This window comes from Rhizobium sp. CC-YZS058 (assembly GCF_034720595.1).
Lineage (GTDB): Bacteria > Pseudomonadota > Alphaproteobacteria > Rhizobiales > Rhizobiaceae > Ferranicluibacter.
Genome location: NZ_JAYESJ010000001.1, coordinates 884,581 through 996,877, shown reverse-complemented (window position 1 = coordinate 996,877; position 112,297 = coordinate 884,581). Strand labels below are relative to the sequence as shown.

Annotated in this window: 107 protein-coding genes and 3 pseudogenes (2 of these 110 running past the window's edge); 51 read left to right on the top strand and 59 right to left on the bottom strand. The window is 65.1% G+C overall.

Annotated elements, in window-relative coordinates:
- Window positions 1–1,556, top strand: partial view of a cryptochrome/photolyase family protein gene (locus U8330_RS04835; RefSeq protein WP_323104002.1) — the 3' portion only. Its footprint begins 43 nt before the window's first position; 1,556 of the gene's 1,599 nt are visible here — the last part of the coding sequence; its start codon lies beyond the left edge, outside the window; its stop codon occupies window positions 1,554–1,556.
- A gap of 44 nt (window positions 1,557–1,600) precedes the next feature.
- Here the strand turns inward: U8330_RS04835 and U8330_RS04830 are convergent, their stop codons facing one another.
- From U8330_RS04830 to U8330_RS04815, 4 genes are all read right to left on the bottom strand, one after another.
- The gene (locus U8330_RS04830; RefSeq protein ID WP_323107169.1) at window positions 1,601–2,644 is read right to left on the bottom strand and encodes a Gfo/Idh/MocA family oxidoreductase; all 1,044 of its coding nucleotides are present in this window, start codon (window positions 2,642–2,644) and stop codon (window positions 1,601–1,603) included.
- Window positions 2,645–2,652: 8 nt separating this feature from the next.
- Window positions 2,653–3,438, bottom strand: coding sequence for a ThuA domain-containing protein (locus U8330_RS04825; protein ID WP_323104001.1), 786 nt, complete (start codon window positions 3,436–3,438; stop codon window positions 2,653–2,655).
- 224 nt (window positions 3,439–3,662) lie between these two features.
- The gene (locus U8330_RS04820; protein ID WP_323104000.1) at window positions 3,663–4,004 is read right to left on the bottom strand and encodes a DMT family transporter; all 342 of its coding nucleotides are present in this window, start codon (window positions 4,002–4,004) and stop codon (window positions 3,663–3,665) included.
- A gap of 32 nt (window positions 4,005–4,036) precedes the next feature.
- Entirely contained in the window at window positions 4,037–4,603 is a 567-nt protein-coding gene (locus U8330_RS04815; protein WP_323103999.1) for a TetR/AcrR family transcriptional regulator, read from the bottom strand.
- 144 nt (window positions 4,604–4,747) lie between these two features.
- On the opposite strand from U8330_RS04815, the gene U8330_RS04810 reads away from it, so the two are divergent.
- Entirely contained in the window at window positions 4,748–5,143 is a 396-nt protein-coding gene (locus U8330_RS04810; RefSeq protein WP_323103998.1) for a globin, read from the top strand.
- A 4-nt stretch (window positions 5,144–5,147) separates the two neighbouring features.
- Window positions 5,148–5,522 (top strand): DUF423 domain-containing protein, encoded by a 375-nt coding sequence (locus tag U8330_RS04805; protein WP_323103997.1) that lies wholly within the window; start codon window positions 5,148–5,150, stop codon window positions 5,520–5,522.
- A gap of 5 nt (window positions 5,523–5,527) precedes the next feature.
- Here U8330_RS04805 and U8330_RS04800 read toward each other — a convergent pair whose 3' ends face one another.
- The 4 genes from U8330_RS04800 to U8330_RS04785 form a co-directional block, all read right to left on the bottom strand.
- Complete coding sequence (locus tag U8330_RS04800) at window positions 5,528–5,761, bottom strand: hypothetical protein (protein WP_323103996.1); 234 nt, start codon at window positions 5,759–5,761, stop codon at window positions 5,528–5,530.
- A gap of 26 nt (window positions 5,762–5,787) precedes the next feature.
- Window positions 5,788–6,204, bottom strand: a complete 417-nt coding sequence (locus U8330_RS04795; protein WP_323103995.1) for a DUF2325 domain-containing protein — start codon at window positions 6,202–6,204, stop codon at window positions 5,788–5,790.
- Window positions 6,205–6,362: 158 nt separating this feature from the next.
- The gene (locus U8330_RS04790; protein WP_323103994.1) at window positions 6,363–7,352 is read right to left on the bottom strand and encodes a TonB family protein; all 990 of its coding nucleotides are present in this window, start codon (window positions 7,350–7,352) and stop codon (window positions 6,363–6,365) included.
- A 36-nt stretch (window positions 7,353–7,388) separates the two neighbouring features.
- Window positions 7,389–7,835 carry a hypothetical protein gene (locus tag U8330_RS04785; protein ID WP_323103993.1) on the bottom strand — a complete coding sequence of 149 codons (447 nt, stop codon included), beginning with the start codon at window positions 7,833–7,835 and terminating at the stop codon, window positions 7,389–7,391.
- Between the two features lie 153 nt (window positions 7,836–7,988).
- Between U8330_RS04785 and U8330_RS04780 the strand changes: the two genes are divergently transcribed.
- The 6 genes from U8330_RS04780 to U8330_RS04755 all read left to right on the top strand — a co-directional run bounded on the left by U8330_RS04780 (window position 7,989) and on the right by U8330_RS04755 (window position 12,960).
- Window positions 7,989–9,041 (top strand): hemin-degrading factor, encoded by a 1,053-nt coding sequence (locus tag U8330_RS04780; protein WP_323103992.1) that lies wholly within the window; start codon window positions 7,989–7,991, stop codon window positions 9,039–9,041.
- A 1-nt stretch (window position 9,042) separates the two neighbouring features.
- Window positions 9,043–9,933 (top strand): heme/hemin ABC transporter substrate-binding protein, encoded by an 891-nt coding sequence (locus U8330_RS04775; protein WP_323103991.1) that lies wholly within the window; start codon window positions 9,043–9,045, stop codon window positions 9,931–9,933.
- A gap of 19 nt (window positions 9,934–9,952) precedes the next feature.
- Window positions 9,953–11,050, top strand: coding sequence for an iron ABC transporter permease (locus tag U8330_RS04770; RefSeq protein ID WP_323107168.1), 1,098 nt, complete (start codon window positions 9,953–9,955; stop codon window positions 11,048–11,050).
- Between the two features lie 85 nt (window positions 11,051–11,135).
- A complete protein-coding gene (locus U8330_RS04765) occupies window positions 11,136–11,921 on the top strand; it encodes a heme ABC transporter ATP-binding protein (RefSeq protein WP_323103990.1) in 786 nt (261 codons plus the stop codon).
- A 140-nt stretch (window positions 11,922–12,061) separates the two neighbouring features.
- Entirely contained in the window at window positions 12,062–12,424 is a 363-nt protein-coding gene (locus U8330_RS04760; protein ID WP_323103989.1) for a hypothetical protein, read from the top strand.
- 113 nt (window positions 12,425–12,537) lie between these two features.
- Window positions 12,538–12,960: a hypothetical protein gene (locus tag U8330_RS04755; RefSeq protein WP_323103988.1), complete on the top strand. Its 423-nt coding sequence runs from the start codon at window positions 12,538–12,540 to the stop codon at window positions 12,958–12,960.
- 84 nt (window positions 12,961–13,044) lie between these two features.
- Here U8330_RS04755 and U8330_RS04750 read toward each other — a convergent pair whose 3' ends face one another.
- The 3 genes from U8330_RS04750 to U8330_RS04740 all read right to left on the bottom strand — a co-directional run bounded on the left by U8330_RS04750 (window position 13,045) and on the right by U8330_RS04740 (window position 15,489).
- Window positions 13,045–14,550: a sensor histidine kinase gene (locus U8330_RS04750; protein WP_323103987.1), complete on the bottom strand. Its 1,506-nt coding sequence runs from the start codon at window positions 14,548–14,550 to the stop codon at window positions 13,045–13,047.
- A gap of 178 nt (window positions 14,551–14,728) precedes the next feature.
- On the bottom strand, window positions 14,729–15,283 hold the full coding sequence (locus U8330_RS04745; protein ID WP_323107167.1) for an RNA polymerase sigma factor: 555 nt from the start codon (window positions 15,281–15,283) through the stop codon (window positions 14,729–14,731).
- 11 nt (window positions 15,284–15,294) lie between these two features.
- Window positions 15,295–15,489: a NepR family anti-sigma factor gene (locus tag U8330_RS04740; RefSeq protein WP_323103986.1), complete on the bottom strand. Its 195-nt coding sequence runs from the start codon at window positions 15,487–15,489 to the stop codon at window positions 15,295–15,297.
- 139 nt (window positions 15,490–15,628) lie between these two features.
- Between U8330_RS04740 and U8330_RS04735 the strand changes: the two genes are divergently transcribed.
- Window positions 15,629–16,423 (top strand): response regulator, encoded by a 795-nt coding sequence (locus tag U8330_RS04735; protein WP_323103985.1) that lies wholly within the window; start codon window positions 15,629–15,631, stop codon window positions 16,421–16,423.
- 169 nt (window positions 16,424–16,592) lie between these two features.
- Complete coding sequence (locus U8330_RS04730) at window positions 16,593–17,609, top strand: sensor histidine kinase (protein ID WP_323103984.1); 1,017 nt, start codon at window positions 16,593–16,595, stop codon at window positions 17,607–17,609.
- A gap of 294 nt (window positions 17,610–17,903) precedes the next feature.
- Here the strand turns inward: U8330_RS04730 and U8330_RS04725 are convergent, their stop codons facing one another.
- From U8330_RS04725 to U8330_RS04685, 9 genes are all read right to left on the bottom strand, one after another.
- Window positions 17,904–19,481: an FGGY-family carbohydrate kinase gene (locus U8330_RS04725; RefSeq protein WP_323103983.1), complete on the bottom strand. Its 1,578-nt coding sequence runs from the start codon at window positions 19,479–19,481 to the stop codon at window positions 17,904–17,906.
- A 258-nt stretch (window positions 19,482–19,739) separates the two neighbouring features.
- Complete coding sequence (locus tag U8330_RS04720) at window positions 19,740–20,429, bottom strand: HAD family hydrolase (protein WP_323103982.1); 690 nt, start codon at window positions 20,427–20,429, stop codon at window positions 19,740–19,742.
- Window positions 20,430–20,433: 4 nt separating this feature from the next.
- Entirely contained in the window at window positions 20,434–21,915 is a 1,482-nt protein-coding gene (locus tag U8330_RS04715; protein WP_323103981.1) for a mannitol dehydrogenase family protein, read from the bottom strand.
- Between the two features lie 45 nt (window positions 21,916–21,960).
- A complete protein-coding gene (locus U8330_RS04710; protein ID WP_323103980.1) occupies window positions 21,961–22,734 on the bottom strand; it encodes an L-iditol 2-dehydrogenase in 774 nt (257 codons plus the stop codon).
- The gene (locus U8330_RS04705) at window positions 22,731–23,732 is read right to left on the bottom strand and encodes an ABC transporter ATP-binding protein (RefSeq protein ID WP_323103979.1); all 1,002 of its coding nucleotides are present in this window, start codon (window positions 23,730–23,732) and stop codon (window positions 22,731–22,733) included. Before U8330_RS04705 ends, U8330_RS04710 begins: the two co-directional genes overlap by 4 nt.
- 29 nt (window positions 23,733–23,761) lie before the next feature.
- Window positions 23,762–24,586 carry a carbohydrate ABC transporter permease gene (locus tag U8330_RS04700; protein WP_323103978.1) on the bottom strand — a complete coding sequence of 275 codons (825 nt, stop codon included), beginning with the start codon at window positions 24,584–24,586 and terminating at the stop codon, window positions 23,762–23,764.
- Between the two features lie 14 nt (window positions 24,587–24,600).
- Complete coding sequence (locus tag U8330_RS04695; protein WP_323103977.1) at window positions 24,601–25,473, bottom strand: sugar ABC transporter permease; 873 nt, start codon at window positions 25,471–25,473, stop codon at window positions 24,601–24,603.
- A 196-nt stretch (window positions 25,474–25,669) separates the two neighbouring features.
- Entirely contained in the window at window positions 25,670–26,983 is a 1,314-nt protein-coding gene (locus tag U8330_RS04690; RefSeq protein ID WP_323103976.1) for a sugar ABC transporter substrate-binding protein, read from the bottom strand.
- Window positions 26,984–27,123: 140 nt separating this feature from the next.
- Window positions 27,124–28,083 carry a sugar-binding transcriptional regulator gene (locus tag U8330_RS04685; RefSeq protein ID WP_323103975.1) on the bottom strand — a complete coding sequence of 320 codons (960 nt, stop codon included), beginning with the start codon at window positions 28,081–28,083 and terminating at the stop codon, window positions 27,124–27,126.
- 205 nt (window positions 28,084–28,288) lie between these two features.
- Between U8330_RS04685 and U8330_RS04680 the strand changes: the two genes are divergently transcribed.
- Window positions 28,289–29,668 (top strand): NAD(P)-dependent oxidoreductase, encoded by a 1,380-nt coding sequence (locus U8330_RS04680; RefSeq protein ID WP_323103974.1) that lies wholly within the window; start codon window positions 28,289–28,291, stop codon window positions 29,666–29,668.
- Between the two features lie 12 nt (window positions 29,669–29,680).
- On the top strand, window positions 29,681–30,994 hold the full coding sequence (preA, locus tag U8330_RS04675) for an NAD-dependent dihydropyrimidine dehydrogenase subunit PreA (protein ID WP_323103973.1): 1,314 nt from the start codon (window positions 29,681–29,683) through the stop codon (window positions 30,992–30,994).
- A gap of 36 nt (window positions 30,995–31,030) precedes the next feature.
- Here the strand turns inward: preA and U8330_RS04670 are convergent.
- Window positions 31,031–32,056, bottom strand: a pseudogene (locus U8330_RS04670) (zinc-dependent alcohol dehydrogenase family protein).
- Window positions 32,057–32,155: 99 nt separating this feature from the next.
- On the opposite strand from U8330_RS04670, the gene U8330_RS04665 reads away from it, so the two are divergent.
- Together U8330_RS04665 and U8330_RS04660 are read left to right on the top strand one after the other, a co-directional pair.
- Window positions 32,156–33,055: a LysR family transcriptional regulator gene (locus U8330_RS04665; RefSeq protein ID WP_323103972.1), complete on the top strand. Its 900-nt coding sequence runs from the start codon at window positions 32,156–32,158 to the stop codon at window positions 33,053–33,055.
- 122 nt (window positions 33,056–33,177) lie between these two features.
- A complete protein-coding gene (locus U8330_RS04660; RefSeq protein ID WP_323103971.1) occupies window positions 33,178–34,857 on the top strand; it encodes an adenylate/guanylate cyclase domain-containing protein in 1,680 nt (559 codons plus the stop codon).
- A 51-nt stretch (window positions 34,858–34,908) separates the two neighbouring features.
- Here U8330_RS04660 and U8330_RS04655 read toward each other — a convergent pair whose 3' ends face one another.
- Window positions 34,909–35,562 carry a TetR family transcriptional regulator C-terminal domain-containing protein gene (locus tag U8330_RS04655; RefSeq protein ID WP_323103970.1) on the bottom strand — a complete coding sequence of 218 codons (654 nt, stop codon included), beginning with the start codon at window positions 35,560–35,562 and terminating at the stop codon, window positions 34,909–34,911.
- 295 nt (window positions 35,563–35,857) lie between these two features.
- Between U8330_RS04655 and U8330_RS04650 the strand changes: the two genes are divergently transcribed.
- The 11 genes from U8330_RS04650 (at window position 35,858) to U8330_RS04600 (ending at window position 48,339) form a co-directional block, all read left to right on the top strand.
- Window positions 35,858–37,108, top strand: a complete 1,251-nt coding sequence (locus U8330_RS04650) for a Zn-dependent hydrolase (RefSeq protein ID WP_323103969.1) — start codon at window positions 35,858–35,860, stop codon at window positions 37,106–37,108.
- 34 nt (window positions 37,109–37,142) lie between these two features.
- A complete protein-coding gene (locus U8330_RS04645) occupies window positions 37,143–37,355 on the top strand; it encodes an antitoxin MazE-like protein (RefSeq protein WP_323103968.1) in 213 nt (70 codons plus the stop codon).
- Window positions 37,352–37,717, top strand: a complete 366-nt coding sequence (locus U8330_RS04640) for a type II toxin-antitoxin system PemK/MazF family toxin (RefSeq protein WP_323103967.1) — start codon at window positions 37,352–37,354, stop codon at window positions 37,715–37,717. The genes U8330_RS04645 and U8330_RS04640 overlap by 4 nt, the downstream gene beginning before the upstream one ends.
- Before the next feature lie 8 nt (window positions 37,718–37,725).
- Entirely contained in the window at window positions 37,726–39,180 is a 1,455-nt protein-coding gene (gene hydA / locus U8330_RS04635) for a dihydropyrimidinase (protein WP_323103966.1), read from the top strand.
- Window positions 39,181–39,185: 5 nt separating this feature from the next.
- Complete coding sequence (locus tag U8330_RS04630) at window positions 39,186–39,548, top strand: hypothetical protein (RefSeq protein ID WP_323103965.1); 363 nt, start codon at window positions 39,186–39,188, stop codon at window positions 39,546–39,548.
- Window positions 39,548–40,366 carry an ABC transporter ATP-binding protein gene (locus U8330_RS04625; RefSeq protein ID WP_323107165.1) on the top strand — a complete coding sequence of 273 codons (819 nt, stop codon included), beginning with the start codon at window positions 39,548–39,550 and terminating at the stop codon, window positions 40,364–40,366. The genes U8330_RS04630 and U8330_RS04625 overlap by 1 nt, the downstream gene beginning before the upstream one ends.
- Window positions 40,367–40,741: 375 nt before the next feature.
- Window positions 40,742–41,614, top strand: a complete 873-nt coding sequence (locus tag U8330_RS04620) for an ABC transporter permease (protein WP_323103964.1) — start codon at window positions 40,742–40,744, stop codon at window positions 41,612–41,614.
- Window positions 41,611–42,474: an ABC transporter permease gene (locus tag U8330_RS04615; protein ID WP_323103963.1), complete on the top strand. Its 864-nt coding sequence runs from the start codon at window positions 41,611–41,613 to the stop codon at window positions 42,472–42,474. The genes U8330_RS04620 and U8330_RS04615 overlap by 4 nt, the downstream gene beginning before the upstream one ends.
- 28 nt (window positions 42,475–42,502) lie before the next feature.
- The gene (locus tag U8330_RS04610; protein WP_323103962.1) at window positions 42,503–43,495 is read left to right on the top strand and encodes an ABC transporter substrate-binding protein; all 993 of its coding nucleotides are present in this window, start codon (window positions 42,503–42,505) and stop codon (window positions 43,493–43,495) included.
- 295 nt (window positions 43,496–43,790) lie between these two features.
- The gene (locus U8330_RS04605; RefSeq protein ID WP_323103961.1) at window positions 43,791–45,005 is read left to right on the top strand and encodes an efflux RND transporter periplasmic adaptor subunit; all 1,215 of its coding nucleotides are present in this window, start codon (window positions 43,791–43,793) and stop codon (window positions 45,003–45,005) included.
- A gap of 13 nt (window positions 45,006–45,018) precedes the next feature.
- Window positions 45,019–48,339, top strand: coding sequence for an efflux RND transporter permease subunit (locus U8330_RS04600; RefSeq protein ID WP_323103960.1), 3,321 nt, complete (start codon window positions 45,019–45,021; stop codon window positions 48,337–48,339).
- Between the two features lie 415 nt (window positions 48,340–48,754).
- Here U8330_RS04600 and ureG read toward each other — a convergent pair whose 3' ends face one another.
- The 18 genes from ureG to U8330_RS04510 all read right to left on the bottom strand — a co-directional run bounded on the left by ureG (window position 48,755) and on the right by U8330_RS04510 (window position 63,171).
- Complete coding sequence (gene ureG / locus U8330_RS04595; RefSeq protein WP_323103959.1) at window positions 48,755–49,369, bottom strand: urease accessory protein UreG; 615 nt, start codon at window positions 49,367–49,369, stop codon at window positions 48,755–48,757.
- A 55-nt stretch (window positions 49,370–49,424) separates the two neighbouring features.
- Window positions 49,425–50,138, bottom strand: a complete 714-nt coding sequence (locus U8330_RS04590; protein WP_416236899.1) for an urease accessory protein UreF — start codon at window positions 50,136–50,138, stop codon at window positions 49,425–49,427.
- Window positions 50,131–50,703, bottom strand: a complete 573-nt coding sequence (locus U8330_RS04585) for an urease accessory protein UreE (RefSeq protein WP_416236818.1) — start codon at window positions 50,701–50,703, stop codon at window positions 50,131–50,133. The genes U8330_RS04590 and U8330_RS04585 overlap by 8 nt, the downstream gene beginning before the upstream one ends.
- A gap of 90 nt (window positions 50,704–50,793) precedes the next feature.
- Complete coding sequence (gene ureC / locus U8330_RS04580) at window positions 50,794–52,506, bottom strand: urease subunit alpha (RefSeq protein WP_323103957.1); 1,713 nt, start codon at window positions 52,504–52,506, stop codon at window positions 50,794–50,796.
- 4 nt (window positions 52,507–52,510) lie between these two features.
- On the bottom strand, window positions 52,511–52,921 hold the full coding sequence (locus U8330_RS04575; protein ID WP_323103956.1) for a type II toxin-antitoxin system VapC family toxin: 411 nt from the start codon (window positions 52,919–52,921) through the stop codon (window positions 52,511–52,513).
- Entirely contained in the window at window positions 52,918–53,175 is a 258-nt protein-coding gene (locus tag U8330_RS04570) for an AbrB/MazE/SpoVT family DNA-binding domain-containing protein (protein WP_323103955.1), read from the bottom strand. The genes U8330_RS04575 and U8330_RS04570 overlap by 4 nt, the downstream gene beginning before the upstream one ends.
- A gap of 7 nt (window positions 53,176–53,182) precedes the next feature.
- The gene (locus U8330_RS04565) at window positions 53,183–53,803 is read right to left on the bottom strand and encodes a Urease operon accessory protein (protein WP_323107164.1); all 621 of its coding nucleotides are present in this window, start codon (window positions 53,801–53,803) and stop codon (window positions 53,183–53,185) included.
- A 248-nt stretch (window positions 53,804–54,051) separates the two neighbouring features.
- On the bottom strand, window positions 54,052–54,450 hold the full coding sequence (locus tag U8330_RS04560) for a lysozyme inhibitor LprI family protein (protein WP_323103954.1): 399 nt from the start codon (window positions 54,448–54,450) through the stop codon (window positions 54,052–54,054).
- 56 nt (window positions 54,451–54,506) lie between these two features.
- The gene (locus U8330_RS04555) at window positions 54,507–54,812 is read right to left on the bottom strand and encodes an urease subunit beta (protein ID WP_323103953.1); all 306 of its coding nucleotides are present in this window, start codon (window positions 54,810–54,812) and stop codon (window positions 54,507–54,509) included.
- Between the two features lie 19 nt (window positions 54,813–54,831).
- Window positions 54,832–54,960: a DUF1272 domain-containing protein gene (locus tag U8330_RS04550; protein WP_323103952.1), complete on the bottom strand. Its 129-nt coding sequence runs from the start codon at window positions 54,958–54,960 to the stop codon at window positions 54,832–54,834.
- 9 nt (window positions 54,961–54,969) lie between these two features.
- Window positions 54,970–55,272, bottom strand: coding sequence for an urease subunit gamma (locus U8330_RS04545; RefSeq protein ID WP_323103950.1), 303 nt, complete (start codon window positions 55,270–55,272; stop codon window positions 54,970–54,972).
- A gap of 23 nt (window positions 55,273–55,295) precedes the next feature.
- Complete coding sequence (locus U8330_RS04540) at window positions 55,296–56,129, bottom strand: urease accessory protein UreD (RefSeq protein ID WP_323103949.1); 834 nt, start codon at window positions 56,127–56,129, stop codon at window positions 55,296–55,298.
- A 92-nt stretch (window positions 56,130–56,221) separates the two neighbouring features.
- A complete protein-coding gene (gene urtE, locus U8330_RS04535) occupies window positions 56,222–56,917 on the bottom strand; it encodes an urea ABC transporter ATP-binding subunit UrtE (RefSeq protein ID WP_323103948.1) in 696 nt (231 codons plus the stop codon).
- Between the two features lie 217 nt (window positions 56,918–57,134).
- Window positions 57,135–57,887 carry an urea ABC transporter ATP-binding protein UrtD gene (urtD, locus tag U8330_RS04530; protein WP_323103947.1) on the bottom strand — a complete coding sequence of 251 codons (753 nt, stop codon included), beginning with the start codon at window positions 57,885–57,887 and terminating at the stop codon, window positions 57,135–57,137.
- A gap of 5 nt (window positions 57,888–57,892) precedes the next feature.
- Window positions 57,893–59,089 carry an urea ABC transporter permease subunit UrtC gene (gene urtC, locus U8330_RS04525; RefSeq protein ID WP_323103946.1) on the bottom strand — a complete coding sequence of 399 codons (1,197 nt, stop codon included), beginning with the start codon at window positions 59,087–59,089 and terminating at the stop codon, window positions 57,893–57,895.
- Window positions 59,089–60,729 carry an urea ABC transporter permease subunit UrtB gene (gene urtB / locus U8330_RS04520; RefSeq protein WP_323103945.1) on the bottom strand — a complete coding sequence of 547 codons (1,641 nt, stop codon included), beginning with the start codon at window positions 60,727–60,729 and terminating at the stop codon, window positions 59,089–59,091. The genes urtC and urtB overlap by 1 nt, the downstream gene beginning before the upstream one ends.
- A 350-nt stretch (window positions 60,730–61,079) precedes the next feature.
- Window positions 61,080–62,366: an urea ABC transporter substrate-binding protein gene (urtA, locus tag U8330_RS04515; protein WP_323103943.1), complete on the bottom strand. Its 1,287-nt coding sequence runs from the start codon at window positions 62,364–62,366 to the stop codon at window positions 61,080–61,082.
- Window positions 62,367–62,514: 148 nt separating this feature from the next.
- Entirely contained in the window at window positions 62,515–63,171 is a 657-nt protein-coding gene (locus U8330_RS04510) for a GntR family transcriptional regulator (protein ID WP_323103942.1), read from the bottom strand.
- A gap of 177 nt (window positions 63,172–63,348) precedes the next feature.
- On the opposite strand from U8330_RS04510, the gene U8330_RS04505 reads away from it, so the two are divergent.
- The 3 genes and pseudogenes from U8330_RS04505 to U8330_RS22405 all read left to right on the top strand — a co-directional run.
- Entirely contained in the window at window positions 63,349–66,741 is a 3,393-nt protein-coding gene (locus tag U8330_RS04505; protein ID WP_323103941.1) for an ATP-binding protein, read from the top strand.
- Window positions 66,742–66,792: 51 nt separating this feature from the next.
- Window positions 66,793–67,288, top strand: a pseudogene (locus U8330_RS22410) (response regulator); the annotation flags it as partial.
- A 149-nt stretch (window positions 67,289–67,437) separates the two neighbouring features.
- Window positions 67,438–67,737, top strand: a pseudogene (locus tag U8330_RS22405) (helix-turn-helix domain-containing protein); the annotation flags it as partial.
- 395 nt (window positions 67,738–68,132) lie between these two features.
- Here U8330_RS22405 and U8330_RS04495 read toward each other — a convergent pair.
- The 7 genes from U8330_RS04495 to U8330_RS04465 all read right to left on the bottom strand — a co-directional run bounded on the left by U8330_RS04495 (window position 68,133) and on the right by U8330_RS04465 (window position 73,853).
- Window positions 68,133–69,254 (bottom strand): branched-chain amino acid ABC transporter substrate-binding protein, encoded by a 1,122-nt coding sequence (locus U8330_RS04495; RefSeq protein WP_323103939.1) that lies wholly within the window; start codon window positions 69,252–69,254, stop codon window positions 68,133–68,135.
- A gap of 105 nt (window positions 69,255–69,359) precedes the next feature.
- Window positions 69,360–69,704, bottom strand: a complete 345-nt coding sequence (locus U8330_RS04490; RefSeq protein ID WP_323103938.1) for a DUF6867 family protein — start codon at window positions 69,702–69,704, stop codon at window positions 69,360–69,362.
- A gap of 58 nt (window positions 69,705–69,762) precedes the next feature.
- Window positions 69,763–70,485 carry an ABC transporter ATP-binding protein gene (locus U8330_RS04485; protein ID WP_323103937.1) on the bottom strand — a complete coding sequence of 241 codons (723 nt, stop codon included), beginning with the start codon at window positions 70,483–70,485 and terminating at the stop codon, window positions 69,763–69,765.
- The gene (locus U8330_RS04480; RefSeq protein WP_416236817.1) at window positions 70,482–71,357 is read right to left on the bottom strand and encodes an ABC transporter ATP-binding protein; all 876 of its coding nucleotides are present in this window, start codon (window positions 71,355–71,357) and stop codon (window positions 70,482–70,484) included. The genes U8330_RS04485 and U8330_RS04480 overlap by 4 nt, the downstream gene beginning before the upstream one ends.
- 35 nt (window positions 71,358–71,392) lie before the next feature.
- Window positions 71,393–72,787, bottom strand: a complete 1,395-nt coding sequence (gene livM, locus U8330_RS04475; RefSeq protein ID WP_323103935.1) for a high-affinity branched-chain amino acid ABC transporter permease LivM — start codon at window positions 72,785–72,787, stop codon at window positions 71,393–71,395.
- A gap of 2 nt (window positions 72,788–72,789) precedes the next feature.
- A complete protein-coding gene (locus U8330_RS04470; protein WP_323103934.1) occupies window positions 72,790–73,692 on the bottom strand; it encodes a branched-chain amino acid ABC transporter permease in 903 nt (300 codons plus the stop codon).
- Window positions 73,692–73,853 carry a hypothetical protein gene (locus U8330_RS04465; RefSeq protein WP_323103933.1) on the bottom strand — a complete coding sequence of 54 codons (162 nt, stop codon included), beginning with the start codon at window positions 73,851–73,853 and terminating at the stop codon, window positions 73,692–73,694. The genes U8330_RS04470 and U8330_RS04465 overlap by 1 nt, the downstream gene beginning before the upstream one ends.
- 230 nt (window positions 73,854–74,083) lie before the next feature.
- Between U8330_RS04465 and cysQ the strand changes: the two genes are divergently transcribed.
- Together cysQ and U8330_RS04455 are read left to right on the top strand one after the other, a co-directional pair.
- Window positions 74,084–74,860, top strand: a complete 777-nt coding sequence (cysQ, locus tag U8330_RS04460; protein WP_323103932.1) for a 3'(2'),5'-bisphosphate nucleotidase CysQ — start codon at window positions 74,084–74,086, stop codon at window positions 74,858–74,860.
- Between the two features lie 119 nt (window positions 74,861–74,979).
- A complete protein-coding gene (locus U8330_RS04455) occupies window positions 74,980–76,011 on the top strand; it encodes a DUF2793 domain-containing protein (protein ID WP_323103931.1) in 1,032 nt (343 codons plus the stop codon).
- 49 nt (window positions 76,012–76,060) lie between these two features.
- Here the strand turns inward: U8330_RS04455 and U8330_RS04450 are convergent, their stop codons facing one another.
- Window positions 76,061–76,438, bottom strand: a complete 378-nt coding sequence (locus U8330_RS04450; protein ID WP_416236816.1) for a response regulator — start codon at window positions 76,436–76,438, stop codon at window positions 76,061–76,063.
- A gap of 252 nt (window positions 76,439–76,690) precedes the next feature.
- On the opposite strand from U8330_RS04450, the gene U8330_RS04445 reads away from it, so the two are divergent.
- Window positions 76,691–76,867 carry a hypothetical protein gene (locus U8330_RS04445; RefSeq protein WP_323103929.1) on the top strand — a complete coding sequence of 59 codons (177 nt, stop codon included), beginning with the start codon at window positions 76,691–76,693 and terminating at the stop codon, window positions 76,865–76,867.
- A gap of 17 nt (window positions 76,868–76,884) precedes the next feature.
- Here U8330_RS04445 and U8330_RS04440 read toward each other — a convergent pair whose 3' ends face one another.
- Window positions 76,885–77,640, bottom strand: a complete 756-nt coding sequence (locus tag U8330_RS04440) for a Crp/Fnr family transcriptional regulator (protein ID WP_323103928.1) — start codon at window positions 77,638–77,640, stop codon at window positions 76,885–76,887.
- 206 nt (window positions 77,641–77,846) lie between these two features.
- Between U8330_RS04440 and U8330_RS04435 the strand changes: the two genes are divergently transcribed.
- On the top strand, window positions 77,847–78,716 hold the full coding sequence (locus tag U8330_RS04435; protein ID WP_323103927.1) for an SDR family NAD(P)-dependent oxidoreductase: 870 nt from the start codon (window positions 77,847–77,849) through the stop codon (window positions 78,714–78,716).
- Window positions 78,716–80,278, top strand: a complete 1,563-nt coding sequence (locus tag U8330_RS04430) for a VOC family protein (protein ID WP_323103926.1) — start codon at window positions 78,716–78,718, stop codon at window positions 80,276–80,278. The genes U8330_RS04435 and U8330_RS04430 overlap by 1 nt, the downstream gene beginning before the upstream one ends.
- 64 nt (window positions 80,279–80,342) lie before the next feature.
- Here U8330_RS04430 and U8330_RS04425 read toward each other — a convergent pair whose 3' ends face one another.
- Together U8330_RS04425 and U8330_RS04420 are read right to left on the bottom strand one after the other, a co-directional pair.
- Window positions 80,343–80,903: an NADPH-dependent FMN reductase gene (locus U8330_RS04425; protein ID WP_323103924.1), complete on the bottom strand. Its 561-nt coding sequence runs from the start codon at window positions 80,901–80,903 to the stop codon at window positions 80,343–80,345.
- Window positions 80,904–80,958: 55 nt separating this feature from the next.
- Window positions 80,959–81,498: a DUF3833 family protein gene (locus tag U8330_RS04420; protein ID WP_323103923.1), complete on the bottom strand. Its 540-nt coding sequence runs from the start codon at window positions 81,496–81,498 to the stop codon at window positions 80,959–80,961.
- Between the two features lie 233 nt (window positions 81,499–81,731).
- Between U8330_RS04420 and U8330_RS04415 the strand changes: the two genes are divergently transcribed.
- Window positions 81,732–82,907, top strand: a complete 1,176-nt coding sequence (locus tag U8330_RS04415) for an aminotransferase (protein ID WP_323103922.1) — start codon at window positions 81,732–81,734, stop codon at window positions 82,905–82,907.
- Between the two features lie 75 nt (window positions 82,908–82,982).
- Here U8330_RS04415 and U8330_RS04410 read toward each other — a convergent pair whose 3' ends face one another.
- Complete coding sequence (locus U8330_RS04410; protein WP_323103921.1) at window positions 82,983–83,132, bottom strand: hypothetical protein; 150 nt, start codon at window positions 83,130–83,132, stop codon at window positions 82,983–82,985.
- Between the two features lie 235 nt (window positions 83,133–83,367).
- Between U8330_RS04410 and U8330_RS04405 the strand changes: the two genes are divergently transcribed.
- Window positions 83,368–85,263, top strand: a complete 1,896-nt coding sequence (locus U8330_RS04405) for a sensor histidine kinase (protein ID WP_323103920.1) — start codon at window positions 83,368–83,370, stop codon at window positions 85,261–85,263.
- Between the two features lie 43 nt (window positions 85,264–85,306).
- Here U8330_RS04405 and U8330_RS04400 read toward each other — a convergent pair whose 3' ends face one another.
- Window positions 85,307–85,702 (bottom strand): response regulator, encoded by a 396-nt coding sequence (locus U8330_RS04400; RefSeq protein ID WP_323103919.1) that lies wholly within the window; start codon window positions 85,700–85,702, stop codon window positions 85,307–85,309.
- 323 nt (window positions 85,703–86,025) lie between these two features.
- Here U8330_RS04400 and U8330_RS04395 point away from each other — a divergent pair, with 323 nt between their 5' ends.
- Window positions 86,026–86,913 carry an FkbM family methyltransferase gene (locus tag U8330_RS04395; RefSeq protein ID WP_323103917.1) on the top strand — a complete coding sequence of 296 codons (888 nt, stop codon included), beginning with the start codon at window positions 86,026–86,028 and terminating at the stop codon, window positions 86,911–86,913.
- 16 nt (window positions 86,914–86,929) lie between these two features.
- Here U8330_RS04395 and U8330_RS04390 read toward each other — a convergent pair whose 3' ends face one another.
- A complete protein-coding gene (locus U8330_RS04390; RefSeq protein WP_323103916.1) occupies window positions 86,930–87,412 on the bottom strand; it encodes a class I SAM-dependent methyltransferase in 483 nt (160 codons plus the stop codon).
- A gap of 147 nt (window positions 87,413–87,559) precedes the next feature.
- Here U8330_RS04390 and U8330_RS04385 point away from each other — a divergent pair, with 147 nt between their 5' ends.
- The gene (locus tag U8330_RS04385; RefSeq protein ID WP_323103915.1) at window positions 87,560–88,726 is read left to right on the top strand and encodes a DUF3095 domain-containing protein; all 1,167 of its coding nucleotides are present in this window, start codon (window positions 87,560–87,562) and stop codon (window positions 88,724–88,726) included.
- On the opposite strand, the gene U8330_RS04380 is transcribed toward U8330_RS04385, so the two are convergent.
- Window positions 88,716–90,026 (bottom strand): nucleotide sugar dehydrogenase, encoded by a 1,311-nt coding sequence (locus tag U8330_RS04380; RefSeq protein ID WP_323107163.1) that lies wholly within the window; start codon window positions 90,024–90,026, stop codon window positions 88,716–88,718. The two genes, U8330_RS04385 and U8330_RS04380, sit on opposite strands and share 11 nt — an antisense overlap.
- Before the next feature lie 351 nt (window positions 90,027–90,377).
- On the opposite strand from U8330_RS04380, the gene U8330_RS04375 reads away from it, so the two are divergent.
- The 10 genes from U8330_RS04375 to U8330_RS04330 all read left to right on the top strand — a co-directional run bounded on the left by U8330_RS04375 (window position 90,378) and on the right by U8330_RS04330 (window position 105,079).
- Window positions 90,378–91,736: an adenylate/guanylate cyclase domain-containing protein gene (locus tag U8330_RS04375; protein WP_323103914.1), complete on the top strand. Its 1,359-nt coding sequence runs from the start codon at window positions 90,378–90,380 to the stop codon at window positions 91,734–91,736.
- Between the two features lie 195 nt (window positions 91,737–91,931).
- Entirely contained in the window at window positions 91,932–93,878 is a 1,947-nt protein-coding gene (locus tag U8330_RS04370) for an ABC transporter ATP-binding protein (RefSeq protein ID WP_323103913.1), read from the top strand.
- A complete protein-coding gene (locus U8330_RS04365) occupies window positions 93,875–95,797 on the top strand; it encodes an ABC transporter substrate-binding protein (RefSeq protein WP_323103912.1) in 1,923 nt (640 codons plus the stop codon). Before U8330_RS04370 ends, U8330_RS04365 begins: the two co-directional genes overlap by 4 nt.
- Window positions 95,798–95,800: 3 nt before the next feature.
- Window positions 95,801–96,799 carry an ABC transporter permease gene (locus tag U8330_RS04360; protein WP_323103911.1) on the top strand — a complete coding sequence of 333 codons (999 nt, stop codon included), beginning with the start codon at window positions 95,801–95,803 and terminating at the stop codon, window positions 96,797–96,799.
- Window positions 96,796–97,971 carry an ABC transporter permease gene (locus tag U8330_RS04355; RefSeq protein ID WP_323103910.1) on the top strand — a complete coding sequence of 392 codons (1,176 nt, stop codon included), beginning with the start codon at window positions 96,796–96,798 and terminating at the stop codon, window positions 97,969–97,971. Before U8330_RS04360 ends, U8330_RS04355 begins: the two co-directional genes overlap by 4 nt.
- Before the next feature lie 69 nt (window positions 97,972–98,040).
- Window positions 98,041–99,249 carry a glycosyltransferase family protein gene (locus U8330_RS04350; RefSeq protein WP_323103908.1) on the top strand — a complete coding sequence of 403 codons (1,209 nt, stop codon included), beginning with the start codon at window positions 98,041–98,043 and terminating at the stop codon, window positions 99,247–99,249.
- A 5-nt stretch (window positions 99,250–99,254) separates the two neighbouring features.
- A complete protein-coding gene (locus U8330_RS04345) occupies window positions 99,255–100,499 on the top strand; it encodes a glycosyltransferase family 4 protein (protein ID WP_323103906.1) in 1,245 nt (414 codons plus the stop codon).
- Entirely contained in the window at window positions 100,496–101,641 is a 1,146-nt protein-coding gene (locus tag U8330_RS04340) for a glycosyltransferase family protein (protein WP_323103905.1), read from the top strand. Before U8330_RS04345 ends, U8330_RS04340 begins: the two co-directional genes overlap by 4 nt.
- 139 nt (window positions 101,642–101,780) lie before the next feature.
- Window positions 101,781–104,495, top strand: coding sequence for an ABC transporter ATP-binding protein (locus U8330_RS04335; protein WP_323103904.1), 2,715 nt, complete (start codon window positions 101,781–101,783; stop codon window positions 104,493–104,495).
- A gap of 107 nt (window positions 104,496–104,602) precedes the next feature.
- Window positions 104,603–105,079: a cyclic nucleotide-binding domain-containing protein gene (locus tag U8330_RS04330; RefSeq protein WP_323107162.1), complete on the top strand. Its 477-nt coding sequence runs from the start codon at window positions 104,603–104,605 to the stop codon at window positions 105,077–105,079.
- A 13-nt stretch (window positions 105,080–105,092) separates the two neighbouring features.
- Here U8330_RS04330 and U8330_RS04325 read toward each other — a convergent pair whose 3' ends face one another.
- Complete coding sequence (locus tag U8330_RS04325) at window positions 105,093–106,817, bottom strand: metallophosphoesterase (protein WP_323103903.1); 1,725 nt, start codon at window positions 106,815–106,817, stop codon at window positions 105,093–105,095.
- Between the two features lie 229 nt (window positions 106,818–107,046).
- On the opposite strand from U8330_RS04325, the gene U8330_RS04320 reads away from it, so the two are divergent.
- On the top strand, window positions 107,047–107,877 hold the full coding sequence (locus U8330_RS04320; RefSeq protein ID WP_323103902.1) for an MBL fold metallo-hydrolase: 831 nt from the start codon (window positions 107,047–107,049) through the stop codon (window positions 107,875–107,877).
- Here U8330_RS04320 and U8330_RS04315 read toward each other — a convergent pair whose 3' ends face one another.
- Window positions 107,878–108,621 (bottom strand): polysaccharide deacetylase family protein, encoded by a 744-nt coding sequence (locus U8330_RS04315; protein ID WP_323103901.1) that lies wholly within the window; start codon window positions 108,619–108,621, stop codon window positions 107,878–107,880.
- Window positions 108,618–109,721: a glycosyltransferase family 4 protein gene (locus U8330_RS04310; RefSeq protein WP_323107160.1), complete on the bottom strand. Its 1,104-nt coding sequence runs from the start codon at window positions 109,719–109,721 to the stop codon at window positions 108,618–108,620. Before U8330_RS04310 ends, U8330_RS04315 begins: the two co-directional genes overlap by 4 nt.
- A 225-nt stretch (window positions 109,722–109,946) precedes the next feature.
- On the opposite strand from U8330_RS04310, the gene U8330_RS04305 reads away from it, so the two are divergent.
- Both U8330_RS04305 and U8330_RS04300 read left to right on the top strand, forming a co-directional pair.
- Window positions 109,947–111,245 carry a PQQ-dependent sugar dehydrogenase gene (locus U8330_RS04305; RefSeq protein WP_323103900.1) on the top strand — a complete coding sequence of 433 codons (1,299 nt, stop codon included), beginning with the start codon at window positions 109,947–109,949 and terminating at the stop codon, window positions 111,243–111,245.
- 83 nt (window positions 111,246–111,328) lie between these two features.
- Window positions 111,329–112,129, top strand: a complete 801-nt coding sequence (locus tag U8330_RS04300) for a Ku protein (RefSeq protein ID WP_323103899.1) — start codon at window positions 111,329–111,331, stop codon at window positions 112,127–112,129.
- A gap of 82 nt (window positions 112,130–112,211) precedes the next feature.
- Here the strand turns inward: U8330_RS04300 and U8330_RS04295 are convergent, their stop codons facing one another.
- On the bottom strand, window positions 112,212–112,297 hold the 3' end of the coding sequence (locus tag U8330_RS04295; RefSeq protein WP_323107159.1) for an alpha/beta hydrolase. The gene runs 757 nt beyond the window's last position; only the last 86 of its 843 coding nucleotides appear in the window; its start codon lies beyond the right edge, outside the window; its stop codon occupies window positions 112,212–112,214.

Below are 112,297 nucleotides of genomic sequence, written 5' to 3'. Positions count from 1 at the left end.
GCGGATCGGAGGCGCCGTCCGGGCGGCTCATCCTGATTCTTGGCGACCAGCTCTCGCGCCAGATCAGCAGCCTGAGGGATCTCGGCGAGGGCGATACCGTCCTGCTCTGCGAGGTGATGGAGGAGGCCACCTATGTCCGCCATCATCCGAAGAAGATCGCCTTCCTTTTCTCGGCCATGCGGCATTTCGCGGAAGAGCTGCGGGAGAGCGGCGTTGCGGTCGCGTATGTCCGCCTCGATGATCCCGACAATTCCGGTTCCTTCAGCGGCGAGGTGCAGCGCGCCGTCCGGCGGCTTTCGCCGGATAGCATCGTCGTCACCGAACCCGGCGAATGGCGGGTGCTCGACGCAATGCAGGGCTGGCAGCGGGCACTGAACCTGCCGGTCGAGATCCGCGACGACGACCGCTTCCTCTGCTCCCGCGCCGAGTTCAAGGCCTGGGCGGACAGACGCAAGCAGTTGCGCATGGAGTTCTTCTATCGCGACATGCGCCGCAAGACCCGGCTCTTGATGGAGGGCGAGGCGCCGGCGGGCGGGCGCTGGAATTTCGACGCCGAAAACCGCAAGCCGGCCAGCCCCGACCTGCTGACGCCGGCGCGAAAGGGGTTCAAGCCGGACGCGATCACCAGGGAGGTGCTGGCGCTGGTCGAGGCTCGCTTCTCCCATCACTTCGGCACGCTCGACGGCTTCGACTTCGCGGTGACGCGGGCGCAGGCCGAAAGCCTCGTCGATCGGTTCATCGAGGATCACCTGCCGCTCTTCGGCGACCAGCAGGATGCGATGCTCACCTCCGACCGGGCGCTCAGCCACTCGCTGCTCTCCTTCTACATCAATGCCGGCCTGCTCGATCCGCTCTCGATCTGCCGGCGGGTGGAGGCGGCCTATCGGGCTGGCAAGGCGCCGCTCAACGCTGCCGAAGGCTTCATTCGCCAGATCATCGGATGGCGCGAATATGTGCGGGGCGTCTACTGGCTGAAGATGCCGGAGTATCGCGAGGGCAATGCGCTGAAAGCGCACCGCGCGCTGCCGGATTTCTACTGGACGGGCGAGACGCGCATGGCCTGCATGCGCCAGGTGATCCTGGAAACGCGCGACCACGCCTATGCCCATCACATCCAGCGGCTGATGGTCACCGGCAATTTCGCCTTGCTCGCCGGCATCAAGCCGCAGGAGATCCACCAATGGTATCTGGAAGTCTATGCCGATGCCTATGAATGGGTGGAGCTGCCGAATGTGATCGGCATGAGCCAGTTTGCCGATGGCGGTTTCCTCGGCTCGAAACCCTATGCGGCCGGCGGCAACTACATCAACCGGATGTCGGATTATTGCGGCGGCTGTTCCTATGACGTGAAGAAGAAGACAGGGCCGGATGCCTGCCCCTTCAACGCCCTTTACTGGGACTTCCTCGCCCGTCATGAGACACTGCTGAAGGAGAACCGCCGGCTCGGGCCCGTCTATTCGACCTGGCACAGGATGAGCGGCAGCCAGAGAAAGGCCTACCGCGACAGCGCCAAGTCCTTCCTGGCGGAGGTGGACGCCCTGCCGAAGACCTATTGAGGCCGAGTGCCCCGCGCCTTTTCGAGGCACAGGGCGGCTTCGGGTCAAACGGCCATTTCGCGCCGTTCGCGCTCGGTCTCGATCGCCAGATCCAGCACCTTCTGCAGGTCGGCCGCGTGGCGGAAGCCGGGTTCGGCGGTCTTGCCGATCTTGATGGCGTCGATGAAGCGCTGGTAATTGGTGAAGACCGTGCCCGGATCGACCTGGCGCCAGACGCCCTTTTCCACATCCTCGCCAACGCAGACGCTCAAGATCGACTGGTCCGGCATGTGGATTACCTCGATCGCGCCCTTGTCGCCATGCATGCGCAGCCGCAGCTCGTTCAAGTGGCCGACGGCCCAGCGGCTGGCATGGATGACGCCCATCGCGCCATTGGTGAACTCGGCCGACATGGTGAAACTGTCATTGGCGTCGAGATCATATTCGCCGATCCGGTTGCCCGGCACCTTCTCGAAGGTCTTCAGCCGCGCGAAGACATGGCCGATCTCGGTGGCGGCGCCATAGCCGGCGAAGTCGAGAATGTGAATGCCGACATCGCCGAGCACGCCGTTCGAGCCATGCTTGGTGGAGAGCCGCCAGAGCCATTGCGATTCCGTCGCCCAATCGCCCCAGGCCTTGGAGACGAGCCAGCTCTGCAGATAGGAGGCCTCGATATGGCGCACGGCACCGATCTCGCCGCCGATCACCATCTGCCGCGCCTTCTGTACGGCGGCGACATTGCGATAGGTGAGGTTGACCATGGTGACGAGACCGCTCGTCTCCGCCGCCGTCGCCATCTCATTGGCCTTCTCGAAGCTTTCGGCCAGCGGCTTTTCGCACAGCACATGCTTGCCGGCGGCCAGCAGCGCCATGGTCGTCGGATAATGGATGCGGTCGGGCGTGACATTGGCCACGGCGTCGAACTCGCCCCAGGCAATCGCCTCTTCGAGCGAGGTGAAGGTTTCGGCAATGTCATGGCGGAGCGCGAAGGCGCGCACCCGCGCGAGATCGACATCCACCGCCGCCACCAGCTTGGCGTCGGTGATGGTGGCGAAGTTCATGGCATGGGTGTTGGCCATGCCACCGGTACCGAGAATGAGGATCCGGATCGGCGCCATCACTTGTAGCCTTCCTCGCCGGCCTGGTGCAGCTTGGGGCCGCGCTCGACGATCGGCTCCAGGGCATTCTCGACCGGCACGTTCGGCGCATCATGGATCGCCGCATAGGTGCCCTGCGGATTGTAGGCCCAGCGCACGGCGTTCTGCAGCACGCGGTGGACATTGGCGTCGTGATAGGTCGGATAGGTCTCGTGGCCGGGGCGGAAGTAGAAGATATTGCCCGCGCCGCGCCGCCAGGTCAGGCCCGAGCGGAACACTTCGCCACCGGCGAACCAGGAGATGAACACGGTTTCCAGCGGCTCCGGCACCGAGAACTGCTCGCCATACATTTCCTCGTTCTCGAGCACGAAATTATCGCTCAAGCCTTCGGCGATCGGGTGGCGCGGATTGATGACCCAGACCCGCTCGCGCTCGCCCGCCTCGCGCCACTTCAGCGCGCAGGGCGTGCCCATCAGCCGCTTGAACGGCTTGCAGAAATGGCCGGAGTGGAGAACGATCAGGCCCATGCCTTCCCACACACGCTTGGCCACGCGCTCGACGATCTCGTCCTCGACGGCGCCATGGTCCTTGTGGCCCCACCAGAGGAGGACATCGGTCTTGGCCAGCCGCTCGACGGAAAGGCCGTGCTCGGGCTCCTGCAGGGTCGCCGTCGTCGCCTCGATGCGCGGATCGGCGTTCAGCGCCGCAGCGATCGTCGTGTGCATCCCGTTCGGATAGATCTCCCGAACGACGGCGTTGGTATGCTCGTGAATGTTCTCGCCCCAGACGACCGCCTGAATGGACATGATTCGCTCCGTCGACATGCAAAGGAAGATGAAGGTGAAGCCCGAAAAGGGCGGCATTTTGATGAAGAAGCAGTGGGGCAGAACGCCGGTTCAAAGCGCTTGCAGCCGAAGTCGATAGTAGGAAGCGCGGGGGCTGGCAAGGGGTCAGCGGCGGCTGACGATAAAGTGCTGCGCCGTAAGCGCGCACGCAACACACCTTGCTCGAAAAGACCGTCTTTCGGCGGCTAGTGGAAGGTCGATTTCGAGAAGAGATTGAGGACCAGAACGCCGGCGATGATCAGGCCAAGACCGAGGATCGCCGGTCGGTCGAGCGTCTGCCCGAAGACGAAGACGCCGACGCCCGAAATCAGCACGATGCCGAGACCGCTCCAGATTGCATAGGCGATGCCGACCGGAATGGCGCGAAGCGTATAGGAGAGGCAGTAGAACGCGACGGCATAGCACCCGATCATCATCAGTGTCGGGCCGAGGCGGGAAAAATGGTTTGCCGCCTGCATGGCGGAGGTGCCGAGCACCTCAAAGACGATCGCCAGAACAAGGAGGGCGTAGAGCGCGGGCAGAGACATGGAACGGTCCTCAAAAGGCAGCGTGGCGACAGTCAGGTCCGGGTGAGGTCCTGGAGACGCTGCATCAGCACGCGGCGCTCCTCCGGGCGAAATTGCGGGCTGCCGGACACGTCGGCCAGCCAGAGTCCGTCGGCGGCCAGCCGCACCAGCGCGCAATCGGGCGAGCCATCGGTTTCGGCATGCGTCGCTTTCCGACCCTCGACCCAGGCCTGCCAGCGAGACCGCAGCGCCGGCTCGGCGACGAGGGCGGCGCAGACCGAGGACCAGCCGCTTGCGCAATCCGGGCCGTCGGCATCCAGCATGGCAATGGCCGAGAGGTAGGCGCGGCTATAGCGGCCCTGCGGTTCCGCATCGTCCGCCATGGCCGCGTCGATCGCCGTGTCGAGCCGGTCGAGAAGATCCTCCAGCAAGCTTTCCACCAGCGCCGCCTTGGCCGGAAAGTGATGCAGCAGCCCGCCCTTGCTGACGCCGGCGCGCCGCGCAACGGCGTCGAGCGTCAGCGGCGCAATGCCCTGCTCCTGCACGAGATCGGCCGCAGCACTCAGCACATGCCGCCGCACGCCCTCCGGGTTGTTGGTTCGTCTTGTCCGCTCGCTCATCAGCAACCAGTAAAACCGTCCAGACGGTTTGTAAAGTGGAGACGCAGTGTCGCAGACTGCGGCCTTCGGCGGCTTTGGCGTGGCGGCGCGCAGGGCTTGGCGTTATGACGTCTTGAAGACGACCACGGAGCGAGCAGGCGCCAGATGGAAGAGCTGCAGACAACCACCCTCTATGATGCGATCGGCGGCGAGGCGACGGTGCGCCTTCTGGTGCACCGCTTCTATGCCATCATGGATGAAGCCCCGGAGGCCGCCGCCTGCCGCGCCGTGCATCCGCCGAGCCTCGTGGGCAGCGAGGCGAAACTCTATGACTATTTCACCGGCTGGCTCGGCGGCCCGCCGCTCTATACCAGCAAGCACGGCCATCCGATGCTGCGCCGCCGCCATTTCGCGGCCCGGATCGGCGCGGAAGAGATCGAAGGCTGGATCTTCTGCTTCGACAGGGCGCTGGAAGAGGCCGTGCCCCATCCGCGCCTGCGTGAAATCATTCGCGAGCCGATCCTGAAACTCGCGCACCACATGCACAACGCCGAAAGCTGATCCCATGTCTCTTCCCCGCCTCCCTGCTCTCTTCATTCTTATGGCCGGGCTGTTCGGTCTTGCCGGCGTGGCGCTGGCCGCGGCTGCGGCACATGGAACCGATGCGCGGCTGCTTGGCGGGGCCTCCGCCATGTGTCTTGCCCACGCGCCGGCGCTGATCGGGCTGGCGTTCGCTGCCGACCGGCTGCGCCTTGCGCGCTTGGCGGGGGCGGCGCTGGCTCTCGGGACGGCGGTTTTCGCCGGCGATCTCGTGCTTCGCCATGTCGCCGGCCACGGCCTGTTCCCCCTGTCGGCGCCGACGGGCGGGGTGCTGATGATGGCCGGTTGGCTGATGACGGCGATCGGCGGCGCTCTCGCGCTGCTGCGCGGGACAGCCTGAGAAGGTCAGGCGATCGTGCGGCCCGGCACGGCAGGCTCCGTAGCGGCTTCGCCGATCGCCAGCCGGGGAGGAAACGGAACGATTTCCGCCTCGCACGCCTGCCCCGGCCGGCCACGCCGTGGCGGGAACGGCACGACGGTGCCGCCAACGAGCGGCGGCTGGGCGGCGCGGGCCAGCAGCAAATCCCGCAGCGCGGCGCTGAGCAGCCCAAACGGGAACGGCGTGGATGGATCGGGCATGGTACCGCTGCGGCTCGTCGGATGGCTCAGTTCGAGCGGGCGCGGCTGGTCTTGATGTCCTGCAGCGCGCGCTCCAGGCTGGATTTGCTGCCATTGCGCAGCGGAACGAAAGCCTTGCCGAACTTCTTGCAGCCGGTCTTCACCCTCAGGCAGGCATCGTGGCTGATGCAGTCGATCGGGCAGAACACACAATCGACGGAGGGCAGGACATTGTCGATGCGGGACACCGCCTCGCGCAGCCCGCCGTCGTGATGCAGGAGCTCGGCGCCGAAGGTGCTGGCGATCTGGCGCAGATGCGCCACCTGGCAGTCCCGTCCGCCGACATAGAGGAAGCTGCGGCCCTGCAGCCCGTCACCGGCCACCAGCGTTGAGGCCACCACGGCCTCTCCGCTCTGCCCGCTTCGGACTTTCTGCTTCGATCGGTTTTGGCGTCTGTCACCCATGCTGCAGTCTCCGGCGTGCTTCTGGTCGGGCCCTGGGCCCACACTGTGCGCAAACACTAATCGAGAGATCCGATCAGGACAAGAAAAACATGACAATTCTTATCATATTAATTTTGCAGGGCCGATATCTCCGTCAACCCGCTCGATTCCCTTGCCTATCAGCGGAACCGAATGGGCATGGTGAAGGTCCAGGTCGGTTCCGAATAACCGGCGGGGAAGGATGGGAAGGACAGTCCCTTGATGCCGCTGACAATTGCGGCATCGAGCTCCGGCGACCCGGTGCTTCGGGTCAGGCGCACCCCGGTGGCGCCGCCGCCACGGGTGACGGCAAAGGCGACCAGCGTCGTGCCGTTGATGCCGGTCCGGTTCTTGCGTGCGAGACGGCTTGCCAGGCGGTTCACCCGATCCTGGACCTTGCCCTTGTAGTTGGACTGGGCGGCATTGCCGAGCGTCGCCACGCGGGCACCATCGCCGCCGCTGGCTGTGCTTGAGCGGCCGGTCTCGGCTTCGTCCGGCCGCCCCCGGGTCTCTCGCACCGCCGCCTGCCCCTTTTCCCCGCGCTTCGGGCGCGCCGGTGTCGGCCTGGTCGCCCGGTCTGGCTTGGAGTCGGCCTGCTTCGGCTTCGGCGGGGCCTCTGCGACCTTTGCCGGCTCGAGGGGCGCCGGTGCGGGGCGAGGCGGTTCGGGCCGAGGCAGGGGCACGACCTCGGCCGGCGGCAGACTGGCGACGATGTCCGGATCCTCGGCAGCAAGCGGCGGCACGGCATCAGCCGGCAGAAGAATGTCGGCGTCGCTCGGCGCGACGTCGGCCAGCGCTTCAGGACTCACCGGCTCCGTGCTCTCCGGAGCGATCTCCCTCGGCGTCGCCTCGGGCGCAACCGGGGTCTCCAGCGGGGATGCGGCTGCGATCTCCGTTTCGGCCGGCTGGACTGCGTCGGTCTGCTCGTCCAGCGGCGTCAGTGCGGCATCCTCCTCCGGCGATCCGGCTTCGATCGTATCGCGGAAGGAATCGCCCACCACGGCAACCTCGATCGGCGCGCCGCCGGCGATCATCGCCTCCTCCTCGCGCGGCAGCATCAGCACCGCGGCACCGGCATGCGCAGCCAGCGAAACGAGGATCGCCATCGTCCATTTTGCGGTTCTGCTCATGCCCGTCCGTCCTTCAGCAATTCAAGCGCGAGTCCCTCAGCCTTTCAGCGCGATTCCGGCCTTGGAGCCTGTCTGGAGCCCGCGCATGCAGGCGGTCTTTTCGATGCCGTCGCCGGTGCAGACCGGCGCATCGTTGATGAGGAGACTGCCGAGCGCCTCGCAGCGTGTACCGGGCAGATCGAACTGGCGCACCTTGGTCTTGCCGGCCGGCAGGTCGCGGAAGTCGAGCGTCGCCATCCGTTCCACCCGACCTTTCGGGTCGAACAGCACGAATTCGAACGAGACCTTGGAGAGCGACGCGGGCAGCGCATTGCCGGCGACGAAGGTCAGCTTGCAGCCGCGTTCGGAGGCGGCGAGCGCATTCAACTCGACCGTCAGCCCTTGCGCGGCTTCGGAAGCGGGCGCGGCCGACTGTGCCAGCACGGGACCGGTCGAAAGACCGGCAAGGAGAGCGACAGCAAGCGGCAAGCGGGCAGACATCATCGGAAGACTCTCCGTTCGAGGCAGAGCTGCGTGCCGTTCGGCAGCAGCAGGTTCTTGCGCTCATATTAAAAGCTGAGTAAGAAAGTCAAGATAGTTCAACATCGGCAGCTCGCCTCCTTCGAGGGCGGCGCCAGTTCGAAACAGGCTCGATTCATGACCGAAACGCCTCGCCCTACCCCTGCCGAAATCCGTGCCTTCCGCGCCGAAAACCCGAGGATGCGCGAGCGCGACGTGGCGGCTGCCCTGTCTATTCCCGAAGCGGCCCTGGTTGCGGCCGAATGCGGGCTGACGGCCGTGCGGATCGACCCCAGCGCCAACCGGCTCCTGGAACGCGCGCCCGAGCTCGGCGAGGTCATGGCGCTGACGCGCAACGAAAGCGCGGTGCATGAAAAGATCGGCGTCTACGAGAAAGCGCAGCTCGGCTCCTTCGCCTCGATCGTGCTGGGCGAGCACATCGATCTGCGCGTCTTTCCCGGCCCCTGGGCGCATGGCTTCGCCGTGATGAAGCGCGACGGCGATCTGCTGCGCCACAGCCTGCAATATTTCGACAGGCACGGCACCGCCGTCCACAAGATCCACCTGCGGCCGGCATCCGACCTTGCTGCCTATCACCGCCTCGTCGATGCACTTCGGATCGAGGATCAGGCCCAGACCCTCGACTGGGATCTTGCTGCGCCCGTAAGCGATGGTGGAGCGGACGTGGATGTCGCCGCCCTGCGCGATGCCTGGAGCCGGATGACGGACACCCACCAGTTCCACGGCCTGCTGCGCAAGCTGAAGATCGACCGCCGCGCCGCACTGAACGCGGTCGGCGAAGACTATGCCTGGCGGCTGGAAACGGGCGCCGTGGAAGCGATGCTGCGCGCGTCGGCCGAGACCACGCTGCCGATCATGTGCTTCGTCGGCAATCCCGGCGTCATCCAGATCCACTCGGGTCCGGTTGCCCAGATTCAGACGATGGGGCCCTGGCTGAACGTCATGGACCCGACCTTCCACCTCCATCTGCGCGTCGATCGGCTCGCGGAAGTCTGGGCCGTGCGCAAACCGACCGCCGACGGCCACGTCACCTCGCTGGAGGCGCTGGATGCGGCGGGCGACATGGTCATCCAGTTCTTCGGAAAGCGGAAGGAGGGCCTGGCCGAGCGGCCCGAATGGCGCGCCGTCCTGGAAGCCCTTCCCCGCCTGGCGCTGACGGAAGCAGCCTGAGATGCGAGTTCTGCAATCTATCGTCTTTCGCCTTGGCCTTGCCGGGCTTGGGCTTCTTCTGGCTCTTCCGCCGGCGATGGCCGATGAGAGCCCCGCCCCTGAGGCGCGCCGGATTGTCTCTATCGGCGGAGACGTCACGGAGATCATCTATGCACTGGGCGAGGAGGCGCGTCTGGTGGGGCGCGATTCCACCAGCCTGTTTCCGCCACAGGCGCTCGCCTTGCCCGATGTCGGCTACATGCGCCAGCTCTCGCCGGAGGGCGTGATGTCCACCAATCCCGACCTGATCCTTGCCACCGAAGGCAGTGGCCCGCCAGAAACCCTTGCGGTGCTGACGAACGCCCAGGTCCGGTTCGAAACCGTTCCGGAACGCTATGACCCGCAAGGCATCGCTGCCAAGATCGGCCAGGTCAGCGCGCTTCTCGGGGTGCCGGAAAAGGCAGCCGCGTTGACACGCGCGGTCGAGGCCGATCTTGCCGCTGCTGCGGCCGACGCTGCCAAACGGCCGGAAACAGCACGCCGGCGCGTGCTCTTCATCCTCAGCATGCAGGGCGGCAAGGTGATGGCAGCCGGTGGCGGGACGGCGGCCGATGCGATCATCGGCCTTTCCGGCGCCATCAATGCTGCCGGCGCCTTCACGGGCTACAAGCCGATGACGGACGAAGCGATCATCACCGCCCGGCCAGATGTCGTCCTGATGATGACACGTGGCGGAACGCATGCTGCGAGTGATGGCGACCTGTTCGTCCACCCAGCGCTGGCGCTGACACCGGCTGCCAGGACGAAGCACGTCATTCGCATGGACGGGTTGCAATTGCTGGGCTTCGGCCCCCGCACCGCCGCCGCCATCCGCATGCTGAACGCTGCGATTTATGATGGCGAACGGAAGTAATTTCATGGCTCTCAGTCTGATGGACAGCAAGAGGCGCGCGGCGCGCGGGTCGAGTTTCGCCGTTCATGCCGGAGATCGGTCTGGCCGTGCGCGGCTGCTGATCGCGGCGCTTCTCGTTGTCACCTGCGCCACTTTTCTCGCTTCGGTCATGACCGGGGCGGCCGATGCGTCGGTCGGCAATCTTCTGCGCTTCCTGACCGGCACCGAGACGGCGGTGCAGGCGCTCAGCCTGCGCGACCGCATCATCCTTCTCGACATTCGCCTGCCGCGGGCCGTGATGGGCCTGTTGGTCGGGGCAGCGCTGGCCGTGTCGGGTGCCGTGATGCAGGGCCTGTTCCGCAATCCGCTGGCCGATCCCGGCCTCGTCGGCATTTCTTCAGGTGCAAGCCTCGGCGCGGTGGTGACGATCGTGCTGGGGAACGCGCTGCTCGGCCCGCTCTTTTCCACGCTCGGCCCCTATGCGCTGCCGCTCGCCGCCTTCCTCGGCGCCCTCGGCGCGACGCTGCTGCTCTACCGGCTGGCGACGCAGAACCAGCAGACCTCGATCGCCACCATGCTGCTCGCCGGCATCGCGCTCGCCGCGCTCGCCAATGCCGTGACCGGCGTCCTAATCTTCATCGCCGACGACAAGCAGCTGCGTGACCTGACCTTCTGGGGGCTCGGCTCGCTGGCAGGCGCGAGCTGGACCAAGATCGCCGCAGCGGGACCGGTCATCGTGGCCGGCCTTGCAGCCGCACCCTTCCTGGCGCGCGGGCTGAACGCGCTGACCCTTGGAGAGGCCGCGGCCTTCCACATGGGCGTACACGTGCAGCGGCTGAAGAGCGTGGCAATCCTTTCGGTTGCCGGTGCGGTGGGTGCGTCCGTGGCAATCAGCGGCGGCATCGGCTTTGTCGGCATCGTGGTGCCGCATCTGCTGCGGCTGGTGATCGGCCCCGACAATCGCTACCTGCTGCCCGCCTCGGCCCTTCTCGGCGGAACGCTGCTGATCTTCGCCGATATGGTCGCCCGTACCATCGTTCCACCGGCCGAGCTTCCGATCGGCATCATCACCGCCTTCGCCGGCGCCCCCTTCTTCCTCTGGGTGCTGATGCGCGGCCGGGCCCGCCTGGGCCTGTGATGCGCCGCCCGCACGCGCAGTCCGGAGCCGGCCCAACTGTCCTCTCCGTCATCTCCCCTTCCGGCCCCGCCGGTGAAAGCCAGTCATGATCGAAGCCATCGGCCTCTCCCTTCGCCTCGGTGGAACCCCTGTTCTGATCGATGTCTCCTTCACGGCCGAGGCGGGCCAAGTGACCGCCATTCTCGGGCCGAACGGCTCCGGCAAGACAACGACCCTCAAGGCGATTGCCGGCGAGCTTGCCTATGAAGGCGAGGTGAGGATCGGCGGGGAAGACCTCCTGCGTCTTGCGCCGATGGAGCTGGCCCTGCGTCGCGCGGTGCTGCCGCAGGCGAGCACGATCGCCTTTCCCTTCACCGTGCGCGAGATCGTCGGCATGGGGCTGATCGCCGGCGGTGTCGCGCCGGGTGCCGGTGAGGAGCGCATCGCGCAGGCCCTCCATGCGGTCGATCTCGAAGGCTTCGCAGGTCGTCTCTATCAGGAGCTCTCCGGCGGCGAGCAGCAGCGTGTCCAGCTGGCCCGCGCGCTGACCCAGATCTTTATGCCGATGCGCGACGGCCGGCCCTGTTTCCTCCTGCTGGACGAGCCGGTCGCCAGTCTCGACATCCGCCATCAGCTGACCATCATGCGGCTGGCCCAGGACTATGCCCGACGCGGCGGCGGCGTCATCGCCGTCATGCACGATCTCAACCTGACGGCCATGTTCGCCGACCGGCTGGTGGTGATGAAGCGCGGGCGGGTCGAGGCTGCCGGAACGCCGACAGCCGTGCTGACGGACGCCACCTTGGAGCGGGTGTTCGGTTGCGCTTTGCGGGTCGGCGCCGTGCCGTCTCCCGGCGTTCCGTTCGTTCTGCCGCAGACGGTCGGCCGCTAGGCCGCACAATGCCGGCATCTTGCCCCGTTCGGAACAAAACGCTTGATGACGCGTTTGCGATGCACAAGGACGGGGACGGCCGGAACGCCGCATCCTCCCCGCTTCATCGACCGCACAACGGCGAAACAAGGAGTTTGTTCATGTCCCTCGGTCTCTTCAACGGCTCGTCCCGTTCGCGTCGCTCGCAGGGTCTCTTCGGCGGGTCCGTCGAAAGCCAGCTGAGCGACATTCGCGACGACATTGCCGAGCTCGCCTCCGTGCTCGCCAAGCGTGGCAACAAGGCCTCCGGCGTCGTTCGCCACCGGGCCCACGACCTTCGCGGCCAGGCGGAATCCAGCCTCGGCGATCTGATGGGCACGGCCGAACATCTCGTTTCCGATCTGCGCCACCGCTATGCCGGCACCGGCCGTGACGTCAGCCGCACCGTTCGCCGCCATCCGGTCGCAACGCTCGGCGCGGTTGCCGCCGTTGGCCTGATCGCTGCCGCCCTGCTGCGCCGCTGAACGGGCGCTGCGGGGGCCCTCCCCGCCTGTTTGCTTCCGATCGCGGTGCGGCTCCGGCCCGCCGCGATCTTTTCATGATTGAACCTTCTTAAAATCGATGGGGTGGACGACGCATGGGTGCTTTGGTTGGCTTGCTGTCTGGCGTTGCGGCGACGAATTTCACGCTTGTTCTTGCGCGGTTGAAGCGCAATGCCGTGCTCTGGGCCGTGATCGGCCTGTTTCTGGTCACGACCTACGTCCTGCTCGTGACGGCAGCGGCCATCGCGCTTTCCGAAACCTATGGTCCCCTTTACGCAACGCTGATCCTGGCCGGCGTCTCCTTCGCCCTCGTTCTGGTGGTCCTCGTCATCATGGCGCTGATCAGCGGCCGTGAGAAACGGATGGCGCTGGAGCGGCGTCGCCAGTCTCAGCTGCAGAGCAACGTAGCCATGGCGGGCGCCATGGCGCTTTTCCAGAAACGTCCACTCGCTGCCGCAGCGGCAGCCGTCGTCATCGGCGGGCTCCTCGGCCTGACGCGTGGCAGAAACCACGATTGACGAGCAGCCCGACGCCGCTGCGCGGCGGCACCGATCAGCAAGAGGATGAGCCCGGCACGCACCGGGCTTTTCTGCATGAGGCGGTCAGGTGAGCGGCATGCGGACGATGGCGGTGACGCCGGTCGGGAGATATTCGACCTTCACCTGGCTGCCCATCACCTTGTCGAGGCTGCGCTCGATGAGGATCGAGCCGAAGCCGCGGCGGGAGGGCTCCTTGACCGGCGGGCCACCCACTTCCGACCAGGTCAGGTGCAGCACGCGCCCCTGATCCTCGATCATCTTGCGGGCGGTAATGACCACGCGGCCCCTGGCGGTCGAGAGCGAGCCATATTTATAGGCATTGGTCGCCAGCTCGTGCAGCACGAGGCCGAGACCCACGGCCTGGTCCGGTCCGAGAGAAATCTCGTCCTTGTGGATCTCCACCTGCTTCTCATAATCGCGCACATGCGGCGCAAGCTGCTTGGAGATCAGCGCCGAGAGGCGGATTTCACCCCATTCATGATCCGAAAGAAGACCATGCGCCTCGGAGATCGCCTGGAGGCGGCCGGCAAAGGCCGTCATGAACTCCTGCGGGTCGCTGGTCTGGCGCAAGGTCTGGCGGGCGAGAGACTGCAGCATGGCGAGCGTGTTCTTGACGCGGTGGTTGAGCTCACGCAGCAGGAGCTTCGTGCGCTGCGCCGTCATCTGCTCCGCGGTCACGTCGATATTGACGCCCAGGAAGGTTTCCGGCCGGCCGGTGGCGCCGCGCTCATGCACGCGGCCGCGCCCCTGGACCCAGCGTCCCGTTGCCTGGACGCGGAATGTGCTGCTGTATTCCGCATCCTCGGCAATGGCCGCCCGCAGCGAATCGAGCATGGCGCTGCGATCATCCGGATGCACGGCCTCGAAAACCTCGCGCGAGGTGAGCGAGGTGCTGGAGACCCCGAACATCCGCCCCATCGCCGCGTTGAAGCTGATCACGCCGCTGCCAACATCCCAGAGCCAGCTGCCGACATTGGCCGCCTCGAGCGCCATGGCATGGCGATGCTCGTCGCGCGAGAGCGCACGCTCGGTCTCGGCACGACGGCGTGCCTCTTCCTTGAAGGCCAGCAGACGCGCGGCCAGCGCGGCGAGACGGCGGAGCTGCGCAGCGGCGCTGTCGTCCACGTCCATCCGCGGGGCGCTATCCATGATCGCCACGGTCCCGACGGCATGGTTGTCGATGATGATCGGCGCGCCGGCGTAAAAGCGCAGATGCGGCGGATTGACGACACAGGGCTCGCCCGCAAAGCGCGGATCGCGGCTCGCATCGCGCACGATCAGCGGCACTGCCGCCGGATCGGCAATCACATAGGCGCCGAACGTCTTTTGAATTTCGAGGCGATCGAGATCGGTCCCGACGCGGGCGACGAACCATTGATGCGTCGCGTCGATCAGCGTGACGACAGCGATCGGCGCCGACAGCGCGTTGGCCGCGAGCTCGGCGATATCCTGAAAGTCCGGATCGAAATGGGGCGTTCCGGACACGAGATTCTTCAGGACGGCAATGCGATCGGCATCGCCGATCACGGCCGGCAGGTTCAGCAGGAGGTCCGATCGTTGTTCAGTCATCCCACTCACGGCCTGGCAGGAGACGGGCACGCCCTGCATGCAAGGCAGGCCCGTCATTGATTCACAGTCTGAGCCGCCAGAGTGCGCATGATCCTTCGCGTTAGGCAACCCGTAAGTCACAACGGCCGAGACCGCAGCCGAAGGCCGCGGTCCCGATAGCGAATGAAGAAGACGGTACTTACGAAACGAAGGCGCGCGACGTCAGGGGAGCCGAGGTGGAATCCGGACCGTATTCGTTCTCGCCCGTCACCTGCAGGATATCCGACAGGCGCTGGCGGGCGCGGTTGACACGGCTCTTGATCGTACCGAGCGCGCAGCCGCAGATTTCGGCGGCCTCTTCGTAGGAGAAGCCCGAGGCTCCTACCAGAATGATGGCTTCCCGCTGGTCCGGCGGCAGCATGTTCAGCGCCCGCTTGAAGTCCTGCAGGTCCAGCGAGCCATATTGCGACGGATGCTGGGCGAGCGACTCGGTGAAGAAGCCGTCGCTGTCCTGCACCTCGCGGCCGCGCTTGCGCATCTGGCTGTAAAGCTCGTTGCGAAGGATGGTGAACAGCCAAGCCTTCATATTGGTGCCCATCTCGAAATGGTCCTGCTTGGCCCAGGCCTTCATGATGGTGTCCTGCACGAGGTCGTCCGCACGGTCGTGGCGGCCGATCAGCGACATGGCGAAGGCGCGCAGGCTCGGCAAGGCGGCCAGCATCTCGCGCTTGAAGCTCGGTTCTTCCGAAGACATCGTCTTGTCGCTCATTCGGCTACATCCGGCAGGGACTTGCGCTCGACGGCGTCGAGCTTTTCGAGGAGATCGAGAAACCGGTCAGGGATGGCTTCTTCCTGGACGGAGAGATAAAGTGCGCGCAGCTTCGTTGCGATCTGCGCATGAGGATTTTCGGCCCGCAGCGGCTCATCCGCGCTGGGACCAATCCCTTTCTTGCTGGTCATTGGATACGATGCCCTCGTAAATTCGTCAGCAGCAGAATGCGCGAGCGAAAATTTTGTTCCCCTCATGGAACCTTTTTTTCGCGACGTGCGTTTCCACGGCGTCATGCCCGGCTTTGCGCTGGAGAGAGGGAGTTGTTTTATGTCTTTGTCCACCCGGATCGCCCCGTTCCTGCCGTATCTGCGCCGCTACTCACGCGCGCTCACCGGCTCGCAGACCTCGGGTGATGCCTATGTCGCGGCCGTTCTGGAGGCTCTGATCTCCGATGTGACGATCTTTCCGGAAGCCAGCAGCGACCGCGTGGCCCTGTTCCAGCTCTATACAAAGCTGTTCGGCAATTCTTCGGTTCTGATCCCCGAACCCGTCTCGCCCTTCGCCTGGGAAAAGCGCGCCTCGGTCAACCTTGCCTCCGTCTCGCCGCTCGCCCGCCAGGCGTTCCTCCTCGTCTCGGTCGAAGGTTTCCGCGCCGATGAGGCGGCGGAAGTTCTCAGCACCGGCCAGCAGCAGGTCAACAAGCTGCTCGAGCAGGCGTCCGAAGAGATTTCGCGTCAGGTCGCGACCGACATCATGATCATCGAAGACGAGCCGCTGATCGCCATCGACATCGAACAGATGGTCGAGAGTCTCGGCCATCGGGTCACCGGCATCGCGCGTACCCGCGACGAGGCGGTTGCGCTGTTCAAGTCCAGCCAGCCGAGCATGGTGCTTGCCGATATCCAGCTGGCCGACGGCTCCTCGGGCATCGACGCAGTGAACGAAATCCTGCGCACCGCGCCAATTCCCGTCATCTTCATCACGGCCTTCCCCGAGCGTCTTTTGACCGGCGAGCGGCCGGAGCCGACCTTCCTGGTGACCAAGCCGTTCAACCCCGACATGGTCAAGGCCCTGATCAGCCAGGCCTTGTTCTTCAACGAATCCACCAAGGCAGCCGCCTGATCCAGCCTCCACCCATGCCGCGCCGGCCCGCTTGCTGCGGGCCGCGTTTTTTTCATGCCGTCCGGTGGATGGTGCCCGTAGACGTCAACGACGATGGAACGGACAGCATTCCCTTTCGTTAACAGCGGAAGCTTCCCTTGCCGTCGCCGAAAACGAGAAGGCCTGCCGCGTGACCACTGTTCGATCCTCCGCCTCGTCGGGCATTCGGTCTCCCGACGAGACGATCGGTCTCCTGGACCTTGTGCTCAAGAAGACCGGGACCGGCTACCTCGTCCAGTCGTCGAGCCTGGAGACCCTGCTCTCCGGCAATCTTCCCTCAACCCTCGAAACCCTGGTCACGCCGGATGGCGACGAGCGCGTCTTCGGCGCGCCAGGTGCCGGTCTCAGGGAGCTGAAACAACAGGTTCTTTCGACCGGCGTCTCGGAAACCACCGAACTCGACCTCCCCTCGCCGGCCGGGCTGCTCACTTTCAAGATCGACCTGGAGCGCATCACCTCCGGCGGCGGCGACGCGGTTCTCTCCGTCATCACCGACGTGTCGGAGACCCGGCACCGCGAGCGGGTCCTCAAGACCCTCTTGCGCGAATTGAGCCATCGCTCGAAGAACCTGCTCGCCATCATCCAGGGCATCGCCACGCAAACCGCGCGCCAGGCCTTCTCGCTCGACAGTTTCCTCGTCAAGTTCCGCGGACGCATCCAGTCGCTTGCCTCGTCGCAGGATCTGGTGACGGAATCGAGCTGGCGCGGCGCGTTTCTGTTCGAACTGGTCGAGAAGCAGGTGGCGCCCTATTGGCACGGGACGACCTTGCCCATCGCGATGACGGGCATCAATGCCCACCTCTCGCCCAATGCGGCCCTGCATATCGGCCTTGCCATGCACGAGTTGATCGTCAATTCCGCCTCGCATGGCGCGCTCTCGATCGGCATGGACGGGCTGTCGCTCGCCTGCACGGAAACGACGGCCGAAGACCGGACCATGCTGGAGCTGGTCTGGGCGGAAACCTTGCCTGTGTTTCGCGAAGGCGCCGAGGGCGAGGAGCCGGGCTTTGCCCGCACCGTTCTCGAGCGCGTGGTCCCGATCGCCATCGGCGGCACCGCCCGCTATGCCTCCACGCCCGAACGGGTCGACTACCGCCTGACCATTCCCGCCCATGAATACGAGATCATCACGCTGACGGACGAGTAGAGGCGGCGAACGAGCTTTCTCGGTCGCCACCTCCGCGTGGCTGCTCGTGGCTATGTCGTGAATCTCGCAAGTGCCAAACGTAAAACGGCCAGTGCCCGGGGGGATGGGCACTGGCCGTGTTCATCAACTCACCGAGGGGGCATGTGAGTTGGAAAGCCGGAATTTTCTAAGGGGTTCGCATTGGGGGCGATGTGAACCCGGTCCGGACATCCACAAAACGGCCCGCCCGAGGAAAGGTTCCGGGCCGGTTTCCGTGATCGATAAATTTTTTTCCGAAAGCCGGTTTCGATGTGGTCAGTCCTGCTCCAACTCGGCGCGGTGGCGGTAGAGGCTCAGGAATTTGCGGTAATCGCGATCGTAGCGGGCGCGCAGCGCCGGGTCCGGCAGGCGCTCGAGCTCGCCGCTGGTCATGGCCGCGCCTGCCGCCGCAAGATCGGCATGCACGCCGCCGGCCACCGCAGCCACCATGGCGGTGCCGAGGAGCACGGCGTCGAGCGCCTTCGGCACCTTGACCCGGCAGCCGGTGGCATCGGCATAGAGCTCCATCAGCAGAGGATTGCGCAGGTGCCCGCCGGTCACATGCAGCGTATCGACGGTGTAGCCCGCTTCCTTCATCAGATCGAGATTGTGTCTGACGCCAAGCGCGATCGCCACGCAGGCGCGCCAGTAGAGCCGGCACAGCGCATCGAACGAACTGTCGAGCGTGAGACCGCTGATGACGCCCAGCGCATGCGGATCGGCGTGGGGCGAGCGGTTGCCGTGAAAATCCGGCAGGATATGCAGCCGCGCGCCAAAGGCCTCGCCATGCTGGGCGCGCAGCTCCTGGACCCGCAAAACGATCCGCTGGTGCAGTTCGGCATCCGGCTCTCCGCCGGCGGAGTGGCTGCGCACGATATGGTCGAGCAGAGCGCCCGTGGCCGACTGCCCGCCTTCCACCAGCCAGTGATCGGGAAAGGCGGCTTCGTAATAAGGGCCCCAGAGCCCGAAGCCCGGTTTCAGCCGGCGATCGAAGGCGACGATGCAGCTGGAGGTTCCGGCAATCAGCGCCAGTTGCCGCGAGAGGAGGTCCGGCTCGCCCGCATAGGCCGCAAGCACGCCCACCGCACCGGCATAGGCGTCGATCATGCCGGTCGCGACCCGGCAGGCTTCGCTGAGACCGAGATCGGCAGCGGCCTGCGCCGTCAGCGTGCCGATCGCCGCGCCGACCGGCAACGTCTCGTCCGGCAGGGCCGCGCGGGCGCGCAGGTCGCCGAGACCGATCAGGCTCAGAAAATCCGCCTGCCAGCCGCCGGCATGGGAGAGATAGTTCCACTTGGCCGTCAGCGTGCAGCGCGAGCGGGCCAGACTGCCGGTTGCGCGCCAGGACATGAAATCGGCGAGGTCGAAGATGGCGCCCGCCCGCGCCCATTGCTCCGGCAGGCACTGCTTCAGCCACATCAGCTTCGGCATTTCCATTTCGGGCGACATGACGCGGCCGGAATGGCGGAGAACCGGATGCTCGGTCGCGGTGCAGAAGTCCGCCTCGGCAAGGGCGCGATGGTCGAGCCAGACGATCGTGTCCCAGCGCGGATCGCCCTTGCGGTTGACGGAGAGGGGCAGGCCCTCGCGGTCGCGGACCACGAGCGAACAGGTGGCATCGAAGCCGATCGCGACGATGGCGTCCGCCGCCACACCCGCCTTTGCGCGCGCGGTCTTGACCGCGATGCAGACCGCCGCCCAGATGTTTTCGGAATCATGCTCGGCGTGGTTTTCTTCCGGCCGGTTCATCAAAATGGGATAATCGGCACGCGCCAGCAGCGCGCCTTCCGGATCGAAGATGCCGGCACGCGCACTCCCTGTGCCAATGTCGACGGCAACGACGAGGTCACGCATGGAAGGCCCGCGGGGCTGCGACACGATGTGGCAGGCGCGCGCCCCTCGGTCTCTCCCCCCTTGTGGGAGAGATGGACAGCGGTCCAGAGGGGGTCTTTGTCTGCCGCTCGCTCCAGCTTTCCTGCATAAGTGCCTGACGAGCCCACGTCCCCCTCTGCCGAGACTCCGACCGACCCCGGCGACAGGCCACCACCAGACGAGCGACAACGGGCGAGCCCCCGTTCGCCACCCTGCCCGGCCGTCCCTCCTCGCCTGTCTTCAGTGCTCCGACCCTCGTTCCCGCGCGACAAGATGGAGGAGTTCGCGCATGTCGTCAAACAGGGCATCGGGCTCGAGCGCCGTCAACGCGGCCAGGTGACGCTGGGTCCGAGCATGCGAAGCGCCGGCAAAGGCGAAGACCCGCATGCCGGCGGCCTTGGCGGCTTGGATGCCGGCGGGGCTGTCCTCAATGACGATGCAGGCCGAGGGCGGCGTGCCCATCTCCTGCGCGGCATGCAGGAAGAGATCCGGCGCCGGCTTGCCGTTGCGAACCATGGTGGCCGAGAAGAGATGCGGTTCCAGCTTGCCGATGAGCCCGGTGATGGTCAGCGACAGGCGAATGCGCTCCATCTGGCTGGAGGAAGCAACGCAGCGCGCGATCGGCAGCCGATCGAGCGTTTCGGCGATGCCGGCCACCGGCTGCAGCTCGGTCTCGAACCGGTGGTAGAGATCGTGCCGCATGGCTTCGAGAAATCGGTCGTCCACCTGCAGGCCGTAGTCCTCATGCAGGATGTCCGACATGGTCTTGAGGCTTTTTCCGAGGAAGCGCTCGATCGCCTCCTCGGCATCCATCGTGACCCCGGCCGTGCGCAGCACCCGGACCAGGACATCGATGGACAGCGGCTCGCTATCGACGAGAACGCCATCGCAATCGAAGATCACCAGCTCCGGGGCCAGCACATCCGTCATCCGCCTACTCCGCGAGCTTGCCGTCGAGATAGAGCTGCAGCGTGCGCCGCGTGCCCTGGTCCGAAAGCGTCTTCAGCGCATGGGCGAAGCGGGCGCGGAAGATCTCGGACTGGGCCACCTCGCCGAAGATATCGGAAAGCGCAAGGAAGGCCATCGGGTCGTCCTTGGCCTTCACCGCTGAGGCATGCAGCCGGTCGGCGCTGGCATCGTTGAAGGTGATCGGCTTGCCGCTGTCGGTGACGCCGAGGAAGTAGCGGCACCACAGGGCCGAGACGAGCGAGAGACCGGTGACATCGAGCCCTTGGCGCAGGCGATCGAGCGTCGAGGGCAGAATGAACTTCGGCTGCCGGTTGGAGCCGTCCTGCGCGAGGCGCGGAATGGTGTCGCCGATCTTCGGGTTGAAGAGCCGGTTCTCGACCTGCTTGTAGTATGCGTTGAGATCGGTGTCGGGAACCGGGGGAACGATCGGGATGATCTCGTCGGTTTCCAGCTTCTCCAGGAATGCCTGGATGATCGGCTCCTGCATCGCCTCATGCACGAAATGGACATCGAGCAGAGCCGCCGGATAGGCGATGGCCGCATGGCCGCCGTTCAGAATGCGGATCTTCATATGTTCGTAGGGCGCCACATCCGGCACGAACTGGACGCCGACCTCTTCAAGCGCCGGGCGGCCGGCGGGGAAGTTGTCTTCCAGCACCCACTGCTTGAACTCTTCGCAGAACACCGGCCAGGCATCCTCGATCCCGTACTCATCGGCGGCAATCCCGATCTCGCGCGGGCCGGTGGCCGGCGTGATGCGGTCGACCATGGCGTTCGGGAAGGCCACGGTGGAGTCGATCCAATCGGCAAGCGCCGGATCGGAGAGCCGGGCGAGACCCGAGACGGCTGCGTGCGTCACTTCGCCATTGCCGGGGATATTGTCGCAGGACATGACGGTGAAGGGCGCGATGCCGGCAGCGCGGCGCGCCTTCAGCCCGGCGATGATCAGGCCGAAGACGGTCTTCGGCTGGTCGGGGCTCTCGCCATCGGCGACGATCGCCGGATGGGCGGCATTGAAGTGGCCACTCGCGTCGATGAAGTAGCCGCCTTCGGTGATCGTCAGCGAGACGATGCGGATCGCCGGATCGGCGAGCTTGGCGATGGTGGCAGCCGGATCGTTCGGCGTCAGGAAGTCGATCATCGGCCCGGTGACGCGGGCGGCCGAGCGGTTGTTGTCCTGCTCGACGACCGTGGTCAGAAGGTCCTGTGCGGCGAGCTTCTGGCGCATGGCTTCGTCGGAGGGCAGCACGCCTGCACCGATGATCGCCCAATCATGATCGCGGCCTGTGTTGAACAGGTCGTCGAGATAGATGGCCTGGTGGGCGCGATGGAAATTGCCGACGCCGAAATGAACGATGCCGGCCGACAGCGCGGCGCGCTCATAGGTCGGGATCGTGGCGGTCGCCTTGATGGCGTCGAGCGTGGCGAGCGAGAGCTTGGTGGTCATGGTCTTACCCTTTTCGGAGACGGGGAACTGGCGCGGCGGTCGCGCTCAGCTCATCCAGTTGCCGCCATCGACATTGTAGGTCTGCGAAACCACGTAGTCGCTTTCGGCCGAGGCGAGGAAGATCGCCATGCCGACAAGATCCTGCGCGGTGCCCATGCGGCCGAAGGGCACTTCGGCGCCGACGAGCTTCTTCTTTTCGCCGAGCGGGCGGTTCTCATATTTGGCAAACAGGGCGTCCACGCCGTCCCAATGCTCGCCGTCGACGACGCCGGGGGCAATCGCATTGACATTGATGCCGTGCTTGATGAGATCGAGCCCGGCCGACTGGGTGAGGCTGATGACGGCCGCCTTGGTGGCGCAGTAGATGGCGACGAGCGCCTCGCCGCGTCGTCCGGCCTGGCTCGCCATGTTGACGATCTTGCCACCGCGTCCCTGGGCGATCATCTGCTTGGCGGCGGCCTGCAGGGTGAAGAGCGTTCCGGCGACGTTGATGGAGAACAGGCGATCATAGCTTTCGCGGGTGATCTCGACGATCGGCGCGAGGTCGAAAAGCGCGGCATTGTTGACGAGAATGTCGAGACCGCCGGCCTTGGCAACCACGGCGGCGATGGCCGCATCGATCGAGGCCTGGCTGGTCACATCCATTTCCACCGCATAGGCCTGCGGTCCGAGCTCGGCCGCCGTCGCCGTTGCCCGTTCGAGGTTGATGTCGGCGATCGCCACGCGGGCGCCCTCGCGGATATAGGCCTCCGCGAAGGCGCGGCCGATCCCGCGCGCCGATCCCGTGATCAGCGCGCTCTTGCCTTCAAGACGTGTCATCGGATTGCCTTGCCCTTTTCGTCGAATTTATGGATCCGTCCCTCTTCGGGGGTGAGGGAAACGGTGTCGCCGTGGTTGACCGGCAGATCGCCGCCGACGCGGGCGGTCATCTGGCCGATGCCATCGACATGGATGTGCAGGAAGGTATCGGCGCCGAGGTGTTCGGCCACGCTGACCGTCCCGGTCCAGGTGCCGCCTTCGCGCGAGAGCTTGAGATGCTCGGGCCGGATGCCGATCGTGTGGGCGTGGTAGGCGGCGGCCTTCTCCCCGGTCACGAAATTCATGCGCGGCGAGCCGATGAAGCCGGCGACGAACAGATTGTCCGGCCGATGGTAGAGATCGAGCGGCGAGCCGACCTGCTCGATCCGGCCGGCGTTCAGCACCACGATCTTGTCCGCCATGGTCATCGCCTCGACCTGGTCGTGCGTCACATAGATCATCGTGGTCTTGAGCTGCTGGTGCAGCTCGCTGATTTCCAGCCGCATCGTGCCGCGCAGCGCGGCGTCGAGGTTGGAGAGCGGCTCGTCGAACAGGAAGGCGGAGGGTTCGCGCACGATCGCCCGGCCGATCGCCACGCGCTGGCGCTGGCCGCCCGACAGCTGGCCCGGCCGGCGGTCGAGATAGCTGGTGAGGTTGAGCACGCGGGCCGCCTCGGTCACCTTCTTGTCGATGACGCTCTGGTCGAGCTTGGCCATCTTCAGCGGGAAGGCGATGTTGTTGCGCACCGTCATGTGCGGATAGAGCGCATAGGACTGGAACACCATGGCCAGACCGCGGCGCGCCGGCGGCGCGTTGGTCACGTCGCGGCCGTCGATCTCGATCGTGCCGGCGCTGGCATCTTCGAGGCCGGCGATGATGCGCAGCAGCGTGGACTTGCCGCAGCCCGAGGGACCGACGAAGACGACGAATTCGCCATCCTCGATGACGAGGTCGATATCCGGAATGACCGTGGTGGTCCCGAAGGTCTTGTTGACGTGCTTGAGCGTGATATTGCCCATCTGTGCCTCCCGCTTGTTCTTGTGTTTGTTTACTTGACGGCGCCGAAGGTGAGCCCGCGCACCAGCTGCTTCTGCGAGAACCAGCCCATGATCAGGATCGGCGCGATGGCGAGCGTCGAGGCGGCCGAAAGCTTGGCCCAGAACAACCCCTGTGGACTGGAGAAGGACGAGATGAAGGCGGTCAGCGGCGCGGCATTGGTCGTCGTCAGCCGGATCGTCCAGAAGGCTTCGTTCCAGGCCAGGATGATGTTGAGCAACATGGTGGAGGCGATGCCCGGAACCGCCATCGGGGTCAGGACATAGACGATCTCGCCCCAGAGCGATGCGCCGTCCATACGCGCGGCCTCGAGGATCTCACCGGGAATTTCCCGGAAGTAGGTGTAGAGCATCCACACCACGATCGGCAGGTTGATCATGGTCAGCATCAGGATCAGGCCGATACGGCTGTCGAGCAGGCCGAAATTGCGGAAGATCAGATACATGGGGAAGAGGACGGCGACGGCCGGCATCATCTTCGTCGAAAGCATCCACATCAGGATGTCCTTGGTGCGCTTGGTCGGCGAAAACGCCATGGACCAGGCCGCCGGAATGGCGATTGCCAGCGCCAGGATCGTCGAGCCGACCGAGAGCAGCACCGAGTTCATGAAGGGCTTGAAGTAGTTGTACTGCGTCTGCACCGCCGCATAGCTCTCGGTCGTGCCCGAGGGGATAAGGTTGAAGCCCGCGATCGCCTCGGTCTCCGACTTGAACGAGGTGATGATCGTGTACAGGATCGGGAAGAAGATGACGAGCGCGACGATCCAGGCGGCGAGCGTGGCGAAGGCTTTGTGTCTGGTGGTGACGGCACGGGCCATGGCGAAATCTCCTCTTAGCGATCCAGGTTCTTGCCGACGTAGCGCATCACGAAGAAGGCGACGATATTGGCGAGAACGACCGCGATGATGCCGCCTGCCGAAGCCTGGCCGATCTTATATTCGAGCAGGGCCTTCTGGTAGACGAGGAAGGGAAGGTTGGTGGAGGCGAAGCCCGGACCGCCATTGGTCGTGACCAGGATTTCCGCATAGACGGAGAGCAGGAAGATGGTCTGGATCAGCACGACGACGGTGATGGCACGCGCCAAGTGTGGCATGGTCAGGTAGATGAACCGGCTGACGAAGCCCGCGCCGTCCATCTCCGCCGCTTCCTTCTGCTCGCCATCCAGCGACTGCAGCGAGGTGAGCAGGATGAGCGTGGCGAAGGGCAGCCATTGCCATGCGACGATGATGATGACCGAGAACAGTGGATATTGCGCGAACCAGTCGATCGGCTGCAGGCCGAAGAAGCGGGCGATATCGGCAAAAACGCCATAACCCGGATGCATGATCATGTTCTTCCACACCAGGGCCGCCACCGGCGGCATGACGAAGAAGGGCGAGATCACCAGGATGCGCACGAAGCCCTGGCCCCACATCGGCTGGTCGAGCAGCAGCGCCAGCAGGATGCCGCCGATGACCGTGATCGCCAGAACGCTGACGACCAGCACCAGCGTATTGATGATCGACTGCAGGAAGGCCGGATTGGAATAGAAGAGCACGTAGTTGGAAAAGCCGATGAAGCCGTCACGGATCGGGTTCAGCGGATTGTACTGCTGGAAGGAGAACCACAGGGTGATCACCAGCGGCACGATCATCCAGACGAAGAGGAGAACAACGGACGGCGCCATCATCAGGCGCGCGAGGCTGCGTGTGTTCTGCGTGGCCATCTCAAGAACCCTCCCGGTTTGCGAAGCTCTTCTGGCGGCCCGTGCGCACGCACGAACCCTGATGCCGGCCTCTTGAAGTTTTGAACTGTCGTCGATCCGACGAAGGCAGGCAAGGCGCCTGGCCGCGTGTCCCCCGCGGACTTTCAAGAAAAACCGCCGCCCGCGGGATGAGCGGGCGGCGGCGGGGAGGATCGGCTTACTGGATGTAGCCGCCTTCGGTCATGGTCGCGGTGGCCGCGTCCTGTGCCTGCTTCAGCGCATCGTCGACGCTCATCTGGCCGGCGAGCGCGGCGGAGAAGAGCTGGCCGACCGTGGTGCCGAGGCCCTGGAACTCAGGAATGGCCACGAACTGCACGCCGACATAGGGAACCGGCTTGACCGACGGCGCCTTCGGATCGGCGGCGTTGATCGAGTCGAGCGTCATCTTGGCGAAGGGCGCGGCCTTCTGGTACTCGGCATTCTCGTAGAGCGAGGTGCGCGTGCCCGGAGGAACGTTGGCCCAGCCTTCCTTGTCGGCGACCAGCTTCAGATAGTCCTTGCCGGTTGCCCAGGCGATGAACTTCTCGGCGGAAGCGGACTTCTGCGAGCCGGCAGGGATGGCGAGGTTCCAGGCCCAGAGCCAGTTGCCGCGCTTGCCGAGGCCGGTGTCCGGGGCGAGCGCGAAGCCCACCTTGTCGGCAACCGTCGAGTCCTTCGGGTTGGTCACGAAGGAGGCCGCCACCGTGGCGTCGATCCACATGCCGCACTTGCCCTGCTGGAAGAGCGCCAGGTTTTCGTTGAAGCCGTTGGAGGAGGCGCCCTGCGGGCCGGCATCCTTCATCAGCGTCACATACATGTCGAGCGTCTTCTTCCACTCGGGCTGGTCGAACTGCGGCTTCCAGTTCTCGTCGAACCAGCGGGCGCCGAAGGCGTTCGAGGTCGCCGTCAGGAAGGCCATGTTCTCGCCCCAGCCGGCCTTGCCGCGCAGGCAGATGCCGTTGATGCCGGCGGCACGGTCGGTCATCTTGCGGGCCGCATCGTTGATGAAGTCCCAGGTGGGAGCGTCGGGCATCTTGAGCCCGGCCTTTTCCATCAGGTCCTTGCGGTACATGACCATGGAGCTTTCGCCGTAGAAGGGTGCGGCGTAGAGCTTGCCGTCCTCGCCGGTAAGACCGGAGCGGATGGCGGGCAGCAGGTCGTTGACATCATAGGCATCGCCGAGATTGTCGAGCGGCAGCAGCCAGCCCTGCTTGGCCCAGATCGGCACTTCATAGGTGCCGATGGTCATGATGTCGTACTGGCCGCCCTTGGTGGCGATATCCGTCGTGACGCGTTCACGCAGAACGTTTTCTTCGAGCGTGACCCACTGGATGTCGATGTCCGGATTGGCCTTCTTGAACTCGTCCGTATAGCCCTGCATGCGGACCATGTCGCCATTGTTGACGGTCGCGATGGTGAGGGTTTCGGCCTGCGCGAAGCCAGCCAGGACCATTGCCGAGCACGCGCCCAGCAGCAATGTTTTGAAAGTCATACTCTTCCTCCCGAGAAGAAACATGAGCATTTGCCTTGCTCGCGGGCAATTACTCATCGAACTGCGTAAGTTGTCAACGTCGATTCGTTGCTGCAGCGCCGTAAGCCAAGGCAACCCACTGACAACGTTGACAAATTTCTTTATGCTGAGGATGCAAGCAGATGCTCGGCGGTCAGCTCGTCGGTGATGACGCCGTTCAGGAGACCACCGGCAAGCGCTGCTTTCAGCGCCTTGCGCTTGCGTTGCCCCTTGGCGATTCCGATCACGGTTGCCTTCTCGCGCGAAGGCAGCGGCACGCTCGCCACGCGGCCGTTGATCTCGTCGCCGAGCAGCGTGCCGTCCTGGTCGAACATCCAGCCGCAGATTTCGCCGGCCGCGCCCTCATCAAGGAGACGGGCCATTTCGTCGCGCGCCAGGAAGCCGTCGATGCACAACGGTGCATCGAGGCCGAGCTCGCCAATGCCGACGAAGGCGACATCGGCCTGCGTGCCGAGCGAAAGCGCCGACTGCACGAGGAGCTGGTTGTGCAGCACGTCCCGCTCCTGCGCGGAGGAGACCAGCACCGGCAGAGGCATGGGAAAATGCCGGGCATTGACCGCATCCGCCATGGAGAAGATGACGTTGTAGACTGCAGCGGACCCATCCACCCCGATGCTGCCCGTCAGCGAGACGATGCGATGCTGGGGACAGTTGATTGCCGGCAGCTGGTCGATCGCCGCTTTCAGCGTTCGCCCGGTTCCGATCGCCATGATGATCGGATCGGCAGACTTCAGCCAGCGCTCGATTTCCGCCGCACCGGCCTCGGCGATGCCGACCGTGGTGGAGGAGGAGGACGGATCGCTCGGCACCACCTCCACCTGCCGCAGACCATACTTGTCCTTGAGCGCACGACCGAGCTCGAGACAGGCGGCGATCGGATGGTCGAGCCGGACCTTGATCAACCGCTCCGACATGGCGAGCGACACGAGGCGCTGGGCGGACTGGCGGGAAATCCCCATCGTCTGGGCGATCTCGTCCTGCGTGCGCCCGGCCACATAATAGAGCCAGCCGGCGCGTGCCGCATCGTCCAACCTGTTTGCCCCGTCCGCTCTGCGCGCCATGTGCTGCCTCCGCCCGTGCGCTTTCTGCTGCCATTGAAACGACCTGACTGTCAATTCGGTCGCAACCAACCCCGTCTTCCCCCAGGGTTGCGACGCCTCGGAAGCCGGACGAACGCGCCCGCACCGGACCGAAATTTTACCGTTTGATAAAAAAAATTTCCGTGTTAGCTTTTGCTCATCCTGAGGCTACATTGGGAGTAAGATAATGGGAACGACTGAAGCGCCAGCCACCGTGGCCGGCATTGCGAGCGGGCGATTGACGCCGGCCGACTACGAGGCGAATTTTGCGGATCTGCATCCGCGCCTCGACGATCATGAGGCACTTGTTGCCGCCGATCGCTGCTACTTCTGCTACGACGCGCCGTGCATGACCGCCTGCCCGACCTCGATCGACATTCCGCTGTTCATCCGCCAGATCGGCACCGGCAATCCGCTCGGTTCGGCCAAGACGATCTTCGAGCAGAACATTCTGGGCGGCATGTGCGCCCGCGTCTGTCCGACCGAGACGCTCTGCGAAGAGGTGTGCGTGCGCATGACCGCCGAGGGCAAGCCGGTCGAGATCGGCCGCCTGCAGCGCTATGCGACCGACATCGCCATGAGCGAAAACGCACAGTTCTTCGAGCGCGCCCCGGCAACGGGCAAGACGATCGCCGTCGTCGGCGCCGGGCCGGCCGGCCTTGCCTGCGCGCATCGCCTGGCCATGCAGGGCCACCAGGTGGTGATCTTCGACGCCCGCGAAAAGGCGGGCGGGCTGAACGAATACGGGATCGCGACCTACAAGTCGGTCGATGATTTCGCCCAGAAGGAGGTCGCCTATCTCCTTTCGATCGGCGGCATCGAGATCCGCAACCGCCAGGCGCTCGGCCGCGACATCACGCTCACGGATCTCACGGCGCGCTTTGACGCCGTGTTCCTCGGCATGGGTCTGCAGGGCGTCAATGCGCTGATGGCCGAAGGCGAAGCCGCGGAAGGCGTCGAGGACGCCGTGGACTTCATCGCCCGGCTGCGCCAGTCGGTAACGAAGACGGATGTGCCGGTCGGCCGTCGCGTCGTCGTCATCGGTGGCGGCATGACCGCGGTCGATGCCGCCGTTCAGGCAAAGCTTCTCGGCGCGGAGGAGGTGACCATCTGCTACCGGCGCGGCAAGGCGCAGATGAACGCCTCCACCTATGAGCAGGATCTCGCCGCCTCCAGGGGCGTGATGATCCGCCATTGGCTGAGCCCGAAGCGCATTCTTACCAGCGAGACCGGCACGGTGGCCGGCATCGAGCTCGACTATACCCATGTCGTCGAAGGCCGCCTCGTCGCAACCGGCGAGACCGGCATCATCGCAGCTGACCAGGTTCTCAAAGCCATCGGCCAGACTTTCGAAGCGGATGCACTCGGCCTGATCGCCCTGCAGTCCGGCCGGATCGTCGTCGACGAAGAAGGCCGCACCTCGCTGCCAAAGGTCTGGGCCGGCGGTGACTGCGTGCTGGGCGGGGAAGACCTCACGGTTCAGGCCGTGGCGCATGGCCGCGATGCGGCGGAATCGATCAACCGCATGCTGCTCAGCGCGCAGCAGCCGGCTGCGGCCGTGGCTTGAGGAGGGACGGACATGGCTGATCTTCGCAACAATTTCATCGGCATCAAGTCGCCCAACCCCTTCTGGCTCGCCTCTGCGCCGCCGACCGACAAGGCCTACAATGTCGAGCGGGCCTTCAAGGCCGGCTGGGGCGGCGTGGTCTGGAAAACGCTCGGCGAGGAAGGCCCGCCGGTGGTGAACGTCAACGGGCCGCGCTACGGCGCGATCTGGGGCGCCGATCGCCGCCTGCTCGGCCTCAACAATATCGAGCTCATCACCGACCGCGACCTCTACACCAACCTGCGCGAAATGAAGCAGGTCAAGATGAACTGGCCGGACCGAGCGCTGATCGCTTCGATCATGGTGCCCTGCGTCGAGGAGAGCTGGAAGGCGATCCTGCCGCTGGTCGAAGAGACCGGCGTCGATGGCATCGAGCTCAATTTCGGCTGTCCGCACGGCATGAGCGAGCGCGGCATGGGCTCGGCCGTCGGCCAGGTGCCGGAATACATCGAAATGGTCGTGCGCTGGTGCAAGCAGTATACGCGCATGCCGGTCATCACCAAGCTCACGCCGAACATCACCGATGTGCGCTATCCGGCCCGCGCCGCCAAGCGCGGCGGCACGGATGCCGTCTCGCTGATCAACACCATCTCCTCGATCACCTCGGTCAATCTCGACAGCTTCTCGCCCGAGCCCTCGATCGACGGCAAGGGCAGCCATGGCGGCTATTGCGGCCCGGCCGTCAAGCCGATCGCGCTCAACATGGTGGCCGAGATCGCGCGCGATGCGGAAACCTATGGCCTGCCGATCTCCGGCATCGGCGGCGTGACCACCTGGCGGGATGCGGCGGAGTTCCTGGCGCTCGGCGCCGGAAACGTGCAGGTCTGCACCGCCGCCATGACCTACGGCTTCAAGATCGTTCAGGAAATGATCACCGGTCTCTCTACCTGGATGGATTCCAAGGGGCATCGGACGCTGGACGACATCACCGGACGCGCGGTCAAGAACGTCACCGACTGGCAGTATCTCAACCTCAACTATGTCGCCAAGGCGAAGATCGACCAGGATCTCTGCATCCAGTGCGGCCGCTGCCACATCGCCTGCGAGGACACCTCCCACCAGGCCATCACGGCCTATGTGGACGGCAAGCGCCACTTCGAGGTGATGGAGGACGAGTGCGTCGGCTGCAATCTCTGCGTCAATGTCTGTCCGGTCCAGGATTGCATCACCATGGTGCCGCTGGAGCCCGGCACATTGGACGAGCGCACCGGCAAGGTGGTGGAGCCGACCTACGCCAACTGGACGATGCACCCGAACAACCCGATGAAGCGCGAAGCCGCCGAATGATCAGGACGGGAGCCCGCCGGCCGGGCTCCCGTTTCCTCACAGCGTCACGACCACCTTGCCGAAAGGCCCGCGCCGCAGATGGGCGACAGCCTGCGCGACCTCTTCGAACGGATAGACCGCGTCGACCACCGGCTTGATCCCCTTTTCGTCGATTGCCGCGACGAAGTTTTCCAGCGCACGGCGATGTCCGACCGAGATGCCCTGCAGCGTGGCCGACTTCGAGAGAAGCGGACCTGCCGAGGCGGAGAGCGTGAAACCATCGAGAACACCGATCACCGAAATGCGTCCGCCCACGGCAACGGCCTCGAGCGAGCGGCCGAGATGCGGGCCGCCGACGAGCTCGAGAATGTGATCGACCCCACGATCCTGCGTGAGGGCATAGACCTCCTCGACCCAAGCTTCACGGGCGAGCGAATGATGGGCTCCGAGCGCCCTCGCCCGGTCGCGCTTCCCCGCATCGCCAGAAACGACGAAGACCTCGGCGCCATAGGCCCTCGCAATCGCAACACCGAACAGGGCAACGCCGCCGGTGCCCTGAACGAGAACGCTCTGCCCCGGCGCGATGCGGGCCGTTTCCTATAGGGCGAACCAGGCCGTGAGACCGGCGCAGGGCAAGGTGCTGGCTTCCGCAAGCGACAGGCTCACGGGCGCGCGGACGAGCCAGGACTGAGGAAGCGTCACGATCTCCGAGAGCACACCCGGATAGAAGCCGCCCAGCGCCTTGTACGGCGGGTTACGCGCGCTGCCCTCCGGCACGCCGTCGATCCAGTCGGGTGAAAAGCTGGCGATCACGCGATCCCCCGGATGGAAGGCGACAACCGCGGAGCCGACGGCCTCGACAATGCCCGCCATGTCGGACCCCGGCACGAAGGGGAAGGACAAGGGCGAGCCCATACCATTCTCCAGCATCAGCAGGTCGCGATAATTGAGAGAGACGGCGGCGGTGCGGATCTGCACCTCATGGGGCAAGGGTGCGGTGACGGAAACGGCCTGAAGCTCGAGTCCCGCTTCTGCCTTGCCGAAGTCGTGAAGGACCCACTGCCGTGCCAAAATCTGCTGCATGTTCAAATCTCCTGTACGGATTGACACGCGCAGCTTATCGAAGAACCTTCCTCAGCAGTTTTGACCATTATTCCCCAAACTGACGATCCTGAGGCACCAATGAACAGGTTGAACGACATTCCCGTGCTGCTCGATGTGGTGGAGGCCGGCAGTTTCTCGGCAGCTGCCGAGCGGCTGAACCTGACCCGTTCAGCGGTGGCAAAGTCGATCGCGCGGCTGGAGAGCCGTCTCGGCGTCCGACTCTTCCACCGCACGACGCGCCGTCAAAGCCTGACGGAGGAGGGGCTGCTCTTCCACGAGCGCTGCCTGCGCGCGGTCGAGGAGATTCGGCTGGGTGAGACCCTGCTTGAATCGGGCCGGCGCGAGATCCGCGGCCGGTTGCGCATTTCCCTGCCCGTCGTCTTCGGGCGACGCGTCATCGCGCCGATCCTGACCGGCCTGATCGACCGGCACCCGCTGCTCGAACTCGACCTCGCCTTTTCGGATCGTGTGGTGGACCTTCTCGACGAAGGGTTCGATCTGGCGGTGCGGAACGGCAATCTTCCGGATACGCCGGACCTGATGGTTCGGCGCGTCGGTGGCCAGCGCATGACGGTCTGCGCCGCCCCCGCCTATCTCGCGCGCCGGCCGGCGCCGGAAACACTGGACGATCTGGTTGGGCACGACGGCGTGGTTTATGCCCGCCGCGACGGAGCGAAAGGCTGGGTCTTTCCGACCGAGACCGATCCGGACCGGGTCGTGCGGCCGCCGGCGCGCCTGCGGCTGGACGATATCGAGGCAATCCATGATGCCGCCTGCGCCGGGCTCGGCCTTGCCTGGTTGCCGTGCTGGCTGGTGCGCGATGGACTCTCGTCCGGCGCGCTTTGTGAAGTTCTGACCGGCGTCAAGTCACTGACCTTCGATGCCTATGCAGTGTGGCCCCGCGCGCCGATGATGACGCCGCGGCTGCGGCTGGTGATCGACGAACTGGTCGCCAAGCTGCCGACCGCGATGGACTGACGGGCCGAGGCCGCGGCGGGCGAGAGCGATGACGGGATCGCGCAAAAACGTGCATTGCCGACACGCGGGAAACAGCCGATAAGACGCTATGAGGCAATGGCGACAAGGGAGCGCGCCGGCGAGTGCCCTTCGACCCGACCTTGATCCGCAAGCGGCTGCACCTCTGGAGCGGCCTTTTCCTCGGCTTTTTCGTTCTCACCCATCTCCTCAACCACACGCTCGGCCTGATTTCGGTCGATGCCATGGAGTGGGGGCGCGCGCTCTTCAACCTGATCTGGCGCACCGTGCCGGGCACGATCGCGCTTTACGGCGCGCTGATGGTGCACTTCGTCATGGCGCTGGAATCCCTCTATCGGCGACAGACCCTGCGCATGCCGGTCAAGGAAGCGGCGAAGATCATCCTGGGCCTGACGCTTCCCTTCCTGCTCATCACCCATGTCACGGGAACGCGGATCGACTGGATGCTCTCCGGCTATTCCGCGAGCTACTATGATATCCTGCCGACGCTCTGGAGCCGCTGGGGCAACATCACCAGCCAGACCCTGGCTTTGATCGTCGCTTGGCTGCATGGCTGCCTCGGGATCTGGTTCTGGATCCGCGGCCGCGACTGGTATCCGCGTGCCGTCTTTCCGCTGTTCACGCTGGCGCTTCTGCTTCCTCTGCTCGCCTGGCTCGGCTTTGCGATCGCGGCACGCAGCCTGCCGCCCTCCAGCCCCTCCGTCGCCTGGTTCATGAAGGGGCGCACCGACCCGGCATTGCTTGCCGAAATCCGGGAAGGGCTGCGGCTGTTTCTGGCGCTTGCCATCGGCGCGGTGCTGGTGGCGCGCGCCTGGCCGGTGAACGGGCGCATCCGAATCCGCTATCCGGATGGGCGCAGCATCTCGGTCGCACGCGGGTTTTCGCTGCTCGAGGCCAGCCGCTCGGCCGGGATCCCGCATGTGGCGGTCTGCGGCGGCCGCGGGCGCTGCTCCACCTGCCGCGTGCGCATCACCGATGGGCTGGATGGCCAGCCGCCGCCCGAGGCCGGCGAGCGCGCCACGCTCGCCCGGATCAAGGCGCCCGCGGATGTGCGGCTCGGCTGCCAGATGCGGCCGAACCATGACCTCTCCATCGCCCCCGTCCTGGCCGGCGAAGCCGTCGGAATCCGCCAGCAGACGACCGAGGAGGAAGCCGCCGGCCGCGAGCGCCCCATCGCCGTGCTCTTCTGCGATCTGCGCGACTTCACCCGCATGTCGCAGCAGCAGCTGCCCTTCGACACGGTGTTTCTGCTCAACCGCTATTTCGAAACGATCGGCGAGGCGGTGGAAAGCGCCGGCGGGGTGATCGACAAATTCATCGGCGATGGCGTCTTGGCGATTTTCGGCCTTGCCAGCGACATCGAGCAGGCCTGTTCGGAAGCGCTGGTCGCCACGACGCGGATTGCCCGACGCGTGGAGGTCCTCAACCAGACCTTCACGACCGAGCTCGACCGGCCCTTACGGATCGCCATGGGCATGCATGCCGGCACGGCCATCATCGGGCAGATCGGCTATGGTCGCGCCTCCTCGCTCACCGCCGTGGGCGACACGATCAATGCCGCGAGCCGGCTGGAGGGGTTCGCCAAGGAATATGATGCCCAGCTCGCCGTATCGGCCGAAACCGTGCGCCTTGCCGGCCTGGCGATCCAGGACTGGCCGAGCTACGACATCGCCATCCGCGGCCGCTCGGGCACGCTCGAAACCCTGATCATCGAAAAGGCCTCGGATCTCGAACCCCTGATCGTCGCCGCCCGCCGTCGCGCGGCCCATCGCGAGACGGCCTGACCAAAACGTGTGCCCGGAACCGCGTCACAGACGATTGAGGCCCCGAACCCGTCACGGCTTCGGCACGGGATCCAAGGAAAGACCACGGGTGAAGATCTGTTCGAGGAACCGGGCGGCATCGTCGAAGCGGCCTTCGCCGGAGCGCCGGGGCCCGAGCACCGCCTGAACCTGGACGTCGAAATCGGCATAATGCTGGGTCGTGGCCCAGATGGCGAAGATGAGATGGTAGGGATCGCATTTGGCGATCTTGCCGGCCTTGATCCAGGCGCGGATGACCTCCGCCTTTTCGTCCACCAGCGTCTTCAGGGGCCCTTTCAACTGGTCCTCGATGCGCGGCGCCCCCTGCAGCACCTCATTGGCGAAGAGACGGCTTTCACGCGGGAAGTCGCGCGCCATTTCCAGCTTGCGGCGAATATAGCTGCGGATCTCCGTTTCCGGATTGCCCTCCGAATCGAACTCGCGCAGGGGATCGAGCCAGCTGTCGAGCACGCGCTCGATCAGCGCCCGATGCATGGCCTCCTTGGTGCGGAAATAATAGAGCAGATTGGGCTTCGACATGCCGGCCACCTCGGCGATCTGGTCGATCGTGCTGCCGCGGAACCCATGGGCGGAGAAGACATCCAGCGCGGCTTCGAGGATCAGCTCCTCCTTCTCTTCCTGGATGCGTGTGCGGCGCTGCGTTTTCGCTGCCCGAGGTAGTGCCATGGACCCCCGCCCTCTCGCCCTGAACCGGCCTTCAAGAAATCTGTCCGTTTTTTTCGAATCCGTCTTGAGTGTCGCTTCGGAAGTTGTAACGTTTACCAACCGGTCAAATTATCAGCCAGTTCCTTACCGAAGGCAACGGCGGATCGCGAGGGCGAAAGAAAAAACGAGCCCCGAATTGACCGGTGGGAACAGGACGATGACGCGCCTTCCAAAGAGGCTGCCGTCGGCCGAAAGATATTGGAAAGAGGCTGCTCGCGTCCGGCTGAGCGCGTCTTGAACTGAGAGGGCACCACGCATGGCCGCACCCGGCGAAAACCTGCGCATCAATGGCGACAGGCTCTGGGACTCGTTGATGGAGATGGCGAAGATCGGTCCCGGCATCGCCGGCGGCAACAATCGCCAGACGCTGACCGACGCCGATGCCGAGGGGCGCCGCCTGTTCCAATCCTGGTGCGATGCGGCCGGGCTTTCCATGGGCGTCGATGCCATGGGCACGATGTTCGCCACCCGCCCCGGCACCGATCCCGATGCCCTACCCGTCTACGTCGGCTCGCACCTGGACACACAGCCGACCGGCGGCAAATATGACGGCGTGCTCGGCGTTCTGGCGGGGCTCGAAGTCGTGCGCTCGATGAACGATCTCGGTCTGCGCACCCGCCATCCGATCGTCGTCACCAACTGGGCCAATGAAGAAGGCGCGCGCTTCGCGCCGGCCATGCTGGCCTCCGGCGTCTTCGCCGGCATCCACACGCTCGACTGGGCCTATGGCCGCCGCGATCCAGACGGCAAGACCTACGGCGAGGAGCTGGAGCGCATCGGCTGGCGGGGCGAGGAAGAGGTGGGCGCGCGCAAGATGCACGCCTATTTCGAATATCATATCGAGCAGGGGCCGATTCTGGAGGCAGAGAACACGGCGATCGGCGTCGTGACGCATGGTCAGGGCCTCTGGTGGCTGGAATTCACGCTGACCGGCCGCGAGGCCCATACCGGCTCCACACCGATGACGCTGCGCGTCAACGCCGGGCTCGCCATGGCCCGTATCCTCGAGATGGTTCAGACCGTGGCCATGGAGAGCCAGCCCAATGCGGTCGGCGGGGTCGGGCAGATCTTCGTGTCGCCCAATTCCCGCAATGTCCTGCCCGGCACCGTTGTCTTCACCGTCGACATCCGCTCGCCGGAGCAGGCAAAGCTTGACGCGATGCGCGCCCGGATCGAACGCGAAGCCGCGGCCATCTGTGCCGATCTCGGTGTCGGCTGTTCGGTCGAGCCGGTCGGGCATTTCGATCCGGTCACGTTCGATCCGACGCTGGTGGACCGTGTGCGCCGTTCGGCCGAGAAGCTCGGCCTCTCCCATCGCGACATCGTTTCCGGCGCCGGGCACGATGCCTGCTGGACCGCGCGCGTTGCCCCCTCCACCATGATCATGTGCCCCTGCGTCGGCGGGGTCTCCCACAACGAGGCCGAGGAAATTTCCAAGGAATGGGCCAGCGCCGGCTGCGACGTTCTCTTCCACGCCGTGGTGGAGACGGCGGAGATCGTGGAGTAGGCTGACAGCGGCGGCACGAGACGGAGGGCAGAGCATGGGACGACCGAGAGAGCTTTCCCCGGATGAGCGCGCCGAACTCCTGCGCCAGGGCTATCGGCCGGTGGAGGTCTGGGTGCCGGATTTTTCGAGCGCCAGCTACCGCGCAGAAGCGGCCCGTCAGGCGCGATCCTCCGTCGAAGCGGACCGACGCGAGGGGCTGACCGATCTCCTTGGCGAGGATGCGTATGAGGATTGGGACCAAGCGTGAGACCCAAGCGCGGCGACATGGTGACAGCAGCCTTTCAGGGCGATCTCAAGAAGCCGCGCCCGGCCGTCATCCTCCATGCGGACGAATTCATCGAGGCCCATGAAAGCCTGATCCTGTGCGCCTTCACGTCCTCCCTTGCGGACGCGCCGAGCTTTCGGCCGACGATCGAACCCACGGCCGGTAACGGTCTGGAAGTGACATCGCAGATCATGGTCGACAAGATCACCCATCTGCGCAAGGCCGCCATCCGACAGGTGATCGGCAGGTTGAGCGACGAGGACATGCAGCGGCTGGAAACCGCTCTCATCACCATTACAGGATTGCATCGAACCATCCTGCCCCTGCTGGCAGCGGGAAGATAGGAGAGCCAATGACCACCATCATCAAGAACGGCACCATCGTCACCGCGGACCTGACCTACAAGGCGGATCTGCGCATCGAGAACGGGGTTATCGCCGAGATCGGGCCGAACCTTTCGGGCGGCGACGAACTGGATGCGACCGGCTGCTATGTCATGCCCGGCGGCATCGATCCGCATACCCATCTGGAGATGCCCTTCATGGGCACCTATTCCTCCGACGATTTCGAGAGCGGAACGCGGGCGGCGCTCGCGGGCGGCACCACCATGGTGGTGGACTTCGCGCTTCCCAATCCCGGCCAGTCCATGCTGGACGCCCTGACCATGTGGGACAACAAGACCTCGCGCGCCACCTGCGACTATTCCTTCCACATGGCGATCACCTGGTGGGGCGAGCAGGTCTTCAACGAGATGGAGACGATCGTCCGCGACAAGGGCATCAACACCTTCAAGCATTTCATGGCCTATAAGGGCGCGCTGATGGTGGATGACGACGAGATGTTCTCCTCCTTCCAGCGCTGTGCCGAGCTCGGCGCGCTGCCGCTCGTCCATGCCGAAAATGGCGATGTGGTGGCGCAGATGCAGGCCAAGCTGATGGCCGAGGGCAATGACGGGCCGGAGGCGCATGCCTATTCGCGCCCGCCGGAGGTGGAGGGCGAAGCGACGAACCGGGCGATCATGATCGCCGACATGGCGGGTTGCCCGGTCTATATCGTCCATACCTCCTGCGAACAGGCGCACGAGGCCATCCGCCGCGCCCGGCAGAAGGGCATGCGCGTCTATGGCGAGCCGCTGATCCAGCACCTGACTCTGGACGACAGCGAATATTCGAACCCCGACTGGGACCATGCCGCGCGCCGCGTCATGTCGCCGCCCTTCCGCAACAAGACGCACCAGGACAGCCTGTGGGCCGGCCTTGCCTCCGGCTCGCTGCAGGTGGTGGCGACCGACCACTGCGCCTTCACCACCGAGCAGAAGCGCTTCGGCCTCGGCGATTTCCGCAAGATTCCGAACGGCACGGGCGGGCTCGAGGATCGCATGCCCATGCTCTGGACCCATGGCGTCGCGACCGGGCGCATCACCATGAACGAGTTCGTGGCCGTCACCTCCACCAATATCGCCAAGATCCTCAACATCTATCCGAAGAAGGGCGCGATCCTCGTCGGCGCCGATGCCGACCTGGTCGTCTGGGATCCGAACCGCTCCAAGACCATTGCCGCCGCCACCCAGCAATCGGCGATCGACTACAATGTCTTCGAGGGAAAGGTCGTCACCGGCCTGCCGCGCTTCACGCTGACGCGCGGTGTGGTGGCGATCGAGGAGGACACGGTGAAGACCCGCGAGGGCCATGGCGCCTTCGTCAAGCGCCCGCCCGTCACCCCGGTCGCCAAGGCGCTTTCCACCTGGAAGGAGATTTCCGCGCCGCGCAAGGTGACCCGCAGCGGCATTCCGGCCAGCGGGGTCTGAGCCGGATGACCCTGCTCGCCCTCCTCCTTGCCTGCGGCTGCGTCGTCGACGCGGCGGTCGCCTCGCCCGCCGTCCTCGACGCAGCCTATGGCAACGCGGAGGGCTGTCGGTACGCAGGGACCGGGGAAGCACACGGCGCGGACGCATTCTTCCGGCGCAACGACCACGGCATCACCACCGCTGCCTCCTCCTGCGCGTTTCAAAGCGCCGCGAAGAAGACAGCCAAGGGCTTCTCGATCCGGCTGCGCTGCGAAGGCAAAGGCGGAACGGGGAGCGGTGAAATGGTGAGCCTCGAGAAATCCAAGACGTCCTACATCGTCCGCTTCGCGGACGGCAACACAAGGGGTCCGCTCGCCAAATGTCGGTAATGTCGCCTGCTGCCGAAGGGCCTGTTTCCACCGCCTCGCCTGCCTCCGTCGTCTCCGCGCGCGACCTCGGCCTTGTCTTCAAGACCAATGACGGGCCCGTCACCGCGCTGACCGGCGTCACGCTCGATATCCGCAAGGGCGACTTCGTTTCCTTCATCGGCCCGTCCGGCTGCGGCAAGACGACGTTCATGCGCGTCATCGCCGATCTCGAGAAGGCGACGTCCGGCACCATCACCGTCAATGGCACCTCGCCGGAAGACGCCCGGCGCAACCGCTCCTACGGCTATGTGTTCCAGGCGGCAGGGCTCTATCCCTGGCGCACCATCGAGAAGAACATCGCCCTGCCGCTCGAGATCATGGGCTATCCTGAGGCGGAGAAGCGGGCCCGCATCGCGCGGACCCTTGACCTCGTCAACCTCACCGGTTTCGGCAAGAAATATCCCTGGCAGCTCTCCGGCGGCATGCAGCAGCGCGCCTCGATCGCCCGCGCGCTCGCCTTCGATGCCGACCTCCTGCTGATGGACGAGCCCTTCGGCGCGCTGGACGAAATCGTCCGCGATCATCTGAACGAGCAGCTTCTCAGCTTGTGGGACCGGACGGAAAAGACCATCTGCTTCGTCACCCATTCCATTCCCGAGGCCGTCTATCTCTCCACCAAGATCGTGGTGATGAGCCCGCGCCCCGGACGGGTGACGGACATCATCGACTCCACCCTTCCCCGCGAGCGCCCCCTCGACATCCGCGAAACCCCTGAATTCCTCGAAATCGCCAGCCGGGTCCGCGATGGGCTTCGGGCGGGGCACAGCTATGAGGAGTGAGCTGTCGATGGCGGAAACTCCCCTCTGGCCTGCCGGCCATCTCCCCCACAAGGGGGGAGAGACCATGGGGCGGGTCGATCGTACCTCTCGTCCACGTCAAGAGATTGCGCAGCGTACTGACTTGAGAAGCGACCAATTGCTGTGTGGCCATGTCCCCCTCTGGCCTGCCGGCCATCTCCCCCACAAGGGGGGAGAGACCATGGGGCGGGCCGCTCGGATCCCATTTTCGTTTTCCTACGCAGACACGTCGCTTATTCGCTGCCTGTCGATAGGAAGCGAGCGCGTGCCACACGGTCTCTCCCCCCTTGTGGGGGAGATGGCCGGCAGGCCAGAGGGGGTTTTGGGTGGCAGTGGCTGGCAGATGGGAGTGGCGCCATGACCATCCGCGAAAAACTTCTCCCCGTCCTCACCGTCCTCGCCGCGCTGGTACTCGTCTGGTATGCCGCCGTCGTCTTCCTCAACGCCCCGTTCGAGCGCGACACCGCGGCGCGGGCCGGCACGACCATCGGATTTGCCGATCTCGTCAGGAACACCATGGCCCAGGCGCGGCCGGTGCTGCCGGCGCCGCATCAGGTGATGGCGGAGCTGTGGGATACGGTGGTGGACAAGCCGGTCACATCCAAGCGCAGCCTCGTCTACCATGCCTGGATCACGCTTTCGGCGACGCTCATGGGCTTCGGCATCGGCACGGTGCTCGGCATCCTGCTGGCCGTCGGCATCGTGCACAATCGTGCCATGGATCGCTCGCTGATGCCCTGGATCATCGCCAGCCAGACGATCCCGATCCTTGCCATCGCGCCGATGATCATCGTCGTTCTCAATGCCGCCGGCATCTCCGGCCTGCTGCCGAAGGCGCTGATTTCGACCTACCTTTCCTTCTTCCCCGTCGCCGTCGGCATGGTGAAGGGGCTGCGCAGCCCCGAGCAGATCCAGCTCGACCTGATGCGCACCTATCATGCGAGCGGCGCGCAGATCTTCTGGAAGCTGCGCTGGCCCTCGGCCATGCCCTATCTCTTCACCTCGCTGAAGGTGGCGGTCGCCATTTCGCTGGTCGGCGCCATCGTCGGCGAGCTGCCGACCGGCGCGGTGGCGGGGCTCGGCGCACGGCTTCTGGCTGGCTCCTATTACGGCCAGACCGTGCAGATCTGGGCCGCACTGTTCATGGCGGCGGGGCTCGCGGCTGTGCTGGTCCTCGTCGTCGGCGCCATCCAATCCCTCGTCACCGCCCGCATGGGAGCCCGGCCATGAGCGCGATCCTGCCTGCCCTGGCCTTCTGGCTCGCCGCCTGGGCCCTGAACGAATGGCTGGTGCGGACGACGCCCCGCAGCCCGCTTGCCGGACGGGCGATCCGCATCGCCGTGCCGCTCCTGTTCGGCCTCAGCATCCTCGTGCTCTGGGAAGGGCTGGTTCGCGGCTTCGAGGTGCCGAGCGTGCTGCTGCCGCCACCCTCGATGATCTGGGCACGGCTGGTGACCTCCGTGCCCACCCTTTGGGCGGATTTTCGCCAGACCTTCCTGAAGTCGGTGCTGACCGGCTATGTGCTCGGCTGCGGCCTCGGCTTCCTGGCCGCGATCGCCATCGACCGTTCGCCCTTCCTGCAGAAAGGGCTCTTGCCGCTCGGCAATTTCGTTTCCGCGCTGCCGGTCGTCGGCGTCGCGCCGATCATGGTCATGTGGTTCGGCTTCGACTGGCCGTCCAAGGTGGCGGTGGTCGTCATCATGACCTTCTTTCCCATGCTCGTGAATACGGTCACCGGCCTTGGTGCGGCCAGCAGCATGGAGAAGGACCTGATGCGCACCTATGCCGCCTCCTGGTTCCAGACGCTGGTCAAGCTCCGGCTCCCCGCCGCCTGGCCCTTCATCTTCAACGCCTTGAAGATCAACTCGACTTTGGCGCTGATCGGGGCCATCGTGGCGGAGTTCTTCGGCACGCCGATTGTCGGCATGGGCTTTCGCATCTCCACCGAGGTCGGGCGCATGAATGTCGACATGGTGTGGGCGGAGATCACCGTCGCCGCGCTGGCGGGATCGCTGTTCTACGGGGTGGTGGCGCTGATCGAGCGCGCCGTCACCTTCTGGCATCCGTCTGTCCGCGGTGGGCATACGTAAGACTTCAAAAACATAAAAGGGAACTGACATGACAAAGACATTCGCATCCCTGCTTCTCGCCAGCGCGCTCTCGCTCGGCGCCTTTCAGGCCAGCGCCGCCGACAAGGTGACGCTGCAGCTGAAATGGGTGACCCAGGCCCAGTTCGCCGGCTATTATGTCGCGAAAGACAAGGGCTATTACGAAGAGGAAGGCCTCGACGTCGAGATCAAGCCCGGCGGCCCGGATATCGGTCCGGCACAGGTGATCGCCGGCGGCGGTGCGGATGTCGTGGTCGACTGGATGCCGTCTGCGCTGGCAACGCGCGAAAAGGGCGTGCCGCTCGTCAACATTGCCCAGCCCTTCAAGAAATCCGGCATGATGCTGACCTGCCTGAAGGAAAGCGGCGTCGCCACGCCGGCAGACTTCAAAGGAAAGACGCTCGGCGTCTGGTTCTTCGGCAATGAATATCCGTTCCTCTCCTGGATGAGCCAGCTCGGCCTCAAGACCGATGGCGGGCCGGATGGCGTCACCGTGCTCAAGCAGGGCTTCAACGTCGATCCGCTGATCCAGAAACAGGCCGCCTGCATCTCCACCATGACCTACAATGAATATTGGCAGGTGATCGACGCCGGCATCAAGCCGGAGGACCTGATCACCTTCAAATACGAAGACCAGGGTGTCGCGACGCTGGAAGACGGTCTCTACGTACTGGAAGACAAGCTGAAGGACCCAGCTTTCAAGGAAAAGATGGTCAAGTTCGTCCGCGCCTCCATGAAGGGCTGGAAATATGCCGAGAGCAACCCGGACGAAGCGGCCGGGATCGTGCTTGAGAACGACGCAACGGGCGCTCAGACGGAAGAGCACCAGAAACGCATGATGGGCGAAGTGGCGAAGCTGACCGCCGGTTCCAATGGCGCACTCGACGAAGCCGACTATACGCGCACGGTTGCCTCGCTGATGAAGGGCGGTTCGGACCCGGTGATCACCAAGGAGCCGCAGGGCGCCTGGACGCATGAGATCACCGACGAAGCCTTGAAGTAGACCACGACGCGCAGCGGGCCGCTCGCTGCCACCCTGCCTGAAAAACGCCTCGGAGCTCTGTCACGACGCTTCGGGGCGTTCTCATTTCTGCTGTTGTATAAAATAGTGAGGCACCATTCTTTCTTCTTGCGGCAGGTTCGAAAGCCGCTTAAATATGCTCTGCTGCAGTGCACGCCGTCCGGGCTCTGGAAACTGCGGGCAGGGTCGGCCCGTCCGAAGGGATGGTTTGGCCGCTGGGCGCTCGGGCGCCCTGTCGAGACGACGCGCATTTTCTGACAATGGGACGATTTGGCCGATGGCTGCCTTCAAACTCTTCACTCCGGGTCTCCTGAAGGCCCTGACGCTCTCCGCCGGCCTTTCGCTGGGCGCCGGTTGGGCGCTGGCGGAGGAGCCGCAGGCTACTGCCCCGGCCGAGCCGTTGCTGCCGACGATCGTCGTGACCAAGACCACGCGCGGGCCGATCGTCGACCGCGTGGTGGCCACCGGCACGATCCAGGCCCGGGAAGAGACCTATGTGGCGCCGCTGGTCGACGGGCTGTCGATCCAGAGCCTTGCCGTCGATATCGGCGATAAGGTTCAGGCCGGGCAGGTTCTGGCCGTGTTGAACCCCGACGCCTTGCTTCTGCAGAAAAGTCAGAACGAGGCAAGCCTTGCCAAGGCCCAGGCCGCCCTGGCGCAGTATGAAGCGCAACTGATCGAGGCCCAGGCCAATGCCGAGGAAGCCGACCGCGTGGCGGCGCGCAATGCGCGGCTGAAGGAGTCGGGCTCCGTTTCCACGGCGATCGCCGACCAGACGGAATCGGCCGCTGCCGTGGCCCGCGCCCGGGTGCGCTCGGCCGAGCAGCTGATCGATGTCGCCAAGGCCGATATCCAGGTTGTGCAGGCGCAGATTTCCGACGTCGCGCTCCGGCTGGCCCGTACCGAGGTCAAGGCGCCGGTGGCCGGCACGATTTCGGCCAAGACCGCCAAGATCGGCGCGATCGCCAGCGGCAATGGCGATCCGCTCTTCACCCTCATCCGCGACGGGGCGGTGGAAATGCGCGCCGACGTGACCGAGGCGGATCTTTTGAAGATCGCCGTCGGGCAGACCGTCGCCCTCAAGCTTGCCGACAGCCAGGACACGCTGTCCGGTCGCGTTCGGCTGATTTCGCCGCTGGTCGACAACCAGACCCGGCTCGGCACCGTATATCTCTCCATCGACAAGGCCGAACGCGCGCGGGTGGGCATGTATGCGACGGCCGACATCATCGTGGCCGAGAAGGACGGCCTGACCCTGCCGCTGACCGCCGTGACGAGCGGGCGCGAGGGCACCACCGTCCGCAAGGTCGAAAACGGGGTTGTGCGCATGGTCAAGGTCGAAACTGGCATTCAGGACGGCCGCAGCATCGAGATCCTTTCGGGGCTGAAGGACGGCGAGGCCGTGGTGGCCAAGGCCGGCGCCTATGTTCGCGACGGTGATCGCATCAAGCCTGTCGAGAGCGCGGCCGAACCCGCGCCGACGACCAATTGAGGAGAGGGAAGCCATGAATTTCTCCGCCTGGTCGATCCGCAATCCTATTGCGCCCATTCTCCTCTTCACGCTTCTGATGGTGCTCGGCTATCAGTCGTTCAATTCGCTGCCCATCACCCGCTTTCCCAATATCGACGTGCCGATCGTGGCGATCAGCGTCGCCCAGAGCGGCGCGGCCCCTGCCGAGCTCGAGACACAGGTGACCAAGGAGATCGAGGATGCCGTGGCGGGCGTCACCGGTGTCAAGCATGTCACCTCGACCATCACCGACGGCCTGTCGACGACCGCGGTCGAGTTCGAGATCTCGGTTCCGACCGAGCAGGCGGTGCAGGACACCAAGGATGCGATCGACCGCATCCGCGGCGACTTGCCGGCCTCGATCGAAGAGCCGATCGTGTCCAAGATCGATGTCGAAGGCCAGGCAATCCAGACCTTTGCCGTGTCCTCGCCCGGCATGACGCTCGAGGAGCTGTCCTGGTTCGTCGACGATACGGTCAAGCGCGCGCTGCAGGGCCAGACCGGCATCGGCCGCATTGATCGCTACGGCGGGTCGGACCGCGAGGTTCGCGTCGAACTCAATGCGCAGCGTCTGAACTCCTACGGCATTACCGCAGCGGATGTGAACGCCCAGCTGCGCCGCATCAACACCGATCTCGGCTCCGGCCGCGGCCAGGTCGGCGGCGCCGAACAGGCGATCCGCACGCTCGGCGATGCGCGCTCGGTCGAAACCCTGTCGAAGACGATGATCGGCCTGCCGAACGGCCGCTTCGTGCGCCTCTCCGAACTCGGCTCCATTACCGACACCTATGAGGAGCCGAAAAGCTTCTCGCGCTTCGACGGCAACCCGGTGGTCACCTTTGCGGTCTTCCGCGCCAAGGGCGCCAGCGAGGTCTCCGTGGCCGAAACTGTGGCAAAGACGCTGGACAAGGTGCGGGCCGCCAATCCGGACGTGTCGATCTCGCTGATCAACGACCTCGTCTATTTCACCTATGGCAATTACGAAGCGGCGATCCACACGCTGATGGAAGGCGCGCTGCTCGCCGTTGCCGTGGTGCTGCTCTTCCTGCGCAACTGGCGGGCGACGCTGATCTCGGCGCTGGCGCTGCCGCTTTCGGCCGTGCCGACCTTCTGGGTCATGGACCTGCTTGGCTTCTCGCTCAACCTCGTTTCCTTCCTGGCCCTGACGCTGGCAACCGGCATTCTCGTCGACGACGCGATCGTCGAGATCGAGAACATCGCGCGCCACATCAAGATGGGCAAATCGCCCTACCGCGCGGCCATCGAGGCGGCGGACGAGATCGGCCTGGCGGTCATCGCCACCACCTTCACGATCATCGCGGTCTTCGTGCCGGTGTCCTTCATGCCGGGCATTCCGGGGCAGTATTTCATCCAGTTCGGTCTCACCGTTGCCGTCTCCGTCTTCTTCTCGCTGATGGTGGCGCGCCTGATCACCCCGGTGATGGCCGCCTATCTCATGCGCTCGGGCGATGCGGACGGGCACGAGGAAGGCGACGAGGGCCGCTTCATGCGCGGCTATAGCTGGCTGATTTCGGCGACGACCAAGCGCTGGTACATGCGCTATCTGACGCTCGCCTGCGCCATCGGTTTTCTCGTTGGGTCGGTCTACATGCTCTCCACCGTGCCCGGCAGCTTCCTGCCGCCGGAAGATGCCTCGCGCATCACGCTGTCGGTCGAGCTTCCGCCGAACGCCATGCTGGAAGACACGGATGCCGCGACGACGGCGATCTATGATCGCGTCAAGGACATTGCCGGAGTCGAGAGCGTCTTCGTGCTGGGCGGTGCCTCGCCGAAGGGCGACCTCGAACTGCGCCGCGCGACGGTCACGCTGATGCTGGCCAAGCGCGATCATTCGCTGGTCAACAAGGTCGTCAACGATGTCTTCGGCCGCATTCCGGTGCTCGGCCCCATGCTGCCCAAGCTGCCGCCGCAGGGCCGCACCGTGCCGCAGTGGGAGATCGAGAAGGAGGTCTACGCCGCCATTCGCGACGTGCCTGACGTTCGGGTGCTGAAGCTGAACGATCGCGGCGAGCGCGACCTCGCCTTCAACCTGCTTTCGCGCAACGATGCCGATCTCAACGAGGCGGTCGGCCTTCTGGAAGCCAAGCTGCGCAGCGAGCCGACGCTCGCCAATGTCAGCCCCGATGGCGCCCTGCCCCGGCCGGAACTGCAGATCAAGCCGCGCGCCGACCAAATGTCGCGGCTGGGCATCACCACGGCACAGATCGCCGAGGTGGTCCGCGTCGCGACGATCGGCGATATCGACTCCTTGCTCACGAAGATCTCGTTGGATGACCGGCAGATTCCGATCCGCGTCCAGGTCGATACCGCCATGCGCACGGATCTGGCAGCGATCCGCAACCTGAAGGTCCAGACGGCGGGCGGCGCGCTCGTGCCGGTCTCGAGCGTGGCGGATATCGATTACGCCGAAGGTCCGAGCTCCATCCAGCGTTATGACCGTCTGCGGGTCATCAAGCTCGGCGCTGACCTTCCCTCCGGCGTCGCGCTCGACACGGCATCCGACCGCTTCAAGGCCATCGCCGCCGAAACCAAGCTGCCAGACGGCGTCCAGTTCCTGGAAAGCGGCGATGCCGAGGTGCAGGCGGAAATGCAGCGCGGCTTCGGCAATGCCATGCTGCTCGGCCTGATGCTGGTGCTGGTCGTGCTCATCCTTCTGTTCAAGGACGTCATCCAGCCCTTCACCATCCTCTTCTCGCTGCCGCTTGCCATTGGCGGCGTCGCGGCCGGGCTGATCGTCACCCAGAACCCCATGTCCATGCCTGTCCTCATCGGCATTCTCATGCTGATGGGCATTGTCACGAAGAACGCCATCCTGCTGGTCGATTTCGCCATCGAGATGAAGCGGCACGGGATGGAGCGGGTCGAGGCCATGATCGAAGCCGGCCGCAAGCGCGCCCGGCCGATCATCATGACGTCGATCGCCATGTCGGCCGGCATGCTGCCCTCGGCGCTCGGCGTCGGCGAAGGCGGCACCTTCCGCGCGCCGATGGCGATCGCGGTGATCGGCGGCATCATCGTCTCGACCGTGCTCTCGCTCGTTGTGGTGCCGTCCTTCTTCCTGATCATGGACGACCTCTCCCGCCTGCTCGGCTGGGCCTTCGGCCGCCTGGTCGGCAGGAAGGAGGAAGAAACGGTGGCCCTCGACCGCACCGCGCTTACGGAAACCGTGCAGGATCAGGCAGAGACGATCGCCACCCTGCAGGAGCGCATCGACCGGCTGGAAAGCCGCAACAGCGGCACGCTCCGCGCCGTCGGCGGCACTGTGGTGACCCACCCGGCGCTGGCGGCGGAATAACAAGGCCGGCCTCGCGAGGGGCCGGCCTCTTGAGCCTCAGGCGCTGCGGCAAAAATCCCCCTCTGGCCTGCCGCCCATCTCCCCCACAAGAGGGGAGAAACCGTGAGGCGGGCCATGCGCGAGGAAAGCCGGCTGCTCGTTCTGCGCGGGCGATGATTTTCAGAATAGAGCGCAAGAGTGGGTCGAGCGGTCGCCTCTTGCACTCTCCCCCTTGTGGGAGACCGTGAGGCAGGCCCCCGGTTTCATGATTGCCTGTCAGACCCCAACGCGCAGCTCTTGATCACGATCGTCCGCTGCAGTGTCCCGACTCTTTTGCTAGAGGGAGCGAGCGGCGGCGTCTGGGTCTCTCCCCCCTTGTGGGGGAGATGGCCGGCAGGCCAGAGGGATTCTTGCTTTCGTCGGATAGCGAGAGCACCTACAGCCCGCCTTCAACCCGCAGGAACTCCACGATCCGCTCTACCCCTTCGCCACGCTTCATGTCGGAAAAGACGAAGGGGCGGGAGTGGCGCATGCGGTCGGCGTCGCGCTGCATGACGTCGAGATCCGCGCCGACATAGGGGGCGAGATCCTTCTTGTTGATCACCAGCAGGTCCGATTTCGTGATCCCCGGTCCACCCTTGCGCGGAATTTCCTCGCCCTGGCAGACGGAAATGACATAGAGGGTCAGATCCGCGAGATCGGGCGAGAAGGTGGCGGCCAGATTGTCGCCGCCGGATTCGATGAAGACGACGTCGAGATCCGGGATGCGGCGATTGAGATCGGCGATCGCCTGCAGGTTGATCGTCGCATCCTCGCGGATGGCCGTGTGCGGGCAGCCGCCCGTTTCCACGCCGACGATGCGATCGGAGGGAAGCGCCTGCATGCGAACCAGCGCTTCGGCATCCTCCTGCGTGTAGATGTCGTTCGTGACCACCGCCACCGAATAGGTCTCGCGCATGGCCTTGCAGAGCTTGTCCGTCAGCGCCGTCTTGCCGGAGCCGACCGGGCCGCCAATGCCGACGCGCAGGGGTCCGTTTGCAGATCGTGTCATGTCCTGTCCTTTTCTGCGCGCCGCGCGGGCGCCAAGTCTGCCTGCTGCCCGTGCCTTACGATCGAAACAGCCGGGGCTGCAGGGTTTCATGAGCCAGGCTCGCCATATCGGCCAGCAGCGTTGCGGTGCCGAGATCGTCCAGACGACTGTCCGCCGCCCTTGCCGCCTGTGCGAGGCTGAGCGGCTCCAGCGCGGCCAGCAGCGCGACAGCGTGGCGCTGCCCGATCAGGCTGCAGCGAATGGCGACGGATGTGAGCGTTGCGACCTGCGCCTGCAGATAGGCGGCGATGGCCGCCTGCAGGCCGGTGCGATGCACCCCCGCCACGGCCCCCACAGCGACCGGATAGGCCGCCCGGCCGGCCAGCGCCTCCAGCGCCGGGTGCGGCCAGGCGGCAGCGGCGGCGAGGAAGGCCTCGCCCAGGCTCATCACCTCCAGATGCCGCTCGCGCCCGCCGCTCATCGCCTCGGCCAGCTCCGAAAGCGCCGTCAGCTTCTCCTGATCCGCCACGCAGCGATAGGCTTCCGCCAGCAGCACGGCGTCGTTCCAGCTCTGGCCGTGGCCGATCATTGCCGAAAGCCAGTCCTGCAGTCCCTCTGTATTGCGGATCGCCCCGCTGCGAATTGCCTGTTCCAGCCCGCCCGAATAGGCGAAGGCGCCGACCGGGAAGGCCGGTGAAAGCCAGGCTGCCAGGCGCACCAGTGCCTGCGCCGATCCTTCCCCCGCATAAGCGGCCGTGCGGTGCTGAGCGGTGGCGGCAGCTTCACCCATGGCGATGTTCATGCGCCCTGTGGCCAGCGCAGGAGCCGTGATCATGGTGTGCATGATGGTCGTGCTCAGCGTGATCGGCATGCGCGTCGCCCCCATGCGCATGGCCGTGCCCGCCGTGGTCGTGGCCGCCATGGCCGTGATAGGCACCGCGCATCGGGTGGAAGGCGGCGGTGATCTCCTCCACCGCAGCGCCGAGCCCCAGCAGCATGCCGCGGATCACCGGATCGCGCTGGATAAGGATCCGCCCCTCGCCGATCTCGACCTGGAGATGGCGGTTGCCCAGGTGCCAGGCAAGTTCGGTCAGGTGCAGAGGGTCCCGCGCGGTCACGGCATAGAGCGGCTCTTCCACGGCGCCGATCTCGACATACTCTCCAGTGTCGAGCAGCAGCACGTCGCCATCGGCCAGCATCACGGCCTCCTTCAGGTCCAGCATCACCACATCGTCGTCCGGCAGGTGCAGGAGCTTGCGGCGCAGATGCCGCTGGTCGCTCGGCAAGGCCAGCACATGCAGCGGCGCCTTGTCGCGCGGGCCGGGCGAAAGAACCTTGGTGGAGCGGTAGGGCATGGGTGCACGTCTTTCAGGCTGGTCCGGCGAGGCCGGAGGGGAGCGTTTGCGCGGAGCGTGGCGCTCCGCCGCGGCAAAGTGATGGCGGGGTCAGAACAAGAAATACCGCTGCGCCATCGGCAGCACGGTTGCGGGTTCGCAGGTCAGGAGTTCGCCATCGGCGCGCACCTCATAGGTTTCCGGATCAACCTCGATCACCGGCGTCAGGCTGTTGTGGATCATCGAGGCCTTGCCGATGCCGCCGCGGGTGTTCTTGACCGCCATCAGCGTCTTGGCGACGCCGAGCCTGGCGGCAAGCCCGGCATCGAGCGAGGCTTGGCTGACGAAGGTGACGGAGGAATTGGTTCGCGCCTTGCCATAGGAGCCGAACATCGGCCGGTAATGCACCGGCTGCGGCGTCGGGATCGAGGCATTGGGATCGCCCATGGGAGCTGCGGCGATCGTGCCGCCCAGCAGCACCATGTCCGGCTTGACGCCGAAGAAGGCCGGGTTCCAGAGCACGAGATCGGCACGCTTGCCGACCTCGACCGAGCCGATCGCGTGGCTCAGTCCGTGGGCGATGGCCGGGTTGATCGTGTATTTGGCGATGTAGCGCTTGACCCGCAGGTTGTCGTTGTCGCCCGTTTCGCCCGGCAGCCGGCCGCGCTGACGTTTCATCTTGTCCGCCGTCTGCCAGGTGCGGATCGCCACCTCGCCGACGCGACCCATGGCCTGGCTGTCGGAGGAGATGATCGAGAAGGCGCCGATATCGTGGAGAATGTCTTCCGCGGCGATCGTTTCCTTGCGGATGCGGCTTTCGGCGAAGGCGATATCCTCCGGGATCGAGGGCGAGAGATGGTGGCACACCATCAGCATGTCGAGGTGTTCGGCGAGCGTGTTGATCGTGTAGGGCCGGGTCGGATTGGTCGAGGACGGGATGACGTTCGGCTGACCGCAGATCTTGATGATATCAGGCGCATGGCCGCCGCCGGCCCCTTCCGTGTGGAAGGCATGGATGGTGCGGCCCTTCAGCGCCGCGATCGAATCCTCGACGAAGCCGCTCTCGTTCAGCGTATCGGTGTGGATCATCACCTGCACGTCATACTCGTCGGCGACCGACAGGCAGCAATCGATGGCGGCCGGCGTCGTGCCCCAGTCCTCGTGCAGCTTCAGCGAGGTGGCGCCGCCGAGCACCATTTCGATGAGCGCGCCGGGCAGCGAGGCATTTCCCTTGCCGGCAAAGGCCAGGTTCATCGGAAAGGCATCCGCCGCCTCGATCATCCGGGCAATGTGCCAGGGGCCGGGGGTGCAGGTGGTGGCGAGCGTGCCGTGCGCGGGGCCGGTGCCGCCGCCGAGCATGGTGGTGAGGCCCGACATCAGCGCCTCCTCGATCTGCTGCGGGCAGATGAAGTGGATGTGGCTGTCCATGCCGCCGGCCGTCAGAATCTTGCCTTCGCCCGCGATCGCCTCCGTGCCGGGGCCGACGATGATGTCGACATTGGGCTGCGTATCCGGGTTGCCCGCCTTGCCGATCGCGACGATCAGCCCGTCCTTCAGGCCGATATCGGCCTTGACGATACCCCAGTGGTCGACGATCAGCGCATTGGTGATGACGGTATCCACAGCGCCTTCCGCCCGCGTCACCTGGCTCTGGCCCATGCCGTCGCGGATCACCTTGCCGCCGCCGAACTTCACCTCGTCGCCATAGGTGGTGAAATCCTTCTCCACCTCGATCAAAAGCTCCGTATCGGCAAGGCGCACCCGATCCCCGGTGGTGGGCCCGAACATGGCGGCATAGGCGGCACGCGGCATTTTGTAGGACATGGGTCTACCTCGAAAGCTCGGAGAAGAGGGGCGAGCGCGCGGCCGCGCGGTCGAATGTATAGGTGGTGCGGCAGCCATTGCGGCTGTTGATCTCACCGATCAGGTGATCGGCGAAATCGCCGGGATGTTGACCATAGGATTGCAGCGAGGCAGCAACGGCCTCGCGATCCTCAACGACCAGCCGGGGGTGCTCGATGACCTGGATCAAGAACGACGCGATGGCTCCACGCGCAAGCCGGACCTTGCTGCGCAGCAACCAGACGATCTCGACCAGAACGATATGATTGACGAAAACCGGCATGTCGGTCTGGTTCATAAAGCGCGTTATTTCTGCAGCTTGCCTCGCGCCTTCAGCGTCGGTGATGGATCCGCTTGCGAGCCAACGCATCAGCATGTTCGTGTCCAGCCCGATCATACGTCATCCTCACGGTAGCCGGCGTTGCGGGCGTCCCTGATCCATTGATCGAGTTCGTCACCACTGATCGGCCGCTCCAGTTTGATGACGCCGCGCAGGTCCTTGAAGCCGCCGCCGGGCCGGCGGAGTTCGACCACGCCGGTCTCGCTGGTGACGATCTCCACCGCATCGCCTTCGCCAAGACCCAATGTCTTCAGCACCGCCTCGGGAAGCGTGATCGTGCCTGCCTTGATCCGGACTGTTTCACCCATCATGGTCTCCTCATGCCTGTGCGGCGCGCGGAGGCGCCGCTTCGACAAGCCGGCTCAACCGGCCGGCACGGCACCAGCTTTCGACCAGCCGGGCTTCGGCCGCGAAGGGGTGGCCGTCCCATCCCTGATGGGTGAAACCTGTCAGAACAAGGTCGGCCTCGGGCGCATCCTCAAGCAGGGCGGCGATGACGATCAGCCCGCTGCTCGGCACGACATAGCTGCCGGCCGGCGCATACGGCGCCAGCGCCGCCACCACGCGGCTGTGCAGGCTCGCGTCCAGAACCCGGACCCCCTTGGCAGAGGCCAGGGCAAAGGCCTCGAAGCCCGGCGTGCCATCCTCGCAGAAATCGTCGAGCTCGGGATGGCTTATGGCAAGCGGCGCCCGCAGCGCTGCGAAGAAGGCGGGATCGCGCACGCACCAGATGTCGCGTGCCGCGACCACGGCGGGGTGATGCGCCCAGGCGCCGCCGTCCAGCATGGCGCGCGCCGGCCGGCCGGTATTGCACACGGCCACGACATCGGACCGTTCGCCGGCGCGGAAGGAGCGGCAATCATTGAAGCGGACCACCCGATCGGCCTGCGCCATCGCGGCCGCTGCGCCTTCCGGCACCGGCCCGTTGCCGACGATCACGATGCGCTCCCTCGCCGCCACGCTTGTTTCCTACCCTTCCTCGCCCGCTGGCTGCGGGCCTTGACCATGACGACCGCGCGAATGGCGGCCAGCTCCCTTGAATTCGGACGGCGATCCCGCGATCGCCATCCCATCGTGTCTGTCTCCGCAGGAGGCGAAGCGATCACGCCTCGGCAAACCATGCTTTCTGCTTTCGTCTCTTCCGCATTATCCGGCGCCGAAGCGATTCCGCATCGTCTGGACATGCTCTAGTTTTCGGCCAGCGCCGCATCGAGTTCCTTGGTCCGCGCGTGGCTCAGGTCGGCAAGGCACTGCGCCACCAGCATCGGCTCCATGCTGCCGCCGCGCGCGGCGAAGCCCGCCAGCGCACACTGGCCATCGCGATAGGGGATCCAGGCGCGCTGGGCCGCCTTCAGCGCTTCCGCCGCCCCTGCCATGCCTGCGCTAAGATCGGCGAGATCCTTGTCCATCGCCACGGCACGGGCCATGGCCTTGCGATAGGCGGTATTCAGCGCCGCATCCGCCTCGCCATAGGCCTGCTGCGCGCACAGCGTCATGTCGGTCTGGGTCACGGCCTCGGCGCAATCGACCGAGGGCGTATTCTGCGCGGCGGCCCGCTGCGGCAGAAGGACCAGCCCGCACGCCATGCTGCTTGATGCCGCCAGGCAAAGCAGCAAGCGCCGATTGCGGGTCTGCCTCATGCTCATAGGGTGCCCATGACCTTCTGGCGGAACCCATAGACTGCACGCTTGCCGGCAAAGGGGATCAGCGTCACCTGCCGCGTCTGGCCGGGCTCGAACCGCACGGCTGTGCCCGCCGGAATATCCAGCCTGCGGCCATGGGCGCTCTCGCGATCGAAGGAAAGCCCGGCATTGGTTTCGGCGAAGTGGTAGTGGCTGCCGACCTGCACCGGGCGGTCGCCGGTGTTCGACACCTCGATCGTCACCGTCTCCAGCCCGACATTCAGCTCGATCTCGCCGTCGGCGGCAAGGACTTCTCCGGGGATCATGTTTGTCCTCCTCTCGTAATCAGGCGGCCTGTGCAGGCGGGCAGCCTTCGGTTTTCCGCTCGCGCTCGGTGGACACGGGATAAGCGGCCAGAAGGGCCGGCGGCAGATCGCGGTCGCAGCATTCGCAATTGGGACGCAGAGCCAGCATGGCGCTTCCTCAACGGATCGGTTCGTGCACGGTCACCAGCTTGGTGCCGTCGGGAAAGGTCGCTTCGATCTGGATGTCGTGGATCATCTCCGGAATGCCTTCCATGACCTGATCCCGGCTGATCACATGGGCTCCGGCTTCCATCAGGTCCGGGACCGAACGCCCGTCGCGCGCGCCTTCCACCACGAAGTCGGTGATCAGCGCGATCGCTTCGGGATGGTTAAGCTTGACGCCGCGCTCCAGCCGCCGTCGCGCCACCATCGCCGCCATCGAAATCAGCAACTTATCCTTTTCGCGCGGCGTCAGGTTCATGCGTGTCCACCAGGGTTCATGGGTTACAGGGTCCAGACTTTCGGCACTGATGCGCCATCGCGCAAGTGCGAAATCATCGGCACGAGCAGTTTTCTCAAGGCAAAGCCATCCGGCGCCACGAAGCGCGCGATCAGCTTCTCCTGACCGCCGATCGTCACATGGCTGATTGCCCCCTGCCCGTCTGCAAGCAGCGCCCGCAGGGCCGGCACATGGCGCTCGCAGCCTTCCTCGGCCAGAAGCAGGGTCGCGAAGGCGACCTGTCCGGAAAGGGTCGCTGCCTGTGCGGTGAGGGCTGCCAGATCTCCGGTGAAAGCGAGCTGATCGGCATGCAGCAACCGCCCGCCCTTGCGGATGCGCCAGCGGTCGCGGAACTGGCCCGTGATCATCCGCTCGCCCATGGCGCGGCGGCCGAGCAGGACGGCCTCGACGGCGAGAAATCGCGCATCGGCGGCCAGATCGACTTCCAGCGCGCGGGTCATCGAGGCGCCGTCGAACAGGATGGTCTCCTGCGGCAGCCAATGCACGGTGGCGCCGGCCTCGGCCGTGATTGCCGTGGTGACCGTGGTGGTGCCGGCACTGGCGCGGTAGATCTTTTCGCAGGCCTGGGTGGAAAGCGTCAGATGCGTTCCCGGCCCCGCCTCGAAGCGCCAGTCCATCTGATCGCCGCCGGTCAGCCCGCCGGAACTGTTGATCAGCACCGCCTCCATCCGCCCGTCGAACATCTCCGGCAGGCGGATCTTGGCACAGCCTTCCTGATAGAACTCCTGCAGCCGCGTCCGCCCGGCCAGTGGCTTGGCCACCAGCCGACCGCGCCCCCAGGCGCGCTGCGGCCGCCCGATCCGCTGGGCCTCAGCCATCGGTGCGGCCGGGCGCGGCGGAGAAGGAGCAAGCCGGCTGGCGGCGTTCCCTGGAGGAGCAGAGATCGTGGCTGTGGGCATGAGAGGCGCGGTCAAACGGTGAGGTGCCGGCGGGCATCCTGCGTATCCAGCGTTTCGGCGGGGCCTTCATGCACGATCTCTCCGCGGTCCATGATATAGACATGGTCGGCCAGCTCGCGGCAGAAATCAAGATATTGTTCCACAAGCAGAATCGCCATTCCCGTGCTGTCGCGCAGATATTGGATCGCCCGGCCGATATCCTTGATGATCGAGGGCTGGATGCCCTCGGTCGGCTCGTCCAGCACCAGGATCTTCGGCCGTGTCACCATGGCCCGGCCGATCGCCAGCTGCTGCTGCTGGCCGCCCGAAAGATCGCCCCCGCGGCGCCCGAGCATGGTTTTCAGGATCGGGAAGAGCGTGAAAATCTCCTCCGGGATAAAGCGATCCTTACGCGGCACCGGGGCATAGCCGGTTTCGAGATTCTCCTTCACCGTCAGCAGCGGAAATACCTCCCGCCCCTGCGGCACGAAGCCGACGCCGAGCTTGGCGCGGTTGTAGGGCGCTAGCCCGTTCAGCGCGACGCCATTGAACCGCACCTCACCGGCGCTTGTCGCATGCTGGCCGGTGATGGCGCGCAGGAGGCTCGTCTTGCCGACACCGTTTCGCCCGAGCACGCAGGTGATCTTGCCCATCGGCGCTTCGATCGACACGCCGCGCAGGGCCTGGGCAGCACCATAGTGAAGATTCACGTTCTCGACGCTCAGCATGGGGCACCTGTGGGGAGGAAGGGGATGGATCTTGGGCGGGCGACGACCGGGCGTTTGCATGCTCCTGTCGAGCGCGCCGGCCGCGCTTCGGCCGGCAGGCAGAGGGGGTCTTGGTCGCGTGGAGCGCGTCTGCCCGCCGCCGGTGGCGGCAGCGCACCCTGCTCTTTCACCACCACGCCCTGAGCCGCGAACATCGAAACAGCGTAATGCATCGCCCTCACCGCCCCAGATAGTTTTCGATGACCTTGGGGTCGCTCGAGACGAAATCGATCGAGCCCTCGGCGAGCACCGAGCCTTCGGCGAGGCAGGTCACCTTGACCCCGAGATCGCGGATAAAGCCCATATCGTGCTCCACCACCACCACCGAGCGGGTCTTGGCGATCTCCTTGAGCAGGATCGCGGTTTCGGCGGTTTCGGCGTCGGTCATGCCGGCCACCGGCTCGTCCACCAGGAGAAGCTTCGGCTCCTGCGCCAGCAGCATGCCGATCTCCAGCCATTGCTTCTGCCCATGGGACAGACTGCCGGCCAGCCGGTCGCGCTTGTCGCTCATCCGCACGGTCTCGAGGATCTCCTCGATGCGTGCCTTGTCGGCCGCACTCAGCGTATAGAACAGCGTGGCGAAGACGCCGCGCTTGCGGTTCAGCGCCAGTTCGAGATTGTCCCAGACGGTGTGGCTTTCGAAGACCGTCGGCTTCTGGAACTTGCGGCCGATGCCGAGCTGGGCGATATCGGCCTCGTCGCGCTTGGTCAGGTCCACCTGGCCGTCGAAATAGACGGTGCCGCTGTCCGGCCGGGTCTTGCCGGTGATGATGTCCATCATCGTCGTCTTGCCGGCGCCGTTCGGGCCGATGATCGCCCGCAGCTCGCCGGGCGCCACGACGAAAGAGAGCGCGTTCAGCGCCTTGAACCCGTCGAAGGACACCGAGACATTGTCGAGATAGAGGATGGTGTTGGTGATCTTCTGGTCCATGGGGCTCACTCTGCGGCGTGGGCTTGGGGGGTGAGACCGGCAGGCTGGGCGGCGGGGGCTGCGGCAGCCTCCACCCGGCCCTTCTCGGCGGCGGCGGCCTCGCGATAGGCGCGGCGGGTGGCAAAGCCCTGCTGGATGGTGCCGACAATGCCCTTGGGCAGGAAGAGCGTGGTGGCGATGAACAGTGCCCCAAGCGCAAAGAGCCAGAATTCCGGGAAGGCGGCGGTGAAGATGCTCTTGCCGAAATTGACGAGCACGGCGCCGATGATCGGCCCGATCAGCGTGCCGCGGCCGCCGACGGCGGTCCAGATCACCACCTCGATCGAATTGGCGGGGGCAAATTCGCCGGGATTGATGATGCCGACCTGCGGCACATAAAGCGCGCCGGCAATGCCCGCCATCATGGCCGAGACGGTGAAGATGAAGAGCTTCACGTTCTCCACCCGGTAGCCGAGGAAGCGGGTCCGGCTTTCCGCATCGCGCACGCCGACGAGCACCTTGCCATATTTCGAGCGGGTGATGGCGGAGGCAAGCAGAAGCGAGAGCGCCAGCGCGATGGCCGTTGCGGCAAAGAGCGTGGCGCGCGTGCCGGAAGCCTGAATGTTGTAGCCCAGAATATCCTTGAAATCGGTCAGGCCGTTATTGCCGCCGAAGCCCATCTCGTTGCGGAAGAAGGCGAGCAGCAGCGCATAGGTCATCGCCTGGGTGATGATCGACAGATAGACGCCGGTGACGCGCGAGCGGAAGGCGAACCAGCCGAAGACGAAGGCGAGCAGGCCGGGGACGAGCAGAACCATCAACGCGGCAAAGGGGAAGGAATTGAAGCCGTACCAGTACCAGGGCAGTTCCTTCCAGTTCAGGAAGACCATGAAATCGGGCAGGAGCGGATTGGCATAGACGCCGCGCGCGCCGATCTGGCGCATGAGATACATGCCCATCGCATAGCCGCCGAGTGCGAAAAAGGCGCCATGGCCGAGCGAGAGAATGCCGCAATAGCCCCAGACGAGATCGAGCGCCAGCGCCAGCAGCGCATAGGAAAGATACTTGCCGAGCAGCGGCACCAGATGGTCGGGCACATGCAGCGGATTGGCGGGATCGAGCAGCAGGTTGGAAGCCGGAACGGCGCAGGCGATCAGGAGAATGAGAGCGGCGATGACGACCGTCTTCGTCTCGTGCGCCTTAATGAAGCGGGTGGTGAACATTATTCGATCGCCCTTCCCTTGAGCGCGAACAGGCCACGCGGCCGCCGCTGGATGAACAGGATGATGAGGACAAGGATGAGGATCTTGCCGAGCACGGCGCCGGCATAGGGCTCGAGAAACTTGTTGGCGATGCCGAGCGACAGCGCGCCGACAAAGGTGCCCCAGAGATTGCCGACACCGCCGAAGACCACGACCATGAAACTGTCGATGATATAGTTCTGGCCGAGATTGGGGGAGACGTTGTCGATCTGGCTGAGGGCCACCCCGGCGATACCGGCAATGCCGGAGCCGAGTCCGAAGGTCATGGCGTCGACCATCGGCGTGCGGATGCCCATGGAGGAGGCCATGCGGCGGTTCTGCGTGACGGCGCGCATCTGCAGGCCGAGCTTGGAGCGCTTGAGCAGGGTCAGGAGCGCGAGGAAGGTGAAGAGCGAGAAGACGATGATCCAGAGCCGGTTGTAGGTGATGGACATGGCGCCGACATCGAAGGCGCCGGACATCCAGCTCGGATTGTCCACCTGGCGGTTGGTGGGGCCGAAGATGGTGCGGATGGTCTGCTGCAGGATCAGTGACAGGCCCCAGGTGGCCAGCAGCGTTTCCAGAGGGCGTCCATAGAGCCAGCGGATAATGCCGCGCTCGATCGCGATGCCGACCAGGCCGGTAAATAGGAAGGCAGCCGGCACCGCGAAGACCAGCGACAGGTTGGAGAGACCCGGCGCGTAGCTCGCCAGCGCCTGCTGCACGACATAGGTCGTATAGGCGCCGAGCATGACCATTTCGCCATGCGCCATGTTGATGACGCCCATGACGCCGAAGGTGATGGCAAGGCCGATCGCGGCGAGCAGCAGGACAGAACCCAGCGACAGGCCGTACCAGATGTTCTGCGCCACATCCCAGACGGCGAGCTTGGTCTCGATCGCCGCGATCTCGCTGTCGATCAGCGGCAGGAGATCCGGCGGCGAGGCGGCGCGGGCGGCGGTGAGCAGCGTCAGCGCATCGCGGTTGCCGCGGGCCGCGACATTCTCGATCGCCTTGCGCTTCTCCTCGATGCTGACATCGGTCTTGAGCATGATGACGGCGCGCGCCTGCTCCATCACGGCCTTGATCTCGGCATCCTGCTCCTTGGCGAGCGCACCATCGAGCAGGGAAAGATTGTCGGCCTTGCCGCTGGCAAGGATATCGCGGGCGGCGGCAAGACGCTGGGTGCGGTCTGGGCTGAGCAGGGTCAGCTGGCTCATCGCCTCGCCGATCGCGCCGCGCAGCGCATTGTTGAGCTTGAGCCGGGTGAGGCTTGCGGCCGGCACGCCCTCTACGGTGGCGCCCGTCAGCGGATCGGTGACCGTATCGCCCTCGACGACATAGACGGCGCCGCCGGTCTTCGGGGCATAGAGCTGGCCGTCGCTGAGCTTCTTCAAGATCTTGGGAACAGCGGGATCGCCGCTGGCGGCCAGCGCCTTGACGGCGGCAACGCGCTGCGGAAAGCCGGCGGCACCCAGACCATCCACCAGCGATTTCACGCCGTCCTGCGCAAAGGCGGCGGTGGCGACGAGGCCGATCAGGAGAGACAGAAGCAGAACCAGGCATCGCCCGGACCGGGCCAGGACGGCAGCGAGGGAAGGATGGCGGCAGGTTGGGCTCATGGCGTGCGGCTCTCCGGCTCGAAGGCTGTGGGGCGCCGGCTGATCAGCCGATGCTGCATTGTTTTTCCGCAGATCCGCACGGGCCGTGGCGCGGGACTGCGCATGCCGCCGTCTCGACGCGTCGCACGGATCCCGTGAAAACCACGATGCACGAAGCATGCCAGCCGGCTCACACGGTCGCCGCGACAGCGGTTCTTTCGCGAGACGCTCGGCCGAAACCGCGCTTGCGGTTCGTCATGTCGGGCTGTGCGGAGCGATCAGACGCAAAGGCGGCGACGATTGGTGGAAGCGGCCCGAAGGGGGGCCGCTTCCGGTTTCGCAGTTCGATCAGGCGAACGGAGAGGCGGAGATCAGGAGCCCTTGCCGCCGCACTTGCCCGTTGCAACGTTGAAGTTGCCGCAGGACATCGGCTTGCGCCAATCGGAGATCAGATCCTTGGAGTCCGGCAGATAGTCGGACCATTCGTCGCCGACGACCTGGGCGGTCTGCTGGACGATTTCGAACTGGCCGTCGGCCTGGATTTCGCCGATCAGCACCGGCTTGGTGATGTGGTGGTTCGGCATGACGGTGGAGTAGCCGCCCGAAAGGTTCGGGACCGAGGTGCCGACGATGCTGTCGAGAACGGCGTCCGTATCGGTGGTGCCGGCAGCTTCCACGGCCTTTACCCAGGCATTGAAGCCGATATAGGCGGCTTCCATCGGGTCGTTGGTCACGCGCTTGTCGTTCTTGGTGTAGGCATGCCAGGTCTTGATGAACTCGGCATTGACCGGCGCATCGACGGACTGGAAGTAGTTCCAGGCGGCGAGATGGCCGACGAGCGGCGCGGTGTCGAGACCGGCCAGCTCTTCCTCGCCAACCGAGAAGGCGACGACCGGGATATCGGTGGCCTTGATGCCCTGGTTGCCGAGTTCCTTGTAGAAGGGCACGTTGGCATCGCCGTTGATCGTGGACACGACCGCCGTCTTCTTGCCGGCCGAGCCGAACTCCTTGATCTTCGCCACTTCGGTCTGCCAGTCGGAGAAGCCGAAGGGGGTGTAGTTGATGATGATGTCTTCCTTCGGAATGCCCTTGGAGATCAGATAGGCTTCCAGGATCTTGTTGGTCGTGCGCGGATAGACATAGTCCGTGCCTTCCAGCACGAAGCGCTGGACGCCTTCATTGGCGATCAAATAGTCGACGGCCGGGATTGCCTGCTGGTTCGGTGCAGCGCCGGTGTAGATGATGTTGCGCGAGGATTCCTCACCTTCATACTGCACGGGGTAGAAGAGCAGCGAGTTCAGCTCTTCGAAGACCGGCAGAACCGACTTGCGCGACGAGGACGTCCAGCAGCCGAACACGGCCGCAACCTTGTCGACCGAAATCAGTTCGCGGGCTTTTTCGGCAAACAGCGGCCAGTCGGAGGCCGGGTCGACGACGACGGCTTCGAGCTTCTTGCCGAGCAGACCGCCCTTCTTGTTCTGCTCCTCGATGAGCATCAGCATGGCGTCTTTGAGCGTGGTTTCGGAGATCGCCATCGTGCCCGAGAGCGAGTGCAGAACGCCAACCTTGATCGTGTCTTCGGCGGACGCGGCGGAAAAGGCGGTGGTGGCGAGCGCACCGGCAAGGAATGCGCTCAAAATATGCGATTTGAAATTCATTTGGTGAACCCCTCTCGTTCGTGGCGACCGCTTTGGGAGGACGTGGCCATCGGTCGCGGAGGGACTATCCGCCAGGGGTTCGGGGAAGCGAATACGTCAATTGACGTAGAGCATGGGGGGAAAGGCGGACGTGGCGAACACCCTGCTCTTAGCCCAGTTCGAGCACGGCAAGGAGATCTTCGCGCACCTGGTCGACATGGCGCTTGAGGGCGCTCACCGCCGCCTCGACCTGGCCCTGCCGACAGAGCGCGATCAGCTCGGCATGTTCGCGCACGGCACGCGCCATGGCTTCGGGGGTCGACAACTGGAGGCGGGTGTAGCGGTCGCTGGTCTGCAGCAGAGCGGCGACGATCTGCGCCGTGCGGGGCATGGCCGCATGGACATAGAGCGCCTGATGCAGCGCCGCGTTGAGCGTTCCATACTGGCTGGTATCGCCAGCCCCGGTGGCGGCGACGAAGCGGGCCTGCAGCGCATCGAGCGCCGCGAAATCCGCCTCCTGCAGCTGCGGCGCCGAAGCGGCGAGAAGCCGGGGTTCGAGAAGGGCCCGGAGATCGAAGACGTCGTCGATTTCCGACAGCGACAGCGGCGCGACGACGGCCCCCTTCTGCGGCACGATCCGCACCAGGCCTTCCGCCTCCAGCTGGAACAGCACCTCGCGGATCGGGATCCGGCTGACATTGTAGGTGGCGGCCAGCATGTCCTGGCGCAGTTGCGTGCCGGGCCGATAGACGCCGGACAGGATCGCCTGCCTGAGATCCTCGAGCAGGGCGCCGGAGAGCGTGCGGTGTTTCAGGGTTTCCTTCATGATTCCTGATACCGGGCAGAGCGGGCAAAATCCAGCGTTCCGGCGCGTTCTGCCGGCCTCTCCCGCCGCCTTTTTGCCGCCTGCACTGGACAGGGCCCGCGCAAGCGCTCACACTCACGCGCCTGCCCCTGCGCAGCCCCTCCCTGCCCGTCCTCCTCAAGGATTTCGACCTTCCCGATGACAGCCCGCCAGCGCATCATCCCGGTCCGCCGCGACTATAATCGTTGGGTGGCCAACCAGACGCTGGAAGACTACGCGCTGCGCTTCACCGCCAAGAGCGCCCGGCGCTTCTCGGCCAGCCGCATCTCGCAGACGGCGATCGGCGCCATCTCCTTCCTGGCGCTGGAGGCGATCGGTGGCACGATCACGCTCTCCTACGGCACCACCAACGCCTTCTTCGCCATCATCGCGGCTGCGGTGATCATGCTCGTGGTCGGATGGCCGATCAGCCGCTACGCCATCCGCCACGGCGTCGACATCGACCTTCTGACCCGCGGCGCGAGCTTCGGCTATATCGGCTCCACCATCACCTCGCTGATCTATGCCAGCTTCACCTTCATGCTGTTTGCGATCGAGGCCTCGATCATGACGGCGGCGCTGGAGCTCGCCTTCGGCCTGCCCCTGTGGATCGGCTATATCATCAGCGCCGTCGTCGTCATTCCGCTGGTGGTCTATGGCGTGCGGCTGATCTCGCGATTCCAGCTCATCACCCAGCCCTTCTGGATCGTTCTCAACATTCTGCCCTTCCTGTTCATCGCCGCGCTCGACTGGGAAAAGTTCGACCTCTGGCGCGCCTTTGCCGGCATCAACCATTCCAATGCGCAGGTGGGCGGGGCGGCCCCGTTCAACCTGGTCGAGTTCGGCGCCGCCTCGGCCGTCATCCTGGCGCTGATGCCGCAGATCGGCGAGCAGGTGGACTTTCTGCGCTTCCTGCCGGCCAGCGGCATGGCGCGCCTGCGCCACCGGCTGGCCGTGTTCCTGGCCGGGCCCGGCTGGGTCGTGGTGGGTGTGCCGAAGCTGCTCGCGGGCTCCTTCCTGGTCGTGCTGACGCTCTCGACCGGCGTGCCGGCCCCGCTCGCGGCCGATCCCGCCCATATGTACCTGACCGCTTTCGGCTACATGATCCCGCAGCAGACGGCCGCGCTGCTGCTGATGGCAGCCTTCGTCGTCGTCTCGCAGCTGAAGATCAACGTGATGAATGCCTATGCGGGTTCGCTCGCCTGGTCGAACTTCTTCTCGCGCCTCACCCACAGCCACCCGGGCCGCGTGGTCTGGCTGGTCTTCAACGTCGCCATCGCGCTGCTCTTGATGGAGCTCGGCATCTACCGGCTGCTGGAGGCGACGCTCGGCATCTTCTCCATCATCGCCATGTCCTGGCTGGCGACGCTCTCGGCCGATCTCGTCGTCAACAAGCCGCTCGGCCTTTCGCCGCCGGGCATCGAGTTCAAGCGTGCGCATCTCTATGATGTGAACCCGGTCGGGCTCGGCGCGATGCTCTTCTCCGCGAGCCTGGCGCTCTCGGCCCATTTCGGCCTGTTCGGCCCGCTGCTCGCCTCGCTCGCCACCTATCTGACGCTGGTGGCCTTTCTTGTCTCGCCGCTCATCGCTTCTCTTACCAAGGGCCGCTTCTATCTCGCCCGCAAGCCGCGGGCGAACTGGCAGGGGCGCGGCACGCTGACCTGCTCGATCTGCCAGCACCCGTTCGAGCCGGAGGATATGGCCTGGTGTCCCGCCTATGCGGCGCCGATCTGCTCGCTCTGCTGCTCGCTCGACAGCCGCTGCCACGACATGTGCAAGCCGCATGCCCGCTTCCACGCCCAGGGCGCCACGGTTGCCCGGGCCCTGCTGCCCGAACGCGCAATCGAAACGCTTTCGAGCCGGCTCGGGCGCTATGCCATTGCGGTGGCAGTCTCCGTCACCGGGCTGGGCGCCATTCTGGCGCTGATCGCCCATCAGACCGGCGAAGCCTCGCCGGCGGCGGCGGAGGTGATCAATGCCACGATCGCCATCGTCTTCTTCGTCTTTTCGGTCATCGCCGGCATCTTCTGCTGGTTCTACGTGCTTGCCCATGACAGCCGGCTGGTGGCCGAGGAGGAATCCTCCCGCCAGAACACCCTGCTCCTGAAGGAAATCGCCGCGCACAAGAAGACCGATGCAGCGCTGCAATATGCCAAGGAAACCGCCGAGGCCGCCAACCGCGCCAAGAGCCGCTATGTGGTGGGCCTCAGCCACGAGCTGCGCACGCCGCTCAATGCCGTGCTCGGCTATGCGCAGATTCTCGAGCGGGACGAGACGATCCCTGCCCCACGCCAATCGGCGATCCGCGTCATCCGCCGCAGCGCCGACCATCTTTCGGGCCTGATCGACGGCCTGCTCGACATTTCCAAGATCGAGGCGGGGCGGCTGCAGGTCTATTCGAACGAGATCAAGATCGGCGATTTTCTAGACCAGATCGTCGACATGGTCAGCCCGCAGGCGCAGGCCAAAGGGCTCGCCTTCACCCATGAGCGGGCGGACAGCCTGCCGACCTTCGTGCGGACCGACGAGAAGCGCCTGCGCCAGATCCTCGTCAACCTGCTTTCCAACGCCATCAAGTTCACCGACGAGGGCACGGTGCGCTTCGAGGTGGGCTATCGCAGCCAGGTGGCGACCTTCACCATTTCCGATACCGGACGCGGCATTTCGCAAGCCGACCTGCCGCGCATCTTCGAACCGTTCCAGCGGGGCGAGGCCGAGCATATCCAGCGCATGCCGGGCCTCGGACTTGGCCTCACCATCACCCGGCTCCTGACCGAAACGCTCGGCGGCGACATCGCGGTGGAGAGCGAGCGCGGCCGCGGCTCCAGCTTTCGCGTGCGGCTGATGCTTTCGGCGGTGCCGCGGCCGGCGGCGCTGGCCGCGCCGGCTTTGCTCAAGCCCACCGGCTATGCCGGTCCCCGCCGCACCATCGTGGTGGTGGACGACAACGAGGATCACCGCGAGCTGATGCGCGAGGTGTTGATGCCGCTCGACCTCGTGGTGCTGACGGCGGTGGACGGCCCGGACTGCCTGACGCTGATCGAAGGCATCCGGCCGGATCTCTTTCTGGTGGACATCACCATGCCCGGCATGAGCGGCTGGCAGCTGGTGACGCGTCTGCGCGAGGCGGGGCAGAGCGCGCCGATCCTGATGCTTTCCGCCAATATCGGCGACGGCAGCGCGGCGAGCGCTCATACCGGCCATGACGACACGCTGGCCAAGCCCGTCGATGTCCGCCAGCTCCTGAACAAGCTCGCCATTCACCTGAAGCTCGACTGGACCTACGAGACGCCTGCCGCAGCCCGGCCGGCAGAGCCTGCGGCGCCGGCGGCGCTGCAGGTGCCGGGCCGCCTGCATCTGGAGGAATTGCTCAGCCTTGGCGAGATCGGCTATGTGCGCGGCATCGAGGCGAAACTCGCCGAGCTCGCGCGCGAGGATGGGCTGAAGCCTTTTGCCGATGCGCTGGGGGCCTATGTGCAGGCTTTCGACATGGCTGGCTATACCGCCTTTCTCAAAGGCATGTCCGAAACGAAGGAGACAGACGGTGACTGAGGCGAGCTCCCTGCCCCCTGCCCGCCCGCGCGACGCCGCAAGGGCCTGGCGATGACCGCGCGCGACATCCTCCTCATCGTCGACGACAGCCCGGAAGCGCTCGGCTTTCTCACCGATGCGCTGGAGCAATCCGGCTATTCCGTCCTGATCGCCACCTCCGGCCAGGCGGCGCTGAACGTGGTCGACCGGATCACGCCCGACATGGTGCTGATGGATGCGGTGATGCCGGGCATGGACGGCTTCGAAACCTGCCGGCGGCTGAAGGCGCATGGTGCGGCTGCGGCGGTGCCGGTGATCTTCATGACCGGGCTGACGGAAACCGAGCATGTGGTGCGCGCGCTGGACTCGGGCGGGGTCGATTATCTGACCAAGCCGATCAACATCGACGAGTTGCGGGCCCGCATCCGCGTGCATCTGGCGAACGCGCGCTCGGCCCGCTCCGCCCAGGTGGCGCTGGACGCCACAGGCCGGCACCTGCTTGCCGTCGGCCGCGATGGCGGCCTGCGCTGGTCCACGCCGCAGGCGACGCGGCTGGTGGAGACAGCGCTCGGCCCGGAGGCAGGCTTCCCGCTGCTTGCAGCCACCATCGACCGCTTCATGCAGCAGCGTGCGAACGAGACGGCAGGAGAGAGCGGCGCGGCCGAGGGCCGCCGGAGCGAGCCGCCAGCGCCTCTGGTCATTGAAGCGGAGGGCAAGGGCGTGCTGCAGCTGGCCTTTCTCGGCGCGATCGGCCCGGACGAATACCTCTTCCGCCTCACCGCGCTGCGCGAGACCAGCGACGAAGACACGCTGCGCGCCACCTTCCAGCTGACGGTGCGCGAATCCGAAGTCCTGCTCTGGATCGCCCGCGGCAAGGCCAACCGCGACATCGCCGACATCCTCGGCCTCTCCGCCCGCACGGTGAACAAGCATCTAGAGACGATCTACGTCAAACTGGGCGTGGAGAACCGGGCCTCTGCGGCGGTAAAGGCGGCGGATGTGTTGCGGCAGGGGTGAGCGGTTCTAGCGACCTTAGATAGCCGGCTCCACGAGGATCGAATGAGCCGCCGAGAGACTTGCCAATATGACGTCCGATTGCGACCAGGTCCGCGATGGCGGCATCGGTCAGAACGACCTTCACGCACCACCGCTTCGATCATCGGAAAGACCGACCGCGGCGCGGATTCTCTCGAATGCTTCGCTGAGCTCCGTGACACGCCCGGCCGCGGGATCGGCCATGCCTCGCTCCAAGGCGGCATTCAACGTCCTCAGCTTCTCGTCCCGCTCCGACGAGCAGGACGAGGCCGCCCGTGTCATGCTGCGGCTGGTGGGAGCATGACCCCAAACGCAAAGAGCCCAGCACAAGGCCGGGCTCCGCGAGATCGGTTTGCCCCTGAGGGCGCTAGCCGGTCTTACATCTGCTGGAAGTAGCTGTACTTGCCGTCTTCGCCCTTCTTCCACTCGTACATGACGTAGCCGGGAAGCTTGGGGTCGCCCTTTTCGTCGAAGGCGAGGTCGCCGAGAACGGTCTTGAACGGACCCTTTTCCTTCAGCGTCTTGCCAACGGCTTCGGCGTCGTCGGCCGAGCCCTGGGCCTTGATGCCTTCGGCGATGACCTGGACGGCTGCGTAGGAGTAGAGCGTATAGGCTTCCGGGTTGAAGCCGGCGGCCTTGAACTTCTCGACCAGCTCCTTGTTTTCCGGGCGGAGCGTCGGGTCCGGGCCGAAGGTGTTGAGCGTGCCTTCGACGGCGTCGCCGGCGATGGAGGCAAGTTCGTTCGAGACGATGCCGTCACCCGAAACGAGGGTTGCCTTCAGGCCCTGGTCCTTCGCCTGGCGGATGATCAGGCCGGCTTCGGTGTGCAGACCGCCCCAATAGATGATCGAGACGCCGGCTTCCTTCATCTTGGCGACGAGGGCCGAGAAGTCCTTGTCGCCGACATTGACGGCTTCGCGAACGACTTCGGTGACGCCGGCAGCGTTCATCGCCTTCTTGGTTTCTTCGGCAAGACCCTGACCATAGGGGGTCTTGTCGTCGATGATGGCGATCTTGCTGTCCTTGAACTTCTCGGCGAGATACTTGCCGGCAACGCCGCCCTGCTGGTCGTCACGGCCGCAGGTGCGGAAGGTGTTCCACATGCCGCGCTCGGTGAAGACCGGGTTCGTTGCGGCCGGCGTCACTTCGAGAATGCCGTTTTCGGCATAGACTTCGGAGGCCGGGATGGAGACGCCCGAGTTGAAGTGACCGACGACATACTTCACGCCATCGGCAACGAACTTGTTGGCGACCGAGATGCCCTGCTTCGGGTCGGAGACGTCGTCGCCGAGCACGATCTTGATCTGCTCGCCATTGATGCCGCCGGCGGCATTGATGTCGGCAGCGGCCTGTTCGGCGCCCTTCTGCAGCTGTGCGCCAAAGGCGGCGTTCGGGCCGGTCAGCGGGCCGCCGACGCCGATGACGATGTCAGCCCAGGCGGTGCCGCCAAAGGCCACCATCGCGGTCAGCGCAACGGCGGAGAGAAGAGACTTCTTCATGAATTTACTCCCGATCTAGAGGTGAGATTGTGTCTGACCGGTCGCAACACCCACCATGATTGCGCCGGTGTCTTTTTATCCGGCGGAAGCCCGCCGGTGTTCCCTTCATTTTGCCTTCCAGCTGAAAGGCGAGGCTTTTTCGTAGAGCCAGTAGTAGCTCGTGGTCATCTGCCGGGTTCGGTAGAACCGGAAGCCGGCGGTAGAAAACAACAAAAGAATGATCGTGTCCACGATGTAGTAGTGGAGGCTGAACATGGTGCCGCCGAACAGCGCATGATGGACGAAGCGGATGGCGACCCCGAGCAGCAGCGTGTAGACGACCACGGTCGTATAGGTCTGCCAGCCATCGGCAACGCTCTTGCCGGTGCGCCAGGCGGTCCAGCCGCCGATGATGCAGGTGATCAGCAGAAACTGCAGGATCGAGGGTTCTTCGTGGAGAATGCCTTGCATCTCTCTCATCCTTCTCGCGAGGCGCGTGCCGGCTGGGCGCTCAAGGGCAGGCAGGTGCTCAATGGTGGCCGCCTTCGAGATAGGCGGAGCGGACTTCCGGATTGGCAAGCAGCTCCTTGCCGCCGCCGCTCATCGTCACCTGGCCGTTGACCATGACATAGCCGCGATGGGAAAGCTTGAGCGCCGCAAAGGCGTTCTGCTCCACCAGGAACACGGTCAGACCCTCGGTTTCGTTGAGCTTGCGGATTGCCTCGAAGATGCCCTTGACGATCAAGGGCGCGAGGCCGAGCGAAGGCTCGTCGAGCAGGAGCAGCTTCGGCCGGGCCATCAGCGCCCGCCCGATCGACAGCATCTGCTGCTCGCCGCCCGAAAGCGTGCCGCCGCGCTGGGACTGGCGCTCCTTCAGGCGCGGGAAGAGCGTGAAGATCTTCTCGACGTCCTCGTTGAAATATTTGAGGTTGTCGAGGCTGGCGCCCATCTGCAGGTTTTCATAGACCGTCATGCGCGGGAAGATGCGGCGGCCTTCCGGCGACTGCGCGATCCGCAGCCGGGCGATCTCGTGGGTGGGCATGCGGGTGATGTCGCGCCCTTCGAAGATCACCGAGCCGGCGCGCGCTTGCGGGCTGCCGCAGATCGTCATCATCAGCGTCGACTTGCCGGCGCCGTTCGCACCGATCAGGCAGACGATCTCGCCGCGATTGACCTCGACATCGACGCCGCCCAGCGCGCGGATATTGCCGTAATAGGTTTCGACACCCTTGACCTGGAGAAGCGCGCTCATTTCGCACCTCCCTCTTCACCGGTCACTTCGGCGGCAACCTCTTCCACTTCGGCGATCACGTCTTCGACCTCATCGTCCTCGACACCCAGATAGGCCGCGATGACCTTCGGGTCGTTCTTCACGAAGTCCGGCGTTCCATCCGAGATCTTCTGTCCATATTCCAGCACCACGACATGGTCGGAGATTTCCATGACCACCGACATGTCATGCTCGATCAGCAGGAGCGAGGTGCCGCTGTCGGCGCGGATGCCGCGCAAAAGGGTGTTCAGAGCCAGGGATTCGCGCGGATTGAGACCGGCGGCCGGCTCGTCCAGGCAGAGAAGCTCCGGACCCGTGCACATGGCCCGCGCGATCTCCAGCCGGCGCTGAGCGCCATAGGGCAGATCGCCGGCCGGATCGTCGGCGCGGTCAAGCAACGACGCCTTGTCCAGCCAGTATTTGGCAAGCTCGATCGAGTCCTTCGACGCGCGCCGATAGGCCGGGAAGCCGAGCAGGCCGAGGAAGGTATAGCCCGAGGCGCGCATCAGGGCATTGTGCTGCGCGACCAGGAGGTTTTCGAGCACCGTCAGGCCGGTGAAGAGGCGGATGTTCTGGAAGGTACGGGCGACCTTCGCCTGCTTGGTGATCTCGAAATCCGGCAGGCGCTCCAGAAGGAACTCCTTGCCGCCCTTCTGGCGCATGGTGATCATGCCCATGGTCGGCTTGTAGAAGCCGGTGATGCAGTTGAACACCGTCGTCTTTCCGGCGCCGTTCGGACCGATCAGGGCGGTGATCTCGCCGCGATAGGCTTCGAAGGAGAAGTCGTTGATCGCCATTAGGCCGCCGAAACGCATCGACAGATGTTCGACCTTGAGGATCGGGTCTTTGGTCATGGGAGATCCCGCAGTTGCCGTCGTCGCCAAAGCCATCAGCCGTGCCCTTCCTTGGTGAAGCTGCCGGAGACGCTCTTGCGCTCATGGAGGAAGGCCGTCGGTTCACGCGAACCGACAAAGCCGCGCGGCTTGAGCACCATGACCACGACCATGGCCAGGCCGAAGATCAGCATGCGGAACAGTTCGGGCGTAAAATCCGGGCCGAAGACCGCCTTGAGGAAGGAGAGCTCGCGCAGGATTTCCGTGCCGCCGACCATGACCACGGCTGCGACCGCGATGCCCATCAGCGAGCCCATGCCGCCGAGAACGACGATGGCCAGGATGACCGCCGATTCCAGGAAGACGAAGCTTTCCGGCGAGACGAAGCCCTGACGGGCAGCGAAGAAGGAGCCGGCGAAGCCGCCGAACATGGCACCGGTGGCAAAGGCGGTCAGCTTGGTGGTCACCGTGTTGATGCCGAGCGAGCGGCAGGCGATCTCGTCTTCGCGCAGCGCCTCCCAGGCCCGGCCGATCGGCATGCGGCGCAGGCGGATGGTGACGTAAGCCGTCAGCAGTGCCAGGCCGAGGATCAGGTAGAAGAGGAAGATCTTGTAATAGGCCGAGGACGACGACAGGCCGAACGCCTTGGAGAAGCTGGTCGGCGAGGAGGCATCGAAGGTGTAGAGACCGAACAGCGTTGCCTTGGCGATGCCCGAGACACCGAAGGTGCCCTTGGTCACGTCCGTCCAGTTGATCAGCACGAGACGGATGATTTCCCCGAAGGCCAGCGTGACGATGGCCAGATAATCGCCTCTCAGACGCAGGACCGGGAAGCCGAGCACCATGCCCCACAGCGCGGCCAGCACGCCGGCGATCGGCAGAAGAACCCAGAAGGACAGGCCGAGATAGGTGGAGAGCAGCGCATAGGAATAGGCGCCAACGGCGTAGAAGGCGACATAGCCGAGATCGAGCAGGCCGGCGAGACCGACGACGATGTTCAGCCCCCAGGCCAGCATGACGTAGATCAGGATCTGTACGCCGAAATTATCGACCCACTTCAGCGAGCCCTGCACGCCGACAAGCGCGAGGATGACCGGCGGATAGAGGATCAGAGCGACGATCGCGATGCGCGACAGGTTGCGCTTGAAAAAGGACGGCTTGACCTCCGTCGGCGTGGCGCGGGCACTCTTCTCCGCCTTGCGGGCCTTGGACCAGGGCTGGACATAGGCGACGACGAAGAAGCGACCAACGGCGGCGACGATGACGAAGATGGCGAGCAGGCCCCAGCGCTGGGTGAGGATCAGCTCGTTGCTGATGTTCTGCTCGCTCTTCAGGCCGACGAAGAGGATGAAGAGACCGAGCGAGATGAGGCCGGCATAAACGGCTTCGCGCAGCGCCAGAGCGATACGGTCGCCGCTCGCGGTCGAGGCGGTGGTGGGAACGGAAGCCATGATCAAACCTTCTCGACTTCGGGACGTCCGAGAATGCCGGACGGCTTGAAGATCAGCACGATGGCAAGGATCGAGAACGTCGCCACATCCTTGTAGTCGATGGTGAAGTAGGCCGACCAGAGGCTCTCGATCAGGCCGATGAGCAAGCCGCCCAGCACCGCGCCCGGCAGGGAGCCGATGCCGCCGAGAACGGCTGCGGTGAAGGCCTTCACGCCCGGAACGAAGCCGTCGTTGAAGGACACGACCCCGTAATACATCAGATACATCGTGCCGGCGACGGCGGCGAGCGCGGCGCCCATGATGAAGGTCACCGAGATCGTGCGGTCAACGTCGATGCCGAGCAGCGCGGCCATCTTGCGGTCCTGCTCCGTGGCGCGCTGGGCGCGGCCGAGCGGCGTCTTGTGGACGATGTACCAGAAGGTGGTCAGCAGAACGGCGGTGATGACGATGATCAGGATCTGCTTCAGCGAAACCGAGATGCCGAACACGTTGTAGACGGTGGAGACCATCGGCGGGATCGGCTTGTTGCGCGGGCCCTGCGTGACCTGGATGAAGTTCGACAGCGCGATCGACATGCCGATCGCCGTGATCAGCGGCGCCAGACGGAAGGATCCGCGCAGCGGACGGTAGGCGATCCGCTCGATCGTCCAGTTCCAGAGACTGGCCACCAGCATGGCGGCGACCATCATCAGGACCAGCATGACGACGATCGGCAGACCGGCGAACAGGCTCGTCAGAAGTAGAAAGACGAGCAGCGCCGCGAAACCGCCCAACATGAAAATATCGCCATGGGCGAAGTTGATCATGCCGATGATGCCGTAGACCATCGTGTACCCGATGGCGATCATTCCATAGATAGATCCGAGAGTCAGCCCGTTGACGAGCTGCTGGACGAAGTACTCCATCAAACTTCCCCTGCGCTGGACTGCCACCGTTCCAGCTTGTTGTTGCCGGCCTTTTGGTCAGCCGCCATTTGCGGCGATTCCATACCGTTTTGGGTCGAAAAGAAAAGCACAAAAAAGGGGCAGCCAACAGTTTCTTTAGCCATTGGATAAATCGTGACCAAACTGATTTCATCCTGCGCAGAACGAGACCATCTTCGGCTAAGAGTTGTGCAATCAGGCCGCGCGCCGTCGCCCATCCCCCGTTCCGCAGGCACTTCGAGAGCGCTGGAACCAACGAATTGTGACGGATGGTCACAGGGTTTGGGATGACGCGGCATCGGCGGTTCGGCTAGACTGCGGGCTTGAGGGCGCAGTGACGATGAGGCGACCGCGCGGGGGGCGGACAGGCGTAATGCTCGATGTTTTGGAGAAAGCCGCCGTGGAGGCCGGGCGGGTGATCCTGGCGATCTACGAGACCGGGCTGGAGGTCCGCCACAAGGCGGATTGCTCGCCGGTGACCGATGCCGACGAGGCGGCCGAACGCATCATCCTTCGCCATTTAAGTGACGCCTTTCCACAGATCCCGGTTGTGGCCGAGGAAGCGGCCTCGGCCGGCGCAGTGCCGGATATTGACGGCCGCGCCTTCTTTCTCGTCGATCCGCTGGACGGCACGCGCGAATTCATCGGCCGCCATCACGACTTCACCGTCAACATCGCGCTGATCGAGGAAGGCCGGCCGGTGACCGGCGTCGTCTATGCCCCGGCGCTCGGCATTCTCTACAGCGGCGATGGTGCCGCGGCCCGCAAGTCGGTCGTGTCCGGTGGCGTGGAGATCAGCCCGCCGGTGCTGATCGGTTGTCGCATGCGCGGCGATCGTCTCGTCGCGTTGGCCAGCCGCTCGCACAACAATGTCGAGACGGTCAGCTATCTGAGTGAGCACGGGATTACGGATTACGAGGCCGTCGGGTCATCGCTGAAATTCTGCCTGCTGGCCGAGGGCCTGGCCGACCTTTACCCGCGCTTCAGCCGCACGATGGAATGGGACACGGCGGCGGGTGACGCCGTTCTGCGCGCGGCGGGTGGCGAAACGCTGACCATGGACGGGAGGCCGCTGCGCTACGGCAAGCGGAACCAGAGGAGCGATGTCGATTTCGCCAATCCTTCCTTCGTTTCGCGCGGGCGCGCCTGACGGGGCCCATCGCCGGGCATGGCCGAAGGAAGAAAACCTGTCGGTTCAAGCCTCACGCGCCCCAGGCTCCCCGGTGCCCCCTCCCCGCGCAAACTGGCGGCTTTCCGACGGAGGGCGCCATGAGCGACACGACTGCCAATCTGGAGATGCCATATATCCTGCCTTCGCAGGCGCAGAAGCATGTCACGCATAATGAGGCGCTGCAGCGGCTGGATGCCGTAACGCAGCTGGTGATTACGGACCGTCGCAGTGCGCCGCCTGCAAGCCCTGCCGAGGGGAGCTGTTATGCCGTTGCCGCCTCCCCCACCGGCGAGTGGTCCGGCAAGGCCGGCGCGATTGCCATGCGCCAGGATGGCGCCTGGCTGTTCATCACCCCGCGCCGCGGCTGGTTTGCCTTCTTTCTCGACACGCAGGATCTTCAGGTCCATACCGGCAGCGCCTGGGCACGGTATGATGCCCTGTCCGGTATCGAGCGGCTGGGAATCAATGCGACGGCGTCGGGCGGGAACCGCCTGGTCGTTGCCGGAGAGGCGAGCCTGCTGACCCATGACGGGCACGGCCATAGGCTGACCTTGAACAAGGCCGCGCCGGGAGAAACGGCAAGCCTTCTCTTCCAGAGCAACTGGTCCGGCCGCGCCGAACTGGGCCTTGCCGGCACGGACGAGTTCGGCGTGAAGATCAGTCCCAACGGCTCGGACTGGCTGACGGCCCTCTCCATCGGCGCAGGCGGCCAGGTTCGCACGCCGCTCAGGCCCTATGCGCGCGCCACCCGCGCCGGCGGCTCGCAATCTCCGGTCAGCAACAGCCTGATCGGCTTTTCCTCTCTGACGCTGGCCAATGGCGGGGTTTCGCTCGGAACAGCGCTGCCGGGCGGCGGGCAGCCGCTGGTCGTTCCCGTCGCCGGTCTCTATCTTGTCCTGCTGAAGGTCGAGGCTGATCCGGCCGGCGCTTTCGCCGCCGCGGTTCAGGTCAACGGCACAACAACGATCGCCTCGATCCGATCTGCCGACGGTGGACCGCCCCTGCAGAGCTACAGCGCCTTCAGCCTGGCCCTGCTCCAAGCCAGTGACAGCCTCGCCATCCGCCATACCGGCATCGCCACGATCGATAACGGACCGGACAAAACGGAGCTGGCGGTGGCGATGCTCTAAGAAAAAACGGTGAGGGGAGAACCCTGTGCTGCGGAAAGCCGTGCCGGCTTCAGGAGGCGGCGACGGATTGCAGAAGTTGGCCCATGGACACTTCGTTGAACGGCTTGGTGATGCGCGGGCGATCCCTAAGCTCGGCGGGAAACACCGCGCTTTCTCCATAGCCGGTCACGAAGCCGAACGGCGTCATGCGCGCGGTCAGGAGATCGGCGAAATCGAAGCTCGTTTCATTGCCGAGATTGACATCGAGCAGCGCGAAATCGAAGGCCTGCTCATCGAGAAGACCGCGTGCCTGAGCGGCGTTGGTGGCGATATCGACATGCTCCACGCCCAGCGTGCGCAGGATATCCTCCGCCTCCATGGCGATGATAAAATTGTCTTCAAGCACAAGCACCCGTTTGATCGGGAACGACGTTTCCAAATCGGGCACCGGTCTCTTTTCCTGTTGCATGCGCAAGCCACGACACCCCGTTGATTCGTAGCTTTCGAAGCCGCCTTATAGGGTTTCACCCCCGCCAGCACATTTAAATAAGACACAGCGATCGATTGGCCAGGTCAAGTGTTTAATGAGGAATGTTCGTAAGCGCTCTCTGGCGAGATCACGGTAATGATATCCACCGATTTCTCTGGAACTTCCCCCCGCGCACGCGCATTGTGTGAGCACGCAATCTGGGAGGATCGCATGACCGTCAATGACATTGAACGCCTGGAAAACGCGGCCCGCAGCGTCTTCGGCCACGAGGATACGGACGGCAGCGATCGCAGCGAGACAACGCAGTCAAGAGCGCCGTCGCTCTTTGCCCGCATGCTCGACTACCTGCAGAAGCGCGGCCCCGCGGCCCCGGCTGCTGTTTCGTAAGCCGCTGCCAGATTCGGTCAGATGAACGGACGGCGGATGGGCTCGAGCCCTTCCCAGCCGGAAAGACGGCGCAGTCCTTCCTCGTCCAGAATATCGCATCCGCGATCGGCCCACCGGATCAGGCTGCGCTCGGCCAGCTTCTTCAAGGTCTTGTTCGTATGGACGATCGAAAGACCGAGCGTATCGGCGATATGCTGCTGCGTGATCGGGATCGAGACGCGCTCGTCGCGGAACAGGTTGGAATAGGACGCGCGCTGGCAGAGGAAGGACAAGAGATAGGCCGCCCGCTCCAGCGCGGTGCGTCGGCCGATGCTCAACAGATGCTCGTCTAGAATCCGTTCCTCCTGCGACGCGATCCAGGTCACGTCGAAGGCGAGTTCGGGGTGGCTGCGATAGATCTGGCCAAGCCGCTCCCTGTCGAAGACGCAGAGGGTCAGCGCCGAAAGCGCCTCGACCGAATGCTGCATTTCCCCCATCAGGCTGCCCTGCAGACCGACGAGATCCCCCGGCATGATGTAGTTCAGGATCTGCCGGCGGCCGTCGCCCAGCATCTTGTAGCGAAAACCCCAGCCGGCCAGAACAGTAAAAAGATGCGCCGAGCGGGAGCCTTCGGCCAGAACCGTCCCGCCGGGCTCGACCAGCAGTTCGCCCTGCTTGAAATCGGACACGAAAGCCAGCTCGGACGGCTCGAACTCCCGGAAGGTCGGAAGGCTGCGCAGGGGACATTGCTCGCACGGCGTCCGCCGGCTGGTTCGGGTCTTCGGGACGTTCATTCAAAACTCAGGGGTCACGAGCACAGCGCTTGAAATCGGGGAGGCAGCGCCGCCCGGTTCCTGACGCACGGGCGCAGAGGTTAGCATGGACTTGCGCTGCTCCCTTATCTAGTTTTGACCTCAGCACTATTAAATTTGCTAATCCATCCCGAAATATCGCAAGGGCGCAGAAAAACCCTGCCCGCAGACAAGACCGGACCCGCCTTATGACCCATCCCGCCCTCGTCCCCGATGCCGTTGCGATTGTGACCGGCGGCGCCTCCGGCATCGGCCTTGCCGCAGCCGAGCGCTTTGCCGGCCTCGGCCTGAAGCTGGTCATCGCCGATCAGCCGGGCGACCGTCTCTCCGAAGCCGCCGCCCGGCTTGCTGCTCTTTCCCCGCTCGGCGCGGACAGCATCATGGCCGCGGCCTGCGACGTGTCCGACATGGAGGCGCTGGAAAGCCTGCAGGAGGATGTGCTGGCGCGATTCGGCAAGGTGAACGTGCTGATGAACAATGCCGGCATCCAGCCGGGCAGCGCGCTGTTCGGCCCGCTCGAAAACTGGGAGCGGGTCATGGCCGTCAACCTCGGCGGCGTGATCAATGGCAGCCGGATCTTCGGACCCGGCATGATCGCCCATGGCGAGCCCGGCCTCATCATCAACACCGGCTCCAAGCAGGGCATCACCACGCCGCCCGGCGACCCGGCCTATAATGTCGCCAAGGCCGGCGTGAAGGCGTTTACCGAGGCGCTTCAGCATGAGCTGCGCTCGACCCCCGGCTGCCGTATCTCCGCCCATCTGCTCATTCCTGGCTTCGTCTATACCGGGCTGACCGCGAACGGCCGGACCGAAAAGCCGGAGGCCGCCTGGACGGCGGAACAGACTGCGGATTTCATGCTAACGAGCCTGGAGCGCGGCGATTTCTACATCCTGTGCCCGGACAATGACGTGCCGCGCGAACTCGACGAGAAGCGCATCCTCTGGGCAGCCGGCGATATCGTGGAGAACCGGCCGCCGCTGTCCCGCTGGCATCCGGACTATGCCCAACCGTTCAAGACCTATCTCCAGGCCGATCGCCCGCGGCAGCCGCGCTGATGCAAGGCGGCCTCCACCATCTCACGCTGATCACCCGCAAGGTGCAGGCGAATGTCGATTTCTATGCCGGCTTCCTGGGGCTGCGCCTGGTCAAGCGCAGCGCCGGCTTCGAGGATTCGGCGCAGTTGCATCTCTTCTACGGAGACCGGCTCGGCTCCCCCGGCTCGCTCGTGTCCTTCCTCGTCTGGGAGGATGGGGCGCCGGGCCGTGTCGGGGAAGGCCAGGCTGGCGAGATCGCCTTCGCGATCCGCCCGGAGGCGATCGGCCATTGGCTGACGCGCGCTCTGCGCTTCCACGTGCAGGCAACCGGCCCGACGCAGGAGTTCGGCGAGCCGGTGCTGCGGCTGAAGGATCCGGACGGGGTCATCGTCAAGCTGGTCGGCACGCAGGCCCTTTCCGCGACGGCGCCCCATGCCGTGGCCGACATCGCGCCCGAGGATGCGATCCAGCGGCTGCGCGCCGCCACGATCTTCACCGAGACGCCGGAGGAAACAGCGGGCTTCATCACCCGCCATCTCGGTTTTGTTGAAGGCGCGCGCGAGGGAAACGTGCGGCGGCTTGTTGCCCCGGTCGGGGATGCGATCGACGTGCGCGATGCCGCCGGCTTCTGGAAGGCCGCGCCCGGCACAGGGACCGTCGACCATATTGCCGTCCGCGCAGCCTCGCGCGAAGCGGTTCTGGCCTTGAAGGAACGGCTGCAGGCCGAAAAGGCCGGGCCGACACCCGCCCATGACCGGCGCTATTTCTTCTCCCTCTATGTCCGCGAGCCGGGCCGCACCCTCTTGGAGGTCGCGACCGACGCGCCGGGCTTCACCGTCGACGAGCCGGAGGAGCGCCTTGGGCAGACGCTGTTCCTGCCGGGCAAGAGCGAGGCGGAGCGGCAGGATGCAGCCGTTGTGCTGCCGCAGTTCGGCCTGCCGGGCGAGGAGCGAATCGTCGCTCGCGACCTTCCCTTCATTCACCGCCTGCACCGGCCCGAGCATGAGGATGGCCGCACCCTGGTGCTGCTGCATGGCAGCGGCGCCAACGAACTGAGCCTGCTGCCGCTCGGCCGGCGCGTGGACGAGCAGGCGCTGCTGCTGGCGCTGCGGGGCCGCAGCCTGGAGGAAGGGATCCCCCGCTTCTACCGCCGTCTTACACCCTACACCTTCGACCAGGCCGATATCCGCGCCGAATCGGAGGCCTTCGTCGCCTTCCTGGAAGGCGCCGAGCAGGCCTATGGCATCGACCCCGGCCGAACCACCTTCATCGGCTACTCGAACGGTGCGAACCTGATTGCGGCAACGCTCTTCCTGCATCCAGGCCTCATCCGCCGGGCAGCCCTGCTGCGCAGCATGAACCCGCTCGACAGCGTGCCGCAGGCGGCGCTCGCGGGAACGGATGTCCTGCTTCTGCAGGGCCAGTCCGACCCCTATCGCAACTATGCCCCGGCACTGGAAACTGCCTTGCGCCAGGCAAAGGCATCCGTGACTGCCGTCACGCTGAAGGCCGGGCATCTCCTGACCGCGGGCGACGCCCCGGCGGTCAAGACCTGGCTTGAAGGGCTGGATCCGGCAGATTGAGGTGCGCGAGCCGAGGACAGGTCGTCGCCTTGGCTTTGCCTGCCCGTCTCATGCGGGAACGGGCTTAGCCCTTGGTCCTCTCCCGCACATAGTCCACAAAGGCCGCGACGAAGGTGGCGAGGCGGGCCTTGGCCTCCTCGTCGATCATCTGCCCATCCGCATCGAAGGCGGCGGCGGCCTTTGGGAGCATCAGCCGCTTTCCGGCCCAGAGATCGGATCCGAGCGTGCGGAAGACGGGAAGCCAGGCATTCTGGCTGAGCAGCGTGCCGAAGGGGCCCGGAGAGGCGCCCGCGAGCGCAAAGATCTTGCCGGCAAACACCTTGGTTCCCCCGCTGCCGGAGGAACTGGCCCAGTCGATCGCGTTCTTGAACACGCCTGGCATGGCGTTGTTGTATTCCGGCGTGAAGAGAATGACGCCATCCGCGTTCGCGATGGCGGCGCGTAGTTCACTGACGGGTTCCGGAACGCCGCTGCGCTCCTCGTCGGCATTGTAGAGCGGGATGCCGGCAATCGTCGCCTCGCGGAAGGTGACGCCCTCCGGCGCAAGCGAGAGAGCGGCGCGCAGCAGCGCCGTGTTGTAGGAGCCCTTGCGCAGGCTCCCCGAAATTCCAACCAGCGTCACCATCTGCGCTCCTTCCGTCCGGGCCGTTGTCAATCGGCCCCATCCTGACGGCGCAGGGTCACTTTTGGAAGTCGATCTTGACGCGGGCCACCGGAAAGATCGCCTTCCACACCGTAGCCGTATTGGTCATGCTGCGACCATCCGGGGCGAAGACCAGCGTGTCGTAGAAGCGGTAGATCGATTGTTTCGGGCCTGGATCGAGATCCACCAGATAGGTGAACCGGGCCGTGTTGCCCTTCACATGCACGGTCGTGTCGCCGATCACATCTTCCCGCGTGCCGCGATAGGTGGTTGGGCCCGTGCGGGTGAAGCGCCAGGTCTTGCGTTCGGACTGGCCATCCTTGTAGCGAATATCTTCCCTCAAGGTCAGACCATCCGGACGGACCGTCCCGCGCAGGCGGATGTCGAGATCGCGGCGCAGGCCATTGATGGCGCGGAACGTGCCGCTGGCGGTCGACGTGCCGGCAAAATACCGCTCCATCACGGTCTTTTCATAAGGTTTGACAGGTGGGCGCGCGGTGCCAGACGCCGCGGCCGCAGGCGCGGCAAGCGCCAGCGAGAGGGCAAGGCCAAGGACTGCGGAAGCGTTTCTGTTCATGACGATCTCCCTGTGTGAGATCCTTGTTACGCAGCAGGGTGAGCGCTGGTTTGAAGCCTTGTCCGTTCGTTCGGGTGGGGCGCGGGTCACGCGCCTGTGCGGCCTGCCTCTGACATGCCTGTTTTCAGCGGCATGGCCGACGACGGGTCTGCCGGAGGGGCTGGAAAATGACGCGCGGCAAGGCTACTCCAAGGTCGAACCCGGCTGGCGATGCGTCGGCCAAAGGAGTGACCATGCCGAAATTCAGCCCCCTCGTCTCCGCCCTCACACCGCCGCCGATTCCGGCTGTCGCGGCCTGGGCCAAGATGTACGAGGGTGGCGAAGGACCGCTGATCGACCTCAGCCAGGCTGCCCCCGGCTATCCGCCGCATGCCGACCTGCTCGGCTGGCTTTCCGAAGCGGCGGGTTCGCCACGCTTTGCCGGCTATGGGCCGATCGAGGGCGAACCGGCCTTGCGCAAGGCCTATGCCGAGCATGTGTCGGCGCTCTACGCTGCGCCGCTCTCCAGCCGCAACATTCACATCACCGCCGGCTGCAACCAGGCCTTCATCGCGACCGTTCTGGCCCTGGTAGCACCCGGCCAGACCGTGCTCCTGACCAACCCGCATTATTTCAACCACGAAACCTCGCTCGCCATGCTCGGCATCGAGACGGAGCTTGTGCCCTGCGACGCGGCGGCCGGCTTCCTGCCCGACGTCGAGGCGATCGCGGCCTCCTTGCATCGCGATGTCCGCGCGCTGGCCCTGGTTTCGCCGAACAACCCGACCGGCGCGGTCTATCCCAAGGCGCTGCTTACCGAAATCGGCGCGCTCTGCCGGGACAAGGGCATCTGGCTGATCCTCGACGAGACCTATCGCGACTTCCTGGCCGACGAAAGCGCGCCGCACGATCTCTTCGCCGAGGAGAACTGGCAAAACTTTCTCGTCAGCCTCTACAGCTTCTCGAAATCCTACTGCATTCCCGGCCATCGGCTGGGTGCGATTACCGGTGGCGTTCCATTGATCCAGCAGGTGGCGAAGGTCATGGACAATCTGCAGATCTGCGCACCGCGCCCGGCGCAGATCGCTGTCGCCAAGGCGATCCCGGCGCTCGCCGACTGGCGCAACGCCAATCGCCGCGAGATCGTTAAGCGCGCGGACGCGCTGAGGAAAGCCTTCTCGAGCCTTGCCGCGTGGGACATCAAGGCCATGGGCGCCTATTTCGCCTATGTCCGCCATCCCTATCCGGATATCAGTGCCGAGTTCGTTGCCGGGAAGCTCGCCGCGCTGGCGGGCGTCGTGTCGCTTCCGGGCGAATTCTTCGGAGAGGCGCAGGAGCCCTATCTCCGCCTGGCCTTTGCCAATGCCGACAGCGCGACGATCGGCCTCCTGACCGAGCGGCTGGGTCGCTTCGAACTGCCGGGCATTTAAGGGTCTCGCGCCGAAACGGGATCGGTTCGGCGATCCGGTGATCGCCATGGACGCTCTCGACGCCGGGCTTTCGCCTCAGATCGCGCCGCAGACGCAGGCGGCAACGAAGCCGAAGGCGGAGACCAGGGCCACGACGCGGGCACAGGCCGGCAGGGTCACGCTTGACAGTGTCTTGCGGTCGGCGGCATGGAGAGGGGCAGGCGTGGAAAAGGTGACGGTCTTCATCAGCGGATCTCCTCCATCGGTTCGTATCAACGGACGTTGTGGCCGCCAGTTCCGCTGCAGGATTCTTTATTTCCCAGTGATTTACTAGAGAACATTTTTCTTCGTTTCCGGGGGTAAAGAAAAATCCGTTCGCGCCGTTTTTCGCATGCGGATTTGGTCGTGAAAGACTGACTTTGCCCGTCGATGGTCTATATAATTGGCCCTGCGCCTCTTCGCGCGAGGATCTTCATCACCCATGACGCCCAGCATCGACAGCCCAGCTCCTCTCTCCGCGCGTGCGGCGGATCTGCTCGTGACGACGCGGTGGGAGGAGACGACACTCGGCCCTTACGACGCCTGGCCGGAAACGCTCAAAGCCACCGCGCGCATGATTCTGGCTTCGCCGGTACCGATGGTGCTGCTTTGCGGAAGGGACGGCGTGCTCGTCTACAATGACGGCTATGCCGCCATTGCCGGCGGCCGGCACCCTGGCTGCTACGGGCAGCCGGTCGCCCGCGCCTGGCCGGAGGTTGCCGACTTCAACGATGCGGTGATCACCGCCGTTCTTTCCGGCGAAACGCGCTCCTTTACCCGTCAGCCGATGGTCCTGCATCGCAATGGTGCGCCGGAGGATGTCTGGTTCGATCTCGATTACAGCCCCGTTGCTGCGCAGACCGGCGAGGTTCTGGCCGTCTTCGCCGTGGTGGTGGAGGTGACGACGGTGGTGAAGGCGGAAGCGGCGCTGGCCCGCAACCGCGAGAAGCTGGCGCTGGCGCTGCAGGCCTCGGGCATCGTCGGCACCTGGGACTGGGACGTGCTTTCCGACAAGGTGTTTTCCGACGAAAAGTTCGCGTCGCTTTACGGCGTCGATCCGGGGGCAGCCGCAGAGGGCGCGCCGATTGCCGCCTTCATCGCCGCCGTCCATCCCGATGACGGTGAGCCGCTCGCCGAAGCCATGGACCATGCCATGCGCACCGGCGATGCCTTTTCCCAGGAATACCGGCTGATCCAGCCGGACGGGTCCGTGCGCTGGGTGCTGGCCGAGGGACGGCCGCTGCTGGTTGACGGGCGCTGCGTGCGCTTTCCGGGCGTTGCGGTGGACATCACCGTGCAGAAGGAGGCGGGCGAGGCCCATGCGCGTGCGGAGGCCGGCTTCCGAACGCTGGCCGACGCCATGCCGCAAATGGTCTGGTCTACCCGACCGGACGGCTTCCATGATTACTACAATGCCCGCTGGTACGAGTTCACCGGCATGCCGTCCGGCTCCACCGACGGCGAGGCCTGGAACGGCATGTTTCATCCGGAAGACCAGGAGCGGGCCTGGGCGGCCTGGCGCGCGAGCCTTTCGACCGGTGAACCCTACCAGATCGAGTATCGGCTGCGCCATCACAGCGGCACCTATCGCTGGGTTCTCGGCCGCGCTCTGCCGATCCGCGATGCAAACGGCGCGATCGTCCGCTGGTATGGCACCTGCACCGATATCCACGATGCGAAGATGGTGCAGGCCGAGCGGGAGGTCGTGGCCCATGAGCTCAGCCACCGGATCAAGAACATCTTCTCGGTTTTGAGCGGCATCATCAGCCTGTCCGCCCGCGCCCAGCCGGCGGCGCGCGCCTTTGCCGACGAATTGCGCCGGCGGATCGATGCCATGGGCCGGGCCCATGATTTCATCCGCCCGCACAGCGACGCGTCACGCCAGAGCACCGGCGAGACGACCTTCTTCGGCCTCGCCCAGCGGCTGCTCGAACCCTATACGGGCGAACACGGCTCGGACGCGATCCGGATGGAGGGCGACAATGCGCCGATCGCCGATTCCGCCGCCACCCCGCTGGCTCTCATCCTCCACGAATTCGGCACCAATGCCGCCAAATATGGCGCGCTGTCGGGAGCAGGCGGCCATGTGCGGCTGATCGGGCGAATCGACCAGGATGTCTATCATCTCGTCTGGAAGGAAGAGGCGCCTGAGGCCCTGGTCGCAGCTCCGTTGAAGGAAGGCTTCGGCTCGCGGCTGATCTCGATCAGCACCGAAGGCCAGCTCGGCGGCACCATCGCCAAGAGCTGGGAACCGGACGGCCTGCGCGCCGACATCCGCCTCCCCCTCGCCGCCCTCGCCCGCAGCGGCCGTTTGGGGCGGCCGGGGGTGCAGGTGTAACCGTTTGAAAGCTGGAAGATCGCGTGTCTCGGCGCGCGCCGCCTTAGAACGTCCGCAGGCGCCGGGGGGCGATGCCGTCTTGGGTCATGCGGTGGGCGACGGTGAAGCGGACGGCGTCCTTCAGCTCGTCTTCGGCAACCGGCTTCGGAAGCACGCCCAGCGTGCCGGGAACGCCGTCGCCGAGCTGGGAGGGGTTGGCGGTCATGTAGAGGACGGTGAGGCCGTGCTGGGCAGCGAGCCGGCGGCCGATCTCGCGGCCGGTCGCGCCATCCTTCAGGTTCAGATCGACAAGGGCGATGTCGGCATGGGGGGCAAGGGTGAAGGCCGACGCGGTGTCGGCGGCGATGCCGACCGGCTGGTGGCCAAGCTCTTCAACGATGTATTCGATCTCGGTGGCCACGAAGATCTCGTCTTCCACCACCATAATTCTACAACTCATCACCAAACGTCCGACTTTTCAGGAGCCTTGCCAGCACGATGCCGGAAAGCGCTTTCAAACCTATCTGCGGCAAGCCCACTGACCCCTCTTTCCCGTCTCTCACCCCGCTCGCCGTCGGCAATCGGATGAGAGGAAGGTCCGTCGCAACGCCAGCCCTATGAAATGGTTCCGCAGAGAAATGAACATTCTGTCGCCAGATGCGCAAATGCTCAGGAATTCGCTGCTGTTCGCCGCGATTTGGTTAAGGCGGATTTTTCGCAAGCCTGTCTTTTTGGCTTTGCCTATGATGTAAGGCGAACAACCCGCATGAAGAGGACGAAGGCTTGGTGACGCCGCTTCTGACCCGATGGCGCCGGGAACGGCGCAAGCTGCGCAACCGCCTGGCGCGGCGCTTCTTCGCCACGCGCTATGGCCGCGAATTGCTGGTCCAGTGCATCAGCCCCAAGGTGCTGAGCATGACCGCCGATTGCGGCGACCATGTCATGACCTTCTCGCCGCACGATTATATCGGCCGCAAGATCTACCGGAAGGGCCAGTTCGAGCGCGACCATGTCGACCGCCTGATCGCCGTGCTGGCCAGGGAAGGCCTGCTGCCGACCGAAGGAACGCTGCTCGAGATCGGCGCCAATATCGGCACGCAGAGCCTTTATTTCGCGTTGAGCGGCCACTTCAAGCGCGTCGTCAGCATCGAGCCGGATCCGCGCAATGCCGACCTCCTGGAGCGCAATATTGTCGATAACGGGCTTACCGGCCGGATCCTGCCCGTACGCTGCGCGGCGGGCGAGAGCGAAGGGACGATCGACTTCTTCCAGCACCGCGACAACCATGGCAAGAGCAGCGCCCTGCCGGCCTCCGCCCAGGGCATCAAGCCCGACCGGCAGACGCGCATCACGGTGCCGGTGCGCCCGGTCGGCGCCATCCTCGCCGATCTCGCGATCGCGCCGCAGGAGATCGATCTGATCTGGATGGACATCGAGGGCTATGAGCCGGTGGCCGTGCGCGCCATGCAGCCGCTGCTCGACCGACGCACCCCCTTCTATCTCGAATTCTCGCCGGTCTTCTACGGCGTTGAGGGCACCCGCAGCTTTGCGGCCACACTCGCCCGCGCCTATGAGCGCTGCATCCTGTTTCACGAGGACCGGCTGGAGCCGATGCGGGTGAGCGAGCTGCCGCTCGACCTGCCGCAGTTCGACCTGCTCCTGCTGCCCTGAGGCGGGCAGTGCCCGCTTATGTGCGCCGGTAAAGGAAATAGCGGTCGGGATCGACGCCGTCCGGCACCGGCAGCGGCTTGAGCTCGGGGTGGTCGAGCGGCAGGCCGCTTGCGGCGATGCCGCCGGATGCAAGGGCCGCGGCGAGCGCACCCGGCAGCCAGCTCTTGGTCCGCTCGTCGACGTCCCTGTAGGCCGTGCCGATATCGGCATGGGCGAAGGCCGCGGCAGAGCCGGCAAAGCGCGGCAGGGTTTCGGCGATCTCGCCCAGCACAAGGTCCTCCGGCGCCGGGGTGGAGGCCGGATGCGAGCCGACCGCGCGATCGAAGGCAATGATCCGGCGTCCGGTGAATGTTTCGCGCAGATGGTCGTAGGTGCGGCCATTGCCAAGCCCGACTTCCAGCACGGCTCCTTCAACCGGAATGTCGAGATCCTCGCGCACATGGTCGAGAATGATGCGCTGGGCGAGGACGCGGGCGATGAAGCTGTCGAGGCGGCTCATGAGGGTCGGCGTTTCCTGAAGTAAGAACGAAACATCCCTCCATCTAGCGCGCCGGTGCCGGTGCGAACAGCGGCCCTTTCTCAAACATGCGTGTCCGCTGCGCCTGACGGATCGCCGGGCCGAACGGTTCGTGCTAAAGCTCAAACCATGCCGGCTCCAAGCTCCGATCCGTTCTTCCGCACGCTGCCGCTCTTCACCGCCTTCGAGGGCGTTGCGGAAGCGGAAAACTACCGTGCGCTACCGCAGGACTGGTGGCTCGCCACGGCCGATATCGTGGATTCGACCGGGGCGATTGCCGAGGGGCGCTACAAATCGGTCAACATGGCCGGCGCGAGCGTCATTTCGGCGGTCTTGAATGCGGTCGGCGATTACGAGATCCCCTTCGTCTTTTCCGGCGACGGCGCCATGCTGGCCTTGCCGCCCTCCGGCCTTGCCGCAGCGCGCGCGGCGCTGGCGGCCGTGCAGACCCATGTCGAGGCCACGCTCGGCCTTGATCTGCGCGCGGCCCTCATTCCCGTTGCCGATGTGCGGGAGGCAGGGTTCGATGTGCGCATCGCCCGGTTCCGCGCCAGCAGCGAGGTCTCCTACGCCATGTTCACCGGCGGCGGCGGCGCCTGGGCGGAGGCCCAGATGAAGGCCGGCCTCTACCGGGTTCCGCGCGCCGCACAGGGCACCACGCCCGACCTGACCGGTCTTTCCTGCCGCTGGAGCCCGATCCAGGCGCGCCATGGCGCCGTCGTCTCCATCATCGCCGTGCCGGTCGCGGGCGTGGACCCTCAGGCCTTCCAGGCTTTGATCGGCGACATCATCGCGCTGGCTGCACAGGAGGATCGCGGTGGCCATCCGATTCCGGTCGACGGGCCGCCGATGACCCTGTCCGTCAAGGGGCTGAACATCGAGGGGCGGATCGCGCCGCAGGGCAAGCGCATCCGGCAGCGGGCGAGCGCCTATCTGCAGGCGGGGCTCACCATCCTTCTCTCCGCCACGCAGACGACGCTTGGCCGCTTCGATCCGCGCCGCTACCGGCAGGATATCGCCAACAATTCCGATTTCCGCAAATTCGACGACGGGCTGAAGATGACGATTGATGTCGACGCCGCCCGGCGCGCCGCAATCGAGGCCCGGCTGGAGGCCGCGGCGGAAGCGGGCATCTGCCGCTACGGCCTGCATGTGCAGGATGCGGCGCTGATGACCTGTATCGTGCCGACAGCGCTTGCCCGGGACCACATGCACTTCATCGACGGTGCGGATGGCGGCTATGCCCGTGCCGCCAGCCTGTTGAAAGCCGAGCGGCCTGCCGCGCTCACGCCTTGACGATCAAGCCGCCGGTGATGGCGCGCCGGGCCATGGCATTGCGTGTGTCCAGCACCAGCGGCACGGCGTGGGCGAGCACGGCATAATCGACATCGTCATGGTCGGTGGCGATCAGCACGGCATCGAAGCCAGCCAGCATCTCCACCGTCAGCGGCACCGAGCGCCGGCCTTTGAGCGCCATATATTCCCGGGTGCGCGGGATTTCCGGCACATGCGGGTCGTGGAAACTGGCCTGCCCACCCCGCTCCTCGATCAGCTCGATGAGCTTCAAGGACGGGCTTTCGCGGATATCCGGCACGTTCTTCTTGTAGGCGAGGCCGACCACGAGGATGCGCGACCGGCTCAGCGCCTTGCCGCAATGGATATCCAGTGCTTCGGCGAGCCGGGCCACCACGTGGCGCGGCATGGCCGAGTTGATCTCCCCTGCCAGCTCGATGAAACGGGTCGGCAGCTCGAACTCGCGCGACTTCCAGGTGAGGTAGAAAGGGTCGATCGGGATGCAGTGACCGCCGAGCCCGGGGCCGGGATAGAAGGGCATGTAGCCGAACGGCTTGGTCTTGGCAGCGTCGATCACCTCCCAGACATCGATGCCCATCGCGTCGAACACCACCTTCAGCTCGTTGACGAGGGCGATGTTGACGGCGCGGAAGACATTTTCGGTCAGCTTCACCGCCTCGGCCGTGGCGGTGGAGGAGACTGGCACCACCCGTTCGACGACGGCCCCATAGAAGGCAGCCGCGGCCGCGCCGGCCGCCTCATCCTCGCCGGCGACGATCTTCGGGATGCTGGCGGTGCGGAAATCGCGGTTGCCCGGGTCCTCGCGTTCCGGCGAAAAGGCCAGGAAGAGATCGCGCCCTGAAACCAGCCCGCCCTCCTCCAGGATCGGCCGCATCACCTCATGCGTCGTGCCGGGATAGGTGGTCGATTCCAGCACCACGAGCCGGCCGGGCTTCAGCCGGGTGACGATCTCGCGGCAGGTGCGGACGATATAGGTGAGGTCCGGATCCCGATGCTTGGTCAATGGCGTCGGCACGCAGATGACGATGATCTCCACCTCGCCGAGCCGGTTGAAATCGCAGGTGGCGGCAAACCGTCCGGCATCGCGCTCGCCGACGAGCTCAGCATCGCCGACTGCCTCGATATAGGAAGTCCCGGCCGCCACCGCTTCGATCTTGGCGGGATCGATGTCGAAACCCAGCACGGAAAAGCCGCTGCGTGCGACTGTGATGGCGAGCGGCAGGCCGACATAGCCGAGCCCGATGACGCCCACCCGGGCGCTTCGCTCGGCGATCGCCGCCATCAGCGCGGCATGGCTTTCGCCGGCGACAGCAGGGGAAGAAGATGGTTTGGTCCGGGTCACAGCGAGCCTCGCATGGTCGGGCGGCGGCGCTGCGCGCCTCTCGTCAAAAACCGCTTTCCTTCGGCTGATGCGAGCTTGGCGCGGCTCTGTCAAGCGGGCCGAGCATTGCGACAGGTGCGGTAGAATGGGCCCTCATCTTTTCTTGCGTTCAATTCTGGTTTCCCTTCCGGCGCCATCCTATATCGTCGTGACGTTGCGCCGCGGCCGCGCTGTCGCGCAACGTGCCGGAGCCGGCGCCCGGGCAGGGCGCACCCTCCGGAGCCGGGAGGCGGGGCAACAAGGGCGCAGATCATGAAACATCCATCTCTTCCGGCCGCGGGAAGCCGCGTCTCCTCGCACTTGCTGGACCGCGTCTCGCTCTGGCTGAAACAGGCCGCCTTGAGCGACGAGCCACTGGAGACCATCGTCACCGGTTTTTGCGAACGCCTGGCGGCGTCCGGCCTGCCTTTGGCGCGCGTGCATTTGAGCTTCGCCATGCTGCATCCGCTCTATGATGCGCTGGGCTTCACCTGGCTGCGCGGCAAGGGCGTGACGGTGGAGGGATTCCGCGCCGACGAGAGCGAGGGCAACACGGACCGTTTCCTGCGCAGCCCGTACTACTACCTGCTCAGCAACAATCTCGAACATCTGCGCCGCCGGATCGACCCCAGCCAGCCCGCCGAGTTCCCGATCTTCGAGGATCTGAAGGCCGACGGGATTACCGACTACATCGCCTTCATGCAGCCCTTCGGTGGCGCCTCCGGGCAGGGCATGGTCGGCTCCTGGGCGACCGACCTGCCGGAAGGGTTCAGCGACGAGGTGATCGAGGCGCTGCTGCGGGTGCAAAGCAGCCTCGCTGTCGCGGCCAAGATGGCCGTGCTCGGCAAGCTGGCCGACAATATGCTGACCACCTATCTCGGCGGCAATGCCGGCAAGCGCGTCCTGTCCGGCCAGATCCGCCGCGGCGACGGCGAGACGATCCGCGCCATGCTCGTCATGGCCGACATGCGCAATTCGACCATGCTGGCCGAGAAGGAAGGCCGGCAGGCCTATATCGACACGCTCAACCACTTCTTCGATGCGATCGCCGTGCCCTTCAACCGCAATGGCGGCGAAATCCTGAGCTTCATGGGCGATGGTTTCCTGGCCGTCTTCCCCTGCGGGCGGCACCGCGAGCCCTCTCAGGTGGCGGCCATGTCGGCAATGGCCGCCGTCCGCCAGGCGGTGGCCCGCATGGACGAGCTGAACGGGGAGCGGGCCGGCAAGCAACTGGGTCCCATCGGCTACGGCATCGGACTGCATGTCGGCAATGTCATGTTCGGCAATGTCGGCTTGCGCGACCGACTGACCTTTTCCGCCTTCGGCGCCGCGGTGAACGAGGTGCAGCGTCTGCAGGAGCTGACGAAGAAGCACGACACACCGGTGGTGGCGAGCCAGGCCTTCTCCACCTATGCCGGCGGCGAATGGACGACGCTCGGCGACGAGCGCCTGCGCGGCGTGCGCCAGAAGGTGACGATCCTGACCCCGCATGCCGCCCAGCTGAAGCTCGGCAATGCCGAAGCGCTGCGCCACCGGGCGCTCGAGAAACGTTCGGAGGCCGAGCAGGTCATGCTGCTCTACCGCAACAACAGCCAGCGCCCCCGCGACCTCTGGAACAAACTGTTGCAGTAACGGTTTTTTGACCGCGCGACGGTCAGTTCAAAAATCCGATACATCCGGCCGATAGGGTGCAGCCTGCGGACCGTTGTCGCTCGCTAACGCAGGTCATGGACAGGCTTGGCGCGCTACGATAGTCTTTTCCAAAAAACCGGGCGGAAATGCCTGCGACGGCGCTTACGAAGCGCCGGTAGACGGGGAATGGCAGGCATGACATCAGGCACTGACCTGCTGCGGATCGAGGAGCTGAGCGTTTCGTTCTCGATCTTCGGTGGACGGATCGAGGCCGTGCGTGGTGCGAGCCTGCGTGTCTTGCCCGGCAAGGTGACGGCGCTTGTCGGCGAATCCGGCTCCGGCAAATCGGTGATCAGCCAGGCGGTCATGGGCATTCTGCCGAAGACCGCCCAATCCTCCGGCCGCATCCTGTTCAACGATCCGAAGTTGAAGAATGGACCGCTCGATCTGGCAGCGCTTCAGCCGGAAGGCGCGCAGATGCGGGAGGTCCGCGGCAACCGGATCGGCATGATCTTCCAGGAGCCGATGACCTCGCTCTCGGCCCTGCACACGGTCGGCAACCAGATCAGCGAATCCTTGAAGATCCACCGCGACATGACCAAGGACGAGCGCCGCGCCCGCACCGAGGAGATGCTGGGTCTTGTCGGTTTCCCGAACCCCAAGCGCGCCTACGACATGTATCCGTTCGAGCTTTCGGGCGGCATGCGCCAGCGCGCCATGATCGCCATGGCGCTGGTGTGCAATCCCTCGCTGCTGATTGCCGACGAGCCGACCACGGCGCTCGACGTCACCATTCAGGCGCAGATCCTGCAGCTGTTGAAGGACCTGCAGTCGCGCTTCAACATGGCGATGCTGCTTATCACCCACGATCTCGGCGTCGTCGCCAACATGGCCGACGAGGTGGTGGTGGTCTATCACGGCGAGATCATGGAAGCGGGTCCGGTCGAGGCGATCTTCCGCAGGCCGAGCCATCCCTATCTCAAGGGCCTGATGAAGGCGGTGCCGCATTTCGACATGAAGCCGGGGCAGCGGCTGAAGGCGCTGCGGGATGTGCCGGTCGATGTCGAGACGCTGGTATCCAAGCGCAAGGACAAGCCTGTGCCGGCCGCGCCGCGCCCGCCGCAGCGCCTTGCCGCCGATGGACTGCCCGATCCGGCTTCGGATGTCATTCTCTCCGTCCGCCACATCGGCAAGACCTTCTCCTCCCGCAAGGGCGGCTGGTGGCGGAAGGGCGAGGCGAGCCTGCACAAGGCAGTGGACGATGTCAGCTTCGACATTCGCCGCGGTGAGTGTCTGGGCCTTGTCGGCGAAAGCGGCTGCGGCAAGACCACCGTCAGCAAGATCCTGATGCGGGCGGTCACGCCCGACAGCGGCTCGGTGATGCTCAACAGCACGGCCGGGCCGATCGATGTTCTGCACGCCAAGGGCAAGACGCTCGACGATCTGCGCACCCGCATGCAGATGGTGTTCCAGGATCCGGTCTCCTCGCTTTCGCCGCGCATGACCGTTCAGAACATTCTGAGCGAGCCGCTGGAGATCCACGACCGCGGCGACCCGGCCATGCGCAAGCTGAAGGTCAAGGCGCTGTTGAAGGCGATCGGCCTCAACGCCCAGCACCTGAACCGCTACCCGCACTCCTTTTCCGGCGGCCAACGCCAGCGTATCGGCATTGCGCGGGCACTGGCACTCGGTCCCGACCTCCTGATCTGCGACGAGCCGGTCTCAGCGCTCGACGTCTCGGTCCAGGCGCAGATCCTCAACCTGCTGAAGGATCTGCAGGCCGAGCTCGGGCTGACCTATCTGTTCATTTCCCACAACCTCGCCGTCGTCGATTACATGGCCGACCGGATCGCCGTCATGTGCGCGGGGCGGATCGTCGAGCTTGCGCCGCGCGAAAGCCTGATGCGCGCGCCGGTTCATCCCTATACCAAGGCCCTGCTGGCCGCCGTCCCCTTCCCCGATCTCGACCGGCCGCTCGACTTCGCGGCGCTTCGGGCCGGTGGCGCCGCCGATAAGACGCGCTGGAACGGTGCGTTCCTGCCCGGTGACGGCGACCCGGCAACGTTGGCGCCTGCCAATATCGCCGATGGCCACTGGGTTCTTGCCAACCGCAATGCCGATATCCGGGAGCTGCAGCCATGATCACGCGCCGCACCACGCTGGCGCTTCTCGGCGCCGCCGCCCTGTCCCCTGCTCTCCTGCCCCGGCCCGGCCGCGCAGCGGGGGCGGAGGAGTCGGGAATGCTGCTCGAACAGATCAAGGCCGGCACGCTGCCGCCCATGGCCGAGCGCCTGCCGAAGACGCCGCGCGTCATCAACCTGTCCGCCATGGGCCGCACGCCCGGCACCTATGGCGGAACGGTGCGGATGATCATCGGCAGCCAGAAGGACATCCGGCTGATGTTCATCAACGGCTATGCCCGCCTGGTCGGGTACACGCCGGAGCTGACCTTCACACCCGACATTCTCGAGCGCTGCGATGTCGAAGGCGACCGCATCTTCACCTTCGTCATCCGCGAGGGGCATCGCTGGTCCGACGGCAGTCCGCTGACCTCGGAAGACTTCCGCTATACCTGGGAAGATGTCGTTCTCAACGACGACCTGCGCAAGGGCGGCGTGCAGCGCGAACTGCTGGCCGACGGCAAGCCGCCGCGCTTCGAGGTGATCGATGAACGGACGGTGCGCTATTCCTGGGATGCGCCGAACCCGGACTTCCTGCCCAATCTCGCCGCCGCCTCTCCGCTGATCCTTCTGCTTCCGGCTGCCTATATGAAGCAGTTCCACAAGAAGTATCAGGAGGGGGATGCGCTGAAGGCGCTGATGAAGAAGAACCGCGCCAAGAAATGGGCGGATCTGCACATCAAGATGTCGCGCCAGTACCGACCGGAGAATCCGGACCTGCCGACGCTCGATCCCTGGCGCAACACGACGCCGCTGCCGGCCGACCAGTTCGTCTTCGATCGCAACCCCTATTTCCATCGCGTCGACGAGCGCGGCATGCAGCTGCCCTACGTCGACCGTTACGTGCTCAACGTCTCCTCCTCCTCGATCATCGCCGCCAAGACCGGCGCCGGCGAAGCCGACCTGCAGTCGCATGGCGTCGATTTCATCGACTATGCCTTCCTGAAGGATTCCGAGAAGCGCTACCCGGTCAAGGTTTCGCTGTGGAAGCGGACGCAGGGATCCCGCGTCTCGCTGCTGCCCAACCTGAATTATGCCGATCCCGTCTGGGTCAAGCTGCTGCGCGACGTCCGTTTCCGCCGTGCGCTGTCGCTGGCGATCAACCGGCGCGAGATCAACATGGTGGCCTTCTACGGCCTTGGCCGCGAGAGCGCCGACACGGTGCTGCCCGAAAGCCAGCTCTTCAAGCCGGACTATGCCGCCGCCTGGTCCGCCTTCGACCCTGACCAGGCAAACCGCCTGCTCGACGAACTGGGCCTGACGGAACGCGACAGCGACGACATGCGCCTGCTGCCGGACGGACGCGTGGCGCGCATCGTGGTCGAGACGGCCGGCGAGAGCACGCTTGAAACGGACGTGCTGGAACTCATCACCGACCATTGGGCGAAGATCGGCATTCCGCTGTTCATCAAGACCTCGCAGCGCGAGGTGTTCCGCAACCGCACCATGGGCGGCGAGATCATGATGTCCATGTGGCTCGGCCTCGACAATGGCGTGCCGACCGCGGACATGAACCCGGGCCAGCTGGCGCCGAGCACCGACAGCCAGCTGCAATGGCCGGTCTGGGGCATGCACTACCTCTCACTCGGCCAGCTCGGCCATCCGCCGGAACTGCCCGAAGCGCAGCGGCTGGTGGATCTGCTGAAGGAGTGGAAGACGTCCGGCGCCATCGCCGAGCGCACCCGCATCTGGCACGAGATGCTGGCGCTCTACACCGACCAGGTCTTCTCGATCGGCATGGTCAATTCCACCCTGCAGCCGATCCTGCATTCCTCGAAGCTCAACAATGTGCCCGATGAGGGCCTCTATGGCTTCGAACCCACCTGCTATCTCGGGGTCTACCTGCCGGATACGTTCTGGTACGGCGACAAGGTGAGCTGACCCATGCTGCGCTACATTCTCTGGCGCATCGGCGCCATGATCCCGACGCTCATCATCATCTCGGCCCTGGTCTTCACGATCATCGAGCTGCCGCCCGGCGATTATTTCGAGAGCTATGTCTCGGAGCTGCGGGCGCAGGGCGAAGGGGTCGACATGGCCGAGATCGAGGCGCTCAAGGCCGAATACGGCTTCGACCGCCCGCCGCTCCTGCGCTATTTCCACTGGGTCGCCGGCATGCTGCATGGCGACTTCGGCTATTCCTTCGAATATCAGCTGCCGGTCTCCGACGTGGTCGGCGACCGATTGTGGCTGACGGTTCTGGTCTCCTTCGTCACCATTCTCTTCACCTGGCTGATCGCCTTCCCGATCGGCATCTATTCAGCCACCCATCAATATAGCTGGGGGGATTACGGACTGACCTTTCTCGGCCTGCTCGGCATCGCAATCCCGAACTTCCTCTTCGCGCTGATCCTGATGTATTTCGCCAACATCTGGTTCGGCACCTCGATCGGCCACCTGATGGACCAGAAATATCTCTCCCAGCCGATGAGCTGGGAGAAGTTCACTTCCATCCTCGAGCATCTGTGGATCCCGGTCATCATCATCGGCACGGCGGGAACGGCCGGCATGATCCGGCGGCTGAGGGCCAACCTGCTCGACGAGCTGCAGAAGCAATATGTGGTGACGGCACGGGCCAAGGGGCTCCATCCCTTCCGGGCGCTGGTCAAATATCCGCTGCGCATGGCGCTCAACTTCTTCATCTCCGACATCGGCTCCATCCTGCCCGCCATCATCTCCGGCGCGGAAATCACCGCCATCGTCCTCTCGCTGGAGACCACGGGCCCCATGCTGATCAAGGCGCTGCAGAGCCAGGACATGTATCTCGCCGGCTCGTTCCTGATGTTCCTCGCCTTCCTCACGGTCATCGGCGTGCTCGTTTCCGATATTGCGCTGGCGCTGCTCGATCCGCGTATCCGCCTGCAGGGAGGCGCGCGCAAGTGACGCTGTCCCTCCCCCCGGCCGGCGCACCGCTGCCGCATTATGTCTCCACCGCGCCCTTCGACCCCATGTCGGTGGAGGCGATGAGCGAGAAGCAGGCCGCCGTCTACGAGGCCTCGCAGCTTCGCCTGATGTGGTGGAAGTTCAAGCGCCACCGGCTGGCGCTGATCTCGCTGATCTTCCTGGCCGCCGCCTATGCGATGATCGTGGTCGTCGAATTCCTGGCGCCCTACAATCTGCATACGCGCAATGTGGACTACATCCACGCTCCGCCGCAACGCATCCATCTGTTCGACAAGGGCAGCTTCGTCGGTCCCTTCGTCTACGGCCGGTCGATGACGCTCGACATGGACACGCTGCGGCGCGTCTATACGGACGATCCGAACCGGGTGGAGAAGCTGCGCTTCTTCTGTTCGGGCGATCCCTATCGCTTCTGGGGCCTTGTCGAGGCGCGCCTTCACCTGGTCTGCCCGGCCGAGGGGGGCGAACTCTTCCTGCTCGGCAGCGACCGGCTGGGGCGTGACGTGCTGTCGCGCATCCTCTACGGCGCGCGCATCTCGCTCACCATCGGCCTGCTCGGCGTCTCCGTCAGCTTCCTGCTCGGCATCGTCATCGGCGGCCTGGCCGGCTACAAGGGCGGCATCTTCGATCTCGTCGTGCAGCGCGTCATCGAAGTCCTGCAGTCGATCCCGAGCATTCCCCTGTGGATGGCGCTCGCCGCCATCATGCCGGTCACCTGGAGCCCGCTGCTGATCTATGTCGGCATCACGCTCATCCTCGGCCTGCTCGACTGGACCGGGCTCGCCCGTGCGGTGCGCTCCAAGCTGCTGGCGCTGCGCGAGGAGGATTATGTGCTGGCGGCGCAGCTGATGGGTGCACGCACCAGCCGCATCATCGGCCGGCATCTCGTGCCCGGCTTCATGTCGCATCTGATCGCCACCGCCACCATGTCGATCCCCGGCATGATCCTCGGCGAAACCGCCCTGTCGTTTCTCGGCCTCGGCTTACGCCCGCCGATCACCAGCTGGGGTATCCTGCTTACAGAAGCGCGAAGCGTAAGCACCATTGCATTCTATCCCTGGCTGCTCTACCCGACCATTCCGGTGATCTTGGTCATCCTTGCCTTCAATTTCCTGGGCGATGGATTGCGAGATGCCGCCGACCCTTACAAATGAGGTGGATGCCTTGAGGCGGCCGCAAGTTGGAACTGTTTTCGGGTCGGACGTGTCGGGAGAGGCCATGTGATGAGCCGCCGGATCGAGAATGCCCGCGTGCTCATGTACAGCCATGACACGTTTGGCCTCGGACATTTGCGCCGCTGCCGCACCATCGCCCATTCGCTGGTCGAGGATTACCGGGGCCTGCATGTGCTGATCATCTCGGGCGCCACCATCGCCGGCGCCTTCGATTATCGGGCGCGGGTGGACTTCGTGAAGATCCCCAGCGTCATCAAGCTGCGCAACGGCGAGTATACGTCGATGGACGCGCATATCGATCTTCAGGAAACGCTGAAGATGCGCCGCTCGATCATCCGCCACACGGCCGAAACCTTCCAGCCGGACCTCTTCATCGTCGACAAGGAGCCGATGGGCCTGCGCGGCGAGGTGGAGGAAACGCTCGCTTATCTGCGCAGCCAGGGCACGACGACCGTTCTTGGCCTGCGCGAGGTCATGGACGCGCCGCATCTGCTCGAAGCCGAGTGGCAGCGCAACGACGTGATGCGCAAGATCGGCCAGTTCTACGATTCCATCTGGGTCTATGGCCCGCCGGACTTCTACGATCCCCTGACCGGCATCGACGTGCCGGCGCAGGTGCGGGCGCGCATGGAGTTCCTGGGCTTCCTGCAGCGCAGCGTCTCGCTCGATGTCAGTTCCGAACACAAGCCGAAGGGCGACTACCTGCTGATCACCACCGGCGGCGGCGGCGATGGTGCCGATCTGGTGGACAACGTCGTCGACGCCTACCGCGCCGATCCGACGCTCAACCATCCAGGCCTCGTCGTGCTCGGCCCCTACATGCCGGCCCGCCAGCGTCACGAGCTCCTGGAAAAATGCAACAGCACCGGGCATCTCGAAGTGATCGACTTCGACAACCGCATGGAAGAGCTGATTGCCGGCGCCAGCGGCGTCGTCGCCATGGGTGGCTACAACACCTATTGCGAGATCCTCTCCTTCGACAAGCCGGCGCTGATCGTGCCGCGCGTCGTGCCGCGCGAGGAGCAGCTGATCCGCGCCCGCCGCGCCTCCGAGCTGGGGCTTGTCGACATGCTGCTGCCGGATGAGGCCGGCGACCCGAAGCGGCTCGCCGCCGCGCTGCATGCGCTGCCTTCCCGCCGCAGACCCTCGCAATGCGGCGGCAATATGCGGCTTGAGGGCCTCGCCAATATTTCCCGCCTCGTCGGCGACATGCTGGATCGGCGCAGCCACGAGCATCTTTCGATCGTGAAGGCGTGACCGGCATGGATCGCCGCAAGATCGTCGTGGTGCTGAAGGGCTATCCGCGCCTGTCGGAAACCTTCATCGCCCAGGAATTGCTGGGGCTCGAGCGGGCAGGCTTCGATCTGTCGCTGATCTCCATGCGCTTTCCGACCGACACGAAGCGCCATCCGATCCATGACGAGATCCGCGCGCCGGTGCATTATCTGCCGGAATATCTGCACCATGCACCGTTGCGGGTTCTGCGCGCGCTCGCTCGAGCCTGGCGGCGACCCGGCTTCAAACCCGCCTGGCGTGCCTTCACCCGCGATTTCAAGCGCGATATTTCGCGCAATCGCCTGCGCCGTTTCGGCCAGGCGGCGGTTCTGGCGGCGGAATGGCCGGCCGGCGGCGCCTGGCTGCATGCCCATTTCATTCACACGCCCGCCTCCGTCGCCCGCTATGCCAGCCTGCTGACCGGCATTCCTTTCACCTGCTCGGCGCATGCCAAGGACATCTGGACGTCCAAGGACTGGGAACTGGCCGACAAGCTGGCCGAGAGCCGTTGGACGGTGACCTGCACCGAGACCGGCTTCCAGCACCTGCGCAGCCTCTCGGCCGAGCCCGGCCGCGTCCACCTGAGCTATCACGGGCTCGACCTCTCCCGCTTCGCACCCTTCAGCGGCGAACGGCCGGCACGCGACGGGCTGGATCCTGCCGATCCCGTCGTCATTCTCAGCGTCGGCCGCGCCGTCGAGAAAAAGGGCTACGATGTTCTGCTGGAGGCGCTGGCTCGCCTTCCCACCACGCTTCATTGGCGCCTGGTCCATATCGGTGGCGGCACGCTCGCCAAGGCTTTGAAGGCGCAAGCCGAGCGGCTGGGACTTGCCGAGAGGATCAGCTGGAACGGCTCTCTCGCCCAGGAAGCGGTTCTGGAGCATTATCGCCGCGCCGATCTCTTCGCGCTCGCCTGCCGCATCGGCGCGGATGGAGATCGCGACGGGCTGCCCAATGTCATCGTCGAGGCGGCGAGCCAGCGGCTGATGCCCATCTCCACCACTATTTCCGGCGTGCCGGAGCTGGTGAGCGACGGTGAGAACGGCCTGCTCGTGCCTGCCGAAGACCCGGCCGCGCTAGCCGCGGCACTGGAACGCGCGATCCGCGATCCGGCGCTGCGCAAACGGCTCGGCGATGCCGCGGAGCTACGGGTGCGGCGCGACTTCGACCACCACCGCTCGATCGACCAATTGAGCATCCTCTTCGACACCGAATGGCGGAGCCTTGCATGAGCCAGACCGCAGACAAGCGCGTCCTCTTCTATGTCCAGCATCTGCTCGGCATCGGCCATCTGACGCGGGCGAGCCGCATCGCCCATGCCCTGTCCCGCCGTGGCTTCGATGTCACCGTCGTCACCGGCGGCAAGCCGGTCGAAGGCTTTCCCGGTGAAGGCGTCAGGCATGTGGCGCTGCCGCCGGTGGTCTCGGCCGATGAGGGGTTCTCCAAGCTTGCCGACATCAATGGCGAGCCGGTGGATGATGCCTTCAAGGCGATGCGCCGCGACCGCCTGCTTTCCATTCTCCATGACATCCGCCCGCAGGCGATCCTGACCGAGGCCTTTCCCTTCGGCCGGCGGCAGATGCGCTTCGAGCTGCTGCCGTTCCTCGATGCGGCACGCGCCCTGCCGGAGCGGCCGATGATCTTCGCCTCGATCCGCGACATCCTGCAGAAGCGCCCAAAGCCGGAGCGCGACGTGGAAACACTCGACTATGTCGAGGCCTATTTCGACCGGGTGCTGGTGCATGGCGATCCGAGCTTCGTGCGGCTGGAAGAGACCTTTCCCTTTGCCGAGCGGATCGCGGACAAGGTGATCTATACCGGCCTTGTCGCCCCACCCGCTCCGCCGGCACCAAGCGAGACCTTCGACGTGGTGATCTCCGCCGGCGGCGGCGCCGTCGGGCGGCAGATGCTGGCCTGCGCGGTTGAAGCGGCGGCGCAGGTGGAGGCCAAAGGCCGGTGGCTGCTGATCACCGGGCCGAACCTCGCGGAGGCGGATTTCCAGGCGCTGCAGCAGAAGGCGCCGGCCCATCTCTCGGTCACCCGTTTCCGCCCCGATTTCTCGAGCCTCCTGCAGGCTGCCGCGCTTTCGGTCTCGCAGGCCGGCTACAACACGCTGTGCGACATTCTGCGCGCCGGCTGCCGCTCGATCGTCGTGCCGTTCACCACGGGCGGGGAAACCGAACAGGCCGCGCGCGCAGACCGGCTGGACCGGCTCGGCCTGCTGACGGCGATCCCGGAGGCCGACCTGACCCCCGCGCGGCTGGCCGAAGCGATGCGCCAGGCGCTGGCCGCGCCGCCGCCGGACAGAAACCTGCTCGCGCTCGATCTGGAAGGTGCCGACAACACGGCAACGATCCTGGCGTCGCTGATCTGACACACCGCCCGTAGCTTCGTTAGCGAATGTAAACGCTGGGTGGCAATCGCGTCAGTGCTGCATTAAGTTGTCCGGACGGAGGAGACAGAGTTTCGCCTGTGGCCGCCGCCCCGCCATATCGCTTGCTGGCCGTCACCTCATGGAAAATCGACTCTCCCGGTACATCTGGACCCACACGCGCAAGCAGCAGCTCTGGATTCTGCTGGTCGTCGCCATCTCGATGATCCCCTATTTCATGTCCTTCGACCTGCCGAAGCAGATCGTCAACGGGCCGATCCAGGGCAAGGGCTTCGAGCAGCCGGGCGCGACGGAGCGGTTTCTCGACCTCAGCCTCTGGCTGCCGGGCGTCGGCAGTTTCGAGATATTCCAGGGCTTTGCGCTGACGCGCATGCAGACGCTCTACGCATTGAGCGCCGTCTTCCTGCTGCTCGTCATCATCAACGGCCTCTTCAAGCTCTACATCAATACCTACAAGGGCCGGCTCGGCGAGCGGTTGCTGCGGCGGATCCGCTTCGATCTCGTCGACCGGATCCTGCGGTTCCCCCCGACCCAGTTCAAGCGCATGAAGGGGGCCGAAGTCTCCTCCATGGTCAAGGACGAGGTCGAGCCGCTCGGTGGTTTCACCGGCGATGCCTTCGTTTCCCCCGCCCTCCTCGGCGGCCAGGCGCTGACCGCGCTTGCCTTCATCTTCATGCAGAACCTGTGGCTCGGCTTCATCGCTGCCTTCATGGTCGGCATCCAGGCAACGATCATTCCGCGCATGCGCCGCCGTCTGCTGGTGCTCGGCCGCGAACGGCAGATCACCGCGCGCGAGCTGGCCGGGCGGGTCAGCGAGATCGTCGACGGCATCGGCACCATCCATGCCTATGACACATCCAACTACGAGCGCGCCGACATCGCCTCGCGGCTGGGGCGGATCTACAAGATCCGCTACGATCTCTACCAGTGGAAGTTTATGGTGAAGTTCATCAACAACTTCCTCGCGCAGCTGACGCCGTTCCTCTTCTATTGCATCGGCGGCTATCTGGCGCTGCGGGGCGAGCTCGACATCGGCCAGCTGGTCGCCGTCATCAGCGCCTACAAGGATCTTCCGGGGCCGCTCAAGGAACTGATCGACTGGGACCAGCTGCGCCAGGACGTGCAGGTAAAGTTCCAGCAGGTGGTCGAGCAGTTCAGCGTCGACCGGCTGATCGATCCGAAGATCCAGGCGCTCGGCGCCACCACCGCGGCCCTGGCCGGGCCGCTTGCAGCCTCCAACCTGACGCTTGCCGACGACAGCGGCGCACGGCTGCTCGAGCATGTATCGGTGGAAATCAAGCCTGGCGAGAAGGTGGCGATCGTCGGCAGCGCCGGCAGTGGCGGCGATGTTCTGGCGGAAGCCTTCGGTCGGCTGATCTGGCCGGAAAGCGGCCGCGTGACCGTGGGCGGCGAGGATATCCTGCAGATGCCGGAATCGACCGTCGGCCGCGGCATCTCCTATGCCTCGTCGGATGCCTATTTCTTCTACGGCTCCCTGCGCGACAATCTTCTCTATGGCCTCAAGCACGCCCCGCTGGCGGCGGCGACCTATGAGGGGAGCCAGGCCGCGCACCGCAAGTGGGAGCAGCAGGAAGCCAAGCTCGCCGGCAATCCCGACCATGATGTGAACGACGACTGGATCGACTACAGCGCGGCCGGTGCCACGCGGGCGGAAGACCTGTTCCCGTCGATCCTGGCCGTGCTGGACACGGTGCAGCTGTCCAAGGATATCCTCGATCTTGCCCTGCGCACCTCGATCGACCCTGCCGACCGGCCGGACTTCGCCGAGCGGATCGTCGTCATGCGCCAGGCGCTGCGCGAGGAGCTGGAAGAAGCCGGTCTTTCGGGGCTGGTCGCCTATTTCGAACCCGGCGCTTACAATACGGAAGCGACCGTCGGCGAAAACTTCCTGTTCGGCAACGCCGTCAGCGTCAATGTCCAGGGTCGCGCCATCGCCAAGAATGCGCATTTCCGCTCGGTGATGCAGCAGACCGGCCTGTCGCGCATCCTGTTCGAAATGGGCTATTCGATTGCGGAGACGGCGGTCGAGCTGTTCTCCGACCTTCCGCCGGACCACCCCTTCTTCCAGCAGCTGACCTTCATGACCGCCGACGACATTCCGATGTACCAGGCGCTGCTGCAGAAATATGCCGGCAAATCCGTCGATGACGCCAATGACGATGACCGCGCGGCCATTATTCGCCTGAGCTTCAACTATGTCGAGCCGCGTCACCGTTTCGGTCTGCTGACGCCCGAGCTCATGGCCAAGATCGTCGATGCCCGCCGGCTGTTCCACGAGACCATGCCGGACGATCTCGCCACCGAGATCGAGCGCTACGATCCGGAGAAATACCTCGCATCGGCGAGCCTGATGGACAATGTGCTGTTCGGCCGCATCAGCCAGAAGCACACCGACGGCTCCAACCGCATCCGCAGCGTCGTCAGCGCGCTTTTGAACGCCGAAGGGCTGATCGAGGAGGTGCTCGATATCGGCCTCGACTTCAATCTCGGCGCCGGCGGCAAGCGGCTGACGGCCGTGCAGCGCCAGAAGCTCAACCTCGCCCGCGCTATCATCCGCCGCTCCGACTATTACATCTTCAACCGGCCGCTGCCCTCGCTCGATCATCGCCTCCAGGACGAGATCGTTCGCGATGTGATGAAGCTGTTGCGCCGCAATGACGAGAACCCGGCCGTGGTCTGGGTCCTGTCCAACACATCGCTAACCGCACTCTTCGAACGCGTCCTCGTCTTCGACCGCGGAACGCTGGCCGAAGACGACACGCATGAAAAGCTGACGCAAAATAACGGTATCTTTAAACAACTCGTCTCGACATAATATTGCGGCTTGGACGGGTTTTCGGCAGCGAACCTGTTCAACATCGCGACTGGCGCCCCATCGGGAGAAGGGCGCGGTGACGAGGAGGAAAGGAGTAAGTGACGACGATGCTTCTCAAGGATGAAGTGCAGATGCTGCGGCGCGTGCCGCTGTTTGCGGGCGTCGAGCCGGGCAAGCTGAAACTGCTGGCCTTCACTTCCGACCGGGTGAGCTATTCGCCGGGCGAGACCTTGTTTCACCAGGGCGATGCCGGCGATGCCGCCTATGTCGTGCTGACCGGCAAGGCCGATATTCTCGTGGAATCCGCCACGGGGCCGATCAAGGTGGCCGAGGTCGAGCAGAATTCGATCGTCGGGGAAATCGCCATTCTCTGCGACGTGTCGCGGACTGCGACGATCACCAGCACGACACCGCTCGAAGCGCTGCGCATCCGCAAGGACCATTTTCTCAAGCTGATGACCGACTTCCCGGAAATCACCATCCAGGTCATGCGGGTGCTGGCCGAACGGTTGAGCCACACGACGAGCGAACTGACGGACGCCCGCAGCCGCGTGCGCGAACTGGAGAATGCGCCGCAGGGCTGAGACCTCTGCCCGCCTAGCGCGCGCTGATTTCGCCGGTTTCGAGATCGAGCACGAAGTTTTCCGACGGCAGGCCGTCGGCGAAGCGTTCCAGCAGGTCGAACATCTGGCGGAGCGCCGCCTGGGCAGACCCCGGCTGGCGATTGGCGTCTCGAAGGGCTTGCGCAAGCCGCCGGTACAGCGCCATGCGCGCCGGCCCAACATGGCGGACACCGAGCCCGCTGCCCATGCGAAGCCGGTACCAGTCCCCAAGCAGAACAATCCCGTCGATCTCCGCCAGCAGGTGCTCTTCCTCCCGTGTGAGCGTGACGGTGAGGCCTCGTTCGAGACGGAGGCCCGGCAACGCCGCCACCGCGCTGTCCAGCGGGATATCCGCCGGACTGCAGGCCAGCCGGAACAGATCGCCGAGGGAGGCGGCGCGCAGAAGCGCCGCGAGCGCCGCCGGCCATTCGCGCTTCAAATGTCGGCGCCAGGCGATATGGCCGAGATGGGCGGAGAGAAAGGCACCATGGGTCTTGGCCGAGGTCAGCGCAGCAGCCTCGAAGCCGGAGCGCCGCCGCTCGGCTTCGTAGAGCGCCATGATGGCCGGATCGAGCGGAAGATCGTCGAACCCCACAGTCTCGACCGCGATCGTGCTGTCCTCGAAGGACAGGATCTTGATCGCAGCGGGAAAGCCGCCGAGCGAAGGAACGGCGACATTGACGAGACTGCGACCGTACGCGTGCAGGCAAGCCGTATCGTTGACATGGAGATGACCGCTGAGATGCAGCTGCACCCCGGCCGCCATCAGCGCCGCACCGACCTCGGCCTGCGGAATTCGGCCGGTCGTTTCGGTGGGGCCGATCAACGCCATTTCCTCCTCCCGCGTGCCGTCGAGCGGATCGAGCACCGGATAATGCGAGAAGACGACCAGCCGCTTGCCGGAGGCGTTCGCCCTGGCGGTGAGATCGGCAATCCAGGACAGGAGAAAGGCCTTGTGCTTCAGGAGAGCATTCCAGCCGGCGGAGGTGCTGTCTTCGAAGGCCTCGCTCCCGTCGATGGGCACGAAGACATTGGCGTCGATCATGACCAGCCACAGTCCCTCCTCCGGCTCCACCAGATAGGAGGCGTCCATCAGCCGCCGCAGGGTTGCGCCCGAGCGGGAGCGAACCTCGTAGCTGCGGGCTTCTGGGTCCGCATCGGTGCCGAACGGCGTTTCCCAATACACGGCGCCCGGCGCGCCGAAGTAACCATGCTCGGCCATGGCGCGCAGCCCGTCGGGCTGGCCGGGGCAGAACATGGCAGGCGACACCGTCAGCGGCAGACCCGCCCCGTCGCGCTGCGGGTCGCTTGTGACAACCTCGGATGCGCCATCGGCGCGCAGGAATCGCTTGGTGCGATGACGCCCGTGATCGGCGAAAACATCGTGATTGCCGGGCAAAGCATAGAAATGAAGCCCATGCGCCTGCCGATAGCGGTCCAGAAGCGCGGCGACGCACCCGGTGGTGGCAACCTGCCCGTCATCGGTATAATCGCCAAGCAGCACCACATGGCGGATGCCGCGGCTGACGACCTCGTCAAGCGCGGCGAGGAATGCGCCCTTTGTTTCGTTGAAGACGCGCGTGGAGCGGGCGGCCTCCGAAAGCGGCCGAACGCTGAGCCCCCCGGTCGCCAGAGCGCCCGGCCATCCGAAATCGGCAAGCGGATCATGGACATGCGCGTCGGAAATGACGGCGATCTCAGGAAGTTTGGGGCAAGACATGGATCAGCGGAAACGGCTTTGAAAGGTTCTTTTGCGACGGTGGCGTCAGGCTCTGTGCCATGCCGCGAGACAAAAAGCGACGACCTGTCTCGCTTCGGCGTTGCACATTGTCTAAAGTGGCGGAAATAAGGCCGGACAGACGAAGCTGGCCCTGCGTTTCGCGGGTGCGGATAATGAAGGGACAGTTGTCGCAGGCCCGCCGATGCGGTCCGTCGGAGCTGGGCAAAGAGTGGACGACAACAGGTTTCGTGTGCGCTTTTGGGGAGTTCGGGGAAGTCTGCCTGTTTCGGGGCCGGACTTTCAGCGCTATGGCGGCAACACGATCTGCATCGGCATGGAATGCGGGCCGAACCGGCTGATCTTCGACGCCGGCTCGGGTATCATGCCGGCCGGCATCGCCATGAAGGAGGATGGCATTTCTGCCTTCCACATCCTCTTCACCCACTGCCATTACGACCACATCGTCGGCCTGCCCTTCTTTCCGCCGCTCTATGATCCGCGCTGCAAGGTGGCGCTCTGGTCCGGACACATGGCCGGCCGGATGACGACCCGGCAAATGATCGGCGAGTTCATGCGGCCCCCCTGGTTCCCGATCGAGCCCGACATCTGCCGCGCATCGCTCAATGCGAAGGACTTCAAGGCCGGAGACGTGCTGCGCCCGGAAACTGGAATCGTGATACGCACCGGCAAGCTGAACCATCCCGGCGATGCGATCGGCTATCGCGTGGAATATGGCGGCCGCGTCTGTGCGCTGATCACCGATACGGAACATACGCCGGGCACGCTGGACACGACCGTTCTCTCGCTGATCAAGGGTGCGGATCTGATGATCTACGACTGCACCTATACGGATGACGAGATGGCCCGGCATCTGGGCTACGGTCATTCGTCCTGGCAGCAGGCGATCCGGCTGGCCCGCACGGCGGGCGTCAAGCAGGTGGCCTTCATCCACCATTCGCCCTTGCGCACGGACGAGGAGCTGGACGCGATTGCCGCGGCGGCGGTCGAAATCCATGCCGGCGCCTTCCCCGCCCGCGACGGACAGCTCGTCACGCTCTGATCAGGTCTTCAGCAAGCTCTCGAGCCTGACCCAGCGGCAGGCTTCGTGTGCGCAGGTCGCAGCAAACAACCGCTCGAGAAAGTGCCAGACCGCCGCGTCATGCACCAGATGGTGGGTCAGAAGGCCGACGCTGCCGCCGGTCTGCGCCGCGACGTCTAGACGCGCAACGATCTCCTCCGCCAGGACGCTGAATGGCCGACAGCCGCGCGTGCCGTGCCAGTCCATCAGATCGACATGGCTGTTGACGACCGGCAGCGGCGCCGGTTTCTCCGGCCCGAAGGTGGAGAGTGCGGAAAATCCGAGATGCGGCAAGGCTGGGATCAGCGCGGCATCGATGCGGTTCCAAGGGGGCACGAGCACAGGCACCAGCCTGTCGCCGAACAGCGCCGCAAGCGTCTCCCGCGCCAGCGCAAGCTCCGCCTTGACGACGTCGGCCGGCCGATCGGCGCCGAGTTCGGCCCTCTTCCTCGTCGGCGGAGCATGGTTTGCATGCGTCCAGCCATGAACCGCAACGGTGACATGCGCCTCTTGCGCCAGCCGCGCCTTCAAGGCGGGGCCGGCGGGTTGCGGAATGACGGCCAGTGTCAGGGGGACGGCCGAGGCACCTGTCAGGCTCAGCACCCTGTCGAGAGCGGAAGTGGGCTCCACGGCATCGTCGTCCCGCAGCCAGAAGTGCGCAATTTTGCCTTGCGCTTGGAGCCTGTCGAGCGCGGTGAGGATCGGCGCTTCGAATTCGTCCCTCATGCGTCGGTCCCCCTCTGCCTTGGACTGACGAAACGGGTCAGGATCTCGGACAGGCTGGCAGAGGCGGCCGCGATGTCGCGCTCCTCGGCCACGAAGCGGCGCGCCTCGACGGCGAAGGCCTGACGCTGGTCCTCGTCGCCCAGGAGCGCGCCGATGGCGGCGGCAAAGCGCGGAACGTCGCCGGGTGGTGTCAGAAGCCCGGTCCGCTGATCGACCACCACCTCCGGCACGCCGGCGATCGCCTGCGCCACGACCGGCACGCCCGCCGCCTGCGCTTCCAGATAGGCAAGCCCATAGGCCTCGCCGCAGCCGGGCCAGACATAGAGGGCAGCGGTGGACAGAAGCTCCGCCACGCCGGCCTGGTCGAGCGCGCCATGCCAGACGACGCGGCCGGGGCCGAGCGGCGCGAACAGCGCCTCGACCTCGCCCCGCAAGGCACCGTCGCCGACCACCGAGAGGGTCCAGGGTCTGTGGAGGAGCAGGTGCAGGGCTTCCGCCAGCAGTCGGTAGCTGTCCATCTTGTCGCCCGGCCGCATCATGGCAACGGTAACGAGCCGGCCGGGACGGGGCTGCGATGGACGGCTGAGAAAGGGTTCGGCCTCGATGAAGGGCAGCAGCCGCGCCACGCGCGCCAGGGGCGCTCCGCCCATCAGCCCCACCCGGTCGCGCTCCGTCATGGCGATATTGACCGCCGCGTCGCTGAGCGTTTCGACCAGGGCAGCCTGCGCCGCGCGCCAGCCATCCGCGTCGCGCCGCGGCGAATAGGAGGCTTCCACGGTAATATAAGGAAGAGAGAAGCTGCGGCAGAGCGCGGGGCCGAGAAGGTCGGGTGCCTTGTAATAGGGATGGTAGCAGAACCAGGCATCCGGCACCCCTTCCGCCTGCCAGACGCGCGCAATCCGCTGCCGTTCGGCCAAAGCCGGCGCTTCGAGCGCGGCGCGGGCCTCCGGCGTCTTGATGAAGCCGCGCATTTCGGAGGCGAGCGTGACGCGGTGGCCTGCGAGCTCCAGCGCCCGCATCAACTGGCGGGCCATCAGCCTGTCGCCCGAAGGGACCGGATGGTTCGGAGATTTGAGCGGACAATAGACGGCCATGTGCATGGCACGCATGTAGGGCATTTCCCCGTGCAGCGAAATCGGCTTGCGGCGAGAGGCGGCGGTCAAAATGTCAGCCCGCCCCGTGCAGGCGACAAGGCCGGCCTTGTGCGGGCGGGATAAAGCAATGGTGAACGCCCTGTGAGCGGCGCCGCCACGGCTGCGCCCTAGCTCCCTGTCATCAACGATCGCGGCGAAGACGCCGCCCTCGACCCGATCAGGAGCCAGCCCATGACCCCGTCCCCTCGCCTGCTTGCCGGAACCGTGCTTTCGGTCCTTGCCTTCGCCCTGCCCGCCGCTGCGCAATCGACCGGCGACACCTCGCCGATCGACCATGTGGAAGGCCAGCCGCCGGCAACCGGAGCCGACAGCAAGGCAGCCGGAAAGCCGGTCGAGACCGAGGCCGCCAATGCGCCGGACCAGACGCCCGCCTTCGAAAACCAGACGCGCGCACCGCAGCCGGCCGAGATGCCGAAGGTCGCCACGGAGACGGTGGCGGAGGGACTGCCGCATCTCTGGTCGATGGAGTTCCTGCCCGACGGCCGCATGCTGGTCGCCGCGAAGAAAGGATCCATGCACATCGTCTCCAAGGAGGGGCAAGCCGGCGCGGCGCTGGACGGCGTGCCGGAGGTCGTCTCCTCCGGCCAGGCGGGACTGCTGGACGTGGCGCTGGCACCCGATTTCGCCAGCTCGAAGACGATTCTCTTCTCCTTCTCCGAACCGCGCGAGGAGGGCAACGGCACCTCTGTCGCCAAAGCGCGCCTGGTCGAGGACGGGAATGGCAAGGCGAGGCTCGAGGACATGGCCGTCATCTTTCGCCAGATGCCCTCCTACGACAACACCAAGCATTATGGCTCGCGCCTGACATTTGCGCCCGATGGCGCGCTGTTCGTCACCGTCGGCGAGCGTTCGGACCGCGAAACCCGCGTCTTCGCCCAGGATCTTGCCAGCGGCTTCGGCAAGGTGTTCCGCATCGACCTCAACGGCAAGGCCATGCCGGACAATCCTTTCGTCTCCCGCGAGGGCGCGCAGCCCGAAATCTGGAGCTATGGCCATCGCAACCTGCAATCGGCCGCGCTTGACGGACAGGGGCGGCTGTGGACCGTGGAGCACGGGCCGAAGGGCGGCGACGAGTTGAACCGGCCGGAAGCCGGCATCAACCATGGCTGGCCGGTCATCACCTATGGCGTCGAATATAGCGGCGGCGCGGTGGGAGAAGGCCTGACGGCCAAGGAGGGGATGGCCCAGCCGGTCTATTACTGGGATCCGGTGATCGGCCCGTCCGGCATGGCCTTCTACGACGGCGAGGAATTCCCCGAATGGAAGAACAGCTTCGTCATCGGCGGCCTCGTCTCCACCGGTCTAGTCATCGTTCATCTGGACGGCGACAAGGTCAGCCATGAAGAACGCGTGCCGCTTGAAGCGCGGATCCGCGACGTGAAGGTGGGGCCGGACGGGGCGATTTATGCCGTCACCGAAAATCCGAGTGCCGGCAGCTCGAGCGTCATCCGCGTCAGCCGCGCGGATTGAGCGGGACGACTGGCGGCGGGCAACCTTTCGGCCCGCCGCGTGTTGAAGGCTGAAGACCCGTCCCGACACGAAAGGCGTCGCCCTTGGCCCGCAACACCTTCTGGAAAGGCTATCTCCGGCTTTCCCTCGTGACCGCCGCCGTCACCGTTTCGCCAGCCACGACGGAAAGCGGCAAGGTGCGCTTCCACGTCCTCAACCGCACCACCAACAATCGCGTCGAGAGCCGCTACATCGACAGCGTGACGCATAAGCGCGTGGCCGAGAAGGACCAGGTCAAGGGCTTTCCGAAGGAAGACGGCGACTATGTGCTGATCGAGGATGACGAGATCGAGGCGCTGGGGCTCGAAAGCACCCGGACGATCGACATCGACACCTTCGTTAAAGCGGATGAGATCGACTGGATCTGGTACGACAAACCGCATTTCCTCGCGCCCGGCGACAAGGTGGGGGCGGAAGCCTTCGCGGTGATCCGCGAGGCAATGGTGCGCGAAGGCGTCGTCGGCATCGCCCGCCTCGTCCTCTACCGCCGCGAACGCGCGGTCCTCCTGGCGCCGAGCGGCAAAGGCATGATCCTCTGGACCCTGCATTATGGCGAAGAGATGCGCGAGCCCGTCGCGCAGCTTGAGACCGGGAGCAAGGAGGCCAAACGCGAGGCCACGTCGCTTGAAAAGCTGTTCGACAAGGACAAGGGGAGCTGGAGCGCCTCTCTGGTACAGGACCCGGTCCAGAAGCGGATCAAGAGCTTCCTGAAGACCCGGGAGAAGGACGCGGCGCCAAAGAAGGCCAAGTCTGCGGCGAAATCCGGTCCAAAGACCTCCGGCAATGTCATCAACATCATGGACGCGCTCAAGAAGAGCCTGAAGGAGGAAAAGCGCAGCACGTGATCCTGCTTCGGGTCCCTGAACAGCCCTAAAGGCTGTGCGAGGCTGCGGCAGGGTTCCGACGCAGCCTCTTGTTGCAAGCCGGTCAGGCCTTGATGAACTGAAGCAGATCGTTATTCAGCACATCGGCATTGATGGTGAGCATGCCGTGCGAGAAGCCGGGATAGGTCT

What these genes read in the sequence shown, in the direction of transcription:
- U8330_RS04550 (WP_323103952.1), bottom strand. Translation starts at nt 54,960, where the DNA reads ATGCTGGCTCTGCGTCCCAATTGCGAATGCTGCGACCGCGATCTGCCG.
- ureC (WP_323103957.1), bottom strand. Translation starts at nt 52,506, where the DNA reads ATGTCCTACAAAATGCCGCGTGCCGCCTATGCCGCCATGTTCGGGCCC.
- U8330_RS04705 (WP_323103979.1), bottom strand. Translation starts at nt 23,732, where the DNA reads ATGGGCAATATCACGCTCAAGCACGTCAACAAGACCTTCGGGACCACC.
- U8330_RS04560 (WP_323103954.1), bottom strand. Translation starts at nt 54,450, where the DNA reads ATGGCGTGCGGGCTGGTCCTTCTGCCGCAGCGGGCCGCCGCGCAGAAT.
- U8330_RS04650 (WP_323103969.1), top strand. Translation starts at nt 35,858, where the DNA reads ATGGCCGCACCCGGCGAAAACCTGCGCATCAATGGCGACAGGCTCTGG.
- U8330_RS04470 (WP_323103934.1), bottom strand. Translation starts at nt 73,692, where the DNA reads ATGGAGTACTTCGTCCAGCAGCTCGTCAACGGGCTGACTCTCGGATCT.
- urtE (WP_323103948.1), bottom strand. Translation starts at nt 56,917, where the DNA reads ATGCTGAGCGTCGAGAACGTGAATCTTCACTATGGTGCTGCCCAGGCC.
- urtA (WP_323103943.1), bottom strand. Translation starts at nt 62,366, where the DNA reads ATGAATTTCAAATCGCATATTTTGAGCGCATTCCTTGCCGGTGCGCTC.
- U8330_RS04370 (WP_323103913.1), top strand. Translation starts at nt 91,932, where the DNA reads ATGACATCAGGCACTGACCTGCTGCGGATCGAGGAGCTGAGCGTTTCG.
- U8330_RS04810 (WP_323103998.1), top strand. Translation starts at nt 4,748, where the DNA reads ATGGAAGAGCTGCAGACAACCACCCTCTATGATGCGATCGGCGGCGAG.
- U8330_RS04755 (WP_323103988.1), top strand. Translation starts at nt 12,538, where the DNA reads ATGGGTGCTTTGGTTGGCTTGCTGTCTGGCGTTGCGGCGACGAATTTC.
- U8330_RS04540 (WP_323103949.1), bottom strand. Translation starts at nt 56,129, where the DNA reads ATGGCTGAGGCCCAGCGGATCGGGCGGCCGCAGCGCGCCTGGGGGCGC.
- U8330_RS04655 (WP_323103970.1), bottom strand. Translation starts at nt 35,562, where the DNA reads ATGGCACTACCTCGGGCAGCGAAAACGCAGCGCCGCACACGCATCCAG.
- U8330_RS04745 (WP_323107167.1), bottom strand. Translation starts at nt 15,283, where the DNA reads ATGTCTTCGGAAGAACCGAGCTTCAAGCGCGAGATGCTGGCCGCCTTG.
- hydA (WP_323103966.1), top strand. Translation starts at nt 37,726, where the DNA reads ATGACCACCATCATCAAGAACGGCACCATCGTCACCGCGGACCTGACC.
- U8330_RS04645 (WP_323103968.1), top strand. Translation starts at nt 37,143, where the DNA reads ATGGGACGACCGAGAGAGCTTTCCCCGGATGAGCGCGCCGAACTCCTG.
- U8330_RS04780 (WP_323103992.1), top strand. Translation starts at nt 7,989, where the DNA reads ATGACCGAAACGCCTCGCCCTACCCCTGCCGAAATCCGTGCCTTCCGC.
- U8330_RS04405 (WP_323103920.1), top strand. Translation starts at nt 83,368, where the DNA reads ATGACGCCCAGCATCGACAGCCCAGCTCCTCTCTCCGCGCGTGCGGCG.
- U8330_RS04305 (WP_323103900.1), top strand. Translation starts at nt 109,947, where the DNA reads ATGACCCCGTCCCCTCGCCTGCTTGCCGGAACCGTGCTTTCGGTCCTT.
- cysQ (WP_323103932.1), top strand. Translation starts at nt 74,084, where the DNA reads ATGCTCGATGTTTTGGAGAAAGCCGCCGTGGAGGCCGGGCGGGTGATC.
- livM (WP_323103935.1), bottom strand. Translation starts at nt 72,787, where the DNA reads ATGGCTTCCGTTCCCACCACCGCCTCGACCGCGAGCGGCGACCGTATC.
- U8330_RS04665 (WP_323103972.1), top strand. Translation starts at nt 32,156, where the DNA reads ATGAACAGGTTGAACGACATTCCCGTGCTGCTCGATGTGGTGGAGGCC.
- U8330_RS04420 (WP_323103923.1), bottom strand. Translation starts at nt 81,498, where the DNA reads ATGAACAGAAACGCTTCCGCAGTCCTTGGCCTTGCCCTCTCGCTGGCG.
- U8330_RS04495 (WP_323103939.1), bottom strand. Translation starts at nt 69,254, where the DNA reads ATGAAGAAGTCTCTTCTCTCCGCCGTTGCGCTGACCGCGATGGTGGCC.
- U8330_RS04710 (WP_323103980.1), bottom strand. Translation starts at nt 22,734, where the DNA reads ATGACACGTCTTGAAGGCAAGAGCGCGCTGATCACGGGATCGGCGCGC.
- U8330_RS04690 (WP_323103976.1), bottom strand. Translation starts at nt 26,983, where the DNA reads ATGACTTTCAAAACATTGCTGCTGGGCGCGTGCTCGGCAATGGTCCTG.
- U8330_RS04385 (WP_323103915.1), top strand. Translation starts at nt 87,560, where the DNA reads ATGCCGGCTCCAAGCTCCGATCCGTTCTTCCGCACGCTGCCGCTCTTC.
- U8330_RS04805 (WP_323103997.1), top strand. Translation starts at nt 5,148, where the DNA reads ATGTCTCTTCCCCGCCTCCCTGCTCTCTTCATTCTTATGGCCGGGCTG.
- U8330_RS04380 (WP_323107163.1), bottom strand. Translation starts at nt 90,026, where the DNA reads ATGGCGGCGATCGCCGAGCGAAGCGCCCGGGTGGGCGTCATCGGGCTC.
- U8330_RS04330 (WP_323107162.1), top strand. Translation starts at nt 104,603, where the DNA reads ATGCTTCTCAAGGATGAAGTGCAGATGCTGCGGCGCGTGCCGCTGTTT.
- U8330_RS04440 (WP_323103928.1), bottom strand. Translation starts at nt 77,640, where the DNA reads ATGAACGTCCCGAAGACCCGAACCAGCCGGCGGACGCCGTGCGAGCAA.
- U8330_RS04725 (WP_323103983.1), bottom strand. Translation starts at nt 19,481, where the DNA reads ATGCGTGACCTCGTCGTTGCCGTCGACATTGGCACAGGGAGTGCGCGT.
- U8330_RS04815 (WP_323103999.1), bottom strand. Translation starts at nt 4,603, where the DNA reads ATGAGCGAGCGGACAAGACGAACCAACAACCCGGAGGGCGTGCGGCGG.
- U8330_RS04800 (WP_323103996.1), bottom strand. Translation starts at nt 5,761, where the DNA reads ATGCCCGATCCATCCACGCCGTTCCCGTTTGGGCTGCTCAGCGCCGCG.
- preA (WP_323103973.1), top strand. Translation starts at nt 29,681, where the DNA reads ATGGCTGATCTTCGCAACAATTTCATCGGCATCAAGTCGCCCAACCCC.
- U8330_RS04365 (WP_323103912.1), top strand. Translation starts at nt 93,875, where the DNA reads ATGATCACGCGCCGCACCACGCTGGCGCTTCTCGGCGCCGCCGCCCTG.
- U8330_RS04455 (WP_323103931.1), top strand. Translation starts at nt 74,980, where the DNA reads ATGAGCGACACGACTGCCAATCTGGAGATGCCATATATCCTGCCTTCG.
- U8330_RS04610 (WP_323103962.1), top strand. Translation starts at nt 42,503, where the DNA reads ATGACAAAGACATTCGCATCCCTGCTTCTCGCCAGCGCGCTCTCGCTC.
- U8330_RS04585 (WP_416236818.1), bottom strand. Translation starts at nt 50,703, where the DNA reads ATGCCCTACCGCTCCACCAAGGTTCTTTCGCCCGGCCCGCGCGACAAG.
- U8330_RS04545 (WP_323103950.1), bottom strand. Translation starts at nt 55,272, where the DNA reads ATGAACCTGACGCCGCGCGAAAAGGATAAGTTGCTGATTTCGATGGCG.
- urtB (WP_323103945.1), bottom strand. Translation starts at nt 60,729, where the DNA reads ATGAGCCCAACCTGCCGCCATCCTTCCCTCGCTGCCGTCCTGGCCCGG.
- U8330_RS04430 (WP_323103926.1), top strand. Translation starts at nt 78,716, where the DNA reads ATGCAAGGCGGCCTCCACCATCTCACGCTGATCACCCGCAAGGTGCAG.
- U8330_RS04765 (WP_323103990.1), top strand. Translation starts at nt 11,136, where the DNA reads ATGATCGAAGCCATCGGCCTCTCCCTTCGCCTCGGTGGAACCCCTGTT.
- ureG (WP_323103959.1), bottom strand. Translation starts at nt 49,369, where the DNA reads ATGACACGATCTGCAAACGGACCCCTGCGCGTCGGCATTGGCGGCCCG.
- U8330_RS04435 (WP_323103927.1), top strand. Translation starts at nt 77,847, where the DNA reads ATGACCCATCCCGCCCTCGTCCCCGATGCCGTTGCGATTGTGACCGGC.
- U8330_RS04555 (WP_323103953.1), bottom strand. Translation starts at nt 54,812, where the DNA reads ATGATCCCCGGAGAAGTCCTTGCCGCCGACGGCGAGATCGAGCTGAAT.
- U8330_RS04310 (WP_323107160.1), bottom strand. Translation starts at nt 109,721, where the DNA reads ATGCACATGGCCGTCTATTGTCCGCTCAAATCTCCGAACCATCCGGTC.
- U8330_RS04570 (WP_323103955.1), bottom strand. Translation starts at nt 53,175, where the DNA reads ATGATGGGTGAAACAGTCCGGATCAAGGCAGGCACGATCACGCTTCCC.
- U8330_RS04630 (WP_323103965.1), top strand. Translation starts at nt 39,186, where the DNA reads ATGACCCTGCTCGCCCTCCTCCTTGCCTGCGGCTGCGTCGTCGACGCG.
- U8330_RS04620 (WP_323103964.1), top strand. Translation starts at nt 40,742, where the DNA reads ATGACCATCCGCGAAAAACTTCTCCCCGTCCTCACCGTCCTCGCCGCG.
- U8330_RS04825 (WP_323104001.1), bottom strand. Translation starts at nt 3,438, where the DNA reads ATGTCCATTCAGGCGGTCGTCTGGGGCGAGAACATTCACGAGCATACC.
- U8330_RS04390 (WP_323103916.1), bottom strand. Translation starts at nt 87,412, where the DNA reads ATGAGCCGCCTCGACAGCTTCATCGCCCGCGTCCTCGCCCAGCGCATC.
- U8330_RS04445 (WP_323103929.1), top strand. Translation starts at nt 76,691, where the DNA reads ATGACCGTCAATGACATTGAACGCCTGGAAAACGCGGCCCGCAGCGTC.
- U8330_RS04750 (WP_323103987.1), bottom strand. Translation starts at nt 14,550, where the DNA reads ATGACTGAACAACGATCGGACCTCCTGCTGAACCTGCCGGCCGTGATC.
- U8330_RS04360 (WP_323103911.1), top strand. Translation starts at nt 95,801, where the DNA reads ATGCTGCGCTACATTCTCTGGCGCATCGGCGCCATGATCCCGACGCTC.
- U8330_RS04590 (WP_416236899.1), bottom strand. Translation starts at nt 50,138, where the DNA reads ATGGGTGAAGCTGCCGCCACCGCTCAGCACCGCACGGCCGCTTATGCG.
- U8330_RS04350 (WP_323103908.1), top strand. Translation starts at nt 98,041, where the DNA reads ATGAGCCGCCGGATCGAGAATGCCCGCGTGCTCATGTACAGCCATGAC.
- U8330_RS04740 (WP_323103986.1), bottom strand. Translation starts at nt 15,489, where the DNA reads ATGACCAGCAAGAAAGGGATTGGTCCCAGCGCGGATGAGCCGCTGCGG.
- urtD (WP_323103947.1), bottom strand. Translation starts at nt 57,887, where the DNA reads ATGGACCAGAAGATCACCAACACCATCCTCTATCTCGACAATGTCTCG.
- U8330_RS04410 (WP_323103921.1), bottom strand. Translation starts at nt 83,132, where the DNA reads ATGAAGACCGTCACCTTTTCCACGCCTGCCCCTCTCCATGCCGCCGAC.
- U8330_RS04680 (WP_323103974.1), top strand. Translation starts at nt 28,289, where the DNA reads ATGGGAACGACTGAAGCGCCAGCCACCGTGGCCGGCATTGCGAGCGGG.
- U8330_RS04790 (WP_323103994.1), bottom strand. Translation starts at nt 7,352, where the DNA reads ATGAGCAGAACCGCAAAATGGACGATGGCGATCCTCGTTTCGCTGGCT.
- U8330_RS04315 (WP_323103901.1), bottom strand. Translation starts at nt 108,621, where the DNA reads ATGAGGGACGAATTCGAAGCGCCGATCCTCACCGCGCTCGACAGGCTC.
- U8330_RS04695 (WP_323103977.1), bottom strand. Translation starts at nt 25,473, where the DNA reads ATGGCCACGCAGAACACACGCAGCCTCGCGCGCCTGATGATGGCGCCG.
- U8330_RS04795 (WP_323103995.1), bottom strand. Translation starts at nt 6,204, where the DNA reads ATGGGTGACAGACGCCAAAACCGATCGAAGCAGAAAGTCCGAAGCGGG.
- U8330_RS04785 (WP_323103993.1), bottom strand. Translation starts at nt 7,835, where the DNA reads ATGATGTCTGCCCGCTTGCCGCTTGCTGTCGCTCTCCTTGCCGGTCTT.
- U8330_RS04760 (WP_323103989.1), top strand. Translation starts at nt 12,062, where the DNA reads ATGTCCCTCGGTCTCTTCAACGGCTCGTCCCGTTCGCGTCGCTCGCAG.
- U8330_RS04345 (WP_323103906.1), top strand. Translation starts at nt 99,255, where the DNA reads ATGGATCGCCGCAAGATCGTCGTGGTGCTGAAGGGCTATCCGCGCCTG.
- U8330_RS04685 (WP_323103975.1), bottom strand. Translation starts at nt 28,083, where the DNA reads ATGGCGCGCAGAGCGGACGGGGCAAACAGGTTGGACGATGCGGCACGC.
- U8330_RS04615 (WP_323103963.1), top strand. Translation starts at nt 41,611, where the DNA reads ATGAGCGCGATCCTGCCTGCCCTGGCCTTCTGGCTCGCCGCCTGGGCC.
- U8330_RS04325 (WP_323103903.1), bottom strand. Translation starts at nt 106,817, where the DNA reads ATGTCTTGCCCCAAACTTCCTGAGATCGCCGTCATTTCCGACGCGCAT.
- U8330_RS04510 (WP_323103942.1), bottom strand. Translation starts at nt 63,171, where the DNA reads ATGAAGGAAACCCTGAAACACCGCACGCTCTCCGGCGCCCTGCTCGAG.
- U8330_RS04735 (WP_323103985.1), top strand. Translation starts at nt 15,629, where the DNA reads ATGTCTTTGTCCACCCGGATCGCCCCGTTCCTGCCGTATCTGCGCCGC.
- U8330_RS04480 (WP_416236817.1), bottom strand. Translation starts at nt 71,357, where the DNA reads ATGACCAAAGACCCGATCCTCAAGGTCGAACATCTGTCGATGCGTTTC.
- U8330_RS04605 (WP_323103961.1), top strand. Translation starts at nt 43,791, where the DNA reads ATGGCTGCCTTCAAACTCTTCACTCCGGGTCTCCTGAAGGCCCTGACG.
- U8330_RS04425 (WP_323103924.1), bottom strand. Translation starts at nt 80,903, where the DNA reads ATGGTGACGCTGGTTGGAATTTCGGGGAGCCTGCGCAAGGGCTCCTAC.
- U8330_RS04505 (WP_323103941.1), top strand. Translation starts at nt 63,349, where the DNA reads ATGACAGCCCGCCAGCGCATCATCCCGGTCCGCCGCGACTATAATCGT.
- U8330_RS04715 (WP_323103981.1), bottom strand. Translation starts at nt 21,915, where the DNA reads ATGACCACCAAGCTCTCGCTCGCCACGCTCGACGCCATCAAGGCGACC.
- U8330_RS04775 (WP_323103991.1), top strand. Translation starts at nt 9,043, where the DNA reads ATGCGAGTTCTGCAATCTATCGTCTTTCGCCTTGGCCTTGCCGGGCTT.
- U8330_RS04575 (WP_323103956.1), bottom strand. Translation starts at nt 52,921, where the DNA reads ATGATCGGGCTGGACACGAACATGCTGATGCGTTGGCTCGCAAGCGGA.
- U8330_RS04720 (WP_323103982.1), bottom strand. Translation starts at nt 20,429, where the DNA reads ATGACGGATGTGCTGGCCCCGGAGCTGGTGATCTTCGATTGCGATGGC.
- U8330_RS04700 (WP_323103978.1), bottom strand. Translation starts at nt 24,586, where the DNA reads ATGGCCCGTGCCGTCACCACCAGACACAAAGCCTTCGCCACGCTCGCC.
- U8330_RS04625 (WP_323107165.1), top strand. Translation starts at nt 39,548, where the DNA reads ATGTCGCCTGCTGCCGAAGGGCCTGTTTCCACCGCCTCGCCTGCCTCC.
- U8330_RS04490 (WP_323103938.1), bottom strand. Translation starts at nt 69,704, where the DNA reads ATGCAAGGCATTCTCCACGAAGAACCCTCGATCCTGCAGTTTCTGCTG.
- U8330_RS04340 (WP_323103905.1), top strand. Translation starts at nt 100,496, where the DNA reads ATGAGCCAGACCGCAGACAAGCGCGTCCTCTTCTATGTCCAGCATCTG.
- urtC (WP_323103946.1), bottom strand. Translation starts at nt 59,089, where the DNA reads ATGTTCACCACCCGCTTCATTAAGGCGCACGAGACGAAGACGGTCGTC.
- U8330_RS04415 (WP_323103922.1), top strand. Translation starts at nt 81,732, where the DNA reads ATGCCGAAATTCAGCCCCCTCGTCTCCGCCCTCACACCGCCGCCGATT.
- U8330_RS04400 (WP_323103919.1), bottom strand. Translation starts at nt 85,702, where the DNA reads ATGAGTTGTAGAATTATGGTGGTGGAAGACGAGATCTTCGTGGCCACC.
- U8330_RS04820 (WP_323104000.1), bottom strand. Translation starts at nt 4,004, where the DNA reads ATGTCTCTGCCCGCGCTCTACGCCCTCCTTGTTCTGGCGATCGTCTTT.
- U8330_RS04600 (WP_323103960.1), top strand. Translation starts at nt 45,019, where the DNA reads ATGAATTTCTCCGCCTGGTCGATCCGCAATCCTATTGCGCCCATTCTC.
- U8330_RS04485 (WP_323103937.1), bottom strand. Translation starts at nt 70,485, where the DNA reads ATGAGCGCGCTTCTCCAGGTCAAGGGTGTCGAAACCTATTACGGCAAT.
- U8330_RS04770 (WP_323107168.1), top strand. Translation starts at nt 9,953, where the DNA reads ATGGACAGCAAGAGGCGCGCGGCGCGCGGGTCGAGTTTCGCCGTTCAT.
- U8330_RS04375 (WP_323103914.1), top strand. Translation starts at nt 90,378, where the DNA reads ATGAAACATCCATCTCTTCCGGCCGCGGGAAGCCGCGTCTCCTCGCAC.
- U8330_RS04335 (WP_323103904.1), top strand. Translation starts at nt 101,781, where the DNA reads ATGGAAAATCGACTCTCCCGGTACATCTGGACCCACACGCGCAAGCAG.